The sequence below is a fragment of the Streptomyces yatensis genome (genome assembly GCF_018069625.1).
Lineage (GTDB): Bacteria > Actinomycetota > Actinomycetes > Streptomycetales > Streptomycetaceae > Streptomyces > Streptomyces yatensis.
The window spans coordinates 2,123,186-2,236,526 of sequence record NZ_CP072941.1 but is presented as its reverse complement, the minus strand read 5'-3'; the positions used below and the strand labels follow the sequence as shown (position 1 = coordinate 2,236,526).

The 113,341-nt window shown below is 72.1% G+C and carries 104 protein-coding genes and 4 pseudogenes (2 of these 108 cut by a window edge); 55 read left to right on the top strand and 53 right to left on the bottom strand.

Annotation, left to right across the window (positions count from 1 at the left end; genetic code table 11):
- Positions 1-1,289: the 5' portion of an AAA family ATPase gene (locus J8403_RS08770; protein ID WP_211122676.1), read on the bottom strand. It extends 601 nt beyond the left edge of the window; only the first 1,289 of its 1,890 coding nucleotides appear in the window; its start codon is at positions 1,287-1,289; its stop codon lies beyond the left edge, outside the window.
- A 399-nt stretch (positions 1,290-1,688) separates the two neighbouring features.
- Positions 1,689-2,318 carry a uridine kinase family protein gene (locus tag J8403_RS08765; RefSeq protein WP_211122675.1) on the bottom strand — a complete coding sequence of 210 codons (630 nt, stop codon included), beginning with the start codon at positions 2,316-2,318 and terminating at the stop codon, positions 1,689-1,691.
- Between the two features lie 172 nt (positions 2,319-2,490).
- Here J8403_RS08765 and J8403_RS08760 point away from each other — a divergent pair, with 172 nt between their 5' ends.
- Positions 2,491-3,912, top strand: a complete 1,422-nt coding sequence (locus J8403_RS08760; RefSeq protein ID WP_211122674.1) for a peptidase C39 family protein — start codon at positions 2,491-2,493, stop codon at positions 3,910-3,912.
- 57 nt (positions 3,913-3,969) lie between these two features.
- Here the strand turns inward: J8403_RS08760 and rfbB are convergent, their stop codons facing one another.
- Together rfbB and J8403_RS08750 are read right to left on the bottom strand one after the other, a co-directional pair.
- A complete protein-coding gene (rfbB, locus tag J8403_RS08755) occupies positions 3,970-4,959 on the bottom strand; it encodes a dTDP-glucose 4,6-dehydratase (protein ID WP_211122673.1) in 990 nt (329 codons plus the stop codon).
- Complete coding sequence (locus J8403_RS08750) at positions 4,956-6,212, bottom strand: helix-turn-helix domain-containing protein (protein WP_211122672.1); 1,257 nt, start codon at positions 6,210-6,212, stop codon at positions 4,956-4,958. The genes rfbB and J8403_RS08750 overlap by 4 nt, the downstream gene beginning before the upstream one ends.
- A gap of 135 nt (positions 6,213-6,347) precedes the next feature.
- On the opposite strand from J8403_RS08750, the gene J8403_RS08745 reads away from it, so the two are divergent.
- Genes J8403_RS08745 through J8403_RS08720 form a run of 6 tightly spaced genes read left to right on the top strand, consistent with a single transcriptional unit; the run spans position 6,348 to position 13,365 of the window.
- The gene (locus tag J8403_RS08745; protein ID WP_211122671.1) at positions 6,348-7,463 is read left to right on the top strand and encodes a radical SAM protein; all 1,116 of its coding nucleotides are present in this window, start codon (positions 6,348-6,350) and stop codon (positions 7,461-7,463) included.
- A complete protein-coding gene (locus tag J8403_RS08740) occupies positions 7,456-9,543 on the top strand; it encodes an AMP-binding protein (protein ID WP_211122670.1) in 2,088 nt (695 codons plus the stop codon). The genes J8403_RS08745 and J8403_RS08740 overlap by 8 nt, the downstream gene beginning before the upstream one ends.
- Positions 9,540-10,256: an SDR family NAD(P)-dependent oxidoreductase gene (locus tag J8403_RS08735; protein ID WP_211122669.1), complete on the top strand. Its 717-nt coding sequence runs from the start codon at positions 9,540-9,542 to the stop codon at positions 10,254-10,256. The genes J8403_RS08740 and J8403_RS08735 overlap by 4 nt, the downstream gene beginning before the upstream one ends.
- Positions 10,257-10,295: 39 nt before the next feature.
- Complete coding sequence (locus J8403_RS08730; RefSeq protein ID WP_246585764.1) at positions 10,296-11,516, top strand: DegT/DnrJ/EryC1/StrS family aminotransferase; 1,221 nt, start codon at positions 10,296-10,298, stop codon at positions 11,514-11,516.
- Positions 11,513-12,565, top strand: coding sequence for a Gfo/Idh/MocA family protein (locus tag J8403_RS08725; RefSeq protein ID WP_211122668.1), 1,053 nt, complete (start codon positions 11,513-11,515; stop codon positions 12,563-12,565). Before J8403_RS08730 ends, J8403_RS08725 begins: the two co-directional genes overlap by 4 nt.
- A complete protein-coding gene (locus J8403_RS08720) occupies positions 12,562-13,365 on the top strand; it encodes a glycosyltransferase family 2 protein (protein ID WP_211122667.1) in 804 nt (267 codons plus the stop codon). The genes J8403_RS08725 and J8403_RS08720 overlap by 4 nt, the downstream gene beginning before the upstream one ends.
- Here the strand turns inward: J8403_RS08720 and J8403_RS08715 are convergent.
- From J8403_RS08715 to J8403_RS08705, 3 genes are read right to left on the bottom strand one after another with little or no spacing between them, the layout of a single operon-like run.
- On the bottom strand, positions 13,341-14,003 hold the full coding sequence (locus tag J8403_RS08715; RefSeq protein WP_211122666.1) for a PIG-L family deacetylase: 663 nt from the start codon (positions 14,001-14,003) through the stop codon (positions 13,341-13,343). The genes J8403_RS08720 and J8403_RS08715 overlap by 25 nt on opposite strands.
- Positions 14,003-14,431: a type II 3-dehydroquinate dehydratase gene (locus tag J8403_RS08710; RefSeq protein WP_211122665.1), complete on the bottom strand. Its 429-nt coding sequence runs from the start codon at positions 14,429-14,431 to the stop codon at positions 14,003-14,005. The genes J8403_RS08715 and J8403_RS08710 overlap by 1 nt, the downstream gene beginning before the upstream one ends.
- Positions 14,424-15,107, bottom strand: coding sequence for an HAD family hydrolase (locus tag J8403_RS08705; protein ID WP_211122664.1), 684 nt, complete (start codon positions 15,105-15,107; stop codon positions 14,424-14,426). The genes J8403_RS08710 and J8403_RS08705 overlap by 8 nt, the downstream gene beginning before the upstream one ends.
- 107 nt (positions 15,108-15,214) lie before the next feature.
- On the opposite strand from J8403_RS08705, the gene J8403_RS08700 reads away from it, so the two are divergent.
- Genes J8403_RS08700 through J8403_RS08630 form a run of 15 tightly spaced genes read left to right on the top strand, consistent with a single transcriptional unit; the run spans position 15,215 to position 30,569 of the window.
- The gene (locus J8403_RS08700; protein ID WP_211122663.1) at positions 15,215-16,765 is read left to right on the top strand and encodes an alkaline phosphatase family protein; all 1,551 of its coding nucleotides are present in this window, start codon (positions 15,215-15,217) and stop codon (positions 16,763-16,765) included.
- A gap of 16 nt (positions 16,766-16,781) precedes the next feature.
- The gene (locus tag J8403_RS08695) at positions 16,782-16,949 is read left to right on the top strand and encodes a hypothetical protein (RefSeq protein ID WP_211122662.1); all 168 of its coding nucleotides are present in this window, start codon (positions 16,782-16,784) and stop codon (positions 16,947-16,949) included.
- Positions 16,949-17,215, top strand: a complete 267-nt coding sequence (locus J8403_RS08690) for an acyl carrier protein (protein ID WP_137968377.1) — start codon at positions 16,949-16,951, stop codon at positions 17,213-17,215. The genes J8403_RS08695 and J8403_RS08690 overlap by 1 nt, the downstream gene beginning before the upstream one ends.
- Before the next feature lie 15 nt (positions 17,216-17,230).
- Positions 17,231-19,507 carry a beta-ketoacyl-[acyl-carrier-protein] synthase family protein gene (locus J8403_RS08685; RefSeq protein ID WP_211122661.1) on the top strand — a complete coding sequence of 759 codons (2,277 nt, stop codon included), beginning with the start codon at positions 17,231-17,233 and terminating at the stop codon, positions 19,505-19,507.
- The gene (locus J8403_RS08680; RefSeq protein ID WP_211122660.1) at positions 19,504-20,880 is read left to right on the top strand and encodes an alkaline phosphatase family protein; all 1,377 of its coding nucleotides are present in this window, start codon (positions 19,504-19,506) and stop codon (positions 20,878-20,880) included. The genes J8403_RS08685 and J8403_RS08680 overlap by 4 nt, the downstream gene beginning before the upstream one ends.
- Positions 20,877-21,518, top strand: a complete 642-nt coding sequence (locus J8403_RS08675) for a hypothetical protein (RefSeq protein ID WP_211122659.1) — start codon at positions 20,877-20,879, stop codon at positions 21,516-21,518. The genes J8403_RS08680 and J8403_RS08675 overlap by 4 nt, the downstream gene beginning before the upstream one ends.
- Positions 21,493-22,299 (top strand): sulfate adenylyltransferase subunit CysD, encoded by an 807-nt coding sequence (cysD, locus tag J8403_RS08670; RefSeq protein WP_211122658.1) that lies wholly within the window; start codon positions 21,493-21,495, stop codon positions 22,297-22,299. Before J8403_RS08675 ends, cysD begins: the two co-directional genes overlap by 26 nt.
- A 10-nt stretch (positions 22,300-22,309) precedes the next feature.
- Positions 22,310-23,575 (top strand): GTP-binding protein, encoded by a 1,266-nt coding sequence (locus J8403_RS08665; RefSeq protein WP_211122657.1) that lies wholly within the window; start codon positions 22,310-22,312, stop codon positions 23,573-23,575.
- Positions 23,572-24,915: an alkaline phosphatase family protein gene (locus J8403_RS08660; protein WP_211122656.1), complete on the top strand. Its 1,344-nt coding sequence runs from the start codon at positions 23,572-23,574 to the stop codon at positions 24,913-24,915. Before J8403_RS08665 ends, J8403_RS08660 begins: the two co-directional genes overlap by 4 nt.
- Positions 24,909-26,738 (top strand): B12-binding domain-containing radical SAM protein, encoded by a 1,830-nt coding sequence (locus tag J8403_RS08655; protein ID WP_211122655.1) that lies wholly within the window; start codon positions 24,909-24,911, stop codon positions 26,736-26,738. The genes J8403_RS08660 and J8403_RS08655 overlap by 7 nt, the downstream gene beginning before the upstream one ends.
- On the top strand, positions 26,732-27,589 hold the full coding sequence (locus tag J8403_RS08650) for a DUF4346 domain-containing protein (RefSeq protein WP_211122654.1): 858 nt from the start codon (positions 26,732-26,734) through the stop codon (positions 27,587-27,589). Before J8403_RS08655 ends, J8403_RS08650 begins: the two co-directional genes overlap by 7 nt.
- Positions 27,586-29,094, top strand: a complete 1,509-nt coding sequence (locus J8403_RS08645; protein ID WP_211122653.1) for an MDR family MFS transporter — start codon at positions 27,586-27,588, stop codon at positions 29,092-29,094. Before J8403_RS08650 ends, J8403_RS08645 begins: the two co-directional genes overlap by 4 nt.
- An 11-nt stretch (positions 29,095-29,105) precedes the next feature.
- Positions 29,106-29,363 carry a helix-hairpin-helix domain-containing protein gene (locus tag J8403_RS08640; RefSeq protein WP_059145788.1) on the top strand — a complete coding sequence of 86 codons (258 nt, stop codon included), beginning with the start codon at positions 29,106-29,108 and terminating at the stop codon, positions 29,361-29,363.
- Positions 29,360-30,184: a class I SAM-dependent methyltransferase gene (locus tag J8403_RS08635; protein WP_211122652.1), complete on the top strand. Its 825-nt coding sequence runs from the start codon at positions 29,360-29,362 to the stop codon at positions 30,182-30,184. Before J8403_RS08640 ends, J8403_RS08635 begins: the two co-directional genes overlap by 4 nt.
- 37 nt (positions 30,185-30,221) lie before the next feature.
- Positions 30,222-30,569 carry an MmcQ/YjbR family DNA-binding protein gene (locus J8403_RS08630; RefSeq protein WP_211122651.1) on the top strand — a complete coding sequence of 116 codons (348 nt, stop codon included), beginning with the start codon at positions 30,222-30,224 and terminating at the stop codon, positions 30,567-30,569.
- 31 nt (positions 30,570-30,600) lie between these two features.
- Here the strand turns inward: J8403_RS08630 and J8403_RS08625 are convergent, their stop codons facing one another.
- Together J8403_RS08625 and J8403_RS08620 are read right to left on the bottom strand one after the other, a co-directional pair.
- Positions 30,601-31,374: a class I SAM-dependent methyltransferase gene (locus J8403_RS08625; RefSeq protein ID WP_211122650.1), complete on the bottom strand. Its 774-nt coding sequence runs from the start codon at positions 31,372-31,374 to the stop codon at positions 30,601-30,603.
- Between the two features lie 3 nt (positions 31,375-31,377).
- Positions 31,378-32,136, bottom strand: a complete 759-nt coding sequence (locus J8403_RS08620; protein ID WP_211122649.1) for an NAD-dependent epimerase/dehydratase family protein — start codon at positions 32,134-32,136, stop codon at positions 31,378-31,380.
- A 185-nt stretch (positions 32,137-32,321) separates the two neighbouring features.
- Between J8403_RS08620 and J8403_RS08615 the strand changes: the two genes are divergently transcribed.
- Positions 32,322-33,584 (top strand): glycosyltransferase, encoded by a 1,263-nt coding sequence (locus J8403_RS08615; RefSeq protein WP_211122648.1) that lies wholly within the window; start codon positions 32,322-32,324, stop codon positions 33,582-33,584.
- Between the two features lie 90 nt (positions 33,585-33,674).
- On the opposite strand, the gene J8403_RS08610 is transcribed toward J8403_RS08615, so the two are convergent.
- Positions 33,675-35,018 carry a hypothetical protein gene (locus J8403_RS08610; protein WP_211122647.1) on the bottom strand — a complete coding sequence of 448 codons (1,344 nt, stop codon included), beginning with the start codon at positions 35,016-35,018 and terminating at the stop codon, positions 33,675-33,677.
- Positions 35,019-35,352: 334 nt separating this feature from the next.
- Here J8403_RS08610 and J8403_RS08605 point away from each other — a divergent pair, with 334 nt between their 5' ends.
- The gene (locus J8403_RS08605) at positions 35,353-36,561 is read left to right on the top strand and encodes a pyridoxal phosphate-dependent aminotransferase (RefSeq protein WP_211122646.1); all 1,209 of its coding nucleotides are present in this window, start codon (positions 35,353-35,355) and stop codon (positions 36,559-36,561) included.
- An 82-nt stretch (positions 36,562-36,643) separates the two neighbouring features.
- On the opposite strand, the gene J8403_RS08600 is transcribed toward J8403_RS08605, so the two are convergent.
- Positions 36,644-37,006: a VOC family protein gene (locus tag J8403_RS08600; RefSeq protein WP_059145793.1), complete on the bottom strand. Its 363-nt coding sequence runs from the start codon at positions 37,004-37,006 to the stop codon at positions 36,644-36,646.
- A gap of 449 nt (positions 37,007-37,455) precedes the next feature.
- Between J8403_RS08600 and J8403_RS08595 the strand changes: the two genes are divergently transcribed.
- The 3 genes from J8403_RS08595 (at position 37,456) to rfbA (ending at position 39,664) form a co-directional block, all read left to right on the top strand.
- A complete protein-coding gene (locus J8403_RS08595; protein ID WP_211122645.1) occupies positions 37,456-38,430 on the top strand; it encodes a methyltransferase in 975 nt (324 codons plus the stop codon).
- A 5-nt stretch (positions 38,431-38,435) separates the two neighbouring features.
- Positions 38,436-38,645 carry a hypothetical protein gene (locus tag J8403_RS08590; protein WP_211122644.1) on the top strand — a complete coding sequence of 70 codons (210 nt, stop codon included), beginning with the start codon at positions 38,436-38,438 and terminating at the stop codon, positions 38,643-38,645.
- Positions 38,646-38,761: 116 nt separating this feature from the next.
- A complete protein-coding gene (gene rfbA / locus J8403_RS08585; RefSeq protein WP_211122643.1) occupies positions 38,762-39,664 on the top strand; it encodes a glucose-1-phosphate thymidylyltransferase RfbA in 903 nt (300 codons plus the stop codon).
- A 13-nt stretch (positions 39,665-39,677) separates the two neighbouring features.
- Here the strand turns inward: rfbA and J8403_RS08580 are convergent.
- Positions 39,678-40,143 (bottom strand): annotated as a pseudogene (locus J8403_RS08580) (ABC transporter permease); the annotation flags it as partial.
- A gap of 80 nt (positions 40,144-40,223) precedes the next feature.
- On the opposite strand from J8403_RS08580, the gene J8403_RS08575 reads away from it, so the two are divergent.
- Positions 40,224-40,733, top strand: coding sequence for a hypothetical protein (locus J8403_RS08575; RefSeq protein WP_211122642.1), 510 nt, complete (start codon positions 40,224-40,226; stop codon positions 40,731-40,733).
- Between the two features lie 140 nt (positions 40,734-40,873).
- Here J8403_RS08575 and J8403_RS08570 read toward each other — a convergent pair whose 3' ends face one another.
- Complete coding sequence (locus J8403_RS08570; RefSeq protein WP_211122641.1) at positions 40,874-41,506, bottom strand: HhH-GDP family DNA glycosylase; 633 nt, start codon at positions 41,504-41,506, stop codon at positions 40,874-40,876.
- A 63-nt stretch (positions 41,507-41,569) separates the two neighbouring features.
- Complete coding sequence (locus tag J8403_RS08565; RefSeq protein WP_211122640.1) at positions 41,570-43,357, bottom strand: PucR family transcriptional regulator; 1,788 nt, start codon at positions 43,355-43,357, stop codon at positions 41,570-41,572.
- A 723-nt stretch (positions 43,358-44,080) separates the two neighbouring features.
- Between J8403_RS08565 and J8403_RS08555 the strand changes: the two genes are divergently transcribed.
- A complete protein-coding gene (locus J8403_RS08555) occupies positions 44,081-46,447 on the top strand; it encodes a putative bifunctional diguanylate cyclase/phosphodiesterase (protein ID WP_246585763.1) in 2,367 nt (788 codons plus the stop codon).
- Between the two features lie 161 nt (positions 46,448-46,608).
- Here J8403_RS08555 and J8403_RS08550 read toward each other — a convergent pair whose 3' ends face one another.
- Positions 46,609-46,965: a DUF779 domain-containing protein gene (locus tag J8403_RS08550; RefSeq protein ID WP_211122639.1), complete on the bottom strand. Its 357-nt coding sequence runs from the start codon at positions 46,963-46,965 to the stop codon at positions 46,609-46,611.
- Between the two features lie 152 nt (positions 46,966-47,117).
- The gene (locus tag J8403_RS08545; protein WP_211128146.1) at positions 47,118-48,710 is read right to left on the bottom strand and encodes an FAD-dependent monooxygenase; all 1,593 of its coding nucleotides are present in this window, start codon (positions 48,708-48,710) and stop codon (positions 47,118-47,120) included.
- A 66-nt stretch (positions 48,711-48,776) separates the two neighbouring features.
- Between J8403_RS08545 and J8403_RS08540 the strand changes: the two genes are divergently transcribed.
- Positions 48,777-49,514: a TetR/AcrR family transcriptional regulator gene (locus J8403_RS08540; RefSeq protein ID WP_246586315.1), complete on the top strand. Its 738-nt coding sequence runs from the start codon at positions 48,777-48,779 to the stop codon at positions 49,512-49,514.
- 213 nt (positions 49,515-49,727) lie between these two features.
- Positions 49,728-50,114 carry a hypothetical protein gene (locus tag J8403_RS08535; protein WP_211122637.1) on the top strand — a complete coding sequence of 129 codons (387 nt, stop codon included), beginning with the start codon at positions 49,728-49,730 and terminating at the stop codon, positions 50,112-50,114.
- Here the strand turns inward: J8403_RS08535 and J8403_RS08530 are convergent.
- Positions 50,107-51,018, bottom strand: a complete 912-nt coding sequence (locus J8403_RS08530) for a MerR family transcriptional regulator (protein WP_211122636.1) — start codon at positions 51,016-51,018, stop codon at positions 50,107-50,109. The two genes, J8403_RS08535 and J8403_RS08530, sit on opposite strands and share 8 nt — an antisense overlap.
- Positions 51,019-51,237: 219 nt before the next feature.
- Between J8403_RS08530 and J8403_RS08525 the strand changes: the two genes are divergently transcribed.
- Together J8403_RS08525 and J8403_RS08520 are read left to right on the top strand one after the other, a co-directional pair.
- Positions 51,238-51,702 carry a hypothetical protein gene (locus J8403_RS08525; protein ID WP_211122635.1) on the top strand — a complete coding sequence of 155 codons (465 nt, stop codon included), beginning with the start codon at positions 51,238-51,240 and terminating at the stop codon, positions 51,700-51,702.
- Positions 51,699-52,022, top strand: a complete 324-nt coding sequence (locus tag J8403_RS08520) for a transcriptional regulator (protein ID WP_211122634.1) — start codon at positions 51,699-51,701, stop codon at positions 52,020-52,022. The genes J8403_RS08525 and J8403_RS08520 overlap by 4 nt, the downstream gene beginning before the upstream one ends.
- 9 nt (positions 52,023-52,031) lie before the next feature.
- Here J8403_RS08520 and J8403_RS08515 read toward each other — a convergent pair whose 3' ends face one another.
- Positions 52,032-53,069 (bottom strand): hypothetical protein, encoded by a 1,038-nt coding sequence (locus J8403_RS08515; RefSeq protein WP_211128145.1) that lies wholly within the window; start codon positions 53,067-53,069, stop codon positions 52,032-52,034.
- A 546-nt stretch (positions 53,070-53,615) separates the two neighbouring features.
- Between J8403_RS08515 and J8403_RS08510 the strand changes: the two genes are divergently transcribed.
- Complete coding sequence (locus tag J8403_RS08510; protein WP_211122633.1) at positions 53,616-53,915, top strand: hypothetical protein; 300 nt, start codon at positions 53,616-53,618, stop codon at positions 53,913-53,915.
- Positions 53,916-53,986: 71 nt separating this feature from the next.
- On the opposite strand, the gene J8403_RS08505 is transcribed toward J8403_RS08510, so the two are convergent.
- The 5 genes from J8403_RS08505 to J8403_RS08485 all read right to left on the bottom strand — a co-directional run bounded on the left by J8403_RS08505 (position 53,987) and on the right by J8403_RS08485 (position 58,059).
- On the bottom strand, positions 53,987-54,643 hold the full coding sequence (locus tag J8403_RS08505; protein WP_211122632.1) for a M15 family metallopeptidase: 657 nt from the start codon (positions 54,641-54,643) through the stop codon (positions 53,987-53,989).
- A 120-nt stretch (positions 54,644-54,763) separates the two neighbouring features.
- Positions 54,764-55,777: a hypothetical protein gene (locus tag J8403_RS08500; RefSeq protein ID WP_211122631.1), complete on the bottom strand. Its 1,014-nt coding sequence runs from the start codon at positions 55,775-55,777 to the stop codon at positions 54,764-54,766.
- 398 nt (positions 55,778-56,175) lie between these two features.
- Positions 56,176-56,565 (bottom strand): hypothetical protein, encoded by a 390-nt coding sequence (locus J8403_RS08495; protein ID WP_211122630.1) that lies wholly within the window; start codon positions 56,563-56,565, stop codon positions 56,176-56,178.
- A gap of 101 nt (positions 56,566-56,666) precedes the next feature.
- A complete protein-coding gene (locus J8403_RS08490; protein ID WP_211128144.1) occupies positions 56,667-57,200 on the bottom strand; it encodes a TetR/AcrR family transcriptional regulator in 534 nt (177 codons plus the stop codon).
- A 22-nt stretch (positions 57,201-57,222) separates the two neighbouring features.
- Positions 57,223-58,059, bottom strand: a complete 837-nt coding sequence (locus J8403_RS08485) for an alpha/beta fold hydrolase (RefSeq protein WP_211122629.1) — start codon at positions 58,057-58,059, stop codon at positions 57,223-57,225.
- A 256-nt stretch (positions 58,060-58,315) separates the two neighbouring features.
- Between J8403_RS08485 and J8403_RS08480 the strand changes: the two genes are divergently transcribed.
- Positions 58,316-59,254 carry an endo-beta-N-acetylglucosaminidase H gene (locus J8403_RS08480; protein ID WP_211122628.1) on the top strand — a complete coding sequence of 313 codons (939 nt, stop codon included), beginning with the start codon at positions 58,316-58,318 and terminating at the stop codon, positions 59,252-59,254.
- Positions 59,255-59,402: 148 nt separating this feature from the next.
- On the opposite strand, the gene J8403_RS08475 is transcribed toward J8403_RS08480, so the two are convergent.
- Both J8403_RS08475 and J8403_RS08470 read right to left on the bottom strand, forming a co-directional pair.
- Positions 59,403-60,653 (bottom strand): metallophosphoesterase, encoded by a 1,251-nt coding sequence (locus tag J8403_RS08475; protein ID WP_211122627.1) that lies wholly within the window; start codon positions 60,651-60,653, stop codon positions 59,403-59,405.
- Between the two features lie 432 nt (positions 60,654-61,085).
- Complete coding sequence (locus tag J8403_RS08470) at positions 61,086-62,090, bottom strand: acyl-CoA desaturase (RefSeq protein ID WP_425519886.1); 1,005 nt, start codon at positions 62,088-62,090, stop codon at positions 61,086-61,088.
- Positions 62,091-62,597: 507 nt separating this feature from the next.
- On the opposite strand from J8403_RS08470, the pseudogene J8403_RS08465 reads away from it, so the two are divergent.
- Positions 62,598-62,828 (top strand): annotated as a pseudogene (locus tag J8403_RS08465) (IS5/IS1182 family transposase); the annotation flags it as partial.
- Here J8403_RS08465 and J8403_RS08460 read toward each other — a convergent pair.
- Positions 62,825-62,920 (bottom strand): annotated as a pseudogene (locus tag J8403_RS08460) (mycothiol transferase); the annotation flags it as partial. The pseudogenes J8403_RS08465 and J8403_RS08460 sit on opposite strands and share 4 nt — an antisense overlap.
- Before the next feature lie 110 nt (positions 62,921-63,030).
- Positions 63,031-63,768: an SDR family NAD(P)-dependent oxidoreductase gene (locus J8403_RS08455; protein WP_211122626.1), complete on the bottom strand. Its 738-nt coding sequence runs from the start codon at positions 63,766-63,768 to the stop codon at positions 63,031-63,033.
- A gap of 84 nt (positions 63,769-63,852) precedes the next feature.
- On the opposite strand from J8403_RS08455, the gene J8403_RS08450 reads away from it, so the two are divergent.
- Entirely contained in the window at positions 63,853-64,536 is a 684-nt protein-coding gene (locus J8403_RS08450; protein ID WP_211122625.1) for a TetR/AcrR family transcriptional regulator, read from the top strand.
- Positions 64,537-64,591: 55 nt separating this feature from the next.
- Positions 64,592-65,800, top strand: coding sequence for an IS701 family transposase (locus J8403_RS08445; RefSeq protein WP_211122624.1), 1,209 nt, complete (start codon positions 64,592-64,594; stop codon positions 65,798-65,800).
- A gap of 280 nt (positions 65,801-66,080) precedes the next feature.
- On the opposite strand, the gene adh is transcribed toward J8403_RS08445, so the two are convergent.
- From adh to J8403_RS08430, 4 genes are all read right to left on the bottom strand, one after another.
- A complete protein-coding gene (gene adh, locus J8403_RS08440; protein WP_211122623.1) occupies positions 66,081-67,604 on the bottom strand; it encodes an aldehyde dehydrogenase in 1,524 nt (507 codons plus the stop codon).
- A gap of 191 nt (positions 67,605-67,795) precedes the next feature.
- A complete protein-coding gene (locus tag J8403_RS08435; protein ID WP_211122622.1) occupies positions 67,796-69,148 on the bottom strand; it encodes a GAF domain-containing protein in 1,353 nt (450 codons plus the stop codon).
- Positions 69,149-69,292: 144 nt separating this feature from the next.
- Entirely contained in the window at positions 69,293-69,427 is a 135-nt protein-coding gene (locus J8403_RS44330) for a hypothetical protein (protein ID WP_014056342.1), read from the bottom strand.
- 356 nt (positions 69,428-69,783) lie between these two features.
- The gene (locus tag J8403_RS08430; protein WP_211122621.1) at positions 69,784-71,049 is read right to left on the bottom strand and encodes a glycoside hydrolase family 18 protein; all 1,266 of its coding nucleotides are present in this window, start codon (positions 71,047-71,049) and stop codon (positions 69,784-69,786) included.
- Between the two features lie 384 nt (positions 71,050-71,433).
- On the opposite strand from J8403_RS08430, the gene J8403_RS08425 reads away from it, so the two are divergent.
- Positions 71,434-72,606: an acyl-CoA dehydrogenase family protein gene (locus tag J8403_RS08425; RefSeq protein WP_211122620.1), complete on the top strand. Its 1,173-nt coding sequence runs from the start codon at positions 71,434-71,436 to the stop codon at positions 72,604-72,606.
- Positions 72,607-72,652: 46 nt separating this feature from the next.
- Here the strand turns inward: J8403_RS08425 and J8403_RS08420 are convergent, their stop codons facing one another.
- Entirely contained in the window at positions 72,653-73,018 is a 366-nt protein-coding gene (locus J8403_RS08420; protein WP_059146579.1) for a hypothetical protein, read from the bottom strand.
- Positions 73,019-73,235: 217 nt separating this feature from the next.
- Here J8403_RS08420 and J8403_RS08415 point away from each other — a divergent pair, with 217 nt between their 5' ends.
- The 5 genes from J8403_RS08415 to J8403_RS08395 all read left to right on the top strand — a co-directional run bounded on the left by J8403_RS08415 (position 73,236) and on the right by J8403_RS08395 (position 79,212).
- Complete coding sequence (locus tag J8403_RS08415; RefSeq protein ID WP_020866923.1) at positions 73,236-73,676, top strand: Lrp/AsnC family transcriptional regulator; 441 nt, start codon at positions 73,236-73,238, stop codon at positions 73,674-73,676.
- A 69-nt stretch (positions 73,677-73,745) separates the two neighbouring features.
- The gene (locus tag J8403_RS08410; protein WP_211122619.1) at positions 73,746-75,389 is read left to right on the top strand and encodes an amidohydrolase; all 1,644 of its coding nucleotides are present in this window, start codon (positions 73,746-73,748) and stop codon (positions 75,387-75,389) included.
- Positions 75,390-75,966: 577 nt separating this feature from the next.
- Positions 75,967-77,808: an apolipoprotein N-acyltransferase gene (gene lnt / locus J8403_RS08405; protein ID WP_211122618.1), complete on the top strand. Its 1,842-nt coding sequence runs from the start codon at positions 75,967-75,969 to the stop codon at positions 77,806-77,808.
- A gap of 311 nt (positions 77,809-78,119) precedes the next feature.
- Positions 78,120-78,908 (top strand): polyprenol monophosphomannose synthase, encoded by a 789-nt coding sequence (locus J8403_RS08400; RefSeq protein ID WP_211128142.1) that lies wholly within the window; start codon positions 78,120-78,122, stop codon positions 78,906-78,908.
- A gap of 115 nt (positions 78,909-79,023) precedes the next feature.
- Positions 79,024-79,212 carry a Rho termination factor N-terminal domain-containing protein gene (locus tag J8403_RS08395; RefSeq protein ID WP_211122617.1) on the top strand — a complete coding sequence of 63 codons (189 nt, stop codon included), beginning with the start codon at positions 79,024-79,026 and terminating at the stop codon, positions 79,210-79,212.
- A 25-nt stretch (positions 79,213-79,237) separates the two neighbouring features.
- Here the strand turns inward: J8403_RS08395 and J8403_RS08390 are convergent, their stop codons facing one another.
- Genes J8403_RS08390 through J8403_RS08365 form a run of 6 tightly spaced genes read right to left on the bottom strand, consistent with a single transcriptional unit; the run spans position 79,238 to position 83,101 of the window.
- Entirely contained in the window at positions 79,238-81,067 is a 1,830-nt protein-coding gene (locus tag J8403_RS08390) for a complex I subunit 5 family protein (protein WP_211122616.1), read from the bottom strand.
- A gap of 4 nt (positions 81,068-81,071) precedes the next feature.
- Complete coding sequence (locus J8403_RS08385) at positions 81,072-81,416, bottom strand: sodium:proton antiporter (protein WP_014056352.1); 345 nt, start codon at positions 81,414-81,416, stop codon at positions 81,072-81,074.
- The gene (locus J8403_RS08380; protein WP_211122615.1) at positions 81,413-82,231 is read right to left on the bottom strand and encodes an MnhB domain-containing protein; all 819 of its coding nucleotides are present in this window, start codon (positions 82,229-82,231) and stop codon (positions 81,413-81,415) included. The genes J8403_RS08385 and J8403_RS08380 overlap by 4 nt, the downstream gene beginning before the upstream one ends.
- Complete coding sequence (locus tag J8403_RS08375; RefSeq protein ID WP_078639716.1) at positions 82,228-82,509, bottom strand: Na(+)/H(+) antiporter subunit B; 282 nt, start codon at positions 82,507-82,509, stop codon at positions 82,228-82,230. The genes J8403_RS08380 and J8403_RS08375 overlap by 4 nt, the downstream gene beginning before the upstream one ends.
- Positions 82,506-82,940 carry an MrpF/PhaF family protein gene (locus J8403_RS08370; RefSeq protein WP_211122614.1) on the bottom strand — a complete coding sequence of 145 codons (435 nt, stop codon included), beginning with the start codon at positions 82,938-82,940 and terminating at the stop codon, positions 82,506-82,508. Before J8403_RS08370 ends, J8403_RS08375 begins: the two co-directional genes overlap by 4 nt.
- Positions 82,937-83,101, bottom strand: coding sequence for a hypothetical protein (locus tag J8403_RS08365; RefSeq protein ID WP_211122613.1), 165 nt, complete (start codon positions 83,099-83,101; stop codon positions 82,937-82,939). The genes J8403_RS08370 and J8403_RS08365 overlap by 4 nt, the downstream gene beginning before the upstream one ends.
- Before the next feature lie 272 nt (positions 83,102-83,373).
- On the opposite strand from J8403_RS08365, the gene fxsA reads away from it, so the two are divergent.
- Positions 83,374-83,985, top strand: coding sequence for an FxsA family membrane protein (gene fxsA / locus J8403_RS08360; protein ID WP_425519759.1), 612 nt, complete (start codon positions 83,374-83,376; stop codon positions 83,983-83,985).
- Between the two features lie 210 nt (positions 83,986-84,195).
- Here fxsA and J8403_RS08355 read toward each other — a convergent pair whose 3' ends face one another.
- The gene (locus J8403_RS08355; RefSeq protein ID WP_014056358.1) at positions 84,196-84,570 is read right to left on the bottom strand and encodes an RNA polymerase-binding protein RbpA; all 375 of its coding nucleotides are present in this window, start codon (positions 84,568-84,570) and stop codon (positions 84,196-84,198) included.
- A 256-nt stretch (positions 84,571-84,826) separates the two neighbouring features.
- Positions 84,827-85,531 (bottom strand): membrane protein YczE, encoded by a 705-nt coding sequence (gene yczE / locus J8403_RS08350; protein WP_211122612.1) that lies wholly within the window; start codon positions 85,529-85,531, stop codon positions 84,827-84,829.
- Between the two features lie 95 nt (positions 85,532-85,626).
- On the opposite strand from yczE, the gene J8403_RS08345 reads away from it, so the two are divergent.
- Positions 85,627-87,153 (top strand): SCO1417 family PLP biosynthesis transcription factor, encoded by a 1,527-nt coding sequence (locus J8403_RS08345; RefSeq protein WP_211122611.1) that lies wholly within the window; start codon positions 85,627-85,629, stop codon positions 87,151-87,153.
- 110 nt (positions 87,154-87,263) lie between these two features.
- Here J8403_RS08345 and J8403_RS08340 read toward each other — a convergent pair whose 3' ends face one another.
- The gene (locus tag J8403_RS08340; protein WP_211122610.1) at positions 87,264-88,892 is read right to left on the bottom strand and encodes an RraA family protein; all 1,629 of its coding nucleotides are present in this window, start codon (positions 88,890-88,892) and stop codon (positions 87,264-87,266) included.
- Between the two features lies 1 nt (position 88,893).
- Complete coding sequence (locus tag J8403_RS08335; protein WP_059146566.1) at positions 88,894-89,088, bottom strand: hypothetical protein; 195 nt, start codon at positions 89,086-89,088, stop codon at positions 88,894-88,896.
- Between the two features lie 241 nt (positions 89,089-89,329).
- Here J8403_RS08335 and J8403_RS08330 point away from each other — a divergent pair, with 241 nt between their 5' ends.
- The 4 genes from J8403_RS08330 to J8403_RS08315 all read left to right on the top strand — a co-directional run bounded on the left by J8403_RS08330 (position 89,330) and on the right by J8403_RS08315 (position 93,792).
- Entirely contained in the window at positions 89,330-89,752 is a 423-nt protein-coding gene (locus J8403_RS08330; protein WP_211122609.1) for an ankyrin repeat domain-containing protein, read from the top strand.
- Between the two features lie 184 nt (positions 89,753-89,936).
- Positions 89,937-91,190: an ROK family transcriptional regulator gene (locus J8403_RS08325; protein WP_211122608.1), complete on the top strand. Its 1,254-nt coding sequence runs from the start codon at positions 89,937-89,939 to the stop codon at positions 91,188-91,190.
- Between the two features lie 129 nt (positions 91,191-91,319).
- Positions 91,320-92,822: an ROK family transcriptional regulator gene (locus tag J8403_RS08320; protein WP_211122607.1), complete on the top strand. Its 1,503-nt coding sequence runs from the start codon at positions 91,320-91,322 to the stop codon at positions 92,820-92,822.
- Between the two features lie 103 nt (positions 92,823-92,925).
- On the top strand, positions 92,926-93,792 hold the full coding sequence (locus J8403_RS08315; RefSeq protein ID WP_211122606.1) for a glycoside hydrolase family 16 protein: 867 nt from the start codon (positions 92,926-92,928) through the stop codon (positions 93,790-93,792).
- 426 nt (positions 93,793-94,218) lie between these two features.
- Here the strand turns inward: J8403_RS08315 and J8403_RS08310 are convergent, their stop codons facing one another.
- On the bottom strand, positions 94,219-95,448 hold the full coding sequence (locus J8403_RS08310) for an MFS transporter (RefSeq protein ID WP_246585761.1): 1,230 nt from the start codon (positions 95,446-95,448) through the stop codon (positions 94,219-94,221).
- Between the two features lie 80 nt (positions 95,449-95,528).
- On the opposite strand from J8403_RS08310, the gene J8403_RS08305 reads away from it, so the two are divergent.
- The 4 genes from J8403_RS08305 (at position 95,529) to J8403_RS08290 (ending at position 98,760) form a co-directional block, all read left to right on the top strand.
- Entirely contained in the window at positions 95,529-96,596 is a 1,068-nt protein-coding gene (locus J8403_RS08305) for an AraC family transcriptional regulator (RefSeq protein WP_211122604.1), read from the top strand.
- A 27-nt stretch (positions 96,597-96,623) separates the two neighbouring features.
- Positions 96,624-97,898 carry an amidase gene (locus tag J8403_RS08300; RefSeq protein ID WP_211122603.1) on the top strand — a complete coding sequence of 425 codons (1,275 nt, stop codon included), beginning with the start codon at positions 96,624-96,626 and terminating at the stop codon, positions 97,896-97,898.
- A 36-nt stretch (positions 97,899-97,934) separates the two neighbouring features.
- Positions 97,935-98,243 (top strand): hypothetical protein, encoded by a 309-nt coding sequence (locus tag J8403_RS08295; RefSeq protein WP_211122602.1) that lies wholly within the window; start codon positions 97,935-97,937, stop codon positions 98,241-98,243.
- A gap of 61 nt (positions 98,244-98,304) precedes the next feature.
- Positions 98,305-98,760: a peroxiredoxin gene (locus J8403_RS08290; RefSeq protein WP_211122601.1), complete on the top strand. Its 456-nt coding sequence runs from the start codon at positions 98,305-98,307 to the stop codon at positions 98,758-98,760.
- A 225-nt stretch (positions 98,761-98,985) separates the two neighbouring features.
- Here the strand turns inward: J8403_RS08290 and J8403_RS08285 are convergent, their stop codons facing one another.
- A complete protein-coding gene (locus tag J8403_RS08285; RefSeq protein WP_211122600.1) occupies positions 98,986-99,990 on the bottom strand; it encodes an aldo/keto reductase in 1,005 nt (334 codons plus the stop codon).
- Between the two features lie 241 nt (positions 99,991-100,231).
- Here J8403_RS08285 and J8403_RS08280 point away from each other — a divergent pair.
- Positions 100,232-101,198: pseudogene (locus J8403_RS08280) on the top strand (helix-turn-helix transcriptional regulator).
- A 179-nt stretch (positions 101,199-101,377) separates the two neighbouring features.
- On the opposite strand, the gene J8403_RS08275 reads toward J8403_RS08280, so the two are convergent.
- The 9 genes from J8403_RS08275 to J8403_RS08235 all read right to left on the bottom strand — a co-directional run.
- Positions 101,378-104,308 (bottom strand): glycoside hydrolase family 2 TIM barrel-domain containing protein, encoded by a 2,931-nt coding sequence (locus J8403_RS08275; RefSeq protein WP_211122599.1) that lies wholly within the window; start codon positions 104,306-104,308, stop codon positions 101,378-101,380.
- 89 nt (positions 104,309-104,397) lie between these two features.
- Entirely contained in the window at positions 104,398-105,633 is a 1,236-nt protein-coding gene (locus tag J8403_RS08270; RefSeq protein WP_211122598.1) for an ROK family transcriptional regulator, read from the bottom strand.
- 179 nt (positions 105,634-105,812) lie between these two features.
- A complete protein-coding gene (locus J8403_RS08265; RefSeq protein ID WP_211122597.1) occupies positions 105,813-107,414 on the bottom strand; it encodes a penicillin-binding transpeptidase domain-containing protein in 1,602 nt (533 codons plus the stop codon).
- A 48-nt stretch (positions 107,415-107,462) separates the two neighbouring features.
- Positions 107,463-107,654 carry a hypothetical protein gene (locus J8403_RS08260; RefSeq protein WP_211122596.1) on the bottom strand — a complete coding sequence of 64 codons (192 nt, stop codon included), beginning with the start codon at positions 107,652-107,654 and terminating at the stop codon, positions 107,463-107,465.
- A 162-nt stretch (positions 107,655-107,816) separates the two neighbouring features.
- Positions 107,817-108,479, bottom strand: a complete 663-nt coding sequence (locus J8403_RS08255; RefSeq protein ID WP_211128140.1) for a LutC/YkgG family protein — start codon at positions 108,477-108,479, stop codon at positions 107,817-107,819.
- Between the two features lie 122 nt (positions 108,480-108,601).
- The gene (locus J8403_RS08250; protein ID WP_211128139.1) at positions 108,602-110,074 is read right to left on the bottom strand and encodes a lactate utilization protein B; all 1,473 of its coding nucleotides are present in this window, start codon (positions 110,072-110,074) and stop codon (positions 108,602-108,604) included.
- 29 nt (positions 110,075-110,103) lie between these two features.
- The gene (locus J8403_RS08245) at positions 110,104-110,856 is read right to left on the bottom strand and encodes a (Fe-S)-binding protein (RefSeq protein WP_211122595.1); all 753 of its coding nucleotides are present in this window, start codon (positions 110,854-110,856) and stop codon (positions 110,104-110,106) included.
- Positions 110,847-112,406, bottom strand: coding sequence for a rhamnulokinase (locus J8403_RS08240; RefSeq protein WP_211122594.1), 1,560 nt, complete (start codon positions 112,404-112,406; stop codon positions 110,847-110,849). Before J8403_RS08240 ends, J8403_RS08245 begins: the two co-directional genes overlap by 10 nt.
- 99 nt (positions 112,407-112,505) lie before the next feature.
- Positions 112,506-113,341 carry the final stretch of a bifunctional aldolase/short-chain dehydrogenase gene (locus J8403_RS08235; protein WP_211122593.1) on the bottom strand. Its footprint extends 1,204 nt past the window's final position, so 836 of the gene's 2,040 nt are visible here — the last part of the coding sequence; its start codon lies beyond the right edge, outside the window — the gene reads right to left on this strand; its stop codon occupies positions 112,506-112,508.

The window sequence follows — 113,341 nt, the reverse complement described above, 5'->3', positions numbered from 1 at the left end:
CCCAGGTACTCGCCGACCAGATCGGCGCGCCCGGCCTCCACCAGATGGTCGCCGCCGAGCAGCCCGAGGGCGTAGAAGACCCGGCCGAGGATGCGGGCCACGGTGGTCTTGCCGGTGCCGGAGGGGCCGGAGAAGACGAAGTGCCGCTTGGGCGGCTGGACCGGCAGGCCCTGCCCGGCGCGCAGCCGCGCCATGTGGAGCTGCGCCGACAGCGCCCGCACCTGCCGCTTGACCGGCTCCAGGCCGACCATGCGCTCCAGCTCCTGCAGCGCGCTCTCCAGCAGCACCGGATCCGAGGGGCCGGGCTGGGAGGGCAGACCACCCCGCGCGCGGGTGCCGCCCGCGCCCACCACGGCGGGGCCCATCAGCGGCGGGCCCTCGGGCCCCTCGGCCGCGGCCCGCGGATCGCGGCCGTCGGCGGGCAGCGTATCGGCGGGGTCGGTGGTGGTGTCCCGGCCGTCCGTGGCGTCCTGGCCACCGGCGCCGGCCAGCGAGACGGCGGCCAGATCCGCGGGCTCGTCCAGCCCGTCGGACTCGGCTATCGCCGCGAGCCGCGCGGAGGTGTCCATGAAGGTGGAGTCGATGCGGTGCACCGCGCGGTAGAGGGGGAGCGCGGCGGCGCTGCGCCCGGTGCCCTCATGTGCGCGGGCGAGCCAGTAGCGCAGCTCCTTGCGCTGGGGCTGTTCGCTGCGACAGCGCATTAAGGCGGCGGCGAGCAGCGGCTCGGCCTGGCTGTACATCTCCAGCCGGACCCGCGCCATCCCGGCGAACAGACCGGCCTCGATACCGAGGAACGGATCGTCGAGCAGCGGCTCGGTGTGGCGCACCAGCTGCTCCCAGTCCTTGACCAGATAGGCGCGGCAGGCGTGCAGAAAGCGGGCCTGCGGATCGGCCTCCACCGGCGGGCAGCCGGCCAGCGCCCGGTCCAGCTCGGGCACATGGCGGCCGTCGAGCCAGTGCGAGGCGTGGGCCAGCAGCAGGTCCCGGCTGGTCTCCAGCACCGGCTGGACCCACCAGCCCAGCCAGTACCAGGAGTTGAGGGTGCGGCGGTGGCGGGCGCGCTGCTCGCCGAAGCGGTCGCGGTGCCGGTACATCCGCAGCAGCGCGGCCGCGGTGTCGGCCCGCAGCGCGTGCAGTCCGAGCCAGGCGTCGGCCATTCCGGGGTCGAGCCGGGTGGCGGCCCGGAACTCCTCCTCGGCCTGTGCGTACGCGCCCATCGTGTAGGCGTCGACGGCCCGCAGCCAGGCGAGGTCGGCCGGGGCGTGCGAACCTTGCGTGCCGAAATCCATCACGTCCCCCACAACCCCAGCCCCCGTGGATGCCGCAGGGGCGAATGCCCCTTTCGCATCGTACCTGCGCAGCCCGCATGGGCCGAGGGTGCCGCACTGTTGTTCGTCGCAATCACACAAGGTCGGGTAGGTGTGCGCGGGGGCGTGTAAGGGGCGCACATGACCTGGGGAGGATCGTCACCCAGGGTGAGGGGGTGGCGGCGCAAAGCAGCGGAAAACCGGCCCCAGACAGGACGAAGCCCCCGATCACGGGGGAACAACCGGGGGCTTCGCGTTGTGGGACGACTCGTACGAGTCGCACATTGAGAACGTAAGACCTGTATGGGCCCCAGGTCAAGCCGAGTTGGGGTACGCGTCATGCCTCGGGTGCGGGCGTCGGACGCGGTCGGAAGCACCGGTTCACGCTGTGTGAGGCCACGGGGCGTTTCCGTCGTTCGCCGCAGGTCCCGGTAGCACCTCATACCCCTCCTTTCGCTGCAGAACCAACGTTCCGGCGTACGGGCGGGAGGGGTCGGCGGCGAAATGCGCACGCTCGGCGGGCAGCCAACCGTCCCAGAATGCGGACAGCTCCGGGCCGTCCCGCAGCTGCCCGCGCCGCCAGGAGTCCCGCTCCGGCAGATCCATCCACAACAGCCGCGCCAGCTGCGGGCGCATCGCCCGGCGGCCGCTGCCCACGCCCTCCAGCAGCACCACCGGCGCGGGATCGAGCCGCCGCCGGGTGGTGGCGAAGCGGCGCTCCACCCAGTCGTACGGGGTGTAGCGCGCGGCCGTGCCCCGGGCCAGCGGGGCGAGGACCTCGCTCCGCAGCCGCCCGGCCCAGCCGAAGAGCTCCTCATGGGTGGCGAAGTCGTCCGTGTGCAGGACGGGGGCACCGCCGAGCGCCTCGGCGAGCCGCCCGGCGAAGGTGGTCTTCCCCGAGCCCGCGTGACCGTCGACCGCGACCAGCCGGACCGGACCGCAGGACGGCGGCAGCGCACGCAGGCGCCGCGCCAGCGCGTCCAGGCTGCCAACCGGTGGGTATGTTCGCATCGGGGACCACCATACGGCCCTTCCGGCTCGTTCACTCCATTGGTTCACACCAATATTGATGGAGCGGGTACCGGGGGAATCACTGGCCTGAGACCACTCGCAGCGGCCATAGTTGTGCGACTGTCGCGCACGCGCCGCCCACTGGACTGGACGACGACTGGGGGAACCCCGCATGACCAGATCTGGATCCACGCCTCGCCGCTCCGTGCTCGCCGCCGCCCTCGGCGTCGCGGGCGCCGCCGCCGTCACCACGACAGCCGCGACCGCCGGGACGGCCCGCCCGGCCGCCGCCGCGACACCGGCCTCGGGGACCCCCGAGGCCGCCGCGGCCCCGGCGGGTTCGAAGGCCGCCCGGGTGGCGGAGTACCACGGCTGGAGCGGCCACGCCGACTGGCTGGCCGGTGCCGCCAAGGGCGTCCGCGCCGAGGCCGGCGCCCGCCCGGGCATCGCGATCTCCCGCCCGCTCGGCAGCGTGGACTACACCGATCCGCACACCGGCACCAAGGCCGCCTGGGAGTACGCCACCTGGACCTCCCCGGTGCGCACGCTCTCCGTGCCCGCGACCGAGGCCATCGTCTCCTGGAACGCCCGCACCCCCGCCGGCACCTGGATCCAGATCGAACTCAAGGGCACGTATACCGACGGCTCCGCGACCCCCTGGTACGTCATGGGCCGCTGGGCCTCCGACGACGGCGCCTCCTCCATCCGGCGCACCTCGGTGGACGACCAGAGCGACGACAAGAGCTCGGTGTGGACCGACACCTTCTCCATCGACGACCCGGCGAGCGGGCTGCGGCTGGCGAAGTACCAGGTGCGGCTCACCCTCTACCGCAAGCCCGGCTCCAAGCTCACCCCCACGGTGTGGCGGGTCGGCGCGATGGGCTCGGACGTCCCCGACCGGTTCGAGGTGCCCGCCTCCACGCCGAGTCTGCCCAAGGGGCGCGAACTGCCGGTACCGCGCTACTCGCAGGAGATCCACAAGGGCCAGTACCCGGAGTACGACAACGGCGGCGAGGCATGGTGCAGCCCCACCTCCTCGCAGATGATCATCGAGTACTGGGGCCGTAAGCCCTCCGCCGCGGACCTGTCCTGGGTCAACCCGGACTACGCCGATCCGCAGGTCTGCCACGCCGCCCGGAGCACCTTCGACTACCAGTACAACGGCTGCGGCAACTGGCCGTTCAACGCCGCCTATGCCGCCACCTACCGCGATCTGCAGGGCGTGGTCACCCGGCTCGGCTCGCTCACCGACGCCGAGAAGCTGATCGGGGCCGGCATTCCGGTGATCACCTCGCAGTCCTTCCTCAAGACCGAGCTGGACGGCGCGGGATACGGCACCTCGGGCCATCTGATGACCGTCATCGGCTTCACGGCGGACGGCGACGTCATCGCCAACGACCCGGCCTCGCCCAGCAACGACGCGGTCCGCCACATCTACAAGCGGCGCCAGTGGGAGAACATCTGGCTGCGGACCAAGCGGTACGACGCGAACGGCAAGGTGGTCTCGGGCACCGGAGGCGTCTGCTACCTCTACTTCCCGGCCAAGCCCACCTCCGCCCAGCGCCGGGTGCTGGACGAACTCGGCATCCGCTGAGCGGGTGCTCGCCGTAGGGGACGCGTGCCGCCCGCTGCCGGGCGGCGCGTGATCCGCTCACCGCGTCAGGGCGGCCCTCTTCTTCAGCGGTTCCCACCAGGCGCGGTGGTCCCCGTACCACCGCACCGTCGCGGCCAGACCGTCCGCGAAGGAGATCCGCGGCTCGTACCCCAGCTCCTCGCGGATCTTGCCGATGTCCAGGGAGTAGCGCGGGTCGTGGCCCTTGCGGTCCTCGACGTGCTCGACCAGGTCCCAGCCCTGCCCGGTGGCCTCGAGGAGCATGCTGGTGAGCTCCTTGTTGGACACCTCGGCGCCGCCGCCTATGTGATAGATCTCGCCGGCCCGGCCCCGGTCCAGCGCCAGGGCGATGCCGCGGCAGTGGTCGGATACGTGCAACCAGTCGCGGACATGGGAGCCGTCCCCGTAGAGCGGGACCTTCCTGCCGTCCATCAAGTGGGTGATGAACAGCGGGATCATCTTCTCCGGGAAGTGGTACCAGCCGTAGTTGTTGGAGCAGCGGGTGACCACCACATCCAGGCCGTGGGTGCGGTGGTAGGACAGGGCCAGCAGATCCGAACCGGCCTTGGACGCGGCGTAGGGCGAGTTGGGGGCCGGCGGGCTGTCCTCGGTCCATGATCCATCGGCGATGGAGCCGTACACCTCGTCCGTGGACACGTGCAGGAACCGGCTCACCCGGTGGTCGCGCGCCGCGTCCAGGAGGACGTGGGTGCCCAGCACATTGGTGGTGACGAACGGAGCCGAGCGCAGGATGGAACGGTCCACATGGGTCTCGGCGGCGAAGTGCACCACCGCGTCATGACCGGCCATGGCCCGGTCGACGGCCTCGGCGTCGCAGATGTCGCCCTGGACGAAGCGGTAGCCGGGGTGGCCGGTCACGGGGGCGAGATTGGCGAGATTGCCCGCGTAGGTGAGCTTGTCGAACACGGTCACCGAGGCGCCGCCGGAGACGGCCAGCTCTCCCGCGAGCAGGGCCCGTACGAACTGGGAGCCGATGAAGCCGGCGCCCCCGGTGACGAATATCCTCATGAGCGAAGCGTGTCGATGCGCTTCCAGACGCGGACGGCCAGTTCATAGGCGGTCAGTTCGTCGCAGAGGGCCGCGGTGCGGCGCAGCAGCGCCTGGGCCTCCTCGGTACGGCCCAGCTCGGCCAGCGCCTCGGCCTGGACGAGGTTGGCGCGGACCAGGTCGGGGCCGGTCAGCGGCGCGGAGCCCGCGCTGAGCCGGGGGTAGACCTCGACGACCTGGGCGGCGGCGCCCACGGCCAGTTCGTAGCGGGCGCGCAGCGCGAGGATCCGGGTGGTCTCGTCGGGGGCGTCGACCATGGGGCCGACCTGCTCGGCGGCCTGCAGCCAGGGCAGCGCCGCGCCGGGGTCGCCGTCGTCCAGCAGGACATTGCCGGCCGACCGCATAAAGCGCAGCCAGTCGCGCACCGGAGTGTCGGGCGTGGTGAGCTGGGCGCGGGCCAGGTCCAGATGGTGGCGGGCGGCGGTGCCCATGCCGAGCTGGGAGTAGGCGATGCTGGAGACCCAGTGGGCCCGGCCGCGCACGGGCGGCCGGTGGCCCTCGGCGTGCGAGAGCATCTCCTTGAGCAGCAGCTCGACTTGGCCGAGGTCATTGAGCTCACAGAGCACCGAGATCAGGATGCCGAGCAGCCGGACATGCTCGAACGCGCCGGTGAGCTCGGCCGGGCCGATCTCGCCCAGCGCCGTATAAGCCGACTTGCGCGCGTCCGTCAGCCGTCCGGTGTCGCGCTGCGCGGTGGCCAGCTCGGTGAACAGGACGACGCGCAGACGCGGATCGGTCGTGGCCCACTCCTGATCGGCGAGCCGCTCCAGCAGCGCCAGCCGGTCGGGCTGCCGCCCGGCCGCCCGCAACTCCTCCTGCAGCGCCAGGCCGAGGTCGAGCTGGAGGGCGGCCGCGCCGCGCTCGACCGCGGTGGTGTAGGCGGCCGCGAGCAGCTCGGCCGCGCGGGCGTGGTCGCCCAGCTCGGCGGCGCCGCGTGCGGCGGAGCGCGCGATGACCAGGTCGAGGCCGCCGGGCTCGGTGGCGGCGGCGGAAGACCTGTCACGGCCGGTCAGCTCCTCCAGCGGCATCTGGAGCACCTCGGAGAGGTGGAGCACGAGGTCGAGTGTGGGGGAGCGCTGACCGGACTCCAGGAGGGAGATATAGCTGGCGGTCACGATGTCGCCAGCGAGTCGGCGTTGGGAGAAGCCCAACTCCTCGCGTCGCCGCCGGACACGCTGACCGAACTCTGGCTGCTGACTGTGTTCGGCTCTCATGGCTGTGACTATTGTAGCCGGGAACTCCCCTCCTGACCATCCTGTGACCTGCAAGTGATGGAGGCAGTTCGGCGTATTGACGATAGTCACCAACTAAAGTTAGCGTTTGAGCGTCCGCTGCCGGAAGGACGCGCCGTGATCGACACACTCCTCGGAAACGACCTGGTCATCAATGAGGACTCGTGCAATCTCAGCTGCACGTACTGCCTCACCGGCCAGAGCAACCTCAAGCAGTCGCACCACGCACAGCTGATATTCGGGCCGCCGACCCGGGACCGCTACGCCGAGGGCAGCCTCCTCGGGCGCCGCCTCCCGCTCATCGCCGGGCGCATCGACGACACGTTCCGCGCGCCGATGCTCAAGGTCACCGGCGGGGAGATCTTCCTGGTCGCCGGGATCATGGACTATCTGCGCGAGCAGGCCGCCCAGCACGAGGTGCTGATCGTCCAGACCAATGGGGTGCTGGTCCGCGGGGAGCACCTCGAGGAACTGCGCGGCTGGAAGAACGTCGTGCTCCAGGTATCCCTGGACAGCCACCTGTTCGCCGGCAACTCGCACCGGGTGCAGACCGAATCCCTGCACGGCAAGGTGCTGCGCCGGATCGAGACGATCCTCGACAGCGGCCTGCCGGTGGAGATCTACGGCGTGCTGAACGACCGCAGCGCCCCCGAGGTGCCGGCGTTCGCCCGCTGGCTCGCGGACCGGGAGCGCCCGCCGACCTTCTTCCCGTTCCCGGTGCGGGGCCCCGACTCCGAGCGGTTCGCGATGCGGCCCGACCAGATCGTCCACATCGAGGAACTGGTCGACCGCTACGACGAGTTGGCCGCGGTGCTGCCGCCCCGCCCCTATTTCGACCGGCTCCTGTCGTTCCTGCGGGAGGGCGAGCGGACCTTCCGCTGCCATCTGCCGCGCCTGGTCATCTCGACCTTCAGCGACGGCATGGTGACCCCGTGCCCGAACATCTGGTTCTCCAATATGGGCAATCTGCTGGAGGACGACCACGCCGAGTCGTTGCGGCGGGTCGGCGAGACCGGCCTGTACACCGCGCTGCTGGCCGAGCGGCCCCGGCTCAACGCGTGCAAGGGCTGCTTCACGCCCTGGGACACCCTGTCGATGTACTTCGAGGACGAGATCACCCTCGATGAGCTGTGCCAGGCCCCCACCTACGCCCCGCCGGTGATCCGGGAGTTGATCGCCGAGCGCAAGCGCCTCTACAAGGAGGGGCGCGACGGGGTGAGCTGCGGTGGCTGACCTGGCGATCAGCGCGGGCGGCCTCGACGGTCTCGACGGGCTCGACGGTGTTGAGCCCGCGACGACCGTCGCGCTCGCCGGGGCCAACGGCGGCCCCTGGCTCGCGGCCTACCGGACGCTGATCGACGCCGGGGCCGTGGTGCTGCTGCTCGACCGTGACGCGCCGCCCGCCGAGCACCGCAGACTCCTGGACGCGGCCGGGGGCGGACGCCTCGTCGTCGTGGACGGCGACCGCGTCACGGTCACCGGCGACCCCGCGTCCTCGGGCCATCCGCCGGGCACCGTACTGCTGCCCAGCTCGGGAACCACCGGCGCGCCCAAGCTCGTCGCGCGGTCGACGGACTCCCTGCGCGCCGAGGGGCGCCGGCATGCGCGGTACGCGCGCCTGGGCGCCGATGACACGTTGCTGATACCGCTGCATCTGTGGCACGCCTACGCGCTCGGCTGGGCGCACGCCGCGTTCGAGGCCGAGTGCGCGATCGCCGCGGTCCCGCCCCATGCGCTCGGCCGCTGCGCGGAGCACATCGCCGCCGGGGCCACCGTGCTCGCGCTCGTCCCGACCGTCGCGCGGCTGCTCGCGCAGCGCACCGGCAAAGCGGTGCCGGACAACGCGCTGCGCATGGCCATGGTCGGCGCGGGGCCGGTCGACGCGGCGCTGGAGGAGCGGTTCACCGCAGCGTTCGGCATCGGCCTGGCGCGCAACTACGGCTCCACCGAGACCGGGGCGCTGTTCAGTGGCGCGCCCGGCAGCCCGCCCGGCTGCGTCGGATTCCCGCTGGACGGCGTGGAGTTCCGCGTGGCCGGCCCGGACGGCGCCGATATGCGGCCCGGCGCCCAGGGCGAGTTGCTGGTGCGGGTGGACGGCGAGGCGTGGCACCCCATGGGCGACCTGGCCGCCTACGACCCCGCCGCGGGGCTGCGGCTGCTGGGGCGCCGCACACGTGCCATCCGGCGCGGGGACCGGTGGATCGCGCCGGAGGAGATCGAGGCCGCGCTGTGCCGCCACCCCGACATCGCCGACGCCCGCGTCTACCCCGTGCGGCACGGCACCTCGGTCGCGCTCCAGGCCGAGGTGGTGCATGTGCGCGGACCGGGCGCGGACGTCTCCGGACTCGGCGAGCACGCGAAGGCGCTGCTCGGCCCGCAGAAGGTCCCCGACCGCGTCCGGTGCGTCGGCGAGGTGCCGCGCGGCCGGGTCGGCAAACCCCTTCCGCCGCGTGCGCTCGCCCTGGCGGGCCGGGACGCCCTGGTCGCCGCCGCCACCGCCTACAAGCGCAGTGAACTGCTCTTCACGCTGGTGGACCTCGGCATCGTCGAGGCGCTCGGCGAAGGAGCGAGGACCGTGCCGGAACTGGCGGTGCGGCTGGGCCTGGACGAGGCCGCCTGCGCCGAGTTGCTGCGCGCCGCCGAGGACGCCGGGCTGCTGCGCCCCGAGGACCCCGTCCCCACCACCGGCGAGGGGACCGGCGGCGTGGATACGGCGCTGGTCGCGCTGGAGGCGGAGCTGTCGCGGTCGTGGGTGACCCGCGAGGCCCTGGCGGAGGTCGTCCGGTCCGGGGCCGCGCGGCGCCCGTTCGACCGCGAGGGGCCCTCCGAGCGGCTGCGCGAGGTCTACGAGACGGCCCTGCACGGGGAGGCGGCCCACCGCCGCGCCCGCAGCGGCCTGGCGCTGGCCCGCTTCACCGCCGGTCACCGCCTCCTGGAGGTATCCGCCGGGCCCGGTGTCTACCACCGGGTCGCCGGCGAGGGCACCTACGCCGGGCGCGGGCCGCTCCCCGACGGCGTCTTCGACCTGGTGGTGCTCGCCAACGCGATCCACGGCCCGGCGGCCGACCTGCGCGCCGTCGCCGAGCGGCTGGCCCCCGGCGGGCGGCTGCTGGTGGACGACGTGTTCCTGGACGCGCCCGAGGGCGTTCCGCCGGAGACCCGGCTGGACTGGCTCACCCACGGCGGTACCGCCTGGCCCACCGAGGCGGCGGCGACCGCGGGGCTGGCCGCCGCCGGGCTGACCGTCCGCCGGACCCTGCACCTGGGCCGCCCCGCCTGCACGCTGCTGCTCGCCGCCCGGGAGCGGCCGTGAGCGGTCCGCGCGTGGCGCTGGTGACCGGCGCGAGCGGCCTGCTCGGTGCCGCGATCTGCCACACCCTGGCCGACGCGGGCATGACCGTCCTGCCCGTGTGCCACCAGGGCCTGGAACGGGCGGCCGAACTCGCCGCGAAGATCGGCGCGCTCGAACCCGTCCGGGCCGACCTGACCGACCCGGCCGCCGCGATGGACCGGATCAGGGAGCGCGGCGTCGCGCCCGGCGTCCTGGTGTGCGCCCACGGCAGGACACTGCGCCGCAGTGTCCTGACCCCCGGCGACGACGACGGCCTGTGGGACCTCAACGTCCACTCGGTCACCCGGCTGGCCGGGCTCCTCGGCAAGGGGATGCTGCGCCAGCGGGGCGGCCGGATCGTACTGGTCGGATCCCGCGCCGGAAGCGTCGGGATGCCCGGCCAGGCCGAGTACGCGGCCACCAAGGCCGCGCTGTCGGCGTGGGCGGCGTCGGCCGCCTGGGACTTCGGCCGCTTCGGCGTCACCGTCAACGTCGTGGCGCCCGGCGCCGTCCGGCCCCGCCCCGGCTCCTCGCTCTACACGGAGGAGGAGAACCGGGCCGTCACCGAGCGCATCGCACTGCGCCGCCTCGCCACGCCGGAGGAGGTCGCCGACGCGGTGGCCTTCCTGGCCGGGCCGCGCTCCGGCTACATCACCGGGCAGACGCTGCTGGTGGACGGGGGCGCGCGATGGTGACGCCCGGCGCCGGCACTCCTGTGACGAAAGGACTCTGACGTGACCCTCGACCCGACAGCCGCGCCCCCGGCACCCGTCCGCCGGATCGACCCCGACGACCTGCCGCCGTGGCCCCAGCACGACCACACGGAGCGCGCGGCGCTGGACCGTGTCCTGGCGCAGGGTCAGTGGTGGCGGGCGGCGGGCACCGAGAACGAGGACTTCGAGCGCGAGTTCGCCGCGTACAACGGCGCGCCGCACGCGCTCGCGGTGACCAACGGCACCGCCGCGCTCGAACTGGCCCTGCGCCTGCACGGCATCGGGCCCGGCGACGAGGTCGTGTTGCCCGCGTTCACCTTCATCAGCACCTCGCTGGCCGTGCAGAACGTCGGCGCCATCCCCGTCCCGGCGGACGTGGACCCCGACACCTACTGCCTGACACCCGAAGCCGTCCGCACCGCGCTGACCCCCGCGACCCGCGCGGTCATCCCCGTCCATATGGCCGGCCACCTCGCCGATATGCACGGGCTGGGAGACCTCGCGGCCGACCACGGCCTCGCGCTCATCCAGGACGCCGCGCACGCCCAGGGCGGGGTGTGGGACGGGACGCCGGTCGGCGCGTTCCCCACGGTCGCCTGCTACAGCTTCCAGAACGGCAAGCTGATGACCGCGGGGGAGGGCGGGGCGCTGACCCTGCCCGACGAGAAGACGTACGAGCAGGCGTACTTGATGCACACCTGCGGGCGGCCGCGCGGCGACACCACCTACCAGCACGAGACGGGCGGCTCCAACTACCGCGTCAGCGAGTTCACGGCGGCGATCCTGCGCGCCCAGCTCGCCCGCCTGGCCGGGCAGACGCGGATCCGGGAGCGGCGCGCCGCCCTGCTCGACGCGCTGCTGGCGGAGGTGCCCGGACTGCGCCTGCAGGCCCGCGACCCGCGGATGGACGTCAACCCGCACTACATGTACCTGGTGGCCCTCGACCCGTCGGCCGGCCGGGCGGCGCGCGACGCGCTGGTGGCGGGGCTGACGGCGGCGGGCGTCCCGGCGTGCGTCAACTTCCCGCCCGTCTACCGCACCGGGTCCTTCCGGGCGGGCCCGGTGCCCACGACCCCCGTACCGGAGCTGGCCGAGCGGTGCGCGGTGGCGGAGGACCTGGGCGCCCACGGCCTGTGGATCCACCACCGGGTGCTGCTGGCCGAACCACACGTGGTGGAGCGCGTGGCCACCGTGGTCGCCGCACTGGCCGCGCGGGCCGGCGACGCCGTGGTGACGCGGTGACCGCTGCGCTGCGGGTGGGCCTGCTCGGCTACGGCTGGGTCAACCGGACGGTCTGGCTGCCGCGGATCCACCGCCATCCGCGCCTGGAACTTGCGGCCGTCCACGACCCGGAGGCCGCCGGTGTCCCGGCGGCCACGTCCTGGACCGGTTTTCTGGAGGCCCGTCCCGACGTGGTCGTGATCGGCACCCCCAACCACACCCACGCCGCGCTGGCCTGCGCCGTGCTGGAGCGCGGCATACCCGTGGTGGTGGAGAAGCCGCTGTGCCTGAGCCGCGCGGAGTTCGACACGCTGGCCGGGCGGGCGCGCGGAGTCGGACTGCTGGTCAGCCGGGCCGCCGTGCGCCGCGAGGACGTACGGCGGCTGGCCGGTGCCCTGCCGCCGGGGCCGCTGACCGTACGGGCGAGCTGGCTGCGCGCGGGCGGGGTGCCGCGCCCCGGCTCGTGGTTCACCGGCCGCGCCACGGCGGGCGGTGGAGCGCTGCTCGACCTCGGCTGGCATCTGGCCGATGTGGCGCTCGGGCTGCTGGGCCGGCCCCGGCTCGCCACGGTGGCGGCCGAACTGCGCACGCCGGGCGGCGGGCACGCCGGTGGGCACACCCCCGGGCGCGCCGTCTGGCGCGGTGACGCGGCGGGCACGGGTCCGGTGGACGTCGAGGTGGACGGCACGGTGCGCGCCGAGTTCGAGGGCGGGGCGCGGCTGGTGCTGCGGGCGGCCTGGGAGAGCGAAGTGGCCACCGACCGCACGCGGTTCGTCGTCGAGGGCGGCGGTGAGTGCCGGGTGCTGACCGGGGCGTTCGGGTTCAGCCCGAACCGGGTGGCCGAGCCGGCGCTGACCGCCTGGGGCCCCGACTCCTACCGCCGCGTCACCGTGCCGGACCCGGTCGGGCGGGAGTACGACGCGCAGGTGGAGGCCATCGCCGACTTCGCCTCCGGGAGGCTGGACTGGCAGGCGGAGCTGGCCGAGTCCGCCGCCGTGGTGGACCTGCTGGAGGCCGCCTACCGGGCGTCGGGCCGCCCGCTGGCCCTGCCGGAGAGCACGGCCGTATGAGCGGGCTGAGCGTCGTCATCCCGACGAAGGACAAGCCGGAGTCGCTGCGCGCCACGCTGGCGTGTCTGCTGGCCGATCGGCCGCCCTCGGCGGAGATCGTCGTCGTCAGCGACGGGGAGGGGCCCGTGGCCGTTCCGGCGGACGCGCCGGTCCGCGTCGTCGAGGGCCCGCGCCGGGGCCGGGCCGCCGCCCGCAACACCGGTGCGCGCGCGGCCGGTGGCACCCGCCTGCTGTTCGTGGACGACGACATCCTCACCGGCCCCGGCTTTCTGTCCGCGCACGCCGCCCACGGCACCGGGCCCGGCTTCGTCCACGGTCCGCTGATGGAATTCCCCGTCGCCCGCCGCTGGCTGGCGGCCCACGGCCCCGACCCGGTCGCGGCGGCGGCCGTGCTGAACGGAGGCGAGCGGCTGGTCCGCAACAACCTGGAGGCCGCCGCGCTGGCCGTGGCCGCCGGGACGGCCCCGGCCCGGCTGGGCTGGCTGGCCTGTGTGGGCGCCAATCTGTCGCTGTCGCGGGCGGCGTTCGACCAGGCGGGCGGCTTCGACGAGGGCTTCGGCACCCGCTGGGGCTGCGAGGACCTGGAACTGGGGGTGCGGCTGCTGGCGGCGGGGCACCGGCCCACGGTGGACCGGGGCGCGCCCGGCGTCCACCTCACCCACGCCCGCCCCGACCGCTGGGAGCAGCACGACGTCACCCACCAGCGGTTCGCCTCGCTCCACGACACCGCCGACGTCCGCGCCCTGCCACTGCTGCTGACGGGGAGTCTGGCCGCCTACTTCGCGGCCGCCGGGTCCTGAGCGGCCGGCCGGTGCTCCCGCCACACCGCGGGGGTGCGGGCGTGCCCCGCCAGCGCCCGGCCGAACCGCAGCGGTCCGCCGAACATCTCCGTCACCTGGGACCGGTAGGCCAGAGCACCGCGCAGCCAGGCGGAGAAGTCGGCCCGGTGCTCGGTGACCTCCATGCCGGGACCGCCCGCCGGGGGCGGCCGATAGGGGAACTCGGCGTAGTACGCGACCTGGACGGCGGTCCCGGCCGCCGCGCGCTCGGCGGCCGCACGCGCGATGACATGGTCCACATGGGTCCGCCCGGCCAGCGGAAGCAGCAGCAGGTCGCCCTCGCGCAGATACGGGGCCAGCGCGGCCGCCACCGCCTCGGCCAGCTCCGCGTCGTCGGGGTGCACGGCGCGGCGGCGCGACAGCGGCCCCGGGTAACGGGCCCCGCGGTGCGCGGCGTCGGGGAAGCCGAGGCCGGCCGCCCGGACCGGCCAGGCGGCCAGCGCGGCGGCGTCCTCGGCGCGGCGGACGGCGGCCGCGGGACCGCCGTCGAAGACCGTGACCACGGTGAGAGTGCCGGGGCCCGCCGCCCACGCGCCGAACATCCCGCCGCAGGACCACACGGCGTCATCGGGATGCGGGCTCACCACGACGCGGCGCATCAGCCCTCGATCCTGGCCAGCAGCGCCAGCGCCGCGACCCGGTACCCATCGGCGCCCAGGCCCGCGATGACGCCCGAGGCCGGCGGCGAGAGCACCGAGTGGTGCCGGAACTCCTCGCGGGCCCACACATTCGACAGATGGACCTCGATCCACGGGGCGGGGAAGCTCTCCAGCGCGTCGCGCAGGCTCCACCCGGCCATCATCAGCGCACCCGGGTTGACGATGGCGCCCGCGCAGTCGCCGGCGGCGTGCACGGCGCGCACAAGCGCCCCCTCGCATTCGTCCTGCACGGCCCGCACGGTGTGGCCGGGGACGGCTTCGCGGACCATCTCCTCGATCCCGGCGAGCGTCGTGGTGCCGTAGATCTCCGGGCGGCGCCGGCCGAGTTGCGCCAGGTTCGGGCCGTTGAGCAGCAGCAGCTCAGCCATCGTGGGATCCCGGAGACGTCTCCCGCACGGGGGAGGGCAGGCCGAACACGGCGAGCAGGCCGAGGGCGGTCCCCGCGTAGTGGTCGGGGCCTTCGGCGCGCAGCGTCTCCGGGGCGGTCTGCCCCCAGCCCGCCGCGACCACGGTGGCGCCCGCGGCCCGGCCGGAGCGCATGTCCAGCACGCTGTCGCCGACGAAGAACGCCCGTGCCGTGTCAGGGGCGTCGGGCAGTGCGGCGAGCGCGGTCCGCACGATCTCCGGATCGGGCTTGGGCCGCGTCACCTGGTCGCTGCCGATCACGACGTCCAGGGCGTGGGCGATCCCGGCGGCGGTGAGCGCCTGCAGGGCGCGCTCGTAGGTCTTCCCGGTCGCGACGGCGGTCGGCACCCCGGCCGAGGCGAGCGAGGCCAGCACCACCGGGATGCCCGGGTGCGCGGTGACCAGCTCGATGTGGCGGGTGCTCTCGGCCGCGTAGACCGCCGCCAACTCGGAGGGCAGGCCGAGCGCTTCGAGGATCCGGGGCAGCGGCGCGCCCATATGGGCCAGGAACGTGGTGAACGGTGGATCGCCCGGCCGCCGGGCGGCCCGCCAGGTGGCGGCGAAGGCGCGGCGCATGTTCTCGGTGGTGTCGAGCAGGACGCCGTCCAGGTCGAAGACGACAGCGGAGGTAGCGCTCATGACCTCGATGATTGCGAGCGCGATGACCAAAGTCAATGAGGATGTTTGACTTTAGTTGTCAGGCTGCATACCGTGGCCCCACAAGCGGTGAGCAGGGGGGACCGACCATGCCGCATACCGCACCACCCAAGGCCGTCGTGCTCGGCATCGACGGGGGCAGCCTCGAGCTGATCGAGCCGCTGGTCGCCGAGGGCGCGCTGCCGGTGCTCGGGAAGCTGCTCGCCGACAGCGCACACGGCCCGACCACCACCACCTGGCCGGCGCACACCGCGCCCGGCTGGAGCACGTTCGTCACCGCGCGCCGCCCCGGCGGCCACGGCATCTACCAATTCTTCGACACCCAGGACCCGGTCTACGGGGACCGCCTGGTCGGGACCGGCGACTACGGCTGCGACACCGCCTGGGAGTGGTTCGCCCGGCAGGGCTGGAGCGTCGGGCTCGTCAATGTGCCGATGTCCCACCCGCCCCGCGAGGTCCCCGGCTACCAGCTCACCTGGCCGCTGGCGCGGACCCTGCGCTACAGCGAACCACCGGGCCTGCTGGGGGAGTTGGCCCGGGCGGGCGCGGGCTTCAAGGCCGACATCGCCGCGATGTTCCAAGGCGATCTGTCCTACGCGGAGGCCGCCGTCGAGCACGTCCGGGCGCGCGGCCGGACGATCCAGTATCTGCTGCGGGAGCGCCCGGTCGACGTCTTCATGGCGGTCATCACCGAGATCGACCGCATCTGCCACCACTACTGGCACTTCGCCGACGCCTGCCACGACCGCCACACCACCCCCGACCGCCAGGAGTGGGCCGACGCGATCCGCGCCACCCACATCGCGATCGACGAGGTGTTCGGCGAGATCCTCGACGCGGTGGGCGACGAGACGCCCGTACTGCTGCTGTCGGACCACGGGTTCGGGCCGGGCCGCTACAACGTCGCGGTCAACGCCGTCCTCGCCGAGGCCGGGCTGCTGGCCACCCGGCCCGCCGCCGCACCGCCCGCCGAGGGCGACGGCCTCGCCGACTGGTTCCGGGCCGAGGGACGCGAGGTGGACTTCACCCGCACCCGCGCCTATATGCCCACCCCCGGCTGCTACGCGGTCAACGTCAACCTCGCCGGCCGCCAGCGCGACGGCATGGTGACCGACCCGGGCCCCGTCCTGGCCGAGGCCGCCGAGCTGCTGCTGGGGCTGCGCGCCCCCGACACCGGCGCACCGGTCTTCGCCGCCGCGCTGCCGCGCGCCGACGCCTACCCGGGCCCGATGACCCACGCGGCCCCCGATCTGCTGCTCATCCCCGCCGACGAGGGCGTGCTGGCGAGCCCGGCGATCGGCGGTCCGCTGTGGCGGCCCAGCGAACAGACCGGCATGCACCGCTACCTGGGGATGTGGGCGCTGCGCGGGACGAGCCTCCCGCCCGGCCGCCGCACCGCGCCCGTCGCGCTCGCCGATCTGATGCCCACGCTGCTGGAGGAGACCGGCCTGACGTTCCCGGCCGCCGTCCACGGCCGCCCGCTGCAGTGGGATGGCCGGGACGGCGTTGACGGTGGACGGACCTTCCTCGCCCCCGGGGAGACCGCCTCCGCGGTGGCGTCCGGGCGACCCGAGGAGACGGCGCGGCTGAGCGAAGAGGATCTGACCGCCAAGGCGCTGGGCGCCATGGGCTACCTGTGAGAAGGCGACCCATCCGGTGACAGCGACCCATCTGGTCACGACGACCAATCCGGCGACCGCGGCCACTGCGCGCAGGTCCATCAGCGACCAGGGCGCCCCGGAGGGCCGGACGGCCACTCCCACGAGCCACGACTGGCACAACATCCGGCCCTCCCGGGCCGCCCGACAACGTACGGAGGCCTGATGAACGACACCAAGGACCGTCTGCGCCGCGTGCTGGTGGAATCACTGCGGCTGGATCTCGCCCCCGAGGCGGTGCCCGACACGGGCCTGCGCGAAGCGGTCGGCATCGACTCGGTGATGGGGCTGGAGTTCCTCATCTGGGTGGAGAACGAGTTCGGCATACAGATCCAGGACGAGGACCTCAGCGTCGAGCTGGTCGACTCGCTCGACACGCTCGCCGCCTATGTGGACGAGCGCGCGGCGCGGACCGCCGCCGCCCGGGATTGACGGGGGGCGACGAGCGTGAGCTTCCCGGTGGTCATCACGGGCATGGGCGCGGTCACCGTATTCGGCGACGGCTGCACCGCGCTGTTCGAGGCGCTGCGCGAGGGCGAGTCGGGCCTGCACGAGCTGCGCGGCATCGCGGTCGCGCGCGGCAAGAACCGCTCGGCCCAGATCGAGGACCCACGCCGGACTGGCCCCTGGCGGCTGTCGGACATGGCCGTGGACGCCGCCCGTGAGGCGCTCGCGCAGGCGGGCGGGCCCGCACCGGGCGTCACCGGCCTGTACGTGGGCACGACCGGCGGTGACAACCGGGCGCTGGAGGACCGCTGGGACGACTTCCTGGCCGCCCGCCGGGCGCTGTCCGCCGGGGCCGACCCGCAGGTGGACGACGAGCTGGCCGAGGCGATGGTGCGGTTCCCGATCGGGGTGCTCGCCGATGTGCTGGCCCACCGGCTCGGCATCGAGGGGCCCCGGTACGCGGTGACGAACGCCTGCGCGTCCGGCACCACCGCGACCGCGATGGCCCTGCTGGCGCTGCGTCAGGGCACCGTGGACCGGGCCGTGGTGGTCGGCGCCGACCATCTCAAGGCCACCTCCTACTGGGGGGCGGAGCGCGCCGGATTCGTCGGGCACGACCTGCGCCCCTTCCACGCCGACCGGGACGGCAGCGTCCTCGGGGACGGGGCCGGGGCGCTGATCCTGGAGCGCGCCGCCGACGTCGCCGCGCGCGGCGGCACACCGCTGGCCGGGCTCGCGGGCTGGGCCATCACCTGCGACGACAACCCGCACGCGATCATCCCGCCGGAGGACGGCGCGTCCAACGCCGAGGCGATCCGGCTGGCCCTGGCCGACGCCGGGCTCTCGCCGGAGGACATCGACTACTTCAACGCGCACGGCACCGGGACCCCGTTGATCGACCGGCTGGAGACGGCCTCGGCGAAGCTGGTCTTCGGCGACCGGGCGGGCCAGGTCGCGATCAGCAGCACCAAGTCGATCGTGGGGCATCTGGCCGCCGCGTCCCCGATCATCGAGGCGATCGCGACCGTGTACTGCCTCACCGAGCAGTGGGTCCACCCCACGGCCAAGCTCGACCGCATCGACCCCGCGCTCACCTTGGACTACGTCCCGCTGCGCGGCCGCCCGCAGCGGATCCGCGCGGCGGTGTCCAACTCGCTGGGCGGCGGCGGCACCAACGCCGTCCTGGCGTTCCGCCCGGGGGACTCCGTCCCCGCCGCGCGGGGCGACTTCGAGCCCGTCCCCGACGTGGTGGTGACCGGGACCGGCGCGGTGAGCAGGCTCGGCGACGGCCCTAACGCCCTGGAGGCCGCCTACGGTCCCAACGCCGCACCCGAGCGGACCCGGCCCTACTCCGTGCTGGACCACATCGACGCGGCGGCGGGCTACCAGTACCTCAGCCGCTCGGCACAGCTCGGGTTCGGCGCGGCGGCGCAGGCGATGGCCGACGCCGGCCTGCCCGTACCCCTGCCCGCCGACGGGCCGCTGGCCGGCCGCCGGGTGGCGGTGGTCATGGGCACGGCCGTCGGGGGCTTGAGCGCGATGGCCGAGACACTGTGCCCGCACCTGTCCGCCGATCCGACGCGGATCACCCCGTCGATGTCGCTGGACCACGGGCCGCAGCTCGCCGCGACCCTGGTGTGCCGGGCCGCCGGTGTCACCGGCCCGATGGTCACCCTGATCAGCGGACCGGCGGCCGGTCTGCAGGCGGTGGAGGTCGGCCGGGCGCTGCTGGCGGCCGGGGCCTGCGACATCGTGATCGCGGGCGGTGGCGACGCGGGCGACGCCCCGACCCGCGACGCGGCCCGGCTGCTGGCGGACCGTCAGGGCCGGGCCGTGGAGGAGCCGGCGGACAGCGCGGCATGCGTGGTGCTGGAGCGCGCCGACGGCGCGCGGGAGCGCGGCGCGCCGGTGCGCGCGGTCGTCACCGGCTGCGCGAGCTGGTCGGAGCCCCAGGCACCGGGCCGGACCGACGCGGCGGCGGCCGCGCTGACCCGCTGTCTGACGGCGGTCGGCGCGGACGGCGCCGACCGGCCGCACCTCTCGTACCACGTGGGCAAGGGCAATCTGTCCGACACCGGCGAGGTCAAGCTGCTCGCCTCCGGCTTCCGGCCCGAGGCGCTCGGCGGCGCGCTGGCCGCCGGGCCGCTGCTGGCCCTCGTCGCGGCGGTCGCGCGGGTCGCCGTCGAGCCCGGCGCGGCCGCGATCGTGTCCACCGTCGCGCCGGGCGGCTCCGCCGCCGCGCTGCGGCTGGCCGGCCCGGACGGGGGGCGCGGATGAGCGCCCGGGCACGGGCCGTCGTCCTGATCACCGAGGGGGCGTGCCCGGAGCTGATCGACCGGTGGGGCCCGGAGCGGCTGCCGCATCTCCACCGGCTGCGCGCACTGGGCGCGAGCGGGCCGCTGCGGTCGGACTTCGTCCCCTACGAGGCACCGGGGCTGTTCAGCGCGTTCACCGGATTCGCGCCCGATGAGCACGGCTGCTTCTCCTACTGGGACGTGCACGCCCCCGACTACCGGCCGGCCGTGCTCGACGGCTCCGCCGCCCGCCGCCCGTTCCTGTGGCGGCGGCCGGAGCTGACGGGCCGCCGGGTCGGGCTGGTGAACCTGTTCGGCACCCATCCGGTGGAGCCGGTCGACGGGTACTGCCTCAGCTATCCGATGCGCGCCACCGTGCAGGCCTGCCATCCGCGGAATCTGCCGGTGCTGCTGGCCCGCGAGGGTGTGCGGCCGGTGCACGACGTCACCGTCTGGTTCACCGGCGGCCCCAAGGACCCGTTCGTCTCCGGTGTGCTGAACGCCGACCGGCAGCGCGCCGACGCGGCCCTGGCGATGCTGGACGGCCGGGTCGGTGACCGCCCCGACCTGACCGTCCTCAACCTCACCGCCATCGACCGGCTCTCGCACGTCTACTGGCAGGAGACCGAGCCGGGCAGCCCGGTCCCCGAGGCCGACCAGGCGGTGCTGCGCGCCTACCGGCTGGCCGACCGGGTGCTCGGCCAGCTGCTGGAGCGGCTCGACGACCACACCAGCCTGCTGGCGTTCTCCGAGATCGGGTTCGGGCCCCTGCGCTCCTACCGGTCGGTCAACGACGTACTGGCGGCGGCCGGGCTGCTCACCCTCGGCCCGGACGGCACGCCCGACTGGTCGCGGACGACCGCGTTCGAGGCGGTGCAGGGCGCGCAGGGCGTCAACCTCAACCTCGCGGGCCGCTACCGGGACGGCACCGTCCGCCCCGCGGACCGCGCCCGGGTGCTGGCCGATGTCGCCGCCGTCCTGGAGGAGCACATCAACCCGGCCACCGGCACCCGGTTCCTCACCCGCGCCATCCCGCGCGAGGAACTGCACGGCGGCCCGGCCGCCGACGCCGCGCCCGACCTCGTCCTCGACCCGGCCGACTGGCGGTATCTGCCGCTGGGCGACCCGTTCTGGTCCGGCCGCACCAACCGGATGCTGCAGAGCGGCTGGCACCGGCGCGACTCCTACTGGGCCGGGGCGGGCGCCGCGTTCACCGCCGGGCGCGGCGGCCCGGCCCGGCCGCTGGACATCGCGCCGACGCTGCTGACGATGCTCGGCCTGGACCCCGCCGCCGACCTGCCCGGTACGGCACTGACCGCCCCCGCGCTCCGCCCGGCCCCGGCGGGTGCCTCATGACCGGCACCCTCCTGCCCCTGGCGGTGACGCTCGACGCGGACGGCGGTGCGTGCGTCGCGGGCCTCGATCTGGACGGCCGCTGGATCCGCCCCGAGCCCGTCACCGCCGAGCAGGTGGGCCCCGAGGGTCCCTACGCGTTCTTCCACCCCGTCCGGATCGGCCTCGGCCCGAGCACCGAGCCGGACGCCCGCCCCGAGGACCGCGCCGTCATCGCGCCGCCCCGGCCCGCCGGCCCGGCCCTCGACCCCGCGATGCGCGAGCGGCTGCTGAAGGACACCGCCGACGCGACCGTGGACAAGGCGTTCGCGGGCGAGCGCAGCGCCGGTCTGGTGCCGGCCGACGTCCGCCGGGTCTACGGGCGGCGCGCCACCGGGGGCCGCTCCTTCCTGCGGCTGGAGTTCACCGACGCCTCCGGTGCGCAGCACGACTGGATCGTGCGCGACGCCCGGCTGGTCCGCGCCTTCCCGGCGCCGCTGGAGGGGCCGCTGCCCGACCTGGCGGGGTCCTGCTTTCTGTCCATCGGCCTGACCAAGCCGAACGGCCGGTTCCCCGGGCGGTTCCGGGGCTGTCATCCCCTCGTGGTGGGGGTTCTTTCCGAAAGGGGTGACGTGAGTGCCTTCGGCGCTGCGCGACCTTGAGAACGACACGGTGCAGGTGCTGCGCGAGGTGCGCGGCAGGTTCACCAACCCGGCCCTGCTGTGGTCGATGGGCAAGGACTCGACCACGCTCCTGTGGCTGGTCCGCAAGGCGTTCTTCGGGGACGTGCCCTTCCCCGTCATCCACATCGACACCTCCTACAAGTTCCGGCAGATGTATGAGTTCCGCGACCGCTGGTCCCGGGAGTGGGGCCTGGACCTGCGGGTGCATCGCAACGAGAAGGCGCTGGCCGCGGGGATGGGCCCGACCGCCGCGACCAAGCTGGAATGCTGCACGGCCCTGAAGACCAACGCCCTCCAGGAGGCCCTGGAGACCGGCGGACACGACGCCGTGCTGCTCGGCATCCGCGGGGACGAGCACGGAGTGCGCGCCAAGGAGCGGGTCTTCAGCCCCAGGGACCGGTCCTTCGGCTGGGACTACCGCAACCAGCCGGCCGAATTCTGGGATCTGCGGCAGGCCGCGGTGGACGAGGGCGGACATATGCGCGTCCACCCGATGCTCTCCTGGCGGGAGATCGACATCTGGGAGTACGTGCGGCAGGAGGGCATCCCCGTCCCCGACCTGTACTTCGCGAACGACGGGAACCGCTACCGGTCGATCGGCTGCGAGTGCTGCTGCTCCCCGGTGCGCAGCGACGCCGGGACGGTCACCGACGTGGTCATCGAGGTCCGCCGCTCCCGCGAGGGCGAGCGCGCGGGCCGGGCGCAGGACAAGGAAGACGCGGCGGCGATGGAGAAGCTCCGCGCCCTCGGATACATGTGAGGCGGCATCAGTGACGACACCCGTACTGCCCGAGGGGGGACCGACCCCCGCAGCCACCGCCCGTGACGCCGACACCCTGCGCGTGGCGTTCGTGGGGGAGGTGGACCACGGCAAGTCCACCCTGCTCGGCCGGCTCCTGCTGGACACCGGCAGCGTTACCACCGACCGGCTGGACGTGCCCGTCGAGGACGGCGGGCTGGCGTTCCTGCTCGACGGGCTGACCGAGGAGCGCGCCGACCTGTTCACCCTCGACACCGCCAGCGCGGTCCTGGAGACCGGAAGCCGCCGGTATGTGCTGATCGACGTGCCCGGCCACGCCGAACTGCTCGTCAACATGGCGACCGGGGCGTCCCGCGCGGAGGCCGCCGTGATCGTGGTGGACTGCCGCGAGCGCGCCGCCGAGCAGACCCGGCGCCATATGCGGGTCCTGGCCATGATGGGCGTCACCGCCGTCGTCTGCGCCATCACCAAGATGGATCTGGCCGGCTGGGCGGAGGCGGAGTTCCACACCGCCGCCCGGCAGGTGGCCGCGCTCGCCGACGAGATCGGCCTGGCGCTGGTGGCCGCCGTCCCGGTCAGCGCGATGACCGGGGACAACGTCACCGCCCCCAGCACCCGGCTGCCCTGGTACACCGGCCGTCCCCTGCTCGACACCCTCGCCGACCTGACCCCCTGGGGCGACGGCGGCGCGCCGCTGCGGGTCGAGGCCCAGGACGTCGTCGAGGGCCGGGTGCTGGCCCGGGTGCTCAGCGGTGAACTGCGCGTCGGGGACCGTCTCGTCGCACCCGGCGAGGACGCCCGCACCGCCCTGCGCATCGAGCGCTTCGGCGAGCCGCCCCAGGAGTCGGCCGCCACGGGCGACAACATCGGGTTGGTGCTGTCCGGGCCGCCGTGTGCGCCGGGCACCCTGCTGGCACCCCCCGACCGGCGGCCGCTGCGCGGCGACCGGTGGCGGGTCCGGGTGCTGTGCACCGCCGAGGACGGGTTCGCCGAGGGCGCCCGGTGCACCCTGCGCCGGGCCGGCGCCGACCTGACCGGCCGCATCGCCCGGGTGGAGCGCCACTGGGACAGCGCCCGGCGCGCCCCGGACGCGACCGACCGGGGCCCGGTGCGGTTCAGCGAGGTCGCCGAGCTGACCGTGCTGCTCGACCGGCCCGCCGACGGCGACGACGTACGGGTGTGCGCGCCGCTGGGCCGGTTCATGCTCACCGACGGCTCCGTCCGCATCCTCGGCCTGGGCATCGTGGACCAGATCGCGGGGGAGGACCGGCGATGAGCGCGATGGTGATCGGGCTGGACGGCGTCCCGTACTGGCTGCTGCGCGACCTGGCCGACCAGGGTGTCATGCCGAAGACCGCGGGCCTGCTGCCGCAGGGGAGCCTGCGCGCGATGAGCGCGCCCGTCCCGGAGATCAGCTCCACGTCCTGGGCCGGCTTCCTCACCGGGACCGACCCCGGCACCCACGGCATCTACGGATTCGTGGACCTGCGGCCCGGCACCTACCGCACCTACTTCCCCAACTACGGCCATCTGAAGGCCCCGCCGCTGTGGGAGGCGGTCGACCGCGACGGCGGCCGCAGCGTGATCATGAACGTGCCGAGCACCTACCCCGCGCCGCCGCTGCGCGGCACGCTGGTGTCCGGGTTCGTGGCCCCCGACTTCGACCGGGCCGTGTACCCGCCCGAGCTGCGCGGGCCGTTGCGCGCCCTGGACTACCAGCTCGACGTCGAGGTGGGCGACGTGACGGCCGATCCGGACGGGTTCCTGGACCGGGCGGAGGCCGCCCTCGCCGCCCGCCGCGCCGGCTTCGCCCACGTCCTGTCCGGCGGCTGGGACCTGGCGGTGTGCGTGCTCACCGAAACCGACCGCGTCCACCACTTCCTGTGGAGCTCGCTCACCGACCCCGCCGCCCGGCTCCACGGCCGCATCCTCGACTTCTACCGAAGGGTCGACGAGGCCGTGGCGGAGCTGGCCGACCGTGCCGGGGACGGCGCGCTGTTCCTCGCCAGCGACCACGGCTTCGGCCCGGCGCACACACAGTTCTATCTGAACGCCTGGCTGCGGCGGGCCGGGTACCTCGCGCTGCCGCCCGGCGCCGAGTCCCTGGAGGAGATCGACGAGCGCACCCGGGCGTTCGCGCTCGACCCCGGCCGTATCTACCTCAACACCACCGACCGCTTCCCCCGCGGCGGACCGCCCACCGACCCCGGCGAGCTCACCGCGCGGCTGCTCGCCCTGCGGATCGCCGAGGACGGCCGGATCACCGAGGGCGGCGCCGGCACCCCCGTCGCCGCCGAGGTGCTCTCCGGGCCGGAGACCTACGCCGGCCCGTACGCGGACGACGCCCCCGACCTGGTCGTGATGCCCGCCCCCGGCGTACAGATCCGGGGCGCGTGGGCCACCGACCGGATCATCGGGGACGCCCCGCTGACCGGCACCCACACCCGCCCGGACGCCACCTTCTGGTGCCGGGGCGACCAGGGCACCGACCCCCTGCACATGCGAGACGTGGCGCCGACCGTCCTGGCCTCCCTGGGCATCGATCCGCCACCCGGAACCGAGGGCACCGACGTGCGGGTCATGCGGCCGCGGAACGAGGAGGACATCCGATGCTGACGTCCGGGAAAGAGCTGGGGCTCCAGCCCCGGGAGAAGCCGGGACACTTCGAGATAGCGCTCGACGCCAGGATCACCGACCCGGCCGCCTTCCGGGTGAGCTTCGTGATCCTGCTCGACGGCGACCTGGTGATGTCCCCCGAACACCTCGGCGTCGCCTATATGGCCGCGACGCTGCGCGCGGCGGGCTTCTCCTGCGAGATCCGCGAGGCCGAGCACGGCCACCACCAGGAGGTCGTGGACGCCATCGCCGCCTACGCCCCCGGCCTGGTGTGCTTCACGCTGATGAGCCTCAACGTGCCCAGCTGCGTGGAGTTCTGCGCTGCCCTGCGCAAGGAGATGCCCGAGGTGGTCATCGCCTGCGGCGGCCCCGCCGGGACGTTCACCGGCACCGATGTGCTGCGGGTCAACCCGCACGCCGACATCGTCGCGGTCGGCGAGGGCGAGCCCATCATCCTGGACCTCGCCCAGCGGCTCGCCCTCGGCGAGGACATCGCCGACTGCCCCGGCATCGGCTACCGGGATCAGGACGGCGGATACCGGCAGAACCCGGCCCGCCCGCTCGTCCACAACCTGGAGGTGCTGCCGTACCCGGTCCGCGATCAGCTCATCGCCCACGGCAACAAGCTCGAATACGTCCGGGTCAGCACCAGCCGCGGCTGCGTCGCCCGCTGCACCTTCTGCTCGGCCCCCAACCTCGGCAACCGCGTCCAGGCGGGCAAGGCATGGCGCGGGGTCGGCCCCGACTACGTCCTGGACGAGGTGGAGCAGCTCGTCCGCGACCACCGGTTCCGCACCTTCGACTTCATCGACTCCACCTTCGAGGACCCCGACGGCGGCCGGGTCGGCAAGAAACGGGTCCGCGCCATCGCCGAGGGCATCCTCGACCGCGGTCTCGACATCTACTACAACGTCTGCATGCGCGCCGAGAACTGGTCCGACTGCGCCGAGGACCACGACCTGCTCGACCTGCTCGTCCGCAGCGGCCTGGAGAAGGTCAACGTCGGCATCGAATCCGGCGTCCCCGAAGAGCTGCTGCTGTGGGAGAAGCGCGCCACCGTCGAGGACAACATCACCATCATCCGGCTGCTGCGCGAGCACGGCATCTATCTGGCCATGGGGTTCATTCCGTTCCACCCCTACGCCACGGTCGAGACCCTGACCCAGAACGCCGACTTCCTGCGCCGGCACGCCGGGCACAACCTGCGCCGGCTCACCGAGCGGCTGGAGGTCTACCCGGGCACGTCCATCGCCCGCAAACTGGCGGACGACGGCCTCCTCGGCCCCGCTTACGAGGACAATCTCGACCCCTACGACTACCGCCACAGCGATGAGCGCGTCGAGCGGCTCGCCGTCCACTTCGCCTCGCTCTACAACGACGAGGACTACCACAAGCGCGGCGTCATCACCGACCAGTCGGCGGTGTTCGAGTTCGAGACGTTCAACGTCGTCGTGCAGACCTTCGTCTCCCGGCTCTACCGCCGCTTCCACGCCCTTCCGGGGGCGATGGAGGTCCTGGAGGGGTTCAAGGACTTCCTGCACGAGACCCGCCAGGACATGGGGCGGCAGAACCACGAGTTCTTCATGGAGAACCTCGACGACGTCCTCACCGACCGCCTGGACCCCGCCAAGCGCCGCCGCCAACTGGAGCAGATCGAGACCCGCTTCCGCACCTGCATCGACCGCATCCGCGCCGAGCAGCTGCGCGTCGGGATGCGGCTGCACCGGTTCGGCGCGGACGTCACCGCCATCAGCTCCAGCCTCCCGCCGGTGACCCCCGGCGGCGCGCCCCGCTCGTACAACGGGGGTGCCCCCACGTGGTGAACCACCGGACCGCCGACGTCGCGGTCTGCACGCTGCGCACGCATACGCTGCCCGCGCGGCTGGCCGGCCATCCCCGGGTGGCGGTGGCGGCCCCGCTGGCCACCGCCAACCTGGGGATCGAGGAGCTCGTCAGAGGCGCCCTCGCCCGTCCGGCGGTCCGGCATCTGGTGGTCTGCGGGCACGACTCCCGGCTGTTCCACCCCGGCCAGAGCCTGCTGGCGCTGGCCGCGCACGGCACCGCCCCCGACGGCACCATCATCGGCGCGCTCGGCCACCGGGCCCATCTCCCCAATCTGCGGCCGCCCGTCGTCGCCGCCTTCCGCCGCCGGATCGCCGTCCACGACCTGCGCGGCCAGGACGACCCGGCCGCCGTGCTGGCCGCCGTCGACGCCCTGCCCCGCCACGCCGACGACGCGGGCGATGTGCGGGGTGGGGACGGTGTCCTGGGGGAGGAACTGGCGGCCAGCACGCCCCGGTTGGTGCCGCTGGCCGCGGTCGGCCGGATCCGCCCCATCGCCTCGGCCGGAGCCGGCTGCTTCGTCATCTCCCTCGACCGCCCGGCCGGCCGGATCGTGCTCCGGCACTACGGCGACGACCTGGCGAGCGGGCACGAACTGCGCGGCCGCAGCGCGACCGCCCTCACCCTCGCGGCGGTCGCCCACGGGCTCACCGACGACCCCGCCCACGCGGGCTACCTGGGCGGTGAACTGGCCAAGGCGGAGACCGCGCTGCGGCTGGGCCTCGCCTACGTCCAGGACCGCCCGCTCGACTCCCGGTCCGCCGATCCGGTCCCCTCCCTCCACGGGGCCGGCCCGGTGACCGCCGATCCCCCCAAGGGAGTAGCCCTGTGACCGCTGAAACGACGGCGCCCGCCCCGGCGGCGGCACCCCCGAGCCTCAGCCGTCGGCTGTGGGTCTTCGGCGGCATCCTGCTCGGGATGCTGCTGTCCACCCTGGACCAGTCCGTCGTCGCCGCGGCCCTGCCGAGCGTCGTGCACGACGTGGGCGGGCTCGAGCACTTCGCCTGGGTGTTCACCGGGTACGGGCTCACGCTCAGCATCACCACCATCGTCGGCGGCAAGCTCGGCGACCTGTTCGGCCACCGCCTGGTGTACCTCGGCGGCGTCGTGGTGTTCATCGCCGGGTCGATGCTGTGCGGACTGGCCGGGAACATGAGCCAGTTGATCGCCTTCCGGGTGATCCAGGGCATCGGCGGCGGCGCGCTGGTGGTCGCCTCCTTCTCGCTCATCGGCCAGCTCTTCGAGCCCGCCGAGCGCGCCAAGTACGCCGGGTACTCCACCAGCGTGTTCGCCGTCGCCAGCGTCGCGGGCCCGCTCGTCGGCGGCGCCGTCACCGACGCGATCGGCTGGCGCTGGGTGTTCTACGTCAATCTGCCGCTCGGCCTGGTCACCCTCGCCGTGGTGGCGTTCCTGCTCCCGACCGCCGCCACCCGCGGCCGACCGAAGATCGACTACCCGGGTGCCGCGCTGCTGGCCGCCCTGTCGGTCTGCGTGGCGCTGCTGGCGGGGCGCGTCGGCAGCCTGGACGCGGTGCTGTCCACGCGCGGTATCGCGCTGATCGCCGCGATCGTCGTGCTCATCCCGGCGTGGATCGTGGTCGAGCGGCGCGCGGCCGAACCGATGATCCCGCTCAGCCTGTTCGGCAACTCCACCTTCGTGCTGTCGAACACGATCACCATGCTGGCCGGGTTCGCGATCCTGGCCACCGTCAACTTCCTGCCGCTCTTCCTGCAGGCCGCCTCGGGCGCGTCGGCCGTCACCTCCGGTCTGCTGCTGATCCCGATGATGTTCGGCCTGCTCGTCGCCTCCACCCTGGTCGGCCGCCGGATCGCCGAGACCAGGAAATACCGCTGGTTCCCGGTGGCCAGCATGGCCGTCGCGGCGCTGGCGTCGTATCTGCTGTCCACCATGGACGCCGACACGCCCTGGCCGCTCGTGGTGGTCTACTCGGTGCTGCTCGGCGTCGGCTCCGGCCTGTCGATGCAGGTGTTCATGGTGGCCGTTCAGGGCTGCGCACCGCCCGCCCAGATCGGCGCCGTGACCGCCACGGTCACCTACGCGCGGCTGGTCGGGGCCTCGTTCGGGATCTCGGCGTTCGGCGCGGTGTTCTCGGCGCGGCTGGCCATCGAACTGCCCCGGCACGTGCCCGGCGACAGCGCCCGGTCCATGACCAATCTGACCGCCGACGCGCTCGACAAGCTCCCCGAGAACCTGCGGCAGGGCTTCACCGAGGCCTACGCCGACTCGCTGGGCACCGTCTTCTTCGTCGCGGTGCCCGTCCTGCTGCTCGCTCTCGTACTGTCGCTCGCGATGCGCGACCGCGCGTTGGGAGAGTGAGGAGCACGCGCATGGAGAGCGACCTGAGGCAGATCCCCGGCGTCGGCAAGGCCGTCGAGGGCGACCTGCACGGCATGGGCATCCACCGCGTCGAGGAACTCGTCGGGCAGGACCCCGAGGAACTGTACGACCGGCTGATGCTCGAACAGGGCGCCTATGTGGACCGCTGCATGCTCTACGTCTTCCGGTGCGCCGTCTACTACGCCGAGGGCGGCCGGGAGCCGGAAAAGCTGCGCTGGTGGAACTGGAAGGACTCGAAGACACCATGACCGTCATATCCGCCGTGCCCACTCTCCCGGTGGGCGCGCTGTTCAGCCAGACCCGCCGCGAGTTCGCCTCCTGGTATTCGCGGCTGTGGGGGCCGCTGGGGGCGCTCGCCACCGGCGTCTCCCGGCCCCGCGCGGGGGAGAGGGTCCTGGACGCCTGCTGCGGCTCGGGCGCGTCGGCCCTGCCCGCCGCCCGCGCCGTCGGTGCCACGGGCCATGTCGACGCCGTCGACATGGCCGGCGCCCTGCTGGACCAGGGCCGGGCCGAAGCGGACCGGCAAGGTCTCGCCCAGCTGCGGTTCCACCGCGGCGACGTCACCGCATGGCGCGCGGACGCGCCCTACGACCTCGTCCAGTGCTGTTACGGCGTGTTCTTCTTCCCCGATATGGACGCCGGGACCCGCCACCTGGTGGACCTGCTGCGCCCCGGCGGCCGGATAGCACTCAGCACCTGGGTCGGCGGCGGGATGGACAGCATGGTCCGCCGCGCCCGCGAGGCCGCCTCCGCGGTCCGCCCGCTGCCCGCACCGCCGACCGCCCCCGACCCGCGCACCCGAGTGGACTCGGCCGACGGGCTCGCCGCCTGGCTGCGCTCCTTCGGCCTCGTGGACGTCGCGGTGCACCGGGTCGACTACCGCGTCCCGCTGCTCGGCGACGACGCCTGGATGTTCCTGCTCGGCGCGGCGCCCCGGCGCTTCGTGCTCGGCATGGACGAGCAGCAGCTCGGCCGCGTCCGGGACCGGCTGCACGCCGACATGGCGGCCGCCGGCCACTCCCATCTGGATGCCAGCAGCCTCATCGCCGTCGGCGTCCGGCCGCGATAGCCCTCCGGGTGCCACCGCCCGTGGATAGGCTCGCACCGTGAAACCCGACGACGTCACCGCGCACTGCCTCGCCCTGCCCGGCGCGGCCGAGGACTTCCCCTTCGGCGATTCCCCGGCCGTCTACCGCGTCGGCGGCAAGATCTTCGCCCTCCTCAGCGAGGGCGCGGTACCGCCTCGCGTCAGCGTGAAGCTGCCGCCCGACGAGGTCCTCGCGATGCGCGCCCAGCACCCGGACACCGTGCTGCCCGGCTACCACCTCAACAAGCGGCACTGGATCACGGTGCTGCTGAGCGGCGGCCTGGAGGCCGACGAGGTGCGCGAACTGCTCGGGCAGTCCTACGAGATCGTGGTGGCGTCGCTGCCCCGCCGGCTGCGCCCCGCCTGACCAGCCGCTCGCCCCGCCCGGCGTCTCGGGCTCATTCGCCCCACTTCAGATAGATCACCGGTTGCTCGCGGAACGGGAGCTGCCGCAGCGTCATATGGTCCAGGCCCAGGGTTTCGCGGATCGCGGCGGTCACCCCGGGCCACCGGGGATGCCCGAGCTCGTCGAAGGCCACGATGCTGCCCTTGGCGAGATGGGGGCGGATCGCCTGGAGCACCTCACGCGTCGGCTCGTACAGGTCGAGATCGAAGAAGGCCATTCCGATGACCGTCTCCGGATTCTCCGCCAGATAGCGCGGAACCGTTTCCCGGACGTCCCCCTGGACCACGAAGCTCCGCTGGACATGCGGAATCGGGTCGCCCGCCTCATGCGCGGCGAGCACCTCCCGCAGATGGTCCACCTCGTTGTCGGGGACGGCGAACCTGCCGACCGCCGCACTCGGGCTCACCCGGTCGATCTCCGAGAGCCCGGGAAATCCGGTGAAGGTGTCGAAACCGATGATCCGGCGGTAGGAGTTGTACGGCTCGTACAGGCCGCGCAGCGCGGCGAGGGTGGCCAGATGGCGTCCGTGCAGCACCCCGAACTCCATGATCACGCCGGGGATCTCGGGGAGCATCCGGTACAGCGCGTCCATCGTCAGCAGATCCGCGAGCTGATGGCGGCGGAGATACACCGGGAGATTGTCGATCAGATATACGGGCGGAATGGGCGTCTCGGTCAGGAGTTTGGTCAGCCGCTCCCGCACCTCCTTCTCCTGCGCCGACTCGTGGGGCAGGAGCCGCGGGTTCTTGTGCTCGACATCGGTCATGAATCATCCCTTGGCTGTTGCGACCGTGGCGTATTCCCAGAGGTATGTGTCGAGGACTCGTCGGTAGTAGTTCTCGTCGCCGGTCCGGGCCATCTCCGGCACCAGAGCGCGCAGTTTGGCGGTGGACACCGGCTGGCTCACCGCCTCGCTGACGTAGGTGCGGTGCGCCCGGACGCCCAGCGCCGCTTCGATATGGTCCACGAGCAGCTCGATGGGCACCGCCGTGCCGGAGGCGACATTGACGACGGTGCGGCCGACGCCCGCGGTGAGCAGCCGGTCCATGGCCGTCACCAGGTCGGCCACATCGAGGAGATCCCGCCGGGCGCCCCGGTGGAGCCGGACCGCCCCGGTGCCGACCTGTCGCACCATGGCCGGCACCAGCAGATGGGCCGGTTGTGCCGGACCGACGACATGGGCGAGCCGCAGCACGAGGTGGTCGATGGAGGACGCGGCCAGGACCGCTTCCAGCGCCAGGTTGTGCCTGCCGTAGGCGGTCGAGGGGAAGACGGGGCCGTCCTCCCGGCCCGCCTCCCCGGGCACCGCGTACATGGCGGACGACGCGGTGGAGAAGAACACCAGCTTCTCCCGCCGCCGCTCGCAGCGCCGCACCAGTTCATACAGGCGCGCGGCCTCCCTGGCGAAGTCGGATTCGGGGATTCCGGCGGCGAACGACACCCCGAAGGCGGCCACCACCACTCCGGGGTGGGAGGCCGCGAGGGGCGCGAGGTTTCTGGCGAGGAAGCCGCTTCCGACGATGTCCATGGGGCTCCTTCCTCACGGTGACCGCTTCCCGCTCACTGTTCCCAAGGGCGTTGACTCAACGATACAGTGCCGTTGACTTTAGTCAACAACGCCTCGATACTGAGACCCGGGGTGCCGCCGTGACTGAAGTCGCCGTTGCGAGAGGAACCTGGCGAGTGACAGAGAATCACCATGCCTCCCACCAAGTGTCCGAGCCATCCCCGTCGGCCGTCGCGGCCCCGCCCTCCGGCGGCGCCCGCGCGCTGGCCGGCAAGCGCGTCCTGTTCGTCCTCTGGGACGGCGGGGGCAATGTGGGGACGTCGCTGCTGTTCGTCCGTGACCTGATCGCCCGGGAGGCCGCGGTCACGGTGTTGAGCAATCCCTCCGTCAGGGACCGGGCCGAGGCCACCGGCGCGGCGTTCCGGGAGTTCCACCACTCCCCGCTCCATGACCCTCGTACGCCGGAGGGCGACCTCCTGCGGATCGGCGAGGCCACTTCTCCCGCGCACGCCGCGCAGTTGATCAGGGACCGGGTGATGTACGGACCCGCGTCACCGATGTGCCAGGACGTGACCGACGCGGCTCGGGACACCCGTGCGCAGGTGGTGGTGGCCGACTATGTGCTGCCCGGAGCGCTCATGGCGGCCGAGCACCTCGGACTGCCGCGCATCGTGTTCATGAACGCGATCTATCCGATGTCCGTCGGCGAACCCGCGCACGAGACGATGCGCAACGGGCCCTTCGTTCCGCTGTTTGAACGCATGACGAAGAAGGCGCTTCCGGCCTTGAACGAGGTGCGGGCCCGCTGGGGGCTGGCGCCGCTGAGCGCCGCGCGGGATCAGTACACACGGGCGGACCGGTGCATGGTGGCGACCTTTCCCACGGCGGATCCGGCGGCGGACGCGGTCCCCGAGGGCGTCCATTACGTGGGCCCGGGTTTCGCGCCACCGCGAGAGCGGGCGGAGGCCACGGACGATACCCGCCGCGTTCTGATCAGCCTGTCGACCACCCCGCATTCCGCTCAGCCGAAGCTGGTGCGTTCGCTCCTGGAGGCCGCCGAGGGAATCGACGCCGCATTCCACTTCATCGGTGGAGTAGTCCAGGATGAAGAACTGCCGGGAAATGTACGGGCGTCGGGATATCGGCCCATCGAGGAACTGCTCCCGGAAAGCTCCGTCCTGGTGACGCTCGGCGGTCATGGCACCTTCGTACGGGGCCTGGCCTTCGGGGTCCCCATGCTGGTGCTCCCCTTCGAGCAGGACGCGTTCAACAACGCCCGCCGGGCGGCGGATTTGGGCGTGGGCCGGCACCTTCGACTCGACGCGTCCGTGGCCGCTCTCGGGGAGGAACTCCAGCGGCTGCTCACGGACGCCGGCTTCCGGCCGGCCGCGAAAGACGTCGCCGGCCGGCTTCGCCGCGAATACCGGCCGGAGGCCGCCGCCCGGGTCATCGCGGAACTGGTCGCCTGAGCCGAACTGGCCGCCTGCATGGAACTGGCCGCCTGAATGCAACTGGTCGTCCGGACCGGACTGTTCGCCCGAGCGGAGTGCGTCGCCTGATCAGTTCAGGAAGCAGCTCTGTGAGAGCGCGGTGTCGGGCGCCTGGTGGTTCGCTCCGTCCGACGCCGCGCCGTTGCCGTCCGGCGCGGGCACGCCGGAGGCCCGGTGACTGTCGTAGTCGCCCGGCCCGTAGAGGAACAGCAGGGGCGCCTTGGCGGGGTCGGCGTTCTGCACCCGCATCCGGATGCGCTCCAGCTCACCCGCGATGATTTCCTCGCGGCGACGCGGCGAGGACGACCGCCCGATCCGCGCCCTGAGGTCGGCCAGGAAGCGCCGGCGCGCCAGGGTGTCGGGGGTGGAGCCGATGGCCGCGGAGGACTCGCCGTCCGTCACCGAGGCCCAGTGCACCAGGGGCCGGCGCGCCCAGGAATCCGGCCGCAGATGGGGCAGCAACGCCGTGACCAGCTCGCCCGCCGACCAGCTCATCCGGTGGATCTTGTGGTTTCCGGGGTCGCGGGTGTTGAGGACGCTGAGCGTGAGAACGCCGCCGCCGTCCGCGGGGGCAGGGGCGTGGGCGAGCATCGCCAGCAGCCGCCCGATCGCGGTCACCTCACATATATAGGCGCCGTTCTCATTGGTCAGCGGGACGGCCTCCGGGCCGGTCTGGATGCGGCCGCGCCCGTCGAGCGGCGAGAGCTCGACCGGCCGCTGACCGACCGAGAGCGTATTCGGCGTCGCGCAGAGCACCTGGCCCATCCCGGGGGTGGGCTGCGAGGCGTCCACGCGCCGGAGCGGAACACAGCCCGTCCCGAGGAAGAGATCGATCAGCCGCCCCGTGGGCACGGACGGAATGACCGGACGCACCTCGCCGCGCAGCCGATCCACGAATCGGTCGCCGAGCTTGCGGTAGTCGAGGGAGAAGTCGAAGGCGAGCCGCCCGCCCACCGCGTGGTACAGGGCCAGTGCGGCGGGAGGCAGGAACTCCTCGGGGTGCGCGGTGATTTTGGAGTGGATGCGCCGCGCCGCCGCGCGCCCGATGCCGTGGACCATCTTGCCGTCGAAGATCGAGAGCGAGAAGGTCACCGACCCCGGTCCGGCTGTCGGCAGCGCATGCAGCCGCTCGGCGACGGCCTGTGCGAAGCGCAGATCGGACTCTCCCTCCGCGCTCAGTCCCTCGGGCGGTGTGAGCAGCGTGCGCTCGCTGAAGGGGTCGTAGATCCCCGATCCGAACCAGGCGTTGGTCCCGTCCGAGCAGAGCGGGACGCCTACGGTCACGACGCAGGACCAGCCGGCGGCGACCGCGTCCGCGAGCGCCGCGGCGGTCGCCTCAGGGTCTCGCTCCGAGCCGATCGAGGGGAACGGGCCGACCGAAGCGGCCTCCGCCCCCGATTCCTGTTCCGACACGCCCGCATCCCCCCTGCAGCTTGGCGGACATCGAGAGGCCGCCTTCCGAAACACCGACGACGCTGGCAGGCGGATGTGGCGACTCTAGGCCCGTTGATTAACTAAAGTCAAGGTCCCCGAGGGGCAGCCGGCCCCTTGCCCGGGACCCCTCCCGGCGGTTCCGGATAATCTTCCGAGGCAAACCGAACAAACGTTGACAATCACTATAGTCATCGAATCTTATGGTCTGAGTCGGGCCGGGTGGCAGCCGCCCGGCCGGCGGTGCCGGGAGCCGCGGGCGACCCGCGGCGCTCCGCACCCGCATCCGGTCATCGCCCACCGCCGAGAGGTCAGCATGAAGGCCCTGTCCCGCCACGCCACCGCCATCCGCCCGTCGCCCACCCTGTCGCTGAACGCACGGCTCAACGAACGCGTCCGCGCGGGCGAGCGGGTGCTGAACCTGTGCGTCGGAGAGCCCGACTTCGCCATGCCGGAGGGCGGCCGCACCGCCGCGCTGCGCGCCCTCGCGGCCGGCGTCGACCGCTACACCGACGTCGCCGGGCTGCCCGGGTTGCGCGCCCGCATCCAGCGCAAGCTTCACGAGCAGAACGGCCTGGACGTCGGCCCGGACCAGATCGTGGTGTCGGCCGGGGCCAAGCACGCGCTGTACAACGCGTTCTTCGTGCTGTGCGAGGAGGGCGACGAGGTGATCGTCCCGGCTCCCTACTGGGTGACCTACCCCGAGCAGGTGCGGGCGGTGGGCGCGACTCCCGTGATCGTGCCCACCCACGCCGACACCGGGTACAAGCTGACCGCCGCACGGCTCGAAGAGGCCGTCACCGCGCGCACCAAGGCCGTCGTCCTCAACAGCCCCGGCAACCCGACCGGCGCCACCTACACCGAGCGGGAACTGGCCGAACTCGCCGCGGTCGTCGAGCGGTACGACCTGTACGTGGTCGAGGACCTCATCTACGAACACTTCTTCTACGAGGAGGGCATCGCGCCCAGCATGACGGCGTTCCCCGCCCTCCGGGAGCGCACCGTGCTGGTCAACGGAGTGTCCAAGTCATGCGCCATGACGGGCTGGCGGGTCGGCTACACGGTGGCGTCCCCCGCGATCAGCGCCCTCGTCCGGCGCATCCAGAGCCAGTCCACCTCGAACGTGGCCGCCGTCGCCCAGCATGCGGCGCTCGGCGCGCTCGACGACGTACCGTGGCGGCGGCTGGCCGGGTACCGGGAGCGGCGCGATATCGCCCACGCTCAGCTGACCGCGATCGACGGCATCGCATGTCCGCTGCCGACCGGGGCGTTCTACCTCTTCCCCGAGATCTCCCGCCTCCTCGGCGGCGACCACGGCGGACGGCCACTGGCCACGGCCGACGACTTCTGCGACCGGCTCCTGGAAACCACCGGCGTGGGCCTCGTCCCCGGAACCGCCTTCGGCGCGCCCGGACACGTCCGCATCACCTACGCGACGGACCCGGCGGTGGTCGCGGAGGGGCTGGAGCGGCTGGGGGCGTTCGCCCGCGAGATCCGTCGTACGACCGTCAGTTCGCCGGTCTGACCCACCGACCCGGGCCGTGCGACGCCGGGGCCGGGCGGCGCGGCACCGGCCGCCCGCGGCCGACGCCCGGCCCGGGGGGTGGTCACGCGGCCTGGAAGTGCGGGTTGTAGATGAGGCCGATCAGATCGCCGGTGGGGTTGCGCACGACCGCGACCTCGATGCCGCCGCCGACCTCGCGGCAGGACGAGCGGGACTCGCAGCCCGCGGCGAGCAACTGCGCCTCGGCGTCGGACACGTCGTCCACGCCCCAGTAGACGATCGGGCCTTCGTCGGGGTCGCCGTCGGGGTCGAGCGCGAGTTCGTAGCCGCCGACGTCGTAGCCGACGTAGAACGGCTCGTCGAAGTAGGGCTCATGACCGAGGGTCGAGTTCCACCAGAGCTTGGCGGCCTCCAGGTCGCGCGCCGGGTAGACAACCGTTCGAAGACCCAGAAACTTCACACTCACCGGAATGCTCCTTCGATCGATTCGGCCAGTCAATGTTCTGGCGGAGCGACGATAGCGTAAAACCGTTGGGGATCGGTACCGGAGAAAGCGCGGTCATCGCCCGATGGTGGCGTTACCCGCGATCTCGGCCTGCCGTAAATCGAGGTAATCGCGAGCGCCGCGACCCGGCTTTCCAAAGATTTGAACCTTCTTTCGGAATCGGAACTTTCGATTCCACTAGCCTGCTGAGCAGGGCGGTATCCCATGGAAGCCCTTTCTTGTCGGAGCACAGACATAACGCTGGAACGACCCGGCCGGGTGCCGATCTTCTGTCGATCTCCCGTCGACATCCAAGACCTTGACATGGATTTTTATGTGATAGAGACTCTGCCCTGTAGTTACGGGGGACTACGGGGGAGGCTGGCATTCACGCTCTGGATGAGTTGGTCCGTGCCAGAAAGATTCTGGCCATGATCGAAGCCGCGGACGAGCTGGGGTTGCTCACGGAACTCGCGCGAGAACCGCTGACTCCGACCGAGATCGCCGACCGGGCCAAGATTGACCGGACCATGGCATATAATTTCCTCACCGTTCTGGTATGGAATGGAATTCTCACTCGGAATGGTGATCACTTCGCGCTCGACGAGGCCCTTCACGCCGAGGTGACGAGCGGGGCACTGCCCCTGCTGCGCATCGAGGGATGGGCCACCCGAGACCATCTGAACGGCACCGGGATCGTCGCCGCGCTGCGCGGGCACCGCCGCCCGCCGGAGATCGACGACCGCTATGTGGGCGCGCTGGCCGAGGCCATGCTGCGCGGCGCCCGGGCCAGCGCACCGCACCTGGCCCGGCTGCCGCTGTGGCGCGACCGCGCCCACCTGGCCGACCTGGCGGGCGGCAGCGGTGGTTACGCCCTCCTGCTGTGCCGGATGTTTCCGCGTCTCAGGGCGACGGTGTACGACCGCCGGGAGATGCTGGAGCACACCGCCCGCGCGGTGGCGGACGCCGGGCTGGACGACCGGATCGCCCTGGAGCCATGGGAGTTGCGCGGCGACCCCGTCCCGGCGGGGCACGACTGCGCGCTGCTGTCCCACGTCCTGCACCTGCTCGACGCCCCGGCGCGGGCGGAGCTGCTGGGCCGGGTCCGGGCGGCGTTGGCGGAGGGCGACCCGGTCGTGGTGCACGACTTCCTGCCCGGTACGGCGGCGGGTGCGCCGTCGCCGGAGGAGGCCGCCTCCGCGATCGACTGGCTGGCGAACGGCTCGGGCTTCCTGCCGGGCCCGGACGAGCTCGCCGCGGAGATGGCGACCGCCGGCATCTCCGTGCGCGGCGTCACGCCGATCGCCGCCACCCGTACGGCCGTTGTGTTCGCGGCCTGCACGCTCGGCCTCCCGGGCCGCCATCCGAGCCCCAGCGGCTCCGGGGAACGGAAGGCCCGACGTTGAGCGACGTGACGAAAGAACTGGACGCCTCCAGAGAACTGGAGGCAACCGAGGAATCGGACGCCTCCTGGACCGGCCCGGACGCCCCTTGGGACAACCCGGCCGCCACAAAGTCCCCGGACGACCATCTGGAGAGGCTGCTCCGCAGCCTGGACGACCGCCGATCCGAGCCGAGCCAGTGCGACGGCTTCGCCCTCTGCGGCGACTGGCCCTGGTAGCCCCTGGCAGCGGAGACGGGGGCGTGAGGAAAGCCCTCACGCCCCCGTCGCACCACCGCGAGTCGACCCGGCTCGGCTGCGATCAAGAGTTCGGCGATCATAGGTAGTGGCACTCCATGCGCGGCATCATTCTCGCCGGTGGTACCGGCTCACGGCTCTGGCCGATCACCAAAGCGGTGTCCAAGCAACTCATGCCGGTCTATGACAAGCCGATGGTCTATTATCCGCTGTCGACGCTGGTCCTGGCCGGGATTCGAGAGATCCTGGTGATCAGCACACCGGAGGACCGGCCGGCCTTCCAGCGCCTGCTCGGCGATGGCTCCCAATGGGGGCTCGAACTCGCTTATGCGTCCCAGCCCCAGCCCGGAGGGCTGGCTCAGGCGTTCCTGCTCGGCGAGGAATTCATCGGGCACCGATCCGTCGCCCTGATCCTGGGCGACAATATTTTCCATGGCACCGGACTGGGAACGCAGCTGCGCAACCATACCCGCGTCCAGGGTGCCCGGGTGTTCGCCTATCCGGTTTCCGACCCCAGAGCGTATGGCGTGGTCGACTTCGACGAGGAGGGCAAGGTCCGTTCCATCGAGGAGAAACCGGCCGAACCCAAGTCCCGTTACGCCGTTCCGGGGCTGTATTTCTACGACAATCGAGTCGTGAAGATAGCCAAGGAATTGAAACCCAGTGCCCGTGGTGAGCTGGAAATCACCGGAGTGAATTCAGCCTATCTGGACCAGGGCGATCTGCAGGTCACGGTGCTGGACCGGGGAACCGCATGGCTGGACACGGGCACCTTCGGGTCGCTGGTCGAGGCCGCCGAGTTCGTCCGGGTGCTGGAGCAGCGCCAGGGCCTGAAGGTCGGGTGTGTGGAGGAGGCGGCCTGGCGGACCGGGTTCATCGACGCCGCTCAGGTCCAGAAGCTGGCGGAGCCACTGGTCAAGAGCGGTTACGGCACCTACCTCCTGGATCTGCTGGACGCGGAGGATGAGTACGCGGCCCTGAGCGGGAGCGTCAGGCAGTGAATCCGTGCGGTGTTCACGAGGCGTTGAGCGCCACGGTGGGGTGGAGGCGCGAGGCGCGAGGCGCGGATGGCGGGGTAGAGCCCCGCGAGCATGCCGATGCCCAGCGTGGCGCCGAAGCCACCGGCCGGCGCCCAGGGCGGAATCACCGTCATCCAGCCCTGGGCCAGCGCGAACGCCCAGGTCGCCACCGCGCCCAGCACCACTCCCACCGCCCCGCCGAGCGCCGACAACAGCAGGGACTCGGTGAGGAACTGCAGCCGGATGGCACCGCGGGTGGCCCCGATCGCCCGCCGCAGACCGATCTCCTGACGGCGCTCCAGCACCGAGATGACCATGGTGTTGGCCACCCCGACCCCGCCCACCAGGAGCGCCACGGCCCCGAGCCCGAGCATCAGCGCCGTCAGCCCCTCGTCGGTGGTCGCCTTCGCCTCCAGGGCGTCCGAGGGCCGTGAGACCTTGACGGTGCCCTCATGGCCGGGGTGCGGCTGCCCCGCCACCCGCGGCCACCCGGCGGGCAGGACGGTGCCGGGCGGGACACGGCGGCGCGCGGAGGGGTGCGATGAGCCGCCTCCGTACGGTGGCGGGGGCGCCGGCACTCGCCCTGATCGTCGCCCTGGTGACGGCCGGCTGCGGGGTGCGGCCCACCGGAGTGGTGGACGGCGGCGAGCCCGCGCACGGGCTCACCAAGGACCTGCGGATCTACTACGTCCACGGCTCCGGGCTCCAGGGCGTCACCCGCCCCGATATCTCCCTCCAGAGACTCGACGGCGTCCTCAAGCTGCTCGCCGACATGCCGTCGTGGGCCGAGGAGCGGGGGCTGGTCAACCTCGTCCAGCTCGGTTCGTACTGGACCAGCGGCACGGGCCACCGGATCACCCTCCACTCGCCCGGCGCCTCCTTCGACAGCCCACGCGACCGGCTGCCCAACGGCCAGCTGGTGTGCACCCTCGCCCGCGCCCAGTCCTTCCTGCACCGGGACGAGGCCATCCGGCCCGACGACGTCCGGGTCTCGCTGGACGACGGCGAGCGGACCTACGGCCCGTACCAGTGCTCGCAGTTCCTCACCTGAACGCGTCGGACGGAGGCTGAATGCGTCACGCGGAGGCTGAACGCGTCACGCGGAAGCTGAACGCGTCACGGGGAAGCCGAACGCGCCACGCGGAGGCAGGACGCGATACGCGGAGGATGAATGCGTTACGCCTCGACGCGTCACGCGGCGGCGCGCACCTCGCGGGCGGCGTCCGCGTGGAGCGCGACACGGACCAGGGCCGCGGCCAGCCGGGGAAGGTCCTCCTCGGCCACCAGCCGCCCCAGCGACCCCGCGCTCTTCGGCAACCCGACGCGCTCGGCCCCCTCCAGCGCCTTGCGGTCGAAGTACGGGGCGAACTCGGGCCAGACGCCCTGCACCTCGCGCAGGAAGATGTTCACCCCGGCGGGCCCGATGCCCTTGATCTCCGGCAGCAGCTTCTTCGGGTCCCCGGCCTCCCGCATCCGCCGCAGATCGCCTCCGTACTCGCGGTTCACCAGCTCGGCCGCCTCACCGAGCTGGGTGGCGGTCCGCTCGTCGTAACGCCGGTAGCCGCCCTCGCCCAGCGCGTCGACCCGCTGCTGCCAGGTGGCCTCCGCCATCCGCCGCGGGTCGCGCATCCCGGCGTCGAAGAGGGCGCGGGCGGCGGCGACGGCGATATCGGAGCTGATCCGCGCGGACAGCAGATGCGCGAGCACCAGCAGCTGGTAGAGCGGGCCGGGGCTGTCGCGGAGCTTGATCCCGGCCTGGGCGGCGAAGGTCGTGCCCTGCTGGTCGAGCAGGGTGCGTGCCACACTGTCGTATCTGTCGGTCATGGCCCATCCCGCCTCGTCGTGTCGTGCCGCCTCGTCGGTCACGGGTGCCCGGCGACATGCCGCTCACTCGGCGCCGCCGCGCATGACCTTCCAGATGCGGGTGGCGACCTGGAGGTTGAGCCTGCTGTCCACGTCCGCGAGATCGATTCCGCTGATCTCGCGGATGCGCTGCAGCCGGTAGCGCAGGGTCGAGCGGTGGATCACGAGCGCCGAGGCCGTCTCGCTGTAGTTGCCGCCGCGGTCGAAGTACTGGGAGAGGGTCTCCACCAGGTCCGTGTGGTGCAGGGCGTCGTAATCCATCAGCGGGCCCAGCCACTCCCGGACGAACCCCTCCACCTCCCGGTGGTCGCTCCCGGTGCGCAGGATCCGGTACAGGCCCAGGTCGTCGTAGAACGTCATGCCGCTCGCGCTGTTGGAACGGCGGCGCACCTCCAGCGCCCGCAGCGCCTCCTGGTACGAGCGGGGCACCTCGTGCGGGGTGCCGCAGGAGGCGCCCACCCCGATCGCCCCGCTGTCCGTGCCGAGCTCACGGCTCAGCGCCGAGTGCAGCGACCGCTCGCCCGGTGCGCTCTGGGCCACCAGGACCGCCGCGTCCGAGCGCAGGGCGGGCAGGATCCGCAGGCCCATGCCCGTGGCCGCCCGGCTCACGGACTTCAGGAACACATCGTCGGCCGGACGGTCGCTCCAGCGCACCACGATCACATGGTGCGGCCCGTGCAGATCGTGGCCGACCGCCTCCGCGCGGGCGTACGCACTGGTGTCGTCCGCGCCCGAGAGCAGATCGTCGACCAGCTCCCGCCGCAGCCGCAGCTCCACCTCGGCCAGCTCGCGCAGATGGGCCAGCTCCCGGCCCAGCGAGGTCGCGGCGTGGTCCAGCGCGCGGACGGCCCGCTCATCGGCCCGGCCGTCCGGGTCCACCAGGCACAGCACGCCCAGCACCTCGCCGCGCGGATCGGCCACCGCGACCAGCCGGTCCCGCACCCGCACCGGACGCGGCCTGCGGGCGGCCTCCCGCAGCAGCTCCTCGCGCTGCGCCGGATCGGGTTTGGGGTAGGGCTCCGGGCGGCCGGGGCCCGCCCAGGCCCGGAGGTTGCCGAACCGGTCCTCGGCGGCCGCCGCCAGCCCGGTGATCCGGTACAGCGTCCGGACGATCCCGTCCTCGCCGTCGCCGTGGGCGGCCGAGCGGGCGAGGGCGTCATGCACCTCCCGCAGCTGGGAGAGATCGGTCAGCGAGGTGTCCAGCCGCCGCCGTATCGCCTCCCGCTCGTCCCACGCCCGGCGCAGCTCCAGGGCCTGGGCGCGCTCACGGCGGTGCGCGGCGGCGGCGGACAGGGCCGCGGCGGTCTGCCGTACGAGCAGGGTGAGCAGCAGCCGTTCGTCCTCGCCGGGCCGGTCGCGGTAGCTCACGACCAGGGCGCCGTGCAGGCCGTCCGGCGCATGGGGCGCGCCCGGCTCGCTTCGCCCACCCGGTTCGCGTAGCGCGTCCGGTTCTCGAAGCCCACCCGGTTCGCGCAGCCCATCCGGCTCGTGCGGCCCGCCCGGTGCGCGAAGCCCGAATGCCCAGCCCCAGGCCCGCCGGGGGAGCCGCACCGGCCCGTCCCGTCCGGCCAGCTCCCTCACCTGCGCGTCCAGGGCCTCGGTGGCTCGCTGACCGTCGTGCGGACAGCGGACCAGGCCCTCGCCGAGCCAGAGGTATCCCGCCTCGGCGCGGCCGGTCCCGACCGCGCTGACCTGGGCCATCGCCCGGCGCAGTATCTCCGCCCCGTCCTGGCCGTCGATCCCGTCGAAGCCGGTGAACAGAGTCAGACAGCGGTGCAGCAGCAGATCGTCGGCGACACCTGGTGGGGCCATTGGGTCACTCCGTGCGTCCTCATGTGTTCCGTGCGTCCTCATGCCTTCTCGAGCTGGCATCTCGAGAGATCCGCTCGGCCGAGTACCCACTTCATGGCAATTCACCGCATGAGGGTGAAAAGGGTGCGCGCCTTTCGATCTCCTGGGCGCAGGGGACGCGCCGGGAGAGGGGAACGGACGGCCCCGGAGGGCGGACGGACGGGACGGAAGGACGTGTGTCCCGTCTCCTCGCCCGGTGCGACGGTCGAGCGCGCCGACGTGATGGATTTCCCAATTCGACTGTCCATGGGCAAGATTGGCGGCGCGTCAGAAGGCCGATCCCGACGGGTTCGGCGGAGCCGCTTTCAATGGCCCGCCCTCTGGAGGGTCGAGGTCAGCGCGGGGATTGGGACGCCGGCAGATGCCCGTGACAGGTGCTCGACATCCTAGGGCGGCGCACCTCTCCATGATCAGATCCGGATTGAAGTTTTCCGTTTTTCCTTTCCTCATCGAACGGTTGATCAGTAATCTCGCCTCAGCAGCGGGTTGCCGTGCCGCTCTTCGTCGTGCTCAACTTCCCCGAGGACGCGGACGACCCGAGGGCGGCCCCGGAAGCCGGAAGAGGGCGAAGGAAGTGCAGGACGTGGAAGCCGCCTGGCGGCCGGAGGGCATCGACGCCACAGGCGAGGACGCGGCATGCGACAGGGCCTCAGCCCATGGCGGCGGCCCCGGGGAGCGCGCGATATGACCTCCGAATCGGGCGGGCCGAGATGTGACCGCGGCGCCGGGGACGCCGCCGGACATCCCGCCCCCACGGAGAACGATCAGCTGAGGCGGTTCGCGGGCATCTGGTGCCGGGCCGTCCACCCGCTGGCGGCCACGACGATGACCCCCGATGAGTTCGAGGTCTATCTGCTGCCGCTGGCCCACCGGTTGAGCGCCGCCCTGCGCGGCTCTCCCTTCGACACCGAGGCGGCGTACGCGGTCGGGGCCGCGCTGGTGGACGCGCAGTGCACCGAGCCCGAGGCGCTGCCCGCCATCCTGGGCGTCATCGACGCGCACCTGGTGTCCTGCTCGTCCCCCGCCGGGCCGTCCTCCGCCGGGCCGTCCTCCGCCGGGCCGTCCGCCGCCGGGCCGTCCGCCGCCGGGCCGTCCGCCGCCGGGCCGTCCGCCGCCGGGCCGTCCGCCGCCGGGCCGTCCGCCGCCGGGCCGTCCGGCGAGTCGCCGTCCGCCGGACTGCCCGCCGCGCCCGGCCACGAGCCGCTGTCCGACGAGGAGGCGCGCGCCCGCTGCGTACGGCTGCAGCACGCCCTCGCCGCCGGGTTCGTCCGCGAGCTGCGCAAGTGCGAGCGCGATGAGCAGGAGGCCATCTCGCGGGCCGCGCTGGCCGCCCGGACCGAGGCCGAGAAGGCGCTGCACGCGAGCGAGGCCAAGTTCCAGGCCGTCTTCGAGGGCGCGGTCATCGGCGTGGGCATCGCCGGACTCGACGGCGAGGTGCTCGTCGTCAACGACGCCATGGCCCGGATGTTCGGCGGGATGGACTTCTTCCGCCCCGGCCGCAACGTCACCGAGTTCGTCCACCCCGACGACGTACCGGGCGCCCATGAGCTCTACCGCGAGCTGGTCAACGGGGAGCGCGACCACTTCCGCATCGAGAAGCCGCACTACCGCGACGACGGCAGCGAGCTGTGGACCAACCTGACGGTCACCCTGCTGCGCGACTCCAGCGGCGCCCCGCAGTACCAACTCGCCCTCGCCGAGGACATCACCGAGCACCGGCAGCTGCGGGAGCGGCTGCGCTACGAGGCCACCCACGACGAGCTGACCGGGCTGCCCAACCGCACCCTGTTCCTGGAGCGGCTGGACCAGGTGCTGGCCGCCGGGGCGGACGCCGACCGGTTCGGCGTGTGCTACCTCGATCTGGACGGCTTCAAGGCGGTCAACGACAGCCTCGGGCACGCCGCCGGCGACCGGATGCTCAGGGCCGTCGCCAAGCGCCTCCAGGACTGTGTGAGTACTCCCGCCGAGCTGGTCGCCCGGGTCGGTGGCGATGAGTTCCTCGCCCTGGTCACCGGCCCCGCGGCGCAGGCCGACGGCGCCGGGCTGGCCCGCCGGATGCTCGCCGCGCTCGCCGAACCCGTCCGGGTGGAGGGCCGTGAGCTGCGGGTACGGGCCAGTATCGGCGTGGTCGACGGCCGGGCGGGGGAGATCGGCCGGGCCGAGGTGCTGCGCAGCGCCGACATCACGATGTACCGGGCCAAGGCCGCGGGCGGCAATCGCTATGAGATCGCCGACGCCGACTCCAACGCCCGGGTGATCGCCCGCCACAGCCTCACCAACGGGCTGCCCTCCGCCCTGGAGAAGGGCGAGTTCTTCATCGAGTACCAGCCGCTGGTACGGCTCACCGACGGCACCGTGCGCGGTGCGGAGGCGCTCGTACGCTGGCTGCATCCGGTGCACGGGGTGCTAGGCCCCGACCAGTTCATCCCGCTCGCCGAGGACACCGGGCTGATCGTCCCGCTCGGCCGCTGGGTGCTGGAGCAGGCCGCACGGCAGGCGCGGGAGTGGCGCGACGCCGCCGATGACGACGGCGAGCCGCTGCGCGTCAACGTCAATCTCTCGCCGTGCCAGCTGAGCCACCCCACGCTGGTCTCCGACACGGTGGCGATCCTGGAGAGCGCCGGGCTGTGCCCCAGCGCGCTGTGCCTGGAGGTCACCGAGAACGACCTCATCGGCGCCGACGAGAGCGCCCTGCGACCCCTGCGGCAACTCGCCGACCTCGGCGTGGACATCGCCCTGGACGACTTCGGCACCGGCTACTCCAACCTTTCGTACCTGCGCCGGCTCCCGGTCTCCCAGCTCAAGCTGGACCGTTCCTTCACCCGGGGCATGCAGCGGGCCCCGGCCGATCCGGTCGACGTCAAGATCGTCGAGGGCATCGTCTCGCTCGCCCACACGCTGGACCTGGCGGTGACGGTCGAGGGCGTGGAGACGGCCGTACAGGCCGAGCATCTGCGGGGGCTGGGCTGTGACACCGCCCAGGGCTGGTACTACGCCCGCCCGGGCCCGCCCGAGCGACTGCACACCCTGGCACTGGCCGACGCGAGCTGACGCCACGAGCGGGTGATGCGCACCGCCTGGCCGGCGCCGCGCGCCACGCGGGCGATGTTCCACGCGGGCGATGTGCCGTGTGGGTGACGCGCCCGGCAGACGCCGTGCCCCGCAGGCGACGCTCCGTGCATGCCACGCCCCCGGCAAACGCCGCGCCGCGCTCAGCTCGCCGCGTCGTCCAGCAGCCGTGAGCGGATCAGGAAGCGCACACCCTCCGGCGCCTCCAGGGAGAAGCCGCTGCCGCGCCCGGGCACCACGTCCACCGTGAGATGCGTATGCGCCCACCGCTCGAACTGCGAGGCCGACATCCAGAAGCCCACCGGCTCCTCGACCCCGTCCACCTCCAGCTCCGCGAGGAGCACATCCGACCCGCCCGTACGGAACTCGCCGAGCGGATAGCACATCGGCGCGCTGCCGTCACAGCAGCCGCCCGATTGGTGGAACATCAACGGGCCGTGCTCCGCTCGCAGTTGGCGGATCAGCTCGGCCGCGGCCGGGGTCAGCGCGATACGGTCCATGGGCGATCCCTCTCCGATCATGCTCACCGAGCGGTCAGGGGCCAAGTCCAGCGAACTCCCCGCCACGTTGCGAGAACGTTGCCCGTGCGGCGTCCCGCAACCGGGCCCGTCCGCGACGGGTTCGCCGGCCGCACGACAGAACGACAGGGGGCTCACCCCACCGGTCCCACCAGCCCCACCGGCTCCACCAGCCCCACCGTCTCGCGCTCGCGTGAGGACGTCGGCGCGCCGGTCCATCGGCGCAGGGCGGCTTCGAGGCCGGTGACGGCGGCGAGGTCGGTGGTGTCGGAGGCCCAGGCGACCACCCCGTCCGGGCGTACCAACACCCCGGTCGGCGTCGCGTGGCCGTCGGTCACGCTGCTCACCCGCCCGCCCCAGGCCGCGGCGAGGCGGGCGAACGCGCCGTCCGCAGAGCGGTCGAGCAGCAGGAACCCACCCCCGTGACCGTGGTCGGCCAGCCGGGAGCCGTCCCTCAGCCGCAGGTCGGGGACGTACCGGCCGATCAGCGGATGGTCGCCGGGCAGGTCGATGCGCTGTGTGACACCGGAGATCTTCTTGACCGCGTAGGTCGTGCCCTCCCGGGTGCTCAGCAGATCGGCGACGACCTCCCGGAGCGCGGCCGACGCCGCGTCCCCGCGCATCACCCCGATCTGGGCCCGCGTCCAGTCCAGCACCCAGGCGCCGAGGGGGCGACGCTCGGCGTCGTAGGTGGCGAGCAGCCCTTCGGGCGCCCATCCGGCCACCACGGCACCGAGCTTCCATCCGAGGTTCATCGCGTCGCCGACCCCGAGATTGAGCCCCTGACCGCCGAACGGCGAGTGCACATGCGCTGCGTCGCCCGCCAGCAGCACCCGCCCCGACCCATACGTGGCGGCCTGGCGGGCGTTGTCGGTCCAGCGGGTCGCGGCGCCGCGCAGTGCGGTCAGCGTGACGTCGGTGCCCGAGACCCGGCGCAGACTGGTCTGCACCTCATCGAGGGTGACCGGCGCCGAGCGGTCGGCGGGAGAGCCGTCGAACTCCACGGTGACCACCCGCCCGGGCTGTGGCCCGTAGCGGTACGCCCCCCGGGTCGACCACACCCATCCGTCGGCGAGCACCGAAGGGTCGGCGATGTCGGCGACGGCCAGATGTCCGGTGAGTTCGGGGTCGGTGCCGGGGAAGTCGATGCCCGCGAGGCGGCGTACGGTGCTGCGCCCGCCGTCGCACCCGACCAGCCACCCGGTGCGCACCGGACCGGCGGTGGTGCCGACGAGCACGCCGTCGCCGGTGTCGTCGAGCGCGGTGACCTCCACCCCGCGGCACACCGGTATGCCGAGTCGCGCGACATGCTCCGCCAGCAGCTCTTCCAGCTCACGCTGCGGCACCAGCCTGCCTCCGTCGACCGCGGTGTGGGCGGCGAGCTCGGGATCGGACCAGTCCACGAGGCCGGCGTCGAGGATCATGCCGGCGAAATGCCCGGTGAACCGCGACCCGGGCGCGGACCGGCCGCCACCGGGCGGCTGGTCGTCGGCCGTGCGGGCGAACGACCCCATCCGCTCGAGCAGTTCCCGCTGCACCTGTTCGGCGGCGGGCAGCAGGCCGCGGCGGTCGAGCGCCTCGGCCGTCGGCACGTTGATCGCCCCCGCCTTCATCGCCTCGCTCGGCTCGGCCAGCCGCTCGAGTATCTGCACCCTCGCCCCGGCGAGCGCCAGCTCCGCGGCGAGCACGAGGCCCACCGGCCCGGCTCCGACCACGGTCACGTCCATGTCCTGGTTCACATTCGCTGTCACGAACAGTGTTCTATGTACGAACAGTGTTCGTGTCAAGCTATGATGGGTCGGGTGAACCCGAGAGAGCGACGCGCGGCGCGCCACCAGCCGCCGACCCCCGGCCCGGACGCCGAAGCCGCCCCCAGGCCACGGCGCCGCAAAGCCCCGATCACCGTGGAGCAGGTCATCGACACCGCGCTGGATGTCGTCGCCACAGAGGGCTACGAGGCGCTGACCATGCGCCGGCTGGCCGGCGCGCTCGACACCGGACCCGCCTCGCTCTACGCCCATGTGGTCAACAAGGCCGACCTCGACGAGCTGCTCATCGGGCGGCTGTGCGCCGAGCTCGTACTGCCCGAGCCCGACCCCGCGACCTGGCGGGAGCAGATCCGTGGCGTATGCGCCCAGCTGCGCGACCAGTACCTGAAGTACCCCGGAATCTCCCGCGCGGCGCTCGCCATGGTCCCCACCGACCTCGAGATCGTGCGCGTCAGTGAGGGAATGCTGGCGATCCTGCTCGCCGGCGGTGTCGCCCCGCAGGCCGCGGCCTGGGCCATCGACGCCCTCTTGCTGTACGTGGCCGCCTACTGCCTGGAGATGTCGATCGCGCGCAAGCGATCGACGCAGGACGACGCCGCGTGGGTCCTCGACCGCGGCGAACTGCTGCGCCGCTTCACCGCGCTGCCCGCCGAGGCCTTCCCCCACACCACCCGCCACGCCGCCGAGCTCACCGCGGGTGAGGGCCACGACCGGTTCGACTTCACGCTCGCTCTGATGGTCGACGGCCTGGCGCGCCACTAGTGCGCTGACCACCTACGTTCACCGATGTGGCCACCGCACCCCGACGGGATGGGGCGGTAATCTCTGGGCTCGGTCGGATGTTCCGCCGGGCAGTCGAAGGGTGCGGGGGCCATGGGGGTTGCACGGCAGCTCGGGGCGGCGTCGAGGTCGGGGGCGGGGTTGGGGCCGGGGTCGGGGGCGGAGAGAGATCCGAGTCTGCTGCCGGTCCTCGGGGTGTTCATCGTGCTGGCCGCGGTGCTGGAACGCGGTCTGTCGCTGTTCGGCGGACCGGAGACGTACGTACTCTGCGATGACCTCGTAGAGCTGTCCGCGCGACTCGACCGGGAAGCAAACGTGAACCGGTGGTTCCTGCTGGCCGGCCTCGTGCTGTCCGTGGCGGCACTGGTCATCTCACGCATGCGCCGCGGACGAGTTCTTCCCGTGCTCCTGCTGTCCTCCGTTCTGATCTTGGTGGTTCTGGCGGACGACTATGCGGCGCGCGCGGACGCCGTCGCCCTGCGGATCTCGACGTCCCAGACGTGTGACGAGCCCACGAACCTCTATGACACGTCCCGAGGCTGGTTCAACTGGAATCCACTGGGCCAGGCCGGCTTCAGATAGCGGGTGAGTCTTGGGCGGACAGCTCTTCGGCCAGTTCCATACAGCGCAGGCGGGCTGGGGAGAAGTCGTAGGGCATCTTGCCGATGGCTTCGACCGCGCTCATGGAGTCAGCCTCCCGCCTGCCGGAGCCGAGGTCGGCCTCGTCCTCGCCGTCATCGGCGGTAGCGGGGTGCACAGTGTCCCAGGCGTCGAAGAGGGCATCGTCGTCCTTGTCCAGGCCGGACTCCTCGATGACGGCGTGCAGGGCACATTCGAAGGCGTGCCGCTCGACGGCCACTTGAGCCACCCGTGGATCGTCGACGGCGACGCTGTCGTCGAGTGCCTCCTCGGCGTCATCGATGCGGTCGGAATCCTCCCGCAGAGTGGGATGCGTGGCCAGGACGACGTAGCGGGTGGCCTGGACGGCCGCGCCGAGCGGGCCGAAGATCCGCTCAGTGACCAGCAGACTGTCCAGGTCCGCCTGCCGCAGGGAGCCCTCGGGCAGGCTCTTGAGACGTTCGGTGACGACGTCGGAGAGCAGGCCCATCCGGCTGCCTTCGGTGCGCATCCGCTGCACGGCGGTCCGTTGCCGCCGCAATTCCGCCTCCTGCTCGGCGAGGGTTTCCTCCAACCGCTCCAGGGTGCCCGCGATACCGTCTCCGTTGTCCGCACCGGCGGAAGCCATGCCGGTGGTGAAGGCGTCACGGATGTCGTCCAGGGCGATCCCGGCGTCGGCCATCTTGCGAATCCACAGCAGGCGGATCATGTCCTCGTACCCGTAGCGGCGGCGGTCATCGCCGCCCCGCTCGGGCTCGGGGAGCAGGCCGATCGCGTGGTAATGGCGAATCGCCCGTGGCGTGCAGCCGGCGAAGGCCGCCGCGTCACCGATCCTGACCTGGCGGGGTGGCATGAAAGACGAGCGCATGAGCAGGGACCTTTCCTCAAGGGATCGGGACGTAAGTCCACCGGACCACATGCCGCTACGGAAGGTGCAACCCCATACACGCCGCCCCGCGCCAAGGCCAGGAAATGCGACCGTCGCCTCGCACGTGAACCCGCTGGGCGCACCCCTCACCACAACGCTTGACTTTCCTGACAGGAAAGTAGGACGATTACTTTCCCGATGGGAAAGTGAGGTCTCGTCATGGAGAACATCGCTCCTGAGCAGGCCAGCGCCGCACTGGGCGCGGTGGACCGGGCCCAACGCCAGGTGGCCGAGGAAGTCGGCTTGCCGCGTGGCTACTGGTGGGCGATGGCGGGCGGCTGGCTTCTGCTGGGCGTGCTCGGCAACGTACTGCCGCAGTGGCTGGCCGGGATCGCGACCGTGGCCTTCGGCATCGGGCACGGGTGGCTCGCCTCCCGCCTGCTCGACGGACGCCGGCGCACGGATCAGCTGCGGGTGAGCGCGGCGGTCGCCGGCCACCGCATCCCGCTGGTCGTGGTCGGCATGCTGCTCGGACTCATCGGCGCCACTGTCCTGGTGGCCCTCGCGCTCGACGCCGACGGCGCCGCCCACGCCGGCATCTGGGCGGCGGCGCTGATCGCGGCCGTCGTCGGGTTCGGTGGACCGGAAATCCTGCGCGTGCTGCGTCGTTGGGTGCGGGCATGACGAAGGCGCGGTTCGACGAGCTGATCCATCCCAGCACCAGGCTGTCGCTGGTGGCGACGCTGGCAGCCGCCGACTGGGCGGAGTTCGCCTTCCTCAAGGACCGGCTGGCGATGTCCGACTCGGCACTGTCCAAGCAGCTCGCGACACTCGAAGAGGCCGGCTATGTCGCCACGGAACGCCGCCTCAGCGGCAGCCGCCGCAAGGTCCGCGCTCGGCTGACACCCACCGGCCGGGACGCCTTCGACGGCCATGTCGCCGCACTGCGGGACATCGTCGCCGCCGCCGCGAACCCGGCCGACGGGCCGGCCACTCGCTCATGATGTGGGCCTCTATCCGCTGATCCCGGGATTGCTCGCCATGATGTCCTCGGCGGTCTGCCAGAGGCGGGGCAGGAACCGGGTGACCTCCTCGGCGCGGTGGAGGATGTCCTCGGTCGAGCTGATGCCGAGGTCGCCGACGGCCGCGTGGAACGCGGGGGCGAGGGCACGGTGCAGCTCGGGGGCGTCCGCGGCCAGGATGGTGTGACAGCGGGCGAAGGTCGCGATGATCCAGAAGACGGCTTCGTGGTGGTCGCCACGGTCGATGAGCTCCTGGCTGCCGTCGATCGCGATCGGCCGTGCGGAGGGGGTGATGTCGCTGCTGAAGAGGAACGGGGTCCTCGCCACCTCGGCGGTGGCGTCGAACACTTCGGTGAGTTCCCGCAGATGGTGCTGGATGCGCCCGGCGGGCAGATTCCGGCAGCCGAGGAGATCCAGCAGCTCCGGATAGCGACCGAGGTGTCCGTGGTCGGCGAGGACCTCGCGAGCGGCCAGGTACCGCAGACGCACGGTGGGATTGCGCAGGGCGGCGACCAGAAGCACATGGGTGGTCACGCCGGTGGGAAACAGCCAGGACAGCACCTGCGCAGGGAACGGCGCCGAGGCGTCGATCGCCGCGAGCCGGGTTTCGATCCGGCGGCGGGCGTCCTGACATCGCCGGCGCACCCAGGGCCGCGCCGCGAAGTGGCCCGCGACGTATGCCTGCAGTGTGCGCAGGTGCCCGGTGGGATCGTCGATGATCGCGTCGGTGCGGAAGCTGCCGGCCACGTGATAGGAGGCGAGGACGTCGTCGGCGGAAACGAGCTGCGACCAGGGCAGATAGCTGACTTCCAGCAACGTGTCCCGGTAGCGGAGCTTGCCCGGCTTGGCGGGCGGGTCGTCCGCGGCGGTGATGACGACGATGTCGACGTCAGAGGAGGGCGCCAACTCGGCGTCGTCCGGGAGCCCGACCGTCGAGCCGCTGAAATACGCCCCGCGGAACTCCGCATCCGAGCGGGCATACCGCGCGACCCAGTCCGCCCCGATGGCACGTGCCGTTCCCAGCTTCACCACGCATCCCCCTTGCCGCACGAGCGCATGACCTCCATTGTCCCAGTGCGCCGCGGCTGCGCCCCGCGGCTGAGAATTGACCCCGCGCGCAAGAATCACGCGTCGACCGCACGACAATCAGGTCCACATCACGTTGCCTAGCAGTGGAACGGAAACATGCACATGCACACACCGGCACAGCATTCCGCCCGCCCGTTCCGTCGGCCGGGAGCGCGCGGTTCGGCGCTCACTCTCACCGTGCTGATGGTGTCAGCCGGCGTCCTCACCACGGCGTGCGGCGCCGATGGGGGTGACTCGAGCGCTGCCACGGCACCGCCCTCGAGAACCTTGAACGCCACGGAATCACCTTCCTTACCGGGCGCACCCGACCCCTCCGCATCGGCGGCGGGAAGCTCCCCCACTCCTCGGACGGCTGAGCAGAGAGCCCAGGAGGAGGCGGGCAAGGAACGGGCCGCGGCGGCTCCACGTGGCGTTCCGGTCACGCCGGGGGAGTCGAAGGAGAAGGAGAACGAGCACTTCAGACATCCTGTGCTGACTCAGGGGGATGTGACGGTCTTCAAGCCGGTGCGCAGCGGATCGGCTTTGACGGTGCCGATAAAGGTCACCAATCGTGGTGATCAACGTGCGTTCTACGAAGTCGCCGTCCGCGTTAGCGGCGATCATGGATTTGATGCGACGGTTCGCATGAAGAGCGAAGCGGTCGGTTTGTATCCCGGGACTTCGTGGCCCGCCGAACTCACCGCACGGGATTCCGGGAGCCCGGTCCCGGAGAACCCCCGGGTGACCATCGTGAAGAGCACGAAGTACAAGCATTCCGCTGATATCGGGGCGACTCCCACACCATGAGGGCGCGGGAGTCGCCGCGTCGCCTGCCTTCACCATGCCCGACCGTATGCCGGCCTTTGCGAAGTCCGCGGTCAGTCCAGGTCCATGGGCCCGTAGCGGGCAACTTTCGCTCCGGTTTGCAAGGCCCAGTAGCGGTCTCCATATGACCAGTGCCACCACTCCGTTGGGTAGTTGACCAGGCCGACAGCGGTGAGCGCGGTGCCCAAGATGTCCCGCTGGGAGCGAGCCTCGCGGCTGATGTCGTCAGCCTGCGTGTAACAGGCGCCCGCACTCTCCTCAGGAGTCGCATTCATGCGGGTGCCCAGGTCGAGCTCACGCCCGCCCGCGTCAGCGAGCGTCAGGTCAACAGCCGCCCCGGCGCTGTGCGGTGCGATCTCCGGTGGCGACACGTAGCGACTGGCTGCCGAGTGGACCTGCTCGGCAGCCCATTCCGGATGCGTGGCGCGCAGTTGGGCTGCGTATTCGTCGAAGTAGCGACGTTGGAGGGACGGCGGGCGGTATCCCTCGACGAACAGCAGCCGCATCCCTTGAGGCAGCTGTGCCTGAGCTTTGTGGAGTCGGTCAAGCACTCCTTCCCGCAGGTGTGCGAAAGCGCCGGCGGAGTCCTGCCACTTCCGCTCGTCGACCAACAGGCGGCTGTCCCGTCGCACATCCAGGAGTCGTTCACCGCACTCTTGAACAGGTACGGCCGCGACCTTCGGGTCGGACATCAGAACGATCTCAGTCATGACGCGATCATCTCGCGGACCTGCGTAGCCGCAGCCGGCCTCGAGTCACTGGTGCCGTGCAGGACCTTGTCCCGCCCGAGGTCTCACGGAGCGTCGAGTGGGGGTCTCCACCGACCCCGATCAGTTCCCACGCGTCGCGTCCGTGGCGGCGGCGGTCGCGCAGACCGGGCGGGTGCGGGCGGCGTATGAGCGGGCCGCGGCGATCAGGCCGAAGCCCAGGCCGCCGAAGGCGAGTCCGCCGAACAGCACCATCCAGGTGATTCCGGCGCTGGAGGTGAACGCCCCGTCCGGTTTGATCCGCGGCAGTACATCCGCGGCACTGAGCGGGGCGTAGATCACGAGGACGACGCCGTAGACGGACAGGCCGATCGCCGAGAGCCATGCCGGCAGGAGGGGCAGGAGGCGGGGCACCCGTCGCCCGGTGAGGAGGAGCGTCCAGCGTGGGAACACCTGGCCCCAGGGGTACATCAACCCCAGCAGCAGGAAGATTCCGGCCAGCGCGGCCAGGACGGTGACGTCGATGCCCACTGAGGCGAGCGCCTTGGCCGCGCCCGAGCCGCCCGCGTTCTCCTCGCGCCACTTCTCCGCCGTGACGCTCAGCGCGTCGCCGCCGAGCGTCCAGATGGTCTTGACGACCGCCCACGGCAGCAGCCCGCACATCAGCAGGTACACCTGGATCCGGGTCCGCCGGGACGCCACCGAGGCGGGCGGGTGGACCAGCGGTCCGCTGCCGTCGCCGGTGTGCTCGGCCCCGCACCGCGGACACCGGCCCCGCAGCCGCCGCCGGTGGGAGACGACGACCAACAGCAGCAGGGCCAGGCCCACGGTGTTCAGCAGGACATGGGCGAAGCCGGTGTCGCTCTCCACGCCCGACAACGACGCCAAGGTGACGACGTACGCGGGCAGGCTGGCCATGCCCATCGCGAAGACGGGGACCGCCACGGCCAGTACCGCCGTCACCGCCCCCCGGCCGCGCCGGGCAGGCGGCCGGGGGGTTGCCAGGCAGGCCCCGGCGGCCAGCAGGGCCAGGGCGGCCAGCGCGAGCTGGACGCCGGGCGCGTAGGCCACATGCGGCGACCAGGGGACGGTGGCGCCCGTCGTGGCCCAGACCACCTGGACGGCGGCGTACCCCACGCCCCACGCCGCGGCGGCGTGGGGCGCCCACCGGGGCCACCGCCGGGGCCACACCCGCCACCCGGGCCCCGGGGACGGCAGCCCGGGGCGGGCCGGGGCTCGCGCGGGAACAGTCACCGTGACCTCCGGTTTCGCGGTGCCGGTACTCAAGACTGTCCGGTAGCGGCCGCGGGTGCATCCGTCCCAGGGCGCACCACTTTCACCGCGCGGGGGAGGGGGGATGGGCCTCGCGGATGACACCTTTCCGTTGCCGGCCCGGTGTGCACCGGGTCGCGCGGCGGGTGAGGGTGAGGGCGACGGGACGGGCAGCGAGGTGAAGCGCCAGCCCGCCGGCTCCGGTCCCGGCCCCGGGCCCCGGAGGGTCGGCATGCTGCCGGGTGGAGGGCCACTCGTTTGTGTCAGGTGTTGGACAGGCCGAGGGCCAGCATCAGGAACAGCAGCATGACCAGTGCCGCCAGTCCGATACCGCCCACTCGGGCACCACCTCTGGGATGGAACATCCCCACGATGGTTCCCAGCGTCGCGAGCGGCACCACGTACCGTGCGGTGGCTATCAGGGCATCGCCGAAACGCTGCGGGCCCCGGACACCGTCCGGGCAGGAGTCGCAGGCGATGGCGAAGAGAGGCCCCACCAGCCCCACGAGGACTCCGAGGACCAGCACTACCACCGCGAGGACGACCAGCCCTGCCCAGCCGGCAGCGGTGCGCCGCCGAGGGGCGCCGCGGCGGTCCGGCCCGGCCGCGCCGTCAGAGGCCGCACCATCAGCAGCAGTTGTGGTGTTCTCCATACAAGGGACGCTATGGAACCGGCCAACCTGCCGGTATCCGCTGCCGTACTCATATGTCGTCGCCGAGGACGCCCCGGCGACCGACCCGTGCGGCGGCGCCCTCACATGGCGCGCAGGCCCCGGTCGGTGAAGGCGATCAGCCACTCGAAGCTCTCGTCGATGTCGGTGCTCCACTGGAAGCCGCCCGCCGCCTGCAACGTGGCGAAGCCGTGGCAGAAGCTGCGGAGCATGCGCAGGGCGTGGTTCACGTCGGACTTCGCGATGTCGTAGCCGCGCAGGACCGCGGTGAACGCGTCGAGCAGCCGCTGACTGGCGATGGCCAGCGGGTCGTCCGGGCCGGAGGGTTCCAGGCCGACCGTCGCGGCGTACCGGCCGGGGTGCTCCAGGACGAAGCCGCGGAAGGCGCGCGCCGCGGCCGCCAGGGCGTCGCGGCCCGCGTACCCCCGGACGGCGCCGCCGACGGCGTCCGCGGCCTCGCTCAACGCCAGCGCCGCGATGCGCCGGTTGAGGTCCTCCTGGCCGCCCACGTGCTTGTACAGGGAGGGGGTGCGCACGCCCACCCGCTCGGCCAGCAGACCCATCGTCAGATGGGCGAGGCCCACCTCGTCGGCGAGGGCGGCACCGGCCGCCACCACGGCCACCGGGTCCAGACCGGCCCTAGGCATGAGCGGCGTCCGAGCGGAAGAAGGCGAGCATCAGCGAAACCACCTGGTCGGGGAACTGGTCGTGCGGGTAGTGCCCGGCGCCCTCGATCATCTCAAGGCGACCGAGGCCGGACGGCAGGGCATCGACGATCGCCGAACCCTCCGCGTGCGGATCGGCCCAGTCGGGGTCGAGTGTGCCCATCACGACCAGGACCGGGCAGCGCACATTGCCGAGCTGCGCGCCGGCGTCGGTCGGGGCGCAGCGGCCCATGCCCTGCATGGCCTTCATCCGGCCCGGCTCGCGCAGCAGGGAGTCGATGCGGCCGAGCCGCTCGGCCCAGTCGGCGGGTTTCACGCCGGGGGAGGCCACGTCGAGGTACGAGCGCCAGAGCGGCACACTGCCGAACACGCCCGTGCCGAGCAGCCGCAGCATGCCCTGCCGGAAGCGCTTGACCCGCAGGTCGCCGAGGCGGATCGACTGCTTGCGGGTGAACGGCGCCAACTCGACCACCGCGCTGACCAGCGAGGGCTCCCGCGCCGCGGCGATGGTGGCGGCGCCGCCGGAGATCGAGTGGCCCACGAGCAGGGCCGGGCCGCCCAGGTGGCGGATCACGGCCAGCAGGTCGCCGGCGATGGCGGTGCGGCTCCAGGCCGGCCAGGCGGCGCTGGACTCGCCGCAGCCGCGCAGATCGACCGCGGCGACCCGATAGCCCGCCGCCACCAGCGGCGGGACCACGGCACGGTACGCGGCGCGGCTGTCGCCCATGCCATGGGCGAGAACGATCAGCGGGCCGGAGCCCGCCACCTCATAGGCGATCGTGCCGCCGTCGACGGCAAGGTACTCGGTCATGACACCCCTCAGCTCCGGCTAAATGCGTTAGCTAAAAGCTAATGTGCTTAGCCGAGCCTGTCAATGGCGAAGCCCCCGGCGCGACCAGGGGTGCGCGGCGTTCGGGGATGTGCTCGTGGTGGGCGGTGCGTGGGAGTCGTGAAGAATGCGCGCGCGATTCCCGGGATTCGGTGACGGGAGCGGAAGACTTGGGGGGCTCACTCGGCGCTTCCGAACAGGTCGGGCGCCGACCCATGCGAGGGGAGACCGGTCAACGATGTTCAGTCTGGTACGGAGCAGAATACGGACGGCCGCGTTCGCGCTCACAGCGGTCGCGGCCCTCGCCTTAGCCGGGACCGCCGCGACTGCCACGACCAGCGCGGCAGCGGCCCCCGCTCCCGCTCCCGCCGCCGCGAAACAGGGGCCGACCTCGGTGGCGTACGTCGAGGTGAACAACAACAGCATGCGGAACGTCGGCAAGTACACCCTCGCGGGCGGCGGCGGCAACGTCTTCGACGTCGCCGTGATCTTCGCGGCGAACATCAACTACGACACCGGTACGAAGGCGGCCTATCTGCACTTCAACGAGAACGTGCAGCGCGTCCTCGACAACGCCGCCACGGAGATACGGCCGTTGCAGCAGAAGGGCATCAAGGTCGTCCTCTCGGTGCTCGGCAACCACGAGGGCGCGGGCTTCGCCAACTTCCCCTCCCAGCAGGCGGCTTCGGCGTTCGCGAAGCAGCTGTCGGACACCGTGGCCAAGTACGGCCTCGACGGCATCGACTTCGACGACGAGTACGCCGACTACGGCAACAACGGCACGGGCCAGCCCAACGACAGCTCGTTCGTGCACCTGGTGACGGCGCTGCGCGCGAACATGCCGAACAAGATCATCAGCCTTTACAACATCGGCCCGGCCGCGTCGCGGCTGTCCTACGGCGGCGTCAACATCTCGTCCAAGTTCGACTACGTCTGGAACCCGTACTACGGCACCTGGCAGGTTCCCGGCCTGGCGCTGCCCAAGTCGAAGCTGTCGCCGGCGGCCGTCGAGATCGGCCGGACCTCGCAGAGCACGGCCGCGAGCCTTGCCCGCCGCACCGTCAGCGAGGGGTACGGCGTCTATCTGACGTACAACCTCGACGGCTCCAATCGCGGCGCCGATGTCTCCGCGTTCACCAGGGAGCTGTACGGCAGCGACGCCGTCTACACGCCGTAGGGCGACCGCGACGCCCCGGCGCGCGGACGGCGATCCACCACCCGCACGGGCCCGCCTCCGGATCCGCCGGAGGCGGGCCTCGCACATCGCGGCGGGGCGCGAAGATCGCCTCGGAGACTCCGCGGCGGTCTCGCCGGCCCGTCGAGTGCTATTCCGAGGCGGGCAGGTGCGGGGAGCGGAGCACGAGCAGGGTGATCTCGCTGGGGGCGAAGACGCGGAACGGCGGGCCCCAGAAGCCGGTGCCGCGGCTGGTGTAAAGCAGGGTGCGGGGGCCGTGGTGGCTGAGGCCGGCGAGGGCGGGCTGGTCGATGCGGACGAGGTGGTGGAAGGGCCAGATCTGGCCGCCGTGGGTGTGGCCGGAGAGCTGGAGGTCGATGCCGGCGGCTGCTGCCCGGTCGATGAACTTGGGCTGGTGTGCCAGGAGCAGGACGGGTAGGTCGGGGTCGGCACCGTTCAAGGCTCCGGCGAGGTGGGCGCGGTGGCCCGCCAGGCCGGAGGACTCGGCGGTGACGTCATCCACGCCGGCGACCACGAGGGTGTCGCCGCCGCGTTCGAGCAGCAGATGGCGGTTGCGCAGCGGCTCCCAGCCCAGCTCGTCCATCAGGTCGACCCAGCCCTGGGCCTCGCTGTAGTACTCGTGGTTGCCGGTGACGTAGACACGGGCCCGGGTGGCCCGCACGGTACCGAGGGGGGCGGCCTGGGCGCGGCGGCGTTCGGCCGTGCCGTCCGCGATGTCGCCGGTGTGACACACCAGGTCGGCTTCCAGCGTGTTCACCGTCTCGCATACCCGCGCCGACCAGCGGGCGCGATCGAGCGGGCCGTAGTGGGTGTCGGTGATGAGGACGACGCGGATGCCGTCCAACCCGGCGCCCAGCCGGGGGAGTCGCACGTCGAGTCGGCGCACCCGTGGCACCCGGCGGGCCTCGGCGTACCCCCAGCCGAGCAGTACGGCGGTGATGCCGAGGACGGCCCAGGCGACGATGCGGGCCCGGTCCTGGCCCTCGCCGACGCCGGCCACGGTCAGGACGAGCCGCAGGACGACGCCGAGCAGCACGGACCACGTGAACAGAATCCAGCTGGTGCCCAGCAGAGTGGCGCCGATGACCGCCGCCCAATCCTGCTGCCGCCGGCCGTGGCCGCGCGCCAGCGCGAACGGCATGCCGACGAGGCCGAAGACGAACAGGGCGGTGCCGACCAGCCTGACGGGCAGTGGCCAGTGCTGCCCGCTGTGCAGGAGCACCCAGCAGGGCACGGCCCACAGCAGAACGGGGGCGATCAGGGGGATGAACCGCATCAGGCGGCGCAGTCGGCTCTGCCGCGGCGCTGGGGCCTCGCCCCGGCTCTGCCGCGGCGCTTGCGCCTCACCCTCGGCGGGCCGGGTGTCGCTGGTGTCGGTCACGCTTCCCCTCCCTGACCGGGCTGCCGTCTCGCGCACTGTATCCGGTGGCCCTGGGGCGGCCGGACCGGCCGTCATGGGCGCGGCCCCTGGGAACTCCCGACGACATGATCGGGCCCAGCCCCGGCCCGGCGACCGCGGGCCCGCAGGGCCAGCGCGATCAGGGCCGCGCTCTCGGGGTGGCGTACGTCGCGTCGCCTGGGCCGCCAACTTCGCACCGGACGGCCGCAGCGAGGACCCGGTCGGCGGGGAACCGGGAGGAAGGCAGTATCACACGGCAGAAGGCGTTCTGGGACATGGCAGGCGTCCAGCGCCGCCTCGCGCACGGGTGACTCAGGTCCTTATTTCGACGCCGGTGGAATTGAGGTGCGCAGAAACACCAGAGGTGCCGCGCGTCAGACGCAGGATCAGTTGTCGTAAGGGGCGCTGGTGTCGTCAGACCGCGGGCGGGTACGGGCCGGCCGCTTCGGGGAGCAGTCGGGCTTTGAGACGGTCTTCGCTCGGCCAGCGCACGTCATGGACCCAGCGCAGCTTCTCGAACACCCAGATGAGGCGGGCCGACGGGTCGAGCTGGCCCGGCAGGACGCCGTGGCGCGCACCCGTGGGGTCGGCGTGATGTGAGTTGTGCCAGCTCTCGCCGAAGGACAGCAGGGCGAGCGGCCAGAAGTTGGTGGCCTTGTCCCGGCTCATGAACGGGCGTTTTCCCGCGACGTGGCAGACCGAGTTCACCGACCACGTGACGTGGTGCAGCAGCGCCATCCGGATCACGCCGGCCCACAGGAACCCGCTCAGCGCGCCGGTCCAGGTGCCGGTGACGAGCCCGCCGATCAGTGCCGGAGTCAACAGCGAGACGGCGGTCAGCAGTCCGAAGAGCCGGCCGATGAGCCGTAGGTCGGGATCGGCGGCGATGTCGGGCGCGAACCTGGCACGGTTGCTCAGCTCGCGCTTCAGCATCCACCCGATGTGAGCGTGGACCAGCCCCTTGAGTAGCGCGCGGGTGTCCGTCCCGTAGCGCCAGGGCGAGTGCGGGTCATCCTCCCGGTCGGCGAAGGCGTGATGGCGGCGATGGTTCGCCACCCACTGGACCGGTGAACCCTCCACACCCAGCGAACCCGCGACGGCCAGGGCGATCCGCAGGCCCCGCCGTGCCTTGAACGAGCGATGCGTGAAGAGGCGGTGATAACCGACCGTGAGCCCGAAGCCGGACACCAGGTAGGCGACCACCGCCATGCCGACGTCCAGCGCGGACAACAGGCCCCATCCCCATACGAACGGCGCCGCGGCGATCAGGCAGATCGGCGGGCCGACGACGAAGATCCACATTGCCACCCCGGCCGCGGCCGTCTGCGGGGCGTCGAGCAGCGGCTTGACCTCGGCCGCGGTCTCGACGTCGCGTACGGCGACGGCCTGTTCAGCGCGGTCAGCCTCGCTCGGGTTCATCGATTCCTCGCCGTTGCTCGAGCCATTTCGGATGTGGAGCCGACCGGCCGAGCTCATGCGCGACTCTGCGCGCTTTCGAGCACCCTCGCCGGCCCACGGCATACGTTCCCACCGGACGGCATCCGCGCAGGTCGTCGCCGATGTCCAGGGTGTGAACGTCGAGGGACCGAATTTCCTTTGGCGGGGACAGACAGGGCGCCTGACGGGCAGCTGCCCCGGTCAGGCGCCCTCCTTCGGTGCCTAGAAGAAGCCCAGCTTCCTCGGAGAGCGCGCCATCGTCGAAGGGTTCGTCAGGAGTACTCCAGGCGCCGCCGCCCGCCGTCTGGACGATCGCTCGGACGCGGTCACTGCCAGGAACGCGTCAGCCTGGCCTGCTGCTCCGAAGGGATGACGCCCCCGCTGACGCGGGGCCGACCGGGGAGGTCGGCATCTCGCGACGCCAGCCCGGGAACCACCCCCGCGGCTTCCGGGAAAAGGCACACGCCCCTGCAGCACCGCCCCGATGAGGAGAACCAGCGGGCCAACCGACAGCACAAAGGCAGCAGGGGCGGTCGGCCCCCTGGCTTCGACAGGACGATCTACAAACCCAGGAACGAGGTGGAGCGGACGATCAATGCCCTCAAGAGCTTCCGGGCTGTGGCGACGAGGTTCGACAAACGCGCCTACGTCTTCCACGGCACCGTCACCGTTGCCTCGATCCGACTTTGGCTCCGGTCGCGACCCACCGGAGAGACCTAGTAGTCCCCCTTCGCCCCGTCAAGCAGCTCCCTCACGATGTCCGCATGCCCCGCGTGCCGTCCGGTCTCCTCGGCGAGATGGATGAGCATCCGCGGCCACGATCTCGTTGCTTCGGGCGTACTGGCCTCGTACGACGCACACGCGCGGCCGGGAGTGCGCCCCATCGCTTCGCGGGAACCGGATGCGCACCACCGGCCGTCGTTCAGGCCCGGGTGTAGCCGCCGTCGGCGAAGAGTTCGGCGCCGGTGACGAACGACGAGGCGTCTGAAGCCAGGAAGAGGGCGGCCTCGGCGATTTCCTCGGCGTCAGCCAGCCGCCCCAGTGGCACGGTGGCCTCGGCGAACTGATCGGCGGCCGGCCCCGCGGCGCCCAGCAGGCCAGGGGTGCGCGTGGGGCCCGGGCTGAGCACGTTGACCCGGAATCGGCGCTCCCGTGACTGCCGGGCCCAGTTGTGCACGAGGTTGCTCACCGCCGCCTTCGAGGCGCTGTAGACCTCGAGCTGCTCATTGGGCCGCACGCTGTTGCTCGAGCCGACGACCACGATGGAGGCGTTCCCCGCCAGCAGCGGAAGCGCCTTCTGAACGGTGAACAGGGTGCCCTTGACGTTGACGGCGAGCGTCAGGTCGACGTTTGCCTCGGTGTGTGTGCCGAGCGCGGCGTCCGCAGCGATTCCCGCGTTGGCCACCAGTACGTCGATGCGTCCGGCCTCCTCACGGACGCGCGCGTAAAGCGCGTCCAGGTCGGCCAGAACCGAGACGTCGGATCGTACGCCGGTGGCCGCAGGGCCCATCTCCTTGACTGCCGCTTCGAGGCGGTCGATGTCCCGGCCGGTCACGAAGACCCGTGCGCCCTCCCGGACGAAGCGGTGGGCGATGGCCAACCCGATCCCGCTGGTCCCTCCGGTGATCACGGCCACCTTCTCCTGCAGTACGCCTGGCATGGCGAACCCCTTCAGTTCTGGAATGGATCGTCCATAACGTAGGCAGTAATGGACGATCGAGTCAAGAATGGTTAGGCTGAAACCATGCCGAGACCACGCGCATTCGACGAACGCCACGTCCTGGAGCGGGCCCGGGAACAGTTCTGGGCGACCGGCTATGCAGGGACCCGGATGGACGACATCGCCCAGGCGACCGGCCTGGGCAAGGGCAGCCTGTACGGCGCATTCGGCGACAAGGGCAAGCTGTTCCACCGCGTGTTTGGCGACTGGTGCACCGCAGTCGTCGAGGTGGCCGAAGGGCGGCTGGCAGGTGGCCCGGACGCAGAGGCCTTGGCCCGGCTGTCGGGATACGTGCACCTAATGGCGGAGAACACCGCCTCCGACACCGAGCGCCGCGGGTGCCTGTTGGCCAAGGGCGCGGCGGAACTGGCCCAGCGCGATCCGACGGTCGCTGGACGGTCGGCCGAGACCATGACGGCACTACTGACCCTGCTGCGAACGGAGATCAGCGCCGCCCAGCGCCACGGCGACATCGATGGCGCTGCGGATCCGGAGCGGTTGGCGGCACTGCTGCTGACGGTGGTCCGCGGTATCGAGGCGGTAGGCAAGGCCGGCCTGGACCCGGAGACGCTGCGGAACATTGCAGACACCGCACTGGCAGTCCTGCCCATGCCCGGGGGCAGAAACGCCTCGCAACCGGGCGCAGTCCGGCCCGCGAGAACTAACTTGGTGCCATCACGGCCACATGATCCGCCGGACAGTGCCTAGTAGTGCTTTGTCAGGTGGTCTTGTCGCCCTGGGTGTGTGGTAGTTCGCTGGTTGTATGAGGGCTGGGGAGCTTGCCGCGTGTCGGGTTCGGCTGGAGGAATTCGCTTCCGAGGTGTTCGCGCCGCTGGTGCGGCGGGATCAGCGTGAGAAGGGTGCCTTCTATCTGCGGGGACTGCTGCTGGACGGCCGGCGTAAGTCGATGCAGCCGATGGCGGAGCGTCTGGGCATCGATCACCAGCAGCTGCAGCAGTTCATGACGTCCTCGACCTGGCCCGTCGGGGACGTCCGGGCCCGTCTGGCATGGAGGGCTGTGCGGGTGGTCCGTCCGCAGGTGTGGGTGGTGGAGGACACCGGCTTCCCCAAGGACGGTGCCTCCTCTCCAGGGGTGGCCCGCCAGTATTCAGGGACTCTGGGCAAGGTCGGCAACTGCCAGATCGGGGTCAGTGTCCACGCCACGTCCGACACGGCTTCGTGTCCGCTGTCCTGGCGGCTGTTCCTGCCCGCTTCCTGGGACGAGCCCGACGCGGTCGACCGCAGAGAACGCTGCCGCATCCCCGATACCGTCCACCATCGGCCCAAATGGGAGCTCGCTTTGGACATGCTCGACGAACTGGACAACCAGGGGCTGAGGCCCGCGGTGCTGGTCGCCGACACCGGCTACGGCGCGAACGCAGACTTCCGCCGCGGACTGGAAGACCGCGGCCTTGCCTACGTGCTCCAGGCCAAGGCCGAGATGACCGCCCGCGGCCAGAACGCCGAACCGCACCAGCCTGTCTACACAGGGCTCGGGCCCAAGCCGCTGCCGCGCTACCGTACCTCCCCGGTCTCCTTACGTGAACACGTGCTGGCTGCCGGACGCCACCACGGCCAGGCCCTGACCTGGCGCAAGGGCTCCAAAGCCGCGATGAGCTCGCACTTCGTGGTTCTGCGGGTCCGCCTCGCCGGCCGGCGCCCCCGCCCTGCCGATGACGGCACGATCCCCCTGGTCTGGCTGATCGCCCAGTGGCCCGAAGGCGAGACGGAGCCGGTCAAGTACTGGATCTCGAACCTGCCCACCGACATACCCGCCCGGGATCCGGTCCGGCTGGCGAAGTCACGCTGGCGGATCGAACACGACTACCGCGAGCTGAAGACCGCCCTGGGCCTGGACCACTTGGAAGGCCGATCCTTCACCGGCTGGCACCGGCACGTCACCCTCGTCACCGCGGCCCACCTGTTCCTGACCGAACAACGGACCTGCCCAAAAGCCCCTGCCGGGGCCTGACCCTCTACCAGGCCCTGGACCTACTCCAACACCTCCTCGCCACCTGGACCGGCACCTGCCCCACCTGCCGACAACCCACCCCAGGGCAGCCCTACGACACCACCTAACAAAGCACTACTGGCAGGGTCTTGGCCCGGAAACGCCCCGGAACAGCTGGTCAGAGCTGGGGTACCCGTGGGAGGAATCGGGACTAAGGTCGTGTTTCGACTCGCGGCCCAAATCGTGCACCGACAGGGCGCCTGACGGGCATCTGCCCTGGTCAGGCGCCCTTTTGTGGTGCTCAGAAGAAGCCGAGCTTCTTCGGCGAATACGACACCAGCAGGTTCTTCGTCTGCTGGTAGTGATCCAGCATCATCTTGTGGGTCTCGCGGCCGATCCCGGACTGCTTGTAGCCGCCGAAGGCGGCGTGTGCCGGGTAGGCGTGGTAGCAGTTGGTCCACACCCGGCCCGCCTGGATGGCGCGCCCGGCGCGGTACGCGGTCGTGCCGTCGCGGGTCCACACGCCCGCGCCCAGCCCGTAGAGCGTGTCGTTGGCGATGCCGATGGCGTCCTCGAAGTCGGTGAACCGCGCCACCGCGACCACCGGCCCGAAGATCTCCTCCTGGAAGACCCGCATGTGGTTGCCGCCCTCGAAGATCGTGGGCTGGACGTAGTAGCCGCCCTCCAGCTCGCCGCCGAGTTCGGCGCGGCTGCCGCCGGTGAGGACGCGGGCGCCCTCCTGACGGCCGATGTCCAGATACGACAGGATCTTCTCGAGCTGGTCGTTGGACGCCTGGGCGCCGATCATGGTGTCGGTGTCCAGCGGATGGCCCTGCGCCACCTTCTCCGTACGGGCCACGGCCGCGTCCATGAACGCCTGGTAGTGGCCGCCTTGGACCAGGGCCCGCGAGGGACAGGTGCACACCTCGCCCTGGTTCAGGGCGAACATGGTGAACCCTTCCAGCGCCTTGTCCAGGAAGTCGTCGTCGGCGGCCGAGACGTCGTCGAAGAAGATGTTCGGGCTCTTGCCACCGAGCTCCAGGGTGACCGGGATCAGGTTCTCGCTCGCGTACTGCATGATCAGCCGGCCGGTGGTGGTCTCCCCGGTGAAGGCGACCTTGGCCACCCGGGAGTTGGACGCCAGCGGCTTTCCGGCCTCCACACCGAAGCCGTTGACGATGTTGACCACCCCCGGGGGCAGCAGATCGGCCACCAGGCTCATCCACAGATGGATCGAGGCGGGCGTCTGCTCGGCGGGCTTCAGTACCACCGCGTTGCCCGCGGCCAGCGCCGGGGCCAGCTTCCAGGTGGCCATCAGGATGGGGAAGTTCCACGGGATGATCTGGGCGACCACGCCCAGCGGCTCATGGAAGTGGTACGCGACCGTGTCGTGGTCGAGCTCGGAGAGGCTGCCCTCCTGGGCCCGGATCACCCCCGCGAAATAGCGGAAGTGGTCGATGGCCAGCGGGATATCGGCGGCCAGCGTCTCCCGCACCGGCTTGCCGTTCTCCCAGCTCTCCGCGACCGCGAGCGCCTCCAGATTCTGTTCCATCCGGTCGGCGATCTTCAGCAGCACCGAGGCGCGCTCGGCGGGTGCCGTACGGCCCCAGGCGGGCGCGGCCGCGTGGGCGGCGTCCAGGGCCCGCTCGACGTCCTCTGCGGTGCCCCGGGCGATCTCGGTGAACGGCTGCCCGTTCACGGGGGTCGGGTTCTCGAAATAGCGGCCCCGGGCCGGCGGGACGTACTCGCCGCCGATCCAGTGGTCATAGCGCGGCTGGTAGCTGACGACCGAGCCCTCGGAGCCGGGGTTTGCGAACCGCGTCATGGGGCGGCCTCCCGTGGTGTACGCGTGATGGTGTCCCGTTGTCGGACGCGTCGTTCGTATGCGTCCCGGCCCCGCCCGCGCCGACACGGGCGGAGCCGACGGGGAGGCTAACCGCGCCCACGTTGCGGGGACGTTGCGTCCCGGTGGCCGCTCCCTTGCCGCTCGGCGCCGTCTGAACGCCGGGGGCTTCCTCAGCGTCGGGGGGCGCCTCCGTGGTGGACACCGGCCCCGTGGTGGGCGTCGCTTCCCTGGTCGGCGCCGCCCCCGTGCGGGGCGACGCCCGCCAGCCCGTACAGCTCCCGCAGCCGCCGTACCCGCGCCGCCGGGACCGCCCGGCCCGGCGCATGGGCCGGAAGCGCGGTCAGCAGCGCCTCCGCGACCTCCAGATCGTCCTCGCCCCACGGCGTCTGCGCCCAGCGCCGCAGCAGCTCCGGATCGCCGTGGGACAGCACGGTGCGCCGCAGCCCGTCCTCCAGCACCCGCCGCATCCGGCACACCCCCGGCGCCTCCGACAGCGGCAGCAGCGGCCCGGTGTACGCCCGCAGCGCCGTATGCGCGTCGCCGGAGGCCAACGCCTCGGCGGCGTCGGCCAGATCGGTGCTCACGGGTGCGCAGAGCCGGTACGGGCGCGAGCCCAGCAGCGGGCCCACCAGGCGGCGCAGCCGCGACAGCTCGGCCCGCAGCGTCACCGGGGAGCGATCGTCGGCCCGGGGCCCGTAGAGCTCCAGCGTCAGCCGGTCGCCGGACAGCCCCTCCGGATGGCCGGCCAGCAGCACCATGATCTCGCTGTGCCGCCGCCCGAGCCGCAGCCGCCGTCCGTCGACGACCAGCAGTGCCTCGTCCCGTCCCAGCGCGGTCAGGGAGATCCGCGGCCCGCGCGCCCGCGGCTCCCCGGCGCCCAGCTGGGCCTCGGCGGCGCGGGCGGTCGCCTGGACCAGGGCCAGGCTGTGCGGGGCGGCCAGATGGTCCCCGCCGGTGATGTCCACCGCGCCCAGCAGCCGTCCGGTGTGCGGATCGTGGACGGGGGCGGCTGCGCAGGTCCACGGCTGCACACTGCGGTTGAAGTGCTCGGTGGCGAAGATCTGCACCGCGTGGTCGACGGTGAGCGCCGTCCCGGGCGCGTTGGTGCCCGCATGGCTCTCGTCCCAGCGGGCCCCGGCCACGAAGTTCATCCGCTCGGCCTGGTTCCGTACGCCCGCGTGCCCCTCCACCCACAGCAGCCGGCCCTGTTCGTCGCAGACCGCGAGCAGATGGGCGCCGTCGTGGGCGATGGTGCCCAGCAGCTCGCGGAACAGCGGCATCACCCGGGCCAGCGGATGGTCCGCGCGGTAGGTGTCCAGCGCGTCGTCCGCCAGGTCGATCGGCGCGTTGCGCTCCTGGGCGACCCGGGCGTCGGCCGAGCGCCGCCAGGACTCCGCCACCACCGGCCGCACGGCCGAGCTGAGTGCCCCCTCGGTCAGAAACGCCTCATGGGCGCGGCGCACGGTACGGCTGCGCTCGGCGGGGTCGGTGCCGGACGCCATCGCCAGCCAGGGATTGACCATGGTGCCTCGCTCAGCGGTACGGGGGGCGGAATGTTCGGAGGTCCAGGGTTCCAGGGTTTCGGGTTTTCGGGGTTTCGGGGATTCGGTGGTTCGGGGATACGAGGAGACGGTACTAAGGGGCGGACGGGGTGGGGGAGTCGGACGTCAGCTTCGGGCGGGCAGAGAGGGGGCGGGCACGACCCCGGGCGGGGAGGCATAGCCGCAGGAGTGGCAGATCTTCCACCCGTCCTGGTTCACGGCGAGTTGGCCACCACAGCTCGGGCACTGCTCGGAGCTCATGATCGTTCCTTTGGTTCATGCGCACGAGGCGGTGCGGGCCACCCGTGCGCTCAGATTTCCTTGTGGGGCGGATGCCCCGCAACAGTCAGAACAAGCCGCGTTCAGGTACGGGCACCGGAAGGAGCGCGTTCACACCGGGTGTGCGGCATTGCCGGGATCTCCCCCTACGCTTCCCGCGCCCCCTCGCGCGCCGCTTGAACGCTTGAGAACCGGTCGAGCCTGCCGCGCACGTCGGGCCCCCGCACACGACAACGCGGGCGGGGAGCCGGTGAAGGCTCCCCGCCCGCGCCATCAGGGGGGTTCGTACGAGATCGTGCGGGGTTTCGTACGAGGTCCGTACGAGGCTCGTACGAGGGTCAGCTGATGGACTTGATCAGCTCACCGTTCGTCGTGTCGCCACTGAGCTCCCAGAAGAAGGTGCCGCCCAGGCCCTGCTGCTGCTTGTAGTTCATCTTGCCGGCGATGGTGGCGGGGGTGTCGTAGCTCCACCACTGGTTGCCGCAGTGCGCGTAGGCCGTCCCCGCGACCGTGCCGGTCGCCGGGCAGGAGTTCTTGAGGACCTTGTAGTCCTCGATGCCCGCCTCGTAGGTGCCGGGCGCGGCGCCGGTCGCCGTGCCGCCGGGGGCGTCCTGGGTGACGCCGCTCCAGCCGCGTCCGTAGAAGCCGATGCCCAGCAGCAGCTTCGAGGCCGGGATGCCGGCGCCCTTGAGCTTGCTGATGGCGGCATTGGTGTCGAAGCCCTGTTGCGGTATGCCGTTGTAGGAGTTGAGCGGCGAATGCGGGGCGGTGGGGCCCTGTGCGGCCCACGCGCCGAAGAAGTCGTACGTCATCGGGTTGTACCAGTCGACGTACTGGGCGGCGCCCGCGTAGTCGGTGGCCTCGATCTTGCCGCCGGAGGAGGCGTCGGCGGTGATCGCCGCGGTCACCAGATTGGACGAACCGAACTTGGCGCGCATCGCGGCCATCAGGTTCTTGAAGGCGTCCCTACCGCTGGTGTCACAGCTCAGCCCGCAGGCGTTGGGGTACTCCCAGTCGATGTCGATGCCGTCGAAGACATCCGCCCAGCGCGGGTCCTCGACCAGGTCGTAGCAGGACTGCGCGAAGGCCGCGGGGTTCTTGGCGGCCTCGGTGAACCCGCCGGACCAGGTCCAGCCGCCGAAGGACCACAGCACCTTGAGGCCCGGGTGGAGCTTCTTCAGCTTGCGCAGCTGGTTGAAGTTGCCGCGCAGGGCGCCCGCGTCCCAGGTGTCGGCCTGGCCGTCGACGCTGCTCGCCGCGTCGTACGCCTTGTCGTAGTCGGCGTAGGCGTCGCCGATGGCGCACTTGCCGCCGGTGACATTGCCGAAGGCGTAGTTGATATGGGTGAGCTTGGCGGCCGAGCCCGAGGTCTCGACGTTCTTGACGTGGTAGTTGCGCTGGTAGATGCCCCATTCGGTGAAGTAGCCGACGACCTTGTTACCGGCGGCCTTCGTGGCGGGGGCTTCGGCGGCCTTCGGTGCGGCCTTGGCTGTGCCGGCGCTTTGGGGTTCCCCGGCCGTGGCCGAGCCCGCGAGCAGGGTGGCGGTCAGGACCGCCGTACAGAGCGCCGCGAGCGCGGCCGACAGTCTGCCTGGTCTGAGCATGGAATCTCCTCGGTGGGGGGTGAGGGGAGAGTGAACTGCCCGACGACCTGCCCATAGCTTGACATGAACGCGCAGGACAGGGTGGGGAAAAGGTAGAAGGACTAGACCAGTGGGGTCAATGGTCTGGGCCAATTTGCTCCGCGCGTGCGCCGTTGGTGGGAATGCGCGTAAGAAGGTGGTGGGCGTACGTGTGCGAAGTTGATCGAAGATCGGGCAACCGGTGGCGGAAGGCCCGGGATCGGGCATACTCCAACCGCCGCGGTACTGGTCACACCCCTCGCGATCCGAACGGGCGGGCCGGCCGGCGGCAGCACCACCGGCGGCGCCGCCACACCCCGGCGCACGTCGCCGCAGCGCCTGAACAGGGGAGAGGAGAGCGCCGCCATGACCGACCACGGCCCGCAGCCGGTGGAACGCGAGCTGCCCACCGAGGAGGCCCGCGACCTGATTTCGCTCGTCCGCGAGCTGATCGAACGGGAGATCAAGCCCCGGGCCGCCGAGGAGGAGGCCGCCGGGCACTTCCCCCGCGAGCTGTTCACCCTGCTGTCCGAGTCCGGGCTGCTGGGGCTGGTCCAGCCCGAGGAGTTCGGCGGCGGCGACCAGCCGTACGAGGTCTATCTGCAGGTGCTGGAGGAGCTCGCGGCGGCCCGGCTGACCGTCGGCCTCGGCGTCAGCGTCCACACCCTGGCCTGCCACGCCCTCGCCCGCTACGGCAGCAAGGAGCAGCTGGCCGAGCACCTCCCCGCGATGCTGGGCGGCGGTCTGCTCGGCGCGTACTGCCTCTCCGAGCCGTCCTCCGGCTCCGACGCGGCCGGGCTCACCACCCGGGCCACCCGCGACGGGGACACCTGGACGCTCCAGGGCACCAAGGCGTGGATCACCCACGGCGGTATCGCCGACTTCTACACCGTGCTCGCCCGCACCGGCCCCGAGCGCACCCGGGGCATCAGCGCCTTCCTCGTCCCGGCCGACACCCCCGGGCTCTCGGCGGCCGCACCCGAGCACAAGATGGGCATGGCCGGTTCGCCGACCGCCCAGATCCATCTCGACGGGGTGCGGGTCCCCGACGCCCGGCGCATCGGCGAGGAGGGCCAGGGGTTCGCGATCGCCCTGTCCGCCCTCGATGCGGGCCGTCTGGGCATCGCGGCCTGCGCCGTCGGCGTCGCCCAGGCGGCGCTGGACGAGGCGCTCGCGTACAGCGCGCAGCGGCGGCAGTTCGGCCGGCCGATAGCCGACTTCCAGGGGCTGCGCTTCATGCTCGCCGACATGGCCACCCAGATCGAGGCCGGGCGCGCCCTGTACCTCGCGGCGGCACGGCTGCGGGACGCGGGGCGGCCGTTCTCCAAGCAGGCGGCGATGGCCAAGCTGTTCTGCACGGACGCCGCGATGCGGATCACCACCGACGCCGTCCAACTGCTCGGCGGCTACGGCTACACGGTGGACTTCCCGGTCGAGCGCTATATGCGCGAGGCGAAGGTCCTGCAGATCGTGGAGGGCACCAACCAGATCCAGCGGGTGGTCATCGCCCGCGCTCTCGCGGGACCTGAGACCGGCTGAGCCGGGTGTTTCGGTGGGGGGCGCGGCATGCGCCCCCGCCGTTCGCCTACCGCCGCGTCACCGGGAAGCGGACCGGCTGCGAGCCGGGGCCGCCGAGGTGCGAGAACGGCTGCGTCCGCCAGTCCAGGCCCGCCGGAAGCGTCAGCAGCAGCGCGGCGTCCCGCTCCCGCGCCTCCAGCGACGCGTCGGCGGGGGCGGCGTCGGCCGCCCGGCGGCCGGTGCCGGCGCAGACCGTGAGCCCGAACGGGTCCCACGGGGATGAGCACAGCGCGTGCTCGGGAAGAACGTCCTCGTCGGCGAGGAGCGCGATGGGGCGAGCGCAGTCCGGGCAGATCACCCGGAACATCTCATAGGTGTCGTTGTGCTCGTCGGTATCGATGTCGCCTGCGTCGAGGCGCTCGAGATGAGGCATGTGTTTCCCCCTCGGGTGGGCTGGTCGGGCGCGTCGGCCTCGACCACAGCAAGCATTTCCCTCGCGGCCGCATAGGTAATCGCGGCAACTCATAGGACACCCATGAGGAGATGTGGTGTTCGTCACATGCCCGGTGCAGGTGCGGCGTACGGGCGGCTGTGTCCGCTGTGCCCGCCCGTTGTGCCGGAGCCCTCCCGACCACATAAGGTGATCGGCTGTGGAGGAGTTGGACAGACAGATCGTGGAGCTGCTCGTCAAGGACGGCCGGATGAGCTACACGGACCTGGGCAAGGCCACCGGCCTGTCCACATCGGCCGTGCACCAGCGGGTTCGCCGTCTCGAACAGCGGGGCGTGATCCGCGGCTATGCCGCCGTCGTGGACCCCGAGGCCGTCGGGCTCCCCCTCACCGCGTTCATCTCGGTCAAACCCTTCGACCCCAGCGCGCCCGACGACATCTCCGAGCGGCTCGCCGAGGTGCCCGAGATCGAGGCGTGCCACAGCGTCGCGGGCGATGAGAACTACATCCTCAAGGTGCGCGTGGCCACCCCGCTGGAGCTGGAGCACCTGCTCAGCCGGATCCGCTCGCTGGCCGGGGTCTCCACCCGCACCACCGTGGTCCTCTCCACGCCCTACGAGGCGCGCCCGCCGCGCGTCTGAAACGCCCGGGCCTCTCTTGCCGGGCCCGTTCCGATCCCCCCTCATCTGATACCCCCGAGGCAGCCCGCCGTGAACGACCCGACCCCCGCCCAGGCCCCCGAAGGCCGTACCGTCCTGCTGCGCGGAGGTGAGGTCCACAGCCCCGCCGATCCGTTCGCGACCGCGATGGTCGTCGAGCGCGGCACCATCGCCTGGGTCGGCTCCGAAGGGGCCGCGGACAGCTTCGCGGACGGCGTGGACGAGATCATCCAGCTGGACGGGGCGCTGGTCGCCCCGGCGTTCACCGATGCGCATGTGCACACCACCGCGACCGGGCTCGCCCTCACCGGACTCGATCTCAGCGGCGCCCGTACGCTCGCCGACGCGCTGGAGCGGGTGCGCGCCTTCGCCGCCGCCCACCCCGCCGACCGGGTGCTGCTCGGCCACGGCTGGGACGCCGCCCGCTGGCCCGAGGGACGGCCGCCCTCGCGGGCCGAACTCGACCAGGCGACCGGCGGCCGCCCCCTCTACCTCACCCGCATCGATGTGCACTCCGCCGTCGTCACCACCGCCCTCCTCGACCGCGTCCCGGGCGTGTCCGACCTGGCCGGCCACCACCCCGACACCCCCCTGACCGGCGCCGCCCACCACGCCGTCCGGGCCGCCGCCCACGCCGCCGTCACCGAGCGGCAGCGCACCGACGCCCAGCGGGCCGCCCTCGCCCGCGCCGCTTCGCTCGGCATCGGCTCCCTCCACGAATGCGCCGGGCCCGACATCTCCTCCGAGGACGACCTCACCGGGCTGCTGAAGCTCGCCGCGGGGGAGCCGGGGCCGCGGGTCTTCGGCTACTGGGCCGAGGCCGCGAGCAGCGCCGCCGACCTGGACAAGGTGCGCGAACTCGGCGCCATCGGCGCGGCGGGCGACCTCTTCGCCGACGGCGCGCTCGGCTCCCACACGGCGTGTCTCCACCAGCCGTACGCCGACACGCCGCACAGCGGCACCGCCTATCTGGACGCGGCGGCCATCGCCGCCCATGTCATCGCCTGCACCGAGGCCGGGATGCAGGCCGGATTCCACGCCATCGGCGACGCCGCCGTCACGGCCGTCGTCGAGGGCGTACGGGCCGCCGCCGACAAGGCCGGGCTCGCCCGCGTCCGCGCCGCCCGCCACCGCGTCGAACACGCCGAAATGCTCACCCCCGAGACCATCGCGGCCTTCGCCGACCTCGGCCTCACCGCCTCCGTCCAGCCCGCCTTCGACGCCCTGTGGGGCGGCGAGGACGGCATGTACGCCCAGCGGCTCGGCCCCGAGCGGGCCCGCACCCTCAACCCGTACGCGGCGCTGCTGCGCGCCGGTGTGCCCCTGGCGCTCGGCTCCGACAGCCCCGTGACCCCGCTCGACCCCTGGGGCACCGTGCGCGCCGCCGCCTTCCACCGCACCCCGGAGCACCGGATCTCCGTCCGCGCCGCCTTCACCGCCCACACCCGCGGCGGCTGGCGGGCCATCGGGCGGGACGACGCGGGCGTCCTGGTGCCCGGTGCGCCCGCCGACTACGCGATCTGGCGCACCGGTGAACTCATCGTGCAGGTGCCCGACACGCGGGTCGCCGGATGGTCGACCGACCCCCGCTCCGGCACCCCCGGCCTGCCCGACCTCACCCCCGGCGGTCAACTGCCCGTCTGCGTGCGCACGGTGGTGGGCGGACGCACCGTCCACCTCCGGCCGGACGAGTGACGCGCGGGCGCCCCGTACCGCCGAACGATGAGCCCCCGGCCTGTCGTGGCATCTGAACATCGTCCGTACTGACCTGGTCATTTGAGGAAACGGCGCAGGTCATGTGGCTGTTGACAGGGTGCGGTCGGTGGCCGGTAGGTTCGGCCTCGTCCACCACTGGACGCCCGACCGGGGAATCTTCACGCAGTCGTCGAACGCCGCTGGGCCAGAGGGAGACGCGCCGCCGTGGTGCGCCGCCACTGGGAGCCAGGTCCAGCGCACGGGGGCGAGGGAGGGATCGCCGGGTCGGCAGGTGCGACCCGGGAGGGGCCCGGACGCTCAGTAGACAACGGCTCTCGGTCGATCCGCAGCCAGCGGGTCCCAGGTCGGCCCGAAGGGCGTCGGGCCCCCACTCCGCACGCGCACACCGGCGGACCGCCCCCCGACGCGGGGGCGGGGCCGCCGCCGGGCGAGGAACCCCCGCCATGGCCGAAGCGTTTCCATAGCCCGAGGTCACAATCCGCACCTCGGGACAACTTCCGGGCGCCCGCGTTATACGGTCACTTCACCACAGCACGACCTGTAGGAAGGCCGCACCGTGCCATCGGGTTCCGACACCACCGCCGAAACCGCGCCCACCGGGCCGGACGCAGACCGTCCGGGTCCGCAGTCCGGCCCTGCCGTCACGCCGCCCACCGGCGGCGCCGTCGAAGGCGGCGAGACCCCCGGTGAGGGCGGTGCGGGCGGCGAGGGCGGGACCGCGGCGTCCGCGAACCAGCCGACCGCGCCCGGGCCGACCACTTCCGAGCCGACCGCTTCCGGGCCGATCGCGTCCGAGCCGTCCACCGGCGAGCGGCGGCCCGGCCGGCTGCGCCGTCTGGGCCTGCTCGCCCGCCGCGAGGCGCGGCGCAGCGCGCTCGCGGCGGTCAGCGGGCTCGCGCTCGGCCTCGCCTTCCCGCCGTTCGGAGTGTGGCCGCTGTCCCTGGTGGCCGTCGCCGCCCTGGCCCTGCTCACCCACGGCCGGACCGCCCGCCAGGGCGCCTGGACCGGCTTCGCCTTCGGGGTGCCGTTCTTCCTGCTGCTGCTGAAGTGGCTCAGCGTGGTGGGCTGGGACGCGGTGATCGGCCTGTCGATCATCCAGGCGGCCTTCCTCGCCCTGATGGGGGCCGGCCTGGCCCTGGTCTCCCGGCTGCCGGTACCGGCCCTGTGGCCGCTGTGGACGGCCTGTCTGTGGATCGCCGAGGAGTGGGCCCGCGACCGGGTGCCCTTCGGCGGCTTCCCCTGGGGCCGGCTGGCCTTCGCCAACACCGGCTCGCCCTACACCCCGCTCGCCGCGCTGGGCGGCGCCCCGCTGGTCACCTTCGGCGTCGCGGTGACGGGCGGGGCGCTCGCCTCCGCCGCGCTGCTCCTGTGGCGGCTGAAGCGCGCCGGGGGCCTCTCGCCGCGCGGCGTGCTGCCCGCCGCCGGGGCCGTGGTCGTCGCCGCCGCCGTGACGGCGGCCGGATTCGCGGTGCCCATCCCCACCGCCGCCGACGACTCGGTCGACATCGCCGTCGTCCAGGGCAATGTGCAGCAGCCCGGTATGGACTTCCTGGGCCGCCCGATGATGATCCTCGACAACCATGTGAAGGCGACGCTGAACCTGGCGAAGGACGTCAAGGCCGGCCGGATCGCCAAGCCCGATCTCGTCATCTGGCCGGAAAACGCCTCCGACCTCGATCCCTTCCAGTACCGGGAGGCCTACGCCCGGATCGACGAGGCCGTCAAGGCGATCGGCGTTCCGGTGCTGGTCGGCGCCCTGGTCGACCATCCGACCAAACAGGGCTATGTGGAGAACCAGGGCATCGTCTGGGACCCGAAGAAGGGCCCCGGCGCCTCGTACACCAAGCAGCATCCGGTGCCCTTCGGTGAGTACGTCCCGTTCCGCCAGGAGCTCAGCAAGATCATCACCCGGCTCCAGCGGGTGCCCCGCGACTTCTACCCCGGCGACCACACCGGCGTGCTCGGGGTCGGCCCCGCCCGGCTCGGCGATGTGATCTGCTTCGAGGTCGCCTACGACGAGATCGTCCGCGACACGGTCAACGCGGGCGCCCGGGCGATCGTCGTCCAGACCAACAACGCCACCTACGGGCGCAGCGGCCAGCCCGAGCAGCAGCTGGTCATGTCCAAGCTGAGGGCGATCGAACACGGTCGGCCGGTGATCACCGCGGCCACGAGCGGAATCAGCGCCGTGGTCTCCCCGGATGGCACGATCGAGCAGCGGACGAAAGAATTCACGCAAGATGTGCTCACCGCGCGCATCCCGCTGCGTGACGGCAAGACCCTGGCCGACCGCGTCGGTGCGATGCCCGAGTGGGTGCTCGCTATGGTGGGCGTTCTGTCCTGCGCGGCCGCGATCATGATCGGCCGTCGGGGACGTACGGACGAGAAGGGGCAGTAGCCGTGAGCGACGCACGCGAGGCCGAGGAGCCGCGCCGGAGCAACGACCGTGACGATGCGTCTCACGGGCGGAGAAGCGACCAATCCGACGCCGTGAGCGACGCACGCGAGGCCGGCGAACCGAGCGAGAAGGCCGCGGAGCCGACGGCCGGAGCCGATGATGAGCCGAGCGCCAAGGCCGAGGAGGCCGGCACCGGAGCCGAGGAGCCCGGCGCGAAGGCCGACGCGCCGCGTGGCGATGCCGAGCAGCCGCTTGCCGGAGCCGACGCGCCGCGCGTCGAAGGCGACGAGCCGCTCACCGGCGGCGCGGACGTGGAGCCGCGCCCCGCGCAGCGGGACGACGGCGGCCGGCGCAAGTACGGTCCGCTCGGTACCACCTTGGTGATCATCCCGACCTATAACGAGGCGGAGAACATCAAGCCGATCGTCGAGCGGGTCCTGGAGTCGGTTCCGGACGCGCACATCCTCGTCGCGGACGACAACAGCCCGGACGGCACCGGCAAGGTCGCCGATGAGCTGGCCGCCGAGGACGACCGCGTCAAGGTGCTGCACCGCAAGGGCAAGGAGGGCCTCGGCGCGGCCTATCTGGCCGGATTCCGCTGGGGCATCGAGCACGGCTACGGCGTGCTGGTGGAGATGGACGCCGACGGCTCCCACCAGCCCGAGGAGCTGCCCCGGCTGCTCACCGCGCTCAAGGGCGCGGACCTGGTGATCGGTTCCCGCTGGGTGCCCGGCGGCCGCATCGTCAACTGGCCCAAGTCCCGCGAGTTCATCTCCCGGGGCGGCAGCACGTACTCCCGCCTCCTCCTCGATGTGCCGATCCGCGATATGACGGCCGGCTACCGCGCGTTCCGCAAGGAGACGCTCGAGGGCATCGGCATGGACGAGGTCGCCTCCCAGGGCTACTGCTTCCAGATCGACCTGGCCTGGCGGGCCATCAAGGCGGGCTTCCACGTCATCGAGGTTCCGGTCACCTTCATCGAACGCGAGCGCGGCGAGAGCAAGATGAGCCGCGACATCGTCACGGAGGCGGCCTGGCGGGTCATGTCCTGGGGCGTGGGCTCACGGGTCAACAAGATGCTCGGCCGCAAGGAGCCGTAAGCCCGGCCACGGACCGTCAGGCCCGAGCCTCCGGTCCTCCGCCTTCGCGCCCGGAGTAGCCCCACGGGCGTCCTTCCGCCCCGTACCGGACACTTGAGGCGGAAGGAGGCGGAACATGGCTAAAGCGACCACGAAGAGCGGGAAGTCGACAGCGCGCGGCATGGCGTCCCGAGGGAGCGCCAAGTCGGGCAGCATGGAGATGCGGACCAAGGAGGACCTGTACCGCGAGGCCCAGAAGGCGGGCATCGAGGGCAGGTCCCAGATGTCCAAGAGTCAGCTGATCTCGGCACTGCGCCACCGCTGACCAGGAGACCGGGCGCGGCTCGGTCTCAGCGGACCCCCGGGACGGTCAGCACCGTGAGCAGCGCCGTCCCGGCGACCAGCCAGGCGACGTAGTCGCCGATATGCCCGGACTGCAGCCGCCGTACGGGCGCGAGTAGCGCGGCCGTCCCGGTGCGGACCGGCCGCCGTACCGCCAGTGTGGCCAGGGTGATGGCGAGGGCCGTGGAGAGCAGCCCGAGCAGGATCCCGGTCGCCTGCCAGTGCGGTGGCACGGACGCCGGGACGGCCGCGGCCCGTCCGTCCAGCACCGAGCGCCGGTAGCCGCCGGTGTCGGTGAACAGCGCCCCGGCCCGGTCCACCGCGGACGCGACGGCCGGGATCACCCCGAGCGCCAGCGACCCGGCGAGCAGCGCGGCGGGCACCGCCAGCAGCGGTACCGGGATGCGCCCGAGGCGGCGGCCGGTCTCGGGCTCCTCCTCGCCGGTGGTCTCCGGACCGCTCTCCTGCCCGTCCCGGGGCCGCCGCCCCACCCCGGCGAAGATCCGCAGCCCGGCGCGCAGCACCGCGCCCCCGGTCACCGCCGACACCAGGACGTAGAGCGCGAGCAGCCATCCGGCGGTGTGCCCCGCGGCCTCCTCGGCGATGGCCTTGCCGAGCCCGGAGCCGAACGGCGGCAGTCCGCACAGCGCCAGGCCGCCCACCGCGAACAGGGCACCGACCTCCGGCAGCTCCCGGGCCCGGCCGAACAACTCGTGCTCGTCCACCGACGCGTACCGGTCCAGCAGCACCCCGGCGCAGGCGAAGAGGGCCGCCTTCACCCCGGCGTGGCCGAGGACGTACAGCGCCGTGCCCGAGATCCCCTCGGGGGTCAGCACGGCGACGCCGATCAGGAACAGCCCGGTGTGGGAGACGGTCGAGAACGCCAGCAGCCGTTTGAGATGGCGCTGCTGCCAGCACATCACCGCCCCCAGCAGCGCCGTGAGGACGCCCAGCACCAGCAGGGCGCGGGTGAAGTCGGCGTGGGCGAGACCGCCGGGCCCGGCGAAGACCGTCCAGTAGACCCGGGCGACGCCGTAGACACCCAGCTCCACCATCACCCCGGACAGCAGCATGCACACGGGCGTCGGGGCGACCGCGTGCGCGTCCGGCAGCCAGAAGTGGAACGGGACGGCGGCCGCCTTCACCAGCAGACCCGTCGTCACCAGGACGAACGCGGCGAGCACCAGCCCGTCCGGCTCGCCCGCGTCCAGCTTCCGCCCGATCTGGGCGAACCCCAGCTCCCCGGTGCGCGCGTACAGCAGTGTGATGCCCAGCAAGGTGACGTAGGCGCCGAGGGAGTTCACCACCCCGAAGGCCAGCGCGCCCTGCAGCGGTTTGGGCTCCTCGACCCGGAAGCCGGTCAGCGCGTAGGCGACCACGCCCATCAGCTCGAAGAAGACGAAGGCGTTGAACAGATCGCCGGTCAGCGCGAAACCGCACATGCCCGCCTGGAACACCAGGATCAGCGCGGGGAAGGAGCCGGTGTGGCGGCGCGGCGGCTCCTCGAAATAGCGCCAGGAGTAGACGAGGACGGCGACGACGAGCAGCGAGGCCAGCGCCGCGAGCCCGGCGCCCAGCGGATCGCCGACCAGCACGATGCCCACCCCGCGGCCGCCCACCGGCCGCCAGCCGCCCACCCACTCCACCGGATACGCCTCCGGCCCGGGATGACCGGCCCGGAACAGCACCAGGAGCGCCAGTACGGCGGTGACGGTCGCGAAGGCGCAGCCCAGAACGTCGGAGGCGAGCCGGGGCAGCCGCCGTCCGGTGGCCACCAGCACCGCCGCGCCGATCAGTGGCGCCGCCACCACCAGCGGCAGCAGTCGCGCGGTGTCCACCCGGTCAGCCCTTCAGCTCGGACAGGGCGTCCGGGTCGACCGTGCCATGGCGTTTGCGGAGCTGGACGACGAGCGCGAGCAGCAGCGCGGTCACGGTCGCGCCGACCACGATGTCGGTGAGGGCGAGCGCCTGGACGACCGGGTCGACCACCCGGCTGTCGGTGGGCGCGTCGGCGAAGACCGGGGCGGTGCCGCCGTCGCGGTAGCCGACGGCGAGCAGCAGCACATAGGTGGAGGACTGGGTGACCGCCAGGCATCCCACGGCATGGATCAGGTCCCGGCTGGTCACCAGCCCGTACACCCCGATCAGAAAGATCCATCCGGCGACCAGGTACGGCAGGACCGTCACGCTCGCTCCCTCTCGTCGTCTCCGTCGTCTCCGTCGTCTCCGTTGTCCGGGCCGCTCCCTGCGCCGCCCGGGCTCCCGTCGTCCGCCCCGGGCTCCTCGATCTCCACGGCCTGGTCCAGGAAACGGGCCAGCAGGACCACGACCCCGCTGACGACCTCCAGACCGACGGCCGCGTTGAGCACCGGTACCGTGCCGCCCGAGGACAGCGTCGCGAAGGTGCCGAACGGCAGGACGTTGGCGAGGAACGCCGACCCCGCGAGGACGGCCGCGAGCCCGGTGATGACATAGGCCGCCTCGCCCGCGGCCTCCCCGACCTCGTAGAGCGTCAGCGGCCGGACCCGCTCCAGGGCCCGGTAGTCGGCGGCGATGTAGAGCAGATGCAGCGCGGTGGCGGCGACCACCCCGCCCTGGAAGCCGCCGCCCGGGCTGACCTGACCGTGCGCGATCACATACAGCCCCACCAGCAGCGCGAGCGGCAGCATCAGCAGCGCGAACCGGCGCACCCGGGGGTGGACCACGGCGGGCTCGGGATCCTTGCGGTGCTCGTCCCGGGCCTGGCGCAGCAGCACCACGGTGCCGAGGACGGCGGAGAAGAGGATGGTCTCCTCGCCGAGCGTGTCGAAGGCGCGCAGATCGAAGTTGACGGACGCGATGACATTGGCGGTGTGATGGCTCAAGGAGGCGTGCACCGCCCGGACACCGTACGGGTGGTGGACGGTGCCGAACGCCGGCAGGCCGAAGCAGGCGACGGCGAACAGCACGGCGAACCCGGCGGCGCCCGCCAGGAAGACCCACAGCCGGACCCGGGCGCTCATCGCTCACGGCCCGCCCGCTGGTCCGCGCCGTCGCCGTCCCCCGGGCGGCGCCGCACCTTGCGCACGGTCAGCAGGATCATCAGCGGCGTCACCGCGGAGCCGACGGCGAGCTGCGAGAGCGCGACGTCCGGCGCCTGGAGGAAGGTGAACAGCAGGGCCAGCGCGAGGCCGAGGAAGGACAGCACCAGCGCCTGCCGCACCGGGTCCCGGTTGAGCACGGCGGCGGTGGCGGCGCCCGCGACCAGCAGCAGCGCGACGACGATCAGCACATCGGTCATGCCGTGATGCCCCCCTTTCCGCCGCGGGTGCTGGTCACCACGCTGCCCGCGATCAGCAGCGCGCCGATCAGCAGCAGCTTGGCCATGCTCCGGCCGGGCCCGGTCGCCACGCACAGCGGCAGCACCGTGGCGGGCACCCCCACCAGCGCCGTCCAGCGCACCAGCCGCGAGTCGGGCAGGACGCCCAGAAAGCGGGCGTAGATCAGCGTTCCGGTGGGGCCGAGCACGCTGACCACCAGCGCCACATCGGTGTACGAGGTCCGGTGGAAGCCCTGCGCGGCCAGCAGCAGCGCCAGCCCGGCCAGCAGCGAGGTGAGGTTCTGGCCGATCAGCCGGTCCTCGGGCGAGCCGTAGGCGATCCGCCACAGCACCGGCACCAGCGCGAGCAGCGGCACCAGCGCCGCCGCCAGCCAGCCGTCGGAGGTGCTCACCGGTCCGTCACCGCCCGGCGCCCGGCGCGGGCGAGCAGGGCGCCGGCCAGCGCGGCGGCCGCCCCGGCCAGGATCTCCAGGGGGTCGACGGTGCCGATCAGCACCAGCCAGATCCCGGTCAGCGCCGCCCACCACACCAGGACCTCCAGCACACCCGTCATTCGACACCTCCGCCGACAGCGGGTACCCGGACCGCCACCGGCGATTCCCCGCGGATTCCGTCCGCTCTCCGTGGGACTCCGCTCCGGGCCCGTCTTCGGATCCCCCTCGGATCCTTCTGCGGACTCCGCTTCGGATCCTTCTGCGGACTCCGCTTCGGACTGCCGGAGCCTCTGGGGCACCTCGCACGTTGGAACCCATGAGATCCCTTCGATCCCCTTGGCCACGCGGCCCGGGCTCCGCATCGCATACGGGCCCGGGCACACTTGGAGGCATGATGACCGGCGCATCGCAGCAGAGCGACCCGACCCGCCCGAAGCGCTCACGCGCCCGCACCTTCGTGCCGCTGGGGATCGCCGCCTGGCTGGTGCTGGAGATCTGGCTGCTGACATTGGTGGCGGACCTGGCCGGTGGTCTGACCGTCTTCCTGCTGCTGGTGGCGGGCGTGGTGGTGGGCGGGGCCGTGGTCAAGCGCGGTGGTCGCCGGGCGTGGCAGAGCCTGGCCGCGTCGATGCGGCCGGGCGGCGAGGAGGAGCCCGCGGCGCGGCCCGGAAGTTCCTTCACCATGCTCGGCGGGCTGCTGCTCATGGTGCCGGGGCTGATATCGGACGTGGCCGCGCTGGTGTGTCTGTTCCCGCCGACCCGGGCTCTGCTGCGGCGCCGCGCGGAGAGCGCGCTGTCACGCCGGATGGGCTTCGTCCCCGGATCGCCGACGGACCCCTTCCTCCAGGCCCGTGAAGAGTGGGAGCGCCGGGGCGCGCAGGCCCGCGCGGAGCAGGGCACGGTCATCCAGGGCGAGGTGATCCGGGACGAGGACGGACGCGACCGGGACCGGGACGGCGATGGCGAGCCGGGCCCCGGGCTGCGGCCGCGCGACCGGGGCTGAGCCAGCGGGACCGGGGCCGGGGCTGAGTAAGGCGGGGTCGGAGCCGGGCCACCGGCGTCGGGGCCGAGCGGGACCGGGCCGAGCCGCCGGGGCCGGGGCCGGGTCACCGGCGGCCACAGCCCCACCTGGGGTCACACCAACGCGCACAAGGGCCGGGGCCACTGCTCAGCAGTGGCCCCGGCCCTTGTTATCTCAGTGCTGCCGCTCGGATCAGGCAGACTTCCGTGTGTCCCGCGGATGCACGGCGATGTTCATGGCACCGGAGCGCAGGACGGCCAGCCGCTCGGCCAGCACCTCCTCGAGCTCCTCGCGGGTGCGCCGCTCCATGAGCATGTCCCAGTGCGTGCGCGCAGGCTTGCCCTTTTTCTCCTCAGGTCCGTCGCCGTCCACCAGGAGTGCCATGGCGCCGCACGCCTTGCACTCCCACTCCGGCGGGATCTCCGCCTCTACCGAGAACGGCATCTCAAATCGATGGCCGTTCTGGCATGCGTACTCCACCGCCTGGCGCGGGGCCAGATCGATGCCGCGGTCGGTCTCGTAGCTGGTCACCACGAGTCGCGTGCCGCGGAGAGCTCGCTCACTCATGAATCGTGCCTCCCGGGCTTGTCGCCCACAGGACAGGTGTCGCTGTCGTCGTCATCCGGTCAACGTCCGGTCGGCGGTGAAGATTCCCGTATTGGGACATGCGTCGCCCGTCGTGCCGCCCCGTTGTTCTACCCACAGGCGCCCGGTTTGTCACATCTGGCAGCAGATGTCACCCAGCGTTTCTGGTACTTTAGCGCGCAGTAACGGTCCGCCTGGTAGGCCAAGGGCGTACACTACCGCTCCGATCGCGTCAGCCCTAAATCAGGTCCCGGACCTGCGGCTCGGCGCCGCCGCGCGCCACGATCCGGGGGCCCGGCGTCCCGGCGGGCGCGGGGCGTGAGGTCCCGGCGGCCACGGGTCCCGAGGTCCCGGCGGGCGCCGGAATTGCGAAGACGCGCAGGAAGAACTGCGACAGCGGCCCGATGGTCAGCGCGAACAGCACAGTACCCAGCCCCACCGACCCGCCCAGGGCGAAACCAGTGGCCAGCACCGCCAGCTCGATCCCGGTCCGCACCAGCCGGAGCGACCACCCGGTGCGCCGGTGCAGCCCCGTCATCAGCCCGTCCCGCGGGCCCGCCCCGAACCGCGCCGAGATATAGAGCCCGGTGGCCACGCCGCACAGCACGATCGCGAAGAGCAGCATCGGGATCCGCACCGCCAGCGCCCGCTGTTCCGGTATCAGCCACAGGGTGCCGTCCACCACCGGCCCGATCACCATCACGTTCGACACCGTGCCGAGGCCCGGCCGCTCGCGCAGCGGGATCCACAGCAGCAGTGCGGCGAGGCCGACGACGACCGTCACCGTGCCGATCGACAGCGAGGTGTGCTCGGCGACGCCCTGGTGGAAGGCGTCCCAGGGGTCGAGACCGACGGCGGCGCGCAACTGGAGCCCCATGGACGCGCCGTACAGGACGAGCCCCACGTAGAGCTGGACAAGGCGGCGTGGAAGGCGATCGGACATGCGAGCTCCTGGTGTGAGTGGCCTGCGGCATGTCACTCTGTGGCCTGGAACCAGTCCAGTTCTACGGCCAATTTCCGAAAGGTGGACCGCATCCGATGAGTCCATGGACGTCCGCCGTCGGCGCACCCCAACTGGCCCGGCTGCTCGGGTCGCAGCACACCCGTGACGGGGTGGCCGCCGGGGCCGCCGCGGCCTCACCGACCGGGGGCCGCCGCGTCCCCGCCTACCGCTCCCTCGCCGACGGCGTACGGCTGCTCATCCTGGAGGGCCGGGTTCCGGTCGCGGCGCGCCTCCCCGCCGAGCGCGAGCTCGCCGCGGCGTTCGCGGTCAGCCGCACCACCGTCGCCGCCGCCTACGAGGCGCTGCGCGGCGAGGGGTTCCTGGAGTCCCGGCGCGGCGCCGGGAGCTGGACCGCCATGCCCGCCGGAAGCCCGCTGCCCACCCGGGGGCTCGATCCGCTCCCGCCCGAGGCCGCGGCCTCCGTCATCGACCTCGGCTGTGCCGCGCTGCCCGCCCCCGAACCGTGGCTCACCCGCGCCATGCACGGCGCCCTGGACGAACTGCCGCCCTACGCCCGCACCCACGGCGACTACCCCGCCGGGCTGCCCGCGCTGCGCCAGGCGCTCGCCGACCGCTACACCGCGAGCGGCATACCGACCATGCCCGAGCAGATCATGGTGACCACCGGCGCCATGGGCGCCGTCGCCGCCGCCTGCCGGCTGATGGTCCGGCCCGGGGAGCGGGTCGCCGTCGAATCGCCCAGCTACGCCAACATCCTCCAGCTGATGCGGGAGGCGGGCGCCCGGCTCGTGCCGGTCGCGGTGGCCGACCGGCTCGGGGGCTGGGACATCCCGGCCTGGCGCCAGGTCCTCAGCGCCGCCGCGCCCCGGCTGGCCTATGTCATCGCCGACTTCCACAACCCCACCGGCGCGCTCGCCACCGAGGAGCAGCGCCGGCAGCTCGTCGACGCCGCCCGCGCCGCCGGAACCATCCTGATCGCCGACGAGACCATGGCCGAGCTGCGCCTGGACGACGAGGTGGCGCTGCCCCGCCCGGTCTGCGCCTTCGACCCGGGCGGCAGCACCGTGATCACCGTCGGCTCGGCGAGCAAGTCCTTCTGGGCGGGGCTGCGCATCGGCTGGGTGCGCGCCGCGCCCGATGTCATCCGCAGCCTGGTCGCCGCCCGCGCCTACGCGGACCTGGGCACCCCCGTCATCGAACAGCTCGCCGTCGCCTGGCTGCTGAACACCGGCGGCTGGGAGGAGGCCATCGAGGTGCGGCGGGAGCTCGCCCGCGGCAACCGTGACGCGCTCGTCGAGGCCGTCCGACGCCATCTGCCCGACTGGGAGTTCACCGTCCCGCACGGCGGGCTCACCCTCTGGGCCCGCACCGGCGGCCTCTCCGGTTCGCGCATCGCGGAGGCGGGGGCCAGGCTGGGGGTCCGGGTGCCGTCGGGGCCCCGCTTCGGGGTGGACGGCGCGTTCGAGGGGTACGTACGGCTTCCGTTCACCGTCGGGGGAGCGGTCGCCGAGAAGGCCGCCACCCGGCTGGCCGCGGCCGCCGATCTGGTGGCCTCCGGCGCCACGATCGAGGCCGAGTCGCCCCGTACGTACGTGGCCTGATCCGTCGTGGCGTGCCCCGGCGGGACGTACCGCTCCGGGACGTGCCCCGCCGGGATGTGGCCCGCCGGGATGTCCCCCGCCGGGTCACCTCGCCGGGGCACTCCGCCACGTCATCCGCCCACGGGCGCAGGGGCCTGGGGCGCCGCGGGGTCCGGGGCGGGGAGCAGCCGGAGCACCGCCTGCCGCTCGGCCTCACTCACCGCCTCGTCGTACGGATCGGGCGTGGCCGGCACCTGGAGGCGGTGCACCGGGCCCGCGCCGAGGCGGGCATAGCCGCGGCCCGGAGGCACCTCGGGCGTCGGCGTGGTGTGCGGCGGCGCCCCGAGGACGGCCGTGGCCTGCTCGGCGGAGACCGGGCCCAGCACCACCCGGGCCCGGGTGTGGCGCCGCACGGCGTCGCTCAGCGCCTCGGCGGCATCCAGCTGATCGGCCACCACGACCCGTACGTTCGCCGCCCGTCCGTGCCGCAGCGGCACGGCCAGCAGCTCCTGCGGGTCGGTGCGCCCGTCGGCCGCCGCGAGATGGCTCATCACCGAGGGCCGGTCCAGCAGGATCCACAGCGGGCGCTGGATGTCGTCCGGCGGCGCGTGCCCCAGCTGGCGGGCGCGGTTGGCGCCGATCAGCCGGCGCTCGGTCTCATGGCCCGCCCACTCCAGCGTGGCCAGCATCCCGGCCAGCCCGGACTCCACCGCCAGCACCCCCGTACGCCCGCCCAGACACGCGTACTCGCCGGTGCCGCCGCCGTCCACCACCAGCACCTCGCCATGGGGCAGCGCCTGGAGCGCGATGGAGCGCAGCAGGGTGGTGGTGCCGCTGCCGGGCTGGCCGAGCGCGAGCAGATGCGGTTCGGTGGAGCGGGGGCCGGTGCGCCAGACCACCGGCGGTACGTCATGCGTCTCCGGCCCGTCCCCCGTCGCCCTCTCGACCCCCGTGCCCACCGCGTCCCCCGCGGTCTCCTCGCAGCTCTCCGGCTCCGCCAGCACCGGCAGCGTCCGCTGTACCGAGGACGGGTCGGTGAAGCCCAGCACCGTCTCGCCGGGCGCGGTGACGAAGCGCTGGGCGTGGATCGCGGTGGACAGGGCGGGCAGCACGGTCAGACTGAGGCCATTGGCCTCCTCGTCCCACTCGAACAGATATTCACGGCCGCGTCCCGACTTCGCGTACAGCAGCTGCTCGATCCGGGTGCGGGCCGCGGGCTCGCCGTCGGTGAAGTAGGCGGGGTAGCGCAGCCGCAGCCGGGTGAGCCGTCCGTCCTCGTCGAAGGCGAAGGAGTCGAACACCGTGGACCAGTCGCCGCCGTGGCTGTAGAGCGGGCTCGGGTCCTCGGCGGCGGAGAAGTACGGCACCAGGGCCTCGTAGAGCGTGCGCAGCCGCTCGGCCCCGTCCGTGCCGGGCGTCCCCGATGCGGCGGGGGCGCGCCCCCGCCCGGCCCAGCCCGCCGCGCCGATCAGGCTGATCGCCGCCGTCAGTGGCCCGTACGGCAGCAGGAAGAGGACGAAGCCGCAGGCGACCACGAGGACGAACACCGGTCCACGGCGCTCGCCCGGCAGCTCCATCCACTTGCGCCGCCCGATGGCGGCGAGCAGGCGCAGCCCCCGGGAGAGCGCGACCAGGGGATGGAGGACATCGGCGACGCCGTCGGCCGCGGTGCGGGCGAACGCGCGGCCACGGAGGGACGGGATGAGCGGGGTGCCCTCGGCGCCGCCGAGGCGGAGGCGGGGGAGCGGTCTCCGGGCCACGTCAGATCTTGATCCCGCCCAGGAGGCTGGCGAGGCTCGCACCGCCCGCCTTGATGCTCGGCGCGATCGCGGTGGAGGCGAGATAGAAGCCGAAGAGCGCGCAGATGATGGCGTGCGACCCCTTCAGCCCGTCCTTGCGGAAGAAGATGAAGACGACGATGCCGAGCAGTACGACGCCGGAAATGGACAGGATCATCACGGTCTCCTGGCTGATGGGGGACGGTCAGTCACCATGAGTGGTTCCAGGATCACAGCATGTATGGGCCGGGCGAAAGGTGCAATTGGGTGGATTATCGGTGTAATCATCACCATGGAGGCGTGGCGCTCCGAGTCGACCGCCGCCTCCCGTGGGGGTGACCGCCTCCTCGGACGACTCGGTCGCCGTCCTTAGGGTGGGTGATCACATACCGAGGTAGCGAAGCCGGAGGCGACAGGCCATGACTGAATCGAATCCCGAGAGCGAGCCCGCCCACGACCCGGAGGTGCTGCAGCTGGCGTCCAAGGTCTTCGACCTGGCCCGGCAGGGTGACACCGATACCCTCGCCGCCTACGTGGACGCGGGCGTCCCGGCCAACCTCACCAACGACAAGGGCGATTCCCTGCTCATGCTGGCGGCCTACTACGGCCACCCCGCTACGGTGTCGGCCCTGCTGGAGCGCGGCGCCGACCCCAATCGGGTGAACGAACGGGGCCAGACGCCCATCGCCGGGGCCGCGTTCAAGGGCGAGGAGGAGGTGCTGAGGGTGCTGCTGGCCAAGGGCGCCGACCCTCGCTCCGGATCGCCCTCGGCCGTCGAGACGGCGCGGATGTTCGGGCGGGAGGATCTGCTCGCGCTGTTCCAGGCGCCGGGGGCGGAGTAGCGGGGCCGCGCGGCGGTGGCCGGGGGCTTCCGTCGGCCCATCGGCTGCCCTGGGCGGTCGGACGCCATTGACCGTTCAAAAGGTGAAGCGCGAGACTTCATTCAGACCGTGAGTTAAGCGATGAAACCAGTCGGCGTCAAGAGCGGCCGCGTCAGGTAGGTTCGGGCCGGGGGGAAGGAGCCCGATGGGTCAGATGAACCGACGGACCGTGCGCGACCTGCGGCGCGGCAACCGCTCGACGCTGCTGCGCCAGCTGTACTTCCAGGGTCCGGTGAGCCGTCAGGAACTGGGGACGCTCACCGGGCTCAGCTCCGGCTCGGTCAGCAACGTCGTCGGCGAACTGCTCGCCGACGCGCTGGTGGAGGAGGCCGGGTCGGTCGAGTCCGACGGCGGCCGCCCCCGCACGCTGCTGCGGGTCGCGCCGGGCAGCGGCCATCTCATCGGGGTCGACGTCGGCGAGACCCATGTGCGGGTGGAGCTGTTCGACCTCATGCTGACCGAACTGGCCCGGTGGGAGCATCCGCTGACGCCCGGCGGGCTGGAGCGGGACCCGGAGCCGGTCGTCGGCCACATCCTGACCGGCCTCGAAGCGGTCGTCGCCAAGAGCGGCACGGAGCCGGAGGCGGTCATCGGGGTCGGGGTCGGGGTCCCTGGCGTCGTCGAACAGGGTGACGAGGTCCTCGTCCACGGCCCGACCGCCGGCCGGGACGCGGTGCCGCTGGAGCGGCTGCTGCGCACCGGCACCGAGCTGCCGCTGTTCATCGACAACGGCGCCACCGCGCAGGGGCAGGCCGAGATGTGGTTCGGGGCGGGCCGCGGCGCGGAGAACGCGGTGATCGCCCTGATCGGCTCCGGAGTCGGCGCGGCCATCGTGACCGCCGGGGCGCCGTACCGGGGCGCGACCAGCAGCGCGGGGGAGTGGGGACATACGGTCGTCCAGGTCGGCGGGCGCGCCTGCCGGTGCGGTGCGGTCGGCTGTCTGGAGGCGTATGTCGGGGCGCAGGCGGTGCTCGACCGCTATGAGCGTGCGGCGTCCGGCGACCGCGCGGCGGAGAGCGGCGCGGAGGGTGTCGAGGAGGGCGGCGCGGAGGGCGCCGGTGAGGACCAGCAGGCCGCATTCGCCGCGATCGTGGGGGCCGCCGGAACCGAGACCCGGGCGCGCGAGGTACTGGAGGAGACCGCGGCCTATCTCGGCGCCGGTATCGCCGATCTGATCAACCTCTTCAACCCCGAGCGGATCATCCTCGGCGGCTGGGCCGGACTGCTCCTCGGCGGCCGGGTCCTCCCCAGGATCCGGGCCGCCACCGCCTCCTACGCACTGCACCGGCCATATGCGCAGACCGAGATCGGGCTGGCCGAACTGGGGCCCGACGCCGTGGCGTTGGGCGCGGCCACCCTTCCGCTGGCACACTTCCTGGCCACCGGCGGAGCGCGCTGAGGGTTCGACTTCTGTCGGTTCAGGGGGAGTTGGGTCGGGGCCCGCCTCAAATTCTTTGAGACAAGAAGGTCCAGACCTATTGACATGGCTCGAACAGGGCTGGACATTGTGTCTCCCCGGAGGTGACCGATGACGGCCCAGGCGCAGGCAGCCCAGCCCTCGCTGCGCACCACCGTGCGCGATCCGCGGCACGGCAGCCGCGCCTCACTGCTGTGGACGCTGTACTTCCACGCCCCGCTCACCCGGCAGGAGCTCGTCCGCCGTACGGGGCTCAGCGCCACCACCGTGCGCACGGTCATCGGCAAACTGATCGCCGAAGGCGTCGTGACCGAAGCCCCTGTGGCCAAAGGCATCGTCACCCCGAACCCCGTCGCCCCGAACCCCGTCACCCCGAACGCCATCGCCCCGAACCCCGCCACCCCGAACCCCATCGCCCCGAGCACCATCACCACCGGCACCGTCGTCAAGGACGCCGCCACCAAGGACGCCGTCACCAGGGGCGTCGCCACCGAAGGCGTCGTCACCGAGGCGGAGTCGGCCCTCGTCGCGGCGGGCCGCCGGGCCGGCGCCCGGCTGCGGCTGGTCCCCGAGCACCGGTACGTCATCGGCGTCGAGGTCGCCGACACCCGGGTCCGCGTCGGGCTGTTCGACCTCACCCTCACCCAACGGGCCGGTGTCGTCCACCCGTTAGCCCCCGGGGAGCGCGACGCCAAAGCCGTCGTCGGCCACATCCTGACCGGTCTCGACACCGTCGTCGAGGAAGCCGGGATCCCCCAGGGGCACATCCTCGGTGTCGGCATCGGCATATCGGCCACCGGCTGGAACGCCCTTCCCCTGGAGCGGCTGCTGAGCACCGGCACCGCACTGCCCCTGCACATCGACAACGGCGCCGAGGCCATGGGCCGGGCCGAGATGTGGTTCGGCGCCGGACGCGGCGTCCAGCACGCGGTCGTCGCGGTCATCGGCTCCGGCGTCAGCGCGAGCGTCATCACCCACGGCGCCCCCTACCGGGGCTCCACCAACAGCGCGGGCGAGTGGGGCCACACCACCGTCCAGGCCGGGGGCCGCCGCTGCCGGTGCGGCGCCCGCGGCTGCCTGGAGGCGTACGTCGGCGCCGAGGCGGTCCTGGAGCGCTTCCGCCAGGCCCGGCGCGGCCGCACCACCCCCGGCGCCGACAACGAGTCCACCTTCGCCGCGCTGCTCGCGGCCGCCGACACCTCATCCGCCGCACAGCGCGTCCTGGAGGAGGCGGCGGTGTATCTGGGCGCCGGAATCGCCAACCTGGTCAACCTCTTCAACCCGCAGCGGATCATCCTCGGCGGCTGGGCCGGGCTGCTGTTCGGCGCCCGGATGCTGCCCCGGATCCGCGAGACGGTCGCCGCGCAGGCGCTGCGCCGGCCGTACGCCCACACCACCATCGGGCTGTGCCGGCTCGGCCCCCACGCCGTGGCGCTCGGCGCCGCCACCGTCCCCGTCGGCCGCTTCCTCACCGAGGACGCGCACCGGCCCGCCCGTCGCCCGGCCACCACTCCCCGACCAGCGCTGACCGGCACCCCTCCCGACCGTTCCCCGACCGCCACTCCCCGACGAGCGCTGATGGGCACCCCTCCCACCCGTACGCCCGTGCCCTAGCGCCCCGGACCCCGGCCCCCAACCGCCGGACGCACACCTTCCCCCCCCCACCGGACCGGCACCCACCGGTCCCATCCCCCACACAGGAAGGCACCACCGCTCCATGAGAAAAACCGTGCGCAACACCGTGATCGGTCTGCTCTCCGCGACCGCGCTCGCCGCCACCCCCTGGCTCACCGCCCCGGCCACCGCCACCCCCGCGGCCGCCCCCCAGGCCACCAACAAGGCCGCCGCCGAGTTCACCGACAACTTCGACGGCCCGGCGGGCAGCGGGGTCGACGGCTCCAAGTGGGGCGTGGAGACCGGCGACAACGTCAACAACCACGAGCGGCAGTACTACACCGACGGCAACAAGAACGCGGCGCTGGACGGCAACGGCAACCTCGTCATCACCGCCCGCAAGGAGAACCCGGGCAACTACAACTGCTGGTACGGCCGGTGCGAGTACACCTCCGCCCGCCTGAACACCTCGCAGAAGTTCACCACCGCCTCCGGCCACGTCGAGGCCCGGATGAAGCTGCCGCAGGGGCAGGGCATGTGGCCCGCGTTCTGGATGCTCGGCAATGACATCGGCAGCGCCGGCTGGCCCAACTGCGGCGAGATAGACATCATGGAGAACGTGGGCTTCGAGCCCAGCACCGTCCACGGCACTCTCCACGGCCCCGGCTACTCCGGCTCGGGCGGTATCGGCGCGGGCTACACCCTCCCCAACGGCGGCAAGTTCTCCGACGCCTTCCACACCTTCGCCATCGACTGGTCGCCCAACAAGATCACCTGGTCCGTCGACGGCAACGTCTACCAGACCCGCACCCCCGCCGACCTGAACGGCAACCGCTGGGTCTTCGACCACCCCTTCTACATCATCCTCAACCTGGCCGTCGGCGGCTACTGGCCCGGCGACCCGGACGGCAACACCTCCTTCCCGCAGCAGCTGGTCGTCGACTACGTCAAGGTGACGGGCGGCAGCTGACGGAGGCAGCCGATGTGGAGGCCCGCTGAGCGGTGGCCTCGGTCGTCATCCGGGGCGGACCGCCTCCGAGACCGCCACGATGAGGGCTTCCACATCGGCTCCCCGGCGTGAGACGAGCGTGAGGTCACGGGCCGGGTCCAGCCACAAGAGGTGGTTGCCGCCGTTGCCCCGGGCACAGCGCCCGGTCGACGGGGCTCGTGGCCACACCACGAGGTGTGCACGGGCTCGTCCAGCCGCAGCGGTCCGTCGTCGAAGGCGACGCCCGCGACGAGGGACAGCACGTCCTTGGTCACGCTGAAGGCCATCTCCACACGGCCCGCTCCGGCGCGTCGGGGTCGACCCCCGCCCAAGCATCACTCACCGGGCCATCGTCCAGGCGGTCGCATGTGACAACGCCGCCCCGTCGCCGCTCGCTCCCCTGTGCGCTCAGCTTCTCACCAGGCGCCGGGGCGCCTTGACCCGCAGGAGGATCAGCACCGCGGAGGCGAGCAACACGACGCCGGAGACGGTGAATACGGTGACGACGCCGCCGATACCGAATATCAGACCGCCCGCGGCGGCGCCGCCGGCGATGGCGGACTGCACGCCCACCACCACGAGCCCGCCCGCGCTTTCCGCCTGGTCGGGCACCATACGAGTCGCCCAGTTCGACCATGCCACCGACACGCCGCCAAAGGCCAGCCCCCAGAGGACCACAAGGAATACGTACCCGGCTTGCCCTGCGGGAAGGAGTGCCACGCCCAGTGCCGCGACACCCATCAGCGCCGGCGTCAGTGTCAACGTCAGGCGCAGGCTGATCTCCAGAAGCCATCCGGACACCAGCGTGCCCACGAGGTTCGCCACTCCGAAGACGAACAACAGCAGCGCCAACGCATCGACGTCGACCTTCACCACGTTTTCCAGCGCGGGCCGGATATAGGTGAACAGCGCGTAGTGGCCAATGTGCACCAGCAGCATTCCCACGATGCCCACCCCGAAGCCCGGCCGGCGCAGCACCTCCCACAACGTGCCCAGCCGTGCCGTGCCATGGGGGGCCATCCGGGGCAGCGTGAACAGCTGGAACAGCAGCGTCACGACCCCGAGTCCGGCCGCCGCCAGGAAGGTGCTGCGCCAGCCGGCCAGGTCGCCGAGGTAGCTGCCGAGCGGCACCGCCACGATGGTCGCCACCGCGATACCACTGAAGATGATCGATACCGCACGGGGCACCAGAGCCGCGGGCACCAGGCGCATCGCCACCGCCGCCGCCATGCTCCAGAAGCCACCGAGCGCGACACCCAGCAGGATCCGCATCAGCATCAGCACGGCCATATTGGTGGCCACGGCCACCAGCAGATTGGATATGATCAAGAGGACGGTGAAGCCGAGCAACACCATCCGTCGGTCGATTCTCCGGGTCAGGCTCGCCGTCAGCAATCCGGAAAGCATCGCGGCTGCCGCGGTTACCGTCACCGCCTGCCCCGCCAGAGCTTCCGATACTCCTAGGTCGGCGGCCATCGGAGTCAACAAGCTGGTCGGCAGATATTCCGCCGTGAGCAATCCGAATACACCCATCGCCAGCGAGAACACCGCCGCCCAGGACGGTGCGGCCGGTTCGGGCGGAACCCATTTCCCATCGGGCGCTTCGCCGGGGTCGGCATCGGGCACGGTGGTGCGCACATCACTACTCAACTGTTTGCTTCTCCCTGAATCGCATGAGAGCTTCGAGTCAAGGCTAGGTACGAATGTCAGGATGAGCTATGACAGAACGTCCGCAATATTTGACCGAGAGTCCGGGCGGGGTGCCTGCGGGCGGGGGAACTCCGGACGGGGTGCCTGCGGGCGGAGGCTCCACGGGGCAGTTCGCCCTGTCGTCCGACCTCATCAGCGAGCTGCTGACCAGCATGCGGCTGCGCGGCGTCCGGTATCGTCGTGTCCACGCCGGTCCGCGGTTCGGCCTGCATTTCGATGCCAAGCCCGGACGCGCCTATTTCCATTTCCTCGCCGTCGGCTCCGCCGTCCTGCGCACCGAGGACGGAACTGTCCATGAGCTTTCGGCCGGCAATGCCGTATTCATGCCCCACGGTGAGTCCCATCAGCTGCTCTCCCGAACGGATATACCGGTCCGGGGCATAGACAGTTTCGATGCGGTCCCGCTCAGCAACGCGGTGAGCGATGTGGATGCCTGCCCGAGCATCAACCCGAATCCCAGCGCGATATTCTTCAACGGCTTCATGGATTTCGACCTCGGCGGAATGCAGGGCCTCAGCCGGCTGATGCCCGATGTCATGCTGGTCGATGCCGAGGGGAAGCGTTACCCCGGGCTCATGCCGATCCTCACGTCCATGAGGCGTGAAGTCTGCGCCGGACGCGTGGGATTCGCCGGCATTCTCGCCCGGCTGGCCGAAGTGGCGGCGGCCATGATCGTGCGGGGTTGGATCGAATGCGGATGCGACAACACCTCCGGCCTCGTGGCCGCGTTGCGCGACCCCCGCCTGGCCTGCGCCATCCTCGCCCTGCACCGGCAGCCCGGGCATCACTGGACCGTGGCCGAGCTGGCGGCGGAATGCAATGTCTCCCGGTCCGTCTTCGCGGACCGATTCCAGACCACGATCGGCATGCCGCCCCTGCGCTACGCCACGGAGCTGCGGATGCTCCTCGCCAGCCAGTGGCTGGCCCAGGACACCATGCCGATCCAGTCCGTGGCGCAGCGCCTCGGCTACACCTCGCAGGCCGCCTTCAGCCGTGCCTTCAAGCGCGTCACCGGCCGGCCGCCCGGCGCCGGCAGGGACATTGCACGGGCACGGGCCGCCGAGGAGGTGGGCTGACGCGGGGGCGGCGTAGCCTCGGGGTCCATGGACACCTCCTGTGCCACCGCGGCCGCGCGGGTCTGTGACCGGATCGAGGCCGCCGACGGGGAGATTCGGGCCTTCGTTCCCGAACCCGGCCGCCGTGAGCGGCTGTTGCGCGAGGCGCGGGCGGCCGATGAGCGGTGGGACGGTCCGGGCGGGCGGCCGGCGCTGTTCGGCGTGCCGGTGGGCGTCAAGGACATCGTGCATGTCGACGGGCTGCCCACACGGGCCGGTTCGGACGTTCCCGCCGAGGCGCTGGCCGGGCCGCAGGCCTCGCTCGTCGATCGGCTACGGGCGGCGGGCGCACTGGTGGCGGGCAAGACCGTCACCGCCGAGTTCGCCGTGACCGCTCCCGGTCCCACCCGCAATCCGCACCATCTCGGCCACACCCCGGGCGGCTCCAGCAGCGGTTCGGCCGCGGCCGTCGCGGCCAGGATGGTGCCGCTGGCGGTCGGGACCCAGACCATCGGTTCGATGATCCGCCCGGCCGCCTACTGCGGGGTCGTCGGCTTCAAACCGACCCACGGCCGCATCCCCTCCGACGGCGTGATCGCCAACGCCCCGACCTTCGACACCGTGGGCCTCTTCGCCCCCGACATGGCGACCCTCGCCCCGGCGGCCGCCGTGCTGTGCGACGACTGGCGGCCGTCCGGCGACGGCGGGGAGGTGGTGGGGCGGCGGCCGGTGCTCGGCATCCCGCTCGGCCCGTATCTCGACCGCGCCGACGCCGAGGCCACACGCTCCTTCGAGGAGCGGGCGGGGCGCCTGGAGGCGGCCGGATGCACGGTCCGCCGCCTGCCCTTCCCGGACGACTTCGACCGGGTCGTGGCGGAACGGCTGGTGATCGGCCGTTACGAACTGGCGCGGACCCACGCCGTATGGTTTCCGCGCTACGCGGAGCGGTACCGCGAGGAGACCGCCGAGGCGATCCGGCAGGGGCAGCGGATCGGTGACGACGCGTACGCCGCGGCCCTGCGCGAACGTGCCGCCTTCCGCGACCGGCTGGTGGCCGCCATGGACCGCGACGGCATCGACCTGTGGATCACCCCGGCGGCCACGGGCCCCGCGCCGTACGGCCTGAAGAGCACCGGCGACTCCGTGATGAGCCTCCCCTGGAGCTACGCGGGCGTTCCCGCCCTCGCCCTGCCCGCGGGCCGTGCGGCGGGCTCCCTTCCGCTGGGGATGCAGTGCGTGGCCCGGCCGGGGGCGGACGAGCGATTGCTGGGATGGGCCCTCGATCTGGAGTCGGCCCTCGCCGGGTCCTCGGCACCCGTATGATGGGCATCCACTCCCATGTACGGAGTTGGGGACGAGATGAGTGCCACATGGTGGCTTATGCAAGGTGAGGCCACAGTCGGCGAGTTACGCCAGTACGGGGTCGACCAGCCGGTTTTTCTGTGCCACTTCACGCCGGGACCGGCCTGGGAAGCCGTCCGGGCGCACTTCGAGGCATGGTCCGCGCTGCGCGGACCGGACCCCGACGGAAGCCGTACCGCCCAGGTCATCCGGTCCATCATGGACCTCGGGCTGCGGCTGGTCCCCACGGACGACAGCCCCTCGATGACGCTGTTCACCGAATGCATCCTGCGCATCGACGGCCATACCGCCCGGCTGCGCTGCTGACGAGCCGCTGAGCACGTCCGTCTACCCGCCGCTCCGGGCGGGCGGCGGGTAGCGTGCACCCATGGACATCGGTGATGTGGTCGAGGACTTCGAGCTGCCGGACGAGAACGGCGCCGTCCGTTCGCTCAGCGGGCTGCTGGCGGACGGTCCGGTGGTGCTGTTCTTCTATCCGGCGGCCTTCACCCCCGGCTGTACCAAACAGGCGTGCCACTTCCGGGACATCGCGGCGGAGTTCAAGGAACTCGGCGCCCAGCCGGTCGGCGTCAGCGCCGATTCGGTCGAGAAGCAGGCGGAGTTCGCCCATGCGTACTCCTTCGGCTATCCGCTGCTGTCGGATCCGGAGGGGACGGTGCGGGAGCGGTTCGGGGTGAAGCGCGGGATCGCGGCGGTGCCGACCAAGCGGGTCACCTTTGTGATTGACACCGACCGCAAGGTGCTGGAGATCGTCAAGAGCGAGTTCCGGATGGGTGTGCACGCGGATCGGGCGCTCGACGCTTTGCGCGGCAGGAGCGCGTAAGGCCGCCTGCGCGGCGGCGTACGACCGGCGAAAGCACCGGGGGGTCTTCCCTCACCCCACCCCACCCCACCCCGCCCCTTCCCGAACCGGGGCGCTGCCCCGGCCCCCGCTGGGCTGCGCACCAGACCCGTTCCGGGGGCTCCGCCCCCGAACCCCGGTGGGGGCAGCCCCTTGGACTGCCACGGGGCTGATGTAGCGACGGGCGAGGCCGGAGGCGAACCGGGCTCAGCGCGGGACAGCCCCGGGGCCGGCCACGGGGATCTGGATGCCGCTGGGCATGCGCGGCGTGTAGGGCGCCTGGAGCCGCTGCGCCTCCTCGTCGGTGAGCCGGAGGCTAAGCGCGGCGGCCGCGTCGGCGAGGTGTCCGGTCCTGGTGGGCCCGACGATCGGCGCGCAGACCACCGGGTTGCGCAGCACCCAGGCGAGGGCGACCTGCGCCATCGGGACGCCGCGCCCGGCGGCGACCGCCTGCACCGCGTCGACGATCGGCTTGTCGTCGTGTGGCATCAACTGGCGGGCGACGGCATCGGTCTCGCTGCGGGCGGTCTGCTCGCCCCACGGCCTGGCCAGGCGCCCCTTGGCGAGGGGGCTCCACGGGATGGAGCCGACCCCCTGGTCGGCGAGCAGGCCGAACATCTCCCGCTCCTCCTCGCGCTGCATCAGGCTGTACTGGTTCTGCATCGAGGTGAACTCCGTCCAGCCGTGCAGCCGCGCGGTGTACTGCATCTTGGAGAACTGCCACGCCCACATGCTCGACGCGCCGATGTAGCGGGCCTTGCCCGCCTTGACCACGTCGTGCAGGGCCTCCATCGTCTCCTCGACGGGGGTCTCCGGGTCGAGGCGGTGGATCTGGTACAGGTCGATGTAGTCCGTGCCGAGGCGGGCCAGGGACGCGTCGACCTGCTCCATGATCGCCCGGCGGGAGAGCCCGGCGCCGCCGGGGCCGTCGCCCATCTTGAAGAACACCTTGGTCGCCAGCACGATGTCCTCGCGCCGTGTGTACTTGCGGATGGCCCGGCCCACGGTCTCCTCGGACGCCCCCTGGCCGTAGGCGTTGGCGGTGTCCCAGAACGTGATCCCGAGCTCGACGGCCTCCCGGAAGATGGGCTCGGCCCGCTCGTCGTCGAGCGTCCACTGGTTGTTGCCGCGCGAGGGGTCGCCGAAGCTCATGCAGCCGAGTGTGACCCGGCTGACCTTCAGTCCTGAGGTGCCGAGACGCGTGTATTCCATGCGGTATTCCCTTCAGTTCAGCAGGGACACCCGGGGGATCGCGCCCCTCTCCGGGGCGCCGGAACCAGTTGACGTGCCGCCCTGGGCGCGGCGGAGCGCCTGCCGTTCCAGGTATGTGAAGGTGCTCTGCCTTGCTGTGTCGCTGCCATGGAACCCGCATCCGTGCGGGGATGGGAGTTACCGCTCTTCCGGGTAACGGCAGTACCTCCCAGCACACCGCCGCACGACTTACGGTGGTGATGTGACCGACAGCGAGAGGCATGAGCAGGCCAACGAGGTGCGGGAGTTCCTCAGGACCCGTCGTGCCCGCATCACGCCCCAGCGGGCAGGGCTGCCCGTCTTCGGTGGCAATCGACGGGTGCCCGGATTGCGCCGGGAGGAAGTGGCACTGCTGGCCGGGATGAGCATTGACTACTACATCCGCCTCGAGCGCGGGAACCTGAGCGGCGCCTCGGACTCGGTGCTGGACTCCTTGTCCCACGCACTTCAGCTCGACGACGCCGAGCGGGCCTACCTCTACGACCTGGCCCGCGCGGCCACTGCGTCCGAGCGTCGGCCACCCGCTGCGACCGCGCGGATCCGACCGGTGGTTCTGCGGATGCTCGACGCGATGACCGGCCTGCCGGCCTACATCCGCAACGGGCGGTTCGACATCCTCGCCGCCAACTCTCTCGGCCAGGCGCTGTATGCCCCGGTCTACGATTCCCCGTTGTTCGCGCAGCGTGGTCCGGTCAACACCGCGCGGTTCCTGTTTCCTCGACCCTGGTTCTGCCGATTTCTGGCCCGAGTGGGAGAAGGCCGCCAACGACTCGGTCGCCTTCCTGCGCACCGAGACCGGCCGTTCGCCGCAAGACAAGGGTCTGACCGACCTGATCGGCGAGCTCTCCGCAAAGAGCGACGAGTTCGTCCAGCGTTGGGCTCGGCACGACGTGAAGTTCCACCGCTCCGGCGTGAAGCAACTCCACCACCCGCTCGTCGGGGACCTGGCCCTGCCCTACGAAGCCCTCGATCTGCCCGCTGAGCCCGGGCTCCGTATCACCGTCTACTCGCCCGAGCCCGACTCACCCGAACGCCAGACACTCGATCTTCTGGCCAGCTGGACCGACTCGACCGCGGCCAAGGCCGACCTGGAGCCCGATAGCGGCCGGGCCCGGTTGTCATACGAGATGGCCGAAACTGTGAGATTTTCGACCGAACGTCCTCAGTAGATCTGGAGCGGTAAGTCCCGCTAAGCCTGCCCCACGCGGTGACGCTGACGGGACTTCTCGTTCCCGTACTACATCAGCCCCGCCACCGCACTCTTCTGACCAGCGGGCGCGGTGCGGGTGGTGCAGGCGTGTACGGTCGGGGCCGGGTCGCCGTGGCCCGCCCCGACCGTACGCGACCGTCAGCTCAGCCGCGAGAAGGTGAACGAGAACTCGGCCGGTGCCACGTCCAGGCGGTGCTCGGCCAGCACCCCCGGGCCGCAGGACTGGGTGCCGATGCCCTGCTGCCGGTGGTCCAGGTGCACCCACACCGTCTCGTTCGACGCCTCGAGATCCGGTGTGTGCTCGGCCGCGTCGAGCTGCTCGGTGGTCCAGCGGCGCGCGGTGAACCAGAAGGCCGGCTCGCCCTCGATGCGCACCCCCGATCCGTCGGGCGCGGTCAGCCGCACCCAGCGGACGTCGATCCGGGCGCCGTTCTCCTGCGGGCGGACGTACGGCGTCTGGAGCTCGTCGACCGACAGCGCCCACCGCCCCACCCGCGCGGCGGCACGCGTGTCCGGGTACGCCTCGCCGGGGCCGCCACCGAACCACTCGGCGTCGCCCAGCGCGGCCGGGACCCCGAGCCGCAGGCCCAGGCGCGGCAGCGGGCAGGTCCACTCGCCCAGCGGGGTGACGGAGACCGCCAGGCTCAGCCGTCCGTCCGCATCGGCGGTCCAGCGGTAGACCGTCTCCAGACCGAAGTCGACGGCGGCGGGCGCGACGCGGGTCCGGACGGTCAGCGCACCGTCCGGAGCCGTCTCCACCGCGTCGGTCCGGTGCCGCACCCGGTGCAGCCCGAACCGGCGCCAGATCAGGCCCCAGCGCTCGTCCGGCTGCCAGGACGCGCCGTTGTCGTTGTCGGTGGGCGCGCGCCAGATGTCCAGCCGGGGCGGTTCGGTGAGGGGCAGTCCGCCGAGTGACGTCAGGGCGCCGGTGGCCGCGTCGAAGACGCCCGGGCCGAGCACGATCCGGTCGCCGTCGCGGCGCGGCGCCTCCCCCGAGGCGAGGGCGCGCGCCCGGCCGGAGCCGGGAGCGGTGGCGGGGAACTGGGCCCAGGCCACCGTATGGCCCGCCCCGGCCCACGCCGTCGCGGTCGCGAGCCGCGCCTCGATGGTCCACCCGGTCTCCGCCCCCGCGTCGGCGGCGGGCGCTGCCGGGAGCTTCAGCTCGGCGGACTCGCCCGGGGGCAGCGGCGGCACCGCCAGCTCACCCGAGCCGATCACCTCGCCCTCCGCCGCATAGCTCCAGGAGAAGACGAGAGGGGACAGATCGGCGAAGTCATGGCCGTTGGTGATCCGGACCGTGCCGTCCGCCCCGTCGCCCTCGATCCGCACCGGCTCGATGACCTTCTTGTACTCGATCAGCCCCGGGGAGGGGGTGCGGTCGGGGAAGACCAGCCCGTCGCAGACGAAGTTCCCGTCGTGCAGCTCCTCGCCGAAGTCCCCGCCGTACACGTGGTAGAAGCGGCCGTCGGGGGCCCGCCGGGTGAAGCCGTGGTCGATCCACTCCCAGACGAAACCGCCCTGGCAGCGCTCATGCGCCTCGAACAGCCGCTGGTACTCGCCCAGTCCGCCCGGCCCGTTGCCCATGGCGTGCGCGTACTCGCACTGGATGAACGGCAGCGCCCGGCGCTTCGCGTCCAGCTCCGGATCGCCCCACGGCGCCTCGGTGCGCCGGCCGATCTGGTCGACCTCCTCGTGCGGCGCGTACATCCGCGAGTAGACGTCCACGTCGGCGCAGGACATGTCGCCCTCGTAGTGGATCACCCGGGACGGGTCGCGCTCCCGGATCCAGTCGGCCATGGCGGACAGCCCGCGTCCGGTGCCGCACTCATTGCCCAGCGACCACATCACGATGGACGGGTGGTTCTTGTCGCGCTCGACCATGCGCTCGGCGCGGTCGAGCAGCGCCGGGGTCCAGCGGTCGTCGTCCACCGGGTTGTTCCGCCACTCCAGGACGCCGAAGCCATGGGTCTCCAGATCGCATTCGTCGATCACCCACAGCCCCAGCTCGTCGCAGAGCCCGAGGAAGGCCGGATGCGGCGGATAGTGGCTGGTGCGCACGGCGTTGATGTTGTGCTGCTTCATCAGCACCAGATCGCGGCGCATGGTCGCGAGGTCCACGGCCCGCCCGTTCTCCGGGTGGAACTCATGCCGGTTGACGCCGCGGAAGAGCACCCGCCGTCCGTTGACCTTGAGCAGCCCGTCCTCGACCACCACGGTGCGGAAGCCCACGCGCAGCGAGACGCTCTCGCCCACGGTGGTCAGCCGCGCCTCGTACAGCCGCGGCGTCTCCGCCGTCCACGGCTCGACGGGGACGGTGGCGCTCTCCCCGGTGGCCAGGTCGAGCCCCAGCTCCGGGACGGTGACCCGGCCGCCGGGGTCGGAGTCGATCCGCAGCGTGCCCTCGCCAGTGGTGTGGTCGTACGAGGCGTGGACGAAGTAGTCGGCGAGCGCGCCCTCGGGGCGGTGCTCCAGCGTCACCTCGCGGAAGATGCCCGGCAGCCACCACTGGTCCTGGTCCTCGAGATAGCTTCCGGAGGACCACTGGTGGACGCGGACGGCCAGCACGTTCCCCGACGGCTGGAGCAGGCCGCCGACCTCGAACTCATGCGGCAGCCGGCTGCCCTTGAAGGTGCCGAGCTCCTCGCCGTTGAGCCAGACCCGGGCGCAGGACTCCACGCCCTCGAAGCGCAGCACCGCCTCCCCGCCCTCCGGCCAGTCGCCGGGCAGGTCGAAGACGCGCAGATGGTCGCCGGTCGGGTTCTCGGCGGGGACGTGCGGCGGGTCCACCGGGAACGGATAGAGCACATTGGTGTAGATCGGCGCCCCGTGGCCGTGCAGCACCCAGTGGCCGGGCACCGGGAGCTCGTCCCAGCCGCGGGCGTCGTAGCCGGGGCGGGCGAAGGAGTCGTCCTCGGCGGTGGCGGTCGGCGACAGCCGGAAGGACCACGTCCCGTTCAGGCTCAGCCGCGCGGCGTCGGAGGATGGGGTCCAGGGGCGGGGCGGCAGCGCTCCCGCGCCGGGGGAGACGTCCTCGTAGTAGGGCAGTGGCGTGTGCTGCGTGGAGCTCATCGTTCTCCTCGGTCAGCCCTTGATACTGGTCTTCTGTGCGGTCATGGGGGAGGACAGCGCGACCTGAACGGCCGTGCGCGACTCCGTTGTCACGAGGGTGTGGAGCGGTTCCTCGGTGTGGTGCGGCGGTTCTTCAGTCCCACCGACGCGAGCGAGCCCTCCAGGGCGAAGGTCGCCGCGCCGAGGCTCACGGGGTTGGACGGGATCGGGCACAGCACGATCTCGGTGCTCGCCAGCGGGCGGCGCAGCGCCCGCACCGCCACCGCCGCGCGCACCTCGGCGAGCAGCGGCTCCCCGAGGGCCGCCGCGACCCAGCTGCTGAGCACGATCACCTCCGGGTTGAGCAGATTGATCAGATCGGCGAGGGCGGCCCCGAGATAGCGCGCCGTGGTGTGCACGACTTTCACGGCCACCGGATCGCCTGCCGTGAGGCCCCGGCCGAGCGCCTCGATGGTGGCCGTCTGGTCGTCCGGGTGCAGCAGCGGACTGTCCGGGCTCAACTCGCGCAGATTCCGCATGATGCCGGGGGCGCCGACATAGGTCTCCACGCACCCCTGGTTGCCGCAGTGGCACTGCCGTCCGTCCAGGACGAGGGTGGTGTGCCCCCACTCCCCGGCGCTGTTGCTGACCCCTCGGTGCAGGGTGCCGCCGAGCGCCAGCCCGGCCCCCACGCCCGTACCGAGGTTGACCACCACGGCGTCGCTCCGACCGCGCGCCGCCCCGAACCACTGCTCGGCCACGGTGCAGGCGCGCAACGGATTGTCGAGGTGGAGGGGGTAGGGGAGGTGCTCGGCCAGCAGCCGCAGCAGCGGGACGTCATGCCAGTCCCAGTTGGCCGCGAACACCGAGACCCCGCCCTCGCGGTCCACCTGCCCCGGCATGCTGACGCCGACGCCCAGCACCCGGTCCGCGGCCACGCCCGCCTGCTCGACCACCGAGGACACCGCGTCCGCGATATGCGCGACCACCTTGCCCGGGTCGTTCTCCTCCGGGCGCAACTCCTCGTCCGCGCGGGCCAGGACGGTCAGCGCCAGGTCGAACAGCTCGACATGGATATACGTCTCGGCCACATCCACGCCGATCAGCGCGGCGCCCGAGGCGTTGACCGCGACCAGACCGCGCGGCCGGCCGCCGTCGGAGTCCTCGTAGCCGACCTCGACCAGCATCCCGAGGTCGAGCAGCTCACCGACGAGATTCGCCACGGTGGCCAGGCTCAGCTCCGTCGCGGCGGCCAGCTCCTGCCGGGAGACGGGGGATTGGGCGACGATATGGCGCAGCACCCCGTAGCGGTTGGCGGTGCGTATGTCGCGGGACGTGCGCTTCACGCCGGAATCCCCTCTGCCCGGGCAGATGCGGTGCCGTGTTGTGCCGTGCCGTAGCCGTGCCGTGCTCCGTCGGCCGCCGCGCCAGGCTAGAGCGTGGGTGAGACCATGGACAACCCCTTAGCCCAACCCCTGTACGAAGGGTGTCGGGCAGCGGGGGCAGTGGCTTCGAGCACAGCGCGTCAGCCGGTCTTGAGCACCGCGCGGACCACGGGCCCGGCGGCATCCCCGCCGTGGCCGCCGCCGGTGACCACGGCGGCGGCCGCCACATCGTTCCGATAGGCGGTGAACCAGGCGTTGGTCTTGGGCTGGCCGTCGATCTCGGCCGAGCCCGTCTTGGCCCCGATGTCGCCGGTGAGCCCGGACATCGCCCGGGCGGCGGTGCCGCTCGTCGCGGTCAGCCGCATCATGGCCCTGAGCTGCGACCTGGTGGCCGGGCTGAGGCTGCGGTCGCTGGTGGCGATCTCCCGGTGGTCGACCGAGCGCGGCACGATGACGGGCTGCTTGAACGTGCCGGTCTGGGCGGTGGCCGCGACGGAGGCGATGGTGAGCGGGTTCATCTGGACCGTGCCCTGGCCGATCATGGCGGCGGCCTTGTCGTCGCCGCTTCCACTCGGCACCTCGCCGTCGAAGGTGGTGATGCCCACCCGCCAGTTCAGCCCGAGGCCGAACACGGCCCGCGCCTCCTGGGCCACCGCGCCGTCGGGCACGGCTCCGGCGAGCGAGACGAACGCGGTGTTGCAGGACGCCGCGAAGTCCTGGGCGAAGGTGGCGCCGGGGTTCTCGCTGTCCTCGACGTTGTGGAACGTCATGCCCTGGGCGTACGCCGCCGTCTTCGGGCACGGCACCAGGTGGCCCGGGCTGACCTTCCCCGCCTCCAGCAGGGTGGCCGCGGTGACTATCTTGAACGTCGACCCCGGCGCCGTCTGCCCCTGCAGCGCGGCGTTGAACTCGGCCTGGTCGGAGTTGGCCACCGCCAGGATCTCCCCGGTGCTGGGCTTGAGCGCCACCACGGAGGCGCCGTCGCGGGTGGCCACCGCCGTCTCCGCGCGCCTCTGCACCCCGGCGTCGAGGGTGGTGCGCAGAGTGCCCGGTGTGCCCTTCTTCACCACATGAAGCGTCGCTCCGGCGGTGCCATCGGCCTTGACCGCCGACACCTCCACCCGCGCCGTGCCCCCGGCGTCCGCTCCGTATCGCGCCCGCAGCGCGATCAGTACCGGGTCGAGCGAGGGATAGCGGCCCTGCCGCAGCTCCTTGCCGTCGCGGTCCAGCACCCGCACCGGCGGATTGTCCGCCAGGTCCGTCCGCACGGACTCATCGGCCGCGAGCTTGGGATGGAGGACCGAGGGTCTCCAGTCGACCAGCGGCTTCTTGGTCGTCCGGCCGCGCACCACGGTCAGCCGCGATGCGTAGGTCCAGCTCGAACGGGTCTTGTCGAAGACCACGTCGGCCTGGACGGTGAACGGCACGGTGGTGCCCCGGGCCGTGCCCGGGGTGACCGTCACCTTCTCCACATGGCCGTCGTCGCGATAGCCGCTCAGCGCGCCGATGGCCGCCTCGGCGTCGTTGGTCAGCCCGGCGGCCAGCATGTCGTTGCCGTCCGCCCACGCGTCCAGGAATTCCCGCGCGGTCCGCCGGGTCTCGTCCGCGGTCACCGGACCGTCATGGGGCGCGGTGGTATCGCCGCCGGTCACGCCCGTGTAGAGGTTGTATCCGCCGTACCCGGCGACGCCCAGAAGCCCCGCCGCCACCGCTCCGAAGACGACCTTGCCCACAGCCCCCATGGCGTCCCCCGCTTTTCGGATGTGGTCGGCTCGTGCCGCTCATGCCGCTCAGGCGGCCTTCTCCACCTCGCCGCGCAGCGCCCGTGTGTAGACCTTCAGCAACCGGCTGTACTCGGCCCGCTCCGAAGGCAGCAGTGCCCGGCCTGCCCGGGCCCGCAGAAAGACGCGAATCGCCTCGTTGGCCTGGTCGGTGGAGGAGTTGGTCAGTAAGGCAGGTTGATGAGTAGGAGTCGGACGCATGCCATAAGAGTAGAGGCCCCTACCGACAACGGCATCGGCGTAAACCGCCCAACTGCGGTGTTACCGGCGGTATGTGAGGAAGACCGCATCCCCCGCACGGGTGTTCCGTCGCCTGCCCTCATGGCATATGCCCCGCCGTGGCCGGGGTATGCGTCCCGGGCCTCATCGGCTCTGACCAGCGGTTTCCGGCCCGGCCGGCGGCCCGGTGAGGATCACTTCGAGGGTGCGGGGGCCGTGGACGCCTTCGACGCGATCGAGTTCGATATCACTCGTCGCGGACGGGCCCGAGATCCATGTCAACGGACGGGCCGGATCCAGGCGTTCAAGGCCCTCCGGGACGGAGCCCACCACCTGGTCGGGCACCCGGATGACGCAGATGTGGTGGTCGGGGACGAGGGTGATGCGGCGGCGGCCCTGGTCGGGGGCGGCGTCCAGGACCACGGTGCCGGTTTCGGCGATGGCCACCGCGCAGGCCGTCACCACGCTGGAGACCGCGTCCAGGTCGTGCGGCGTCAGCTCCGCCGTGTCCGGGACCCGGCGCACCGCGTCGGGGACGGCGGACAGCCAGGAGTCGGGGAGGCCGGGGGGTACGGCCACGCTGGTCGCGCCGCGGTCGGCGAGGAGGCGGGCGATCAGGGCGGGGAGGGACGGGGCGTCGGTGCGGTGGACGATCGCGCGGTAGTCGGCCAGGTTCTCGGCGAGGAGGTCCGCCGTCTCGGCGGGGGTGCGGTCGCCGTGGACGCGGTGGTAGGTCCGCTCGACCGGCACCGCGTCGGGCGTCTCGGCGCGCGGCACATCGGCCAGGGCGTGGCGGATGCGGGCCATGATCAGGGCGCGGGAGCCGGGGCCCTGGGTGCCGGCCTGGGTGCCGGGGCCCTGAGTGCCGGGGCCCTGGGTGCTTTGGGGGCTCTCGATTCCGGGGTTCCGGGAGCCGGGGGCTTGCGGGGTCATGTGGTCGTCTTCCTTCCCTCCGTGCCGCTCTCGCCCCGGGTACGTCGCCACCAGTCGCGGAACGACTCCTCCGGCACCTTCGGCAGCTCACGCGTATCGCTCCACGCCCGCCCCGGACCGGGCAGCCGGCGCGGATGGAAGCGGCGGGTGCGGGAGGCCAGGCGCTGGCCGGTGCGCAGCACCCGGGGGTGGTCCAGGGCCCAGCGGGCGGCGCGCATCGCGGCGCGCTCGGCGGCGTGGCCCTTGGCGGGCTTGATGACGGTACGGGTGCCGCGGACGGAGACGGGCCCGCCCTCGACCACGCGCTCACGGAGGTGGACCAGGATCTCCGGGATGTCGATGGCGACCGGGCACACCTCGTAGCACGCACCGCACAGGGAGGAGGCGTACGGGAGGGAGGCGTCCAACTCGCTCTGCACGCCGCGCAGTTGCGGGGTGAGGATCGCGCCGATCGGCCCCGGGTACGCCGAACCGTAGGCATGGCCGCCCGCCCGCTCGTACACCGGGCACACATTGAGACACGCCGAGCAGCGGATGCAGCGCAGCGCCTGGCGGCCCACGGTGTCGGCGAGGGTGTCGGTGCGGCCGTTGTCGAGGAGGACGAGGTGGAAGGTGCGGGGCCCGTCCGCGTCCGTGGTGCCGGTCCAGGTGGAGGTGTACGGATTCATCCGCTCGGCGGTCGAGGAGCGGGGCAGCAGCTGAAGGAAGACCTCCAGGTCCTGGAAGGAGGGGACGATCTTCTCGATGCCGACGACGGAGATCAGCGTCTCGGGGAGGGTCAGGCACATCCGGCCGTTGCCCTCGGACTCCACGACCACGAGCGTGCCGGTCTCCGCGACCATGAAGTTGGCACCGGAGATGCCCACCTTGGCGTTCAGAAACTTCTCGCGGAGGTGCAGCCGCGCGGCCTCCGCCAGATCGGCGGGCGCGTCGGTCAGCCCCTCCGGGGCCGGGCGGCCCCACTCGGCCATCCTCTCCGCGAAGATGTCGCGGATCTCGCCCCGGTTGCGGTGGATCGCCGGGACCAGGATGTGCGACGGCAGGTCGTCGCCGAGCTGCACGATCAGCTCGGCGAGATCGGTCTCGTACGCCGTGATCCCGGCGGTGGCGAGGGCGCCGTTCAGGCCGATCTCCTGCGTGGCCATCGACTTGACCTTGACGACCTCGCGCTCGCCCGTCGCCCGCACCAGCTCGGTGACGATCCGGTTCGCCTCGTCCGCGTCCGCCGCCCAGTGGACGTGGCCGCCGGCCGCCGTGACCGCGCGCTCCAACTGCTCCAGATACTGGTCGAGATGGCGCAGCGTACGGTCCTTGATGGCCGCGCCCGCGGCGCGCAGCGACGACCAGTCGTCCAGCTCGGCCACCGCCGTGGCGCGCTTGGCGCGGATGGTGTGGGTGGCGTGGCGGAGATTGGCGCGCAACTGGGTGTTCCGGGTCGAGGCGTCGGCCGCCGCCGGGAAAGCGGGCATCCCCAGGTAGGTGGCTTGGTGGGTTCCGCTCACCAGACGTTTCCTTCCGTGCTGGCCAGGATTTCGGCGATGTGGACCGGGCGGACCGTGGAGCCCTGGCGGGCGAGTGTGCCGCCGATGTGCATCTGGCAGGAGTTGTCCACCGTGCACACGGCCTCGGCGCCGGTCGCCGTGATGTTGCGCGCCTTGTCGGCGCCCATGGCCGCCGAGACGGCCGCGTTCTTGACGGCGAACGTACCGCCGAAGCCGCAGCACTCATCGGCGCCCGGCAGCTCCACCAGGTTCAGCCCCTTCACGGCGGCGAGGAGCGAACGCGGGCGGTCGCCGAGCCCCAGCATCCGCAGCCCGTGGCAGGTGGGGTGGTAGGTCACGGTGTGCGGGTAGTACGCGCCGACGTCGGTGACCTTCAGGACGTCGGTGAGGAATTCGGTCAGCTCGTACGTCTTGGGGACGGCCTCGGCCGCCGCGTCCGCGAGCTCCTGGCCACGACCCTCGGCGGCCGCCTTGGCGCCGATCCGGGGGTAGTTGTCGCGCACCATCGCCGCGCAGGACCCCGAGGGGGCCACCACGTAGTCGTAGTCGCGGAACGCGGCCGCGTAGCGGCGCACCAGCGGTTCGGTCTCATGGCGGTAGCCGGTGTTGAACTGCGGCTGGCCGCAGCAGCTCTGCCCCTCCGGGAAGCCGACCTCCACGCCGAGCCGTTCGAGCAGCGTGACCACGGCCTGGCCGGTCTGTGGATAGAGGGTGTCGTTGACGCAGGTGATGAAGAGCGCTACGCGCACGGTTCCTCCTCGTCGCCCAGGCCGGTGGCGGCCCTTGTGACCTGCGCGTCCCCCAGCCGGGCGGCTGCCCGGTCCCACGCCGAATGATCACCTGTGGGCTCATACTGCCTCAGTGGCTGGGTGCTGTGAAGCAGCGCGCGCAATTCGGACAGCCCACCGGTGATCACTCCGGCCGCCCTGGCCTGGACCAGTACGTTTCCGAGGGCCGCCGCCTCGGCCGGGCCCGCGATCACGGGGAGCCCGCAGGCATCGGCGGTGAGCTGGCACAACAGCGCGTTGTGCACACCGCCGCCGACGATGTGCACGGTGCGGACCGTGCGGCCGGACAGCCGAGCGGCGTCGTCGATCGCGCGGCGGTGGGCCAGGGCGAGCGAGTCCAGGACGCAGCGGGTGGTCTCGGCCGGGGTGCGGGGGACGGGCTGGCCGGTGCGGCGGCAGGCGTCGGCGATGCGGTCGGGCATGTGGTCCGGGGCGATGAAGGCGGGGTCGCCGGCGTCGACGACCGAGCGGAGGGGGGTGGCTTGGGCTGCGGCTTGGAGGAGTGCGGTGAGGTCCTGCGTGTGGGTGGCTTGGATGCGTTGGGTGGCTGTGGTGCCTCTGCTTTCCCAGGCGCGGACGCACTCCTGGAGCATCCACAGCCCCATGATGTTGCGCAGATAGCGGACCGTGCCGTCCACGCCCAGCTCATTGGTGAAGTTGGCCGCGCGGCTCGCCTCCGTGAGTACCGGCGCGTCCAGCTCCAGCCCGGCGAGGGACCACGTGCCGGTGGCGATGTACGCGAAGTCGGGCGTGGTGGCCGGGACGCCGACGACGGCGGACGCGGTGTCGTGCGAGCCGACGGCGGTCACGGGGAGCGGGGTGGTGAGACCCGTCTGGGCGAGAACCTCCTGGCGCAGGGTTCCGGCGGGGTCGCCCGGGCGGCGCAGGGGCGGGAAGAGCGTCAGGTCGATGCCCAGGGCCTGCGCCACGGGGGTGGCCCAGTCGCGGGTGCGGGGGTCGATGAGCTGGGTGGTGGAGGCGTTCGTCAGCTCGGTGCCCGGCTCGCCGGTCAGCCAGTACGAGAGGAGGTCGGGGATGAGGAGAAGGCGGTGGGCGGCGGTGAGGGCGGGGGTGCCCTGGGCCGAGATGAGCTGGTAGATGGTGTTGAAGGGGAGGTGCTGGATGCCGGTGGTGGCGTAGAGGGCCTGGGGCGAGAGCACTTTCGCGACCTTTTCGGCGGCGTTGGTGGTGCGGGTGTCGCGGTAGTGCACGGGGTTGGCGAGGAGGGTGCCATCGGCGGCGAGCAGGCCGTAGTCGACGGCCCAGGTGTCGATGCCGATGCTGGTCAGGGGGCGTGGAGTGCTGTTCGCCGCCGCCTTCAGGCCGTTCAGGATGCCCTGGTAGAGCGACAGGATGTCCCAGTGCAGGGTGCCCAGGACGCGGGTGGGCTGGTTGGGGAAGCGGTGCGCCTCGTGGAGGGTCAGCCGTTCGGCGGCGACCTCACCGACGATGACGCGGCCGCTGGACGCACCGAGGTCTACGGCGGCGAAGCGGTGCGGTGTGGTGGACACGTGGACCTCGTGGTGGGTGGGGTGCGTGGGTGGCCGGTGTCTTGCGTACGGGGCGGGGGCCGGGGTCTCCGGGGCGGGGCCCTGGACCTCACGCGCGTGTCAGCGCAGGAACGCCGCCGCAACCCCCGCGTCGACCGGGATGTGCAGTCCTGTGGTGTGGGTCAGGTCGCCGCCCACGAGCGTGAAGACCGCGTTCGCCACGTGGGTCGGGAGCACTTCGCGCTTGAGGAGGGTGCGTTGGGCGTAGAACTCGCCCAGCTTCTCCTCGGGGACGCCGTACACGGCGGCGCGTTGCGCGCCCCAGCCGCTCGCGAAGATGCCGGAGCCCTGGACCACGCCGTCGGGGTTCACGCCGTTGACACGGATGCCGTGTTCGCCCAACTCCGCTGCGAGAAGGCGGACTTGGTGGGCCTGGTCGGCCTTGGTCGCGGAGTACGCGATGTTGTTCGGGCCCGCGAACACCGCGTTCTTGGAGGTGATGTACACGATGTCGCCGCCCATGTTCTGGGCGATGAAGGTCCGTGCCGCCTCGCGGGAGGCCAGGAAGCTGCCTCGGGCCATGATGGTGTGCTGGAGGTCCCAGTCCTGGGTGGTTGTTTCGAGGAGGGGCTTGGAGAGGCTGATCCCGGCGTTGTTGACCAGGATGTCCACCCCGCCGAAGTCCAGGGCCGCCTGGGCGAACGCCGCCTTGATCTGCTCTTCCGAGGTGACGTCGGCGGTGACCGCGGTGGCCTTGTCGGGGCCGCCCAGCTCCTGCGCGACGGCTGCGGCTGAGGCTGTGTTGATATCCGCGACGACGACGCATGCGCCCTCGGCCACCAGGCGGTGGGCGATGGCCTTGCCGATGCCTGAGCCGGCGCCGGTCACCAGGGCGATACGGGTCGCGAGGGGCTTGGGTTTCGGCATGCGCTGGAGCTTGGCCTCTTCCAGCGCCC

What these genes read in the sequence shown, in the direction of transcription:
- J8403_RS08325 (WP_211122608.1), top strand. Translation starts at nt 89,937, where the DNA reads ATGGGTCAGATGAACCGACGGACCGTGCGCGACCTGCGGCGCGGCAAC.
- J8403_RS08255 (WP_211128140.1), bottom strand. Translation starts at nt 108,479, where the DNA reads ATGGCCCGCATCCGCCACGCCCTGGCCGATGTGCCGCGCGCCGAGACG.
- J8403_RS08480 (WP_211122628.1), top strand. Translation starts at nt 58,316, where the DNA reads ATGTTCAGTCTGGTACGGAGCAGAATACGGACGGCCGCGTTCGCGCTC.
- J8403_RS08555 (WP_246585763.1), top strand. Translation starts at nt 44,081, where the DNA reads ATGACCTCCGAATCGGGCGGGCCGAGATGTGACCGCGGCGCCGGGGAC.
- J8403_RS08530 (WP_211122636.1), bottom strand. Translation starts at nt 51,018, where the DNA reads ATGCGCTCGTCTTTCATGCCACCCCGCCAGGTCAGGATCGGTGACGCG.
- J8403_RS08635 (WP_211122652.1), top strand. Translation starts at nt 29,360, where the DNA reads ATGACCGTCATATCCGCCGTGCCCACTCTCCCGGTGGGCGCGCTGTTC.
- J8403_RS08680 (WP_211122660.1), top strand. Translation starts at nt 19,504, where the DNA reads ATGAGCGCCCGGGCACGGGCCGTCGTCCTGATCACCGAGGGGGCGTGC.
- J8403_RS08435 (WP_211122622.1), bottom strand. Translation starts at nt 69,148, where the DNA reads ATGGTCAATCCCTGGCTGGCGATGGCGTCCGGCACCGACCCCGCCGAG.
- J8403_RS08620 (WP_211122649.1), bottom strand. Translation starts at nt 32,136, where the DNA reads ATGGACATCGTCGGAAGCGGCTTCCTCGCCAGAAACCTCGCGCCCCTC.
- J8403_RS08485 (WP_211122629.1), bottom strand. Translation starts at nt 58,059, where the DNA reads ATGACCGAGTACCTTGCCGTCGACGGCGGCACGATCGCCTATGAGGTG.
- J8403_RS08445 (WP_211122624.1), top strand. Translation starts at nt 64,592, where the DNA reads ATGAGGGCTGGGGAGCTTGCCGCGTGTCGGGTTCGGCTGGAGGAATTC.
- fxsA (WP_425519759.1), top strand. Translation starts at nt 83,374, where the DNA reads ATGATGACCGGCGCATCGCAGCAGAGCGACCCGACCCGCCCGAAGCGC.
- J8403_RS08540 (WP_246586315.1), top strand. Translation starts at nt 48,777, where the DNA reads ATGGGTCGGGTGAACCCGAGAGAGCGACGCGCGGCGCGCCACCAGCCG.
- J8403_RS08470 (WP_425519886.1), bottom strand. Translation starts at nt 62,090, where the DNA reads ATGAACCCGAGCGAGGCTGACCGCGCTGAACAGGCCGTCGCCGTACGC.
- J8403_RS08570 (WP_211122641.1), bottom strand. Translation starts at nt 41,506, where the DNA reads ATGACCGACAGATACGACAGTGTGGCACGCACCCTGCTCGACCAGCAG.
- J8403_RS08320 (WP_211122607.1), top strand. Translation starts at nt 91,320, where the DNA reads ATGACGGCCCAGGCGCAGGCAGCCCAGCCCTCGCTGCGCACCACCGTG.
- J8403_RS08345 (WP_211122611.1), top strand. Translation starts at nt 85,627, where the DNA reads ATGAGTCCATGGACGTCCGCCGTCGGCGCACCCCAACTGGCCCGGCTG.
- rfbA (WP_211122643.1), top strand. Translation starts at nt 38,762, where the DNA reads ATGCGCGGCATCATTCTCGCCGGTGGTACCGGCTCACGGCTCTGGCCG.
- J8403_RS08505 (WP_211122632.1), bottom strand. Translation starts at nt 54,643, where the DNA reads ATGACTGAGATCGTTCTGATGTCCGACCCGAAGGTCGCGGCCGTACCT.
- J8403_RS08335 (WP_059146566.1), bottom strand. Translation starts at nt 89,088, where the DNA reads ATGATCCTGTCCATTTCCGGCGTCGTACTGCTCGGCATCGTCGTCTTC.
- J8403_RS08520 (WP_211122634.1), top strand. Translation starts at nt 51,699, where the DNA reads ATGACGAAGGCGCGGTTCGACGAGCTGATCCATCCCAGCACCAGGCTG.
- J8403_RS08690 (WP_137968377.1), top strand. Translation starts at nt 16,949, where the DNA reads ATGAACGACACCAAGGACCGTCTGCGCCGCGTGCTGGTGGAATCACTG.
- J8403_RS08700 (WP_211122663.1), top strand. Translation starts at nt 15,215, where the DNA reads ATGCCGCATACCGCACCACCCAAGGCCGTCGTGCTCGGCATCGACGGG.
- J8403_RS08455 (WP_211122626.1), bottom strand. Translation starts at nt 63,768, where the DNA reads ATGCCAGGCGTACTGCAGGAGAAGGTGGCCGTGATCACCGGAGGGACC.
- J8403_RS08295 (WP_211122602.1), top strand. Translation starts at nt 97,935, where the DNA reads ATGAGTGCCACATGGTGGCTTATGCAAGGTGAGGCCACAGTCGGCGAG.
- J8403_RS08715 (WP_211122666.1), bottom strand. Translation starts at nt 14,003, where the DNA reads ATGCGCCGCGTCGTGGTGAGCCCGCATCCCGATGACGCCGTGTGGTCC.
- J8403_RS08605 (WP_211122646.1), top strand. Translation starts at nt 35,353, where the DNA reads ATGAAGGCCCTGTCCCGCCACGCCACCGCCATCCGCCCGTCGCCCACC.
- J8403_RS08305 (WP_211122604.1), top strand. Translation starts at nt 95,529, where the DNA reads ATGACAGAACGTCCGCAATATTTGACCGAGAGTCCGGGCGGGGTGCCT.
- J8403_RS08430 (WP_211122621.1), bottom strand. Translation starts at nt 71,049, where the DNA reads ATGCTCAGACCAGGCAGACTGTCGGCCGCGCTCGCGGCGCTCTGTACG.
- J8403_RS08450 (WP_211122625.1), top strand. Translation starts at nt 63,853, where the DNA reads ATGCCGAGACCACGCGCATTCGACGAACGCCACGTCCTGGAGCGGGCC.
- J8403_RS08330 (WP_211122609.1), top strand. Translation starts at nt 89,330, where the DNA reads ATGACTGAATCGAATCCCGAGAGCGAGCCCGCCCACGACCCGGAGGTG.
- J8403_RS08710 (WP_211122665.1), bottom strand. Translation starts at nt 14,431, where the DNA reads ATGGCTGAGCTGCTGCTGCTCAACGGCCCGAACCTGGCGCAACTCGGC.
- J8403_RS08660 (WP_211122656.1), top strand. Translation starts at nt 23,572, where the DNA reads ATGAGCGCGATGGTGATCGGGCTGGACGGCGTCCCGTACTGGCTGCTG.
- J8403_RS08365 (WP_211122613.1), bottom strand. Translation starts at nt 83,101, where the DNA reads ATGACGGGTGTGCTGGAGGTCCTGGTGTGGTGGGCGGCGCTGACCGGG.
- J8403_RS08760 (WP_211122674.1), top strand. Translation starts at nt 2,491, where the DNA reads ATGACCAGATCTGGATCCACGCCTCGCCGCTCCGTGCTCGCCGCCGCC.
- J8403_RS08300 (WP_211122603.1), top strand. Translation starts at nt 96,624, where the DNA reads ATGGACACCTCCTGTGCCACCGCGGCCGCGCGGGTCTGTGACCGGATC.
- J8403_RS08720 (WP_211122667.1), top strand. Translation starts at nt 12,562, where the DNA reads ATGAGCGGGCTGAGCGTCGTCATCCCGACGAAGGACAAGCCGGAGTCG.
- J8403_RS08290 (WP_211122601.1), top strand. Translation starts at nt 98,305, where the DNA reads ATGGACATCGGTGATGTGGTCGAGGACTTCGAGCTGCCGGACGAGAAC.
- adh (WP_211122623.1), bottom strand. Translation starts at nt 67,604, where the DNA reads ATGACGCGGTTCGCAAACCCCGGCTCCGAGGGCTCGGTCGTCAGCTAC.
- J8403_RS08375 (WP_078639716.1), bottom strand. Translation starts at nt 82,509, where the DNA reads ATGACCGATGTGCTGATCGTCGTCGCGCTGCTGCTGGTCGCGGGCGCC.
- J8403_RS08765 (WP_211122675.1), bottom strand. Translation starts at nt 2,318, where the DNA reads ATGCGAACATACCCACCGGTTGGCAGCCTGGACGCGCTGGCGCGGCGC.
- J8403_RS08265 (WP_211122597.1), bottom strand. Translation starts at nt 107,414, where the DNA reads ATGGGGGCTGTGGGCAAGGTCGTCTTCGGAGCGGTGGCGGCGGGGCTT.
- J8403_RS08750 (WP_211122672.1), bottom strand. Translation starts at nt 6,212, where the DNA reads ATGAGAGCCGAACACAGTCAGCAGCCAGAGTTCGGTCAGCGTGTCCGG.
- J8403_RS08250 (WP_211128139.1), bottom strand. Translation starts at nt 110,074, where the DNA reads ATGCCCGCTTTCCCGGCGGCGGCCGACGCCTCGACCCGGAACACCCAG.
- J8403_RS08525 (WP_211122635.1), top strand. Translation starts at nt 51,238, where the DNA reads ATGGAGAACATCGCTCCTGAGCAGGCCAGCGCCGCACTGGGCGCGGTG.
- J8403_RS08495 (WP_211122630.1), bottom strand. Translation starts at nt 56,565, where the DNA reads ATGGAGAACACCACAACTGCTGCTGATGGTGCGGCCTCTGACGGCGCG.
- J8403_RS08675 (WP_211122659.1), top strand. Translation starts at nt 20,877, where the DNA reads ATGACCGGCACCCTCCTGCCCCTGGCGGTGACGCTCGACGCGGACGGC.
- J8403_RS08705 (WP_211122664.1), bottom strand. Translation starts at nt 15,107, where the DNA reads ATGAGCGCTACCTCCGCTGTCGTCTTCGACCTGGACGGCGTCCTGCTC.
- J8403_RS08285 (WP_211122600.1), bottom strand. Translation starts at nt 99,990, where the DNA reads ATGGAATACACGCGTCTCGGCACCTCAGGACTGAAGGTCAGCCGGGTC.
- J8403_RS08380 (WP_211122615.1), bottom strand. Translation starts at nt 82,231, where the DNA reads ATGAGCGCCCGGGTCCGGCTGTGGGTCTTCCTGGCGGGCGCCGCCGGG.
- J8403_RS08275 (WP_211122599.1), bottom strand. Translation starts at nt 104,308, where the DNA reads ATGAGCTCCACGCAGCACACGCCACTGCCCTACTACGAGGACGTCTCC.
- J8403_RS08545 (WP_211128146.1), bottom strand. Translation starts at nt 48,710, where the DNA reads ATGGACGTGACCGTGGTCGGAGCCGGGCCGGTGGGCCTCGTGCTCGCC.
- J8403_RS08260 (WP_211122596.1), bottom strand. Translation starts at nt 107,654, where the DNA reads ATGCGTCCGACTCCTACTCATCAACCTGCCTTACTGACCAACTCCTCC.
- J8403_RS08315 (WP_211122606.1), top strand. Translation starts at nt 92,926, where the DNA reads ATGAGAAAAACCGTGCGCAACACCGTGATCGGTCTGCTCTCCGCGACC.
- J8403_RS08550 (WP_211122639.1), bottom strand. Translation starts at nt 46,965, where the DNA reads ATGGACCGTATCGCGCTGACCCCGGCCGCGGCCGAGCTGATCCGCCAA.
- J8403_RS08595 (WP_211122645.1), top strand. Translation starts at nt 37,456, where the DNA reads ATGATCGAAGCCGCGGACGAGCTGGGGTTGCTCACGGAACTCGCGCGA.
- J8403_RS08575 (WP_211122642.1), top strand. Translation starts at nt 40,224, where the DNA reads ATGAGCCGCCTCCGTACGGTGGCGGGGGCGCCGGCACTCGCCCTGATC.
- J8403_RS08655 (WP_211122655.1), top strand. Translation starts at nt 24,909, where the DNA reads ATGCTGACGTCCGGGAAAGAGCTGGGGCTCCAGCCCCGGGAGAAGCCG.
- rfbB (WP_211122673.1), bottom strand. Translation starts at nt 4,959, where the DNA reads ATGAGGATATTCGTCACCGGGGGCGCCGGCTTCATCGGCTCCCAGTTC.
- J8403_RS08425 (WP_211122620.1), top strand. Translation starts at nt 71,434, where the DNA reads ATGACCGACCACGGCCCGCAGCCGGTGGAACGCGAGCTGCCCACCGAG.
- J8403_RS44330 (WP_014056342.1), bottom strand. Translation starts at nt 69,427, where the DNA reads ATGAGCTCCGAGCAGTGCCCGAGCTGTGGTGGCCAACTCGCCGTGAAC.
- J8403_RS08420 (WP_059146579.1), bottom strand. Translation starts at nt 73,018, where the DNA reads ATGCCTCATCTCGAGCGCCTCGACGCAGGCGACATCGATACCGACGAG.
- J8403_RS08355 (WP_014056358.1), bottom strand. Translation starts at nt 84,570, where the DNA reads ATGAGTGAGCGAGCTCTCCGCGGCACGCGACTCGTGGTGACCAGCTAC.
- J8403_RS08565 (WP_211122640.1), bottom strand. Translation starts at nt 43,357, where the DNA reads ATGGCCCCACCAGGTGTCGCCGACGATCTGCTGCTGCACCGCTGTCTG.
- J8403_RS08640 (WP_059145788.1), top strand. Translation starts at nt 29,106, where the DNA reads ATGGAGAGCGACCTGAGGCAGATCCCCGGCGTCGGCAAGGCCGTCGAG.
- J8403_RS08395 (WP_211122617.1), top strand. Translation starts at nt 79,024, where the DNA reads ATGGCTAAAGCGACCACGAAGAGCGGGAAGTCGACAGCGCGCGGCATG.
- J8403_RS08625 (WP_211122650.1), bottom strand. Translation starts at nt 31,374, where the DNA reads ATGACCGATGTCGAGCACAAGAACCCGCGGCTCCTGCCCCACGAGTCG.
- yczE (WP_211122612.1), bottom strand. Translation starts at nt 85,531, where the DNA reads ATGTCCGATCGCCTTCCACGCCGCCTTGTCCAGCTCTACGTGGGGCTC.